This is a genomic window from Coprococcus sp. AF16-22 (assembly GCF_003461545.1).
Taxonomy (GTDB): Bacteria; Bacillota; Clostridia; order Lachnospirales; family Lachnospiraceae; genus Coprococcus; species Coprococcus aceti.
Window position 1 is genome coordinate 288,358 of sequence record NZ_QTXH01000002.1, and the last position, 88,269, is coordinate 376,626.

The window sequence follows — 88,269 nt, forward strand, 5'->3', positions numbered from 1 at the left end:
TCGTGGTAAAGCCTGAGGAATAAAGTCAGAACATAGCGGATGCTGATTTCAGCATTCGCTATTTTTTTGCGCATTTGACGGATATACTTCTTGTCACTATGAACAGGAAGGCGGGAAAATGTTGATGAGAGAAAAGGTAAATGGGTTCGTCGGAGTGATGGCGGTGGCTATTCTGTGTATGGTCAGCGGCTTATGCATGGTATGGGGGATAGCCCCGGTGGTTCTGGCTGTGTATGTGGCGGCCTGTGCGGTGTGTGGGAGATACATGATAACCTGCATCGGGTGTGCGGCGGGAGTCGCAGCCGGATCTATGGGTATAGCAGGGCTGTTGCACGCATATGAGTATATGATACCGGGGCCTGTGTATTCCGGTGTGATGGTGACGGAGAAATATCTGGTGCTGCTGGGACTTGCGATGTGTCTTATGAAGATCGTGTACTCCAGAAATTCCGGATCGTATGTCAGGGTGATCGTCGTCATGTCGGCTGCCGTGCTTATGGGAAACATAGTGGTATATGCGGATAACATGCTTATGGCTGCAGCTTATGGAGTGGTGGAGGCTGCGATATTCATGTGTGCAAGTGTGATACTGAAACCGGGGATTGGACTTCTATATACATATATCTGCGGGGATGCCTCGGATGTGGAGAGGGATGAGAGCTGGAATATAAGTCAGGGCATAGTGAGCCTCATGGCGCTGGCGGCGGTCGTTCTGTGGGTTGTTCCGGGTGAGGATATCTACGGTGTGAATCCGGCATTTATGCTAGCTCTGGTTCTGATATTGTACGCGGTGTATAGAACTGGAGCGGTGTACGGATGCGGAATGGCGGCGGTGGCGGGAAGCATTGTGTCGGTCAAGCTGAATGACAGCAGGTGGCTCATGTGGATGCTCCTTGTGACGCTGGTCATGCTCATAGGCCGGGCACTCACCGGGAGAAGAAAGGTGTCTGCAAGTCTGTTCTATGTTCTGGGGTGCGTTCTTGCCTCCGTGGCGGATGGAACAGTGCTGTGGAACGGCTCTGGGCGGGAGATTGCATTTTACTATATAAATATCGCCGTTCCGGTCGTATTGTTTGCGTGTATACCTGGTGCTCTGCTGGGCGCCATGGACGAGGAGACAGATCCGGCGTGTCTTCAGGCGGCTGCTGCGGAGATTAACAGACTCACGGCCTGCAAGATAGAAGATATGGCAAATGTGTTCAGACGGCTCGATTATACATTTGCCGGGAGCGATGAGCCGGCGATAAGCCTGGGACAGATCGGCGAGCTCGTGGATGGCTTCAGGAGACAGATAGATCTGATAGGTGAGGCGAGGGAGATATCCGATGAAAAGCTGCTGGGGCAGATAAGATCGCTGGGGATGGACGAGGTCAGGGTCACGGCATCCATGGACAGTGGCAACAGGAGCCGATACTATGTGGCGGGAAGAACGTCAGGTCAGGGCATGGTGCTGTCAAGACAGGTGGCTGATGTACTGAGTGGGTATTTCAGGAAGAATATAAGGGCGGGCATGGATTCGCCGAGCCTTTTCTTCGATGAGTACAGATCTGCCGTGTACGAGGAGGCGGCGCGTTACAAGGGGCGTTACCATGTCAGAAGGATAAAGAAATATGGCTCTCCGGTGTCGGGGGATAATTTCTCGGTGAAGGAGTATGAGGATGGCAGGCTGGTGATGATGCTGTCTGACGGCATGGGAAGCGGAAGCCTGGCCTCCTGCGAGAGCTGCATGATGCTGGACACCATGGAGGAGCTGCTGGAGGCGGGATTTGCCCCAGAGTACAGCATTGCATTTGCCAATCGATGTATGTCCAGGAGAAATAAGGGCAGAATATTCACGACATTTGATATGGTGGTCATAGACATGTACGACGGCACCATGAGGAGCTTCAAGCAGGGGGCGTCGGTGACCTATGTGATACGCCCGGGCGATGATGGAAATGAGGTCCGCCAGATAACGAGCACTACTCTTCCCGTGGGCGTGCTGGACGATGCCGAGTGCGACATGGCGGATGTGAAACTTGCGGCGGGGGATGCCGTGGTCATGGTGAGCGATGGGCTCTCGGATATGGATGTGTCCGATCACATGCAGGATGTGCTTAAGGGAATAAGAGTGGGTGACAGCAGACGGATGGTCGATGATATACTGGGCGCCATGATAGGACAGGGGGATGTGTCGCTTCGGGATGACGTGACGGTCATGGCGGCGGTGATATCAGGATCTGAGAAAAGTAGCGCAGCTTGAGTAACTCTATGCTATAATATGAAATTATGATATTTACAGAAGGATAAATGTATGGATGTATTTGAAAAAGATGTTCTTGAGTATATAAGAAAATACCACATGTTTGATGGTATAAGTCACTGCGTGTGCGGTGTGTCCGGCGGCGCGGATTCGGTGAGCCTGCTCACGGTGCTGGCAAGGCACAGGGCGGAGCTGGGAATAGATATACACGTTGTACACATAAATCACATGATACGCGGTGAGGCTGCGGATGGTGACCAGAGCTACGTTGAGACTTTGTGTGGTAAATATGGTGTCACATGCGACTCCTACAGGATCGATGTCAGGAAGCTTGCGGAGCAGGCCGGACAGACCGTGGAGGAGGCCGGACGCCATGCAAGATATGATGCATTTGACAGGATGCGTGCCAGATATGCGGATGAGGGCTGTGTGATCGCAGTCGCCCACAACCGCAACGATGTGGTTGAGACGGTTCTGTTCAACATGGCGAGGGGAACCGGAATGGGCGGCATAAAGGGTATAGCCCCGGTGAGGGATCACATAGTGAGACCGCTTCTGGGGAGCGACAGGAGCCACATAGAGGAATATCTTGACCGGCAGGGGATCAGATACTGTACGGATGCCACCAACAATGAGGATGATTACACCAGGAACAAGATAAGACACAGGATACTTCCCCTTATGAATGAGATAAATGGACAGGCCATGGAGCACATTTGCCAGATGGCCATGATGGCGGCTGATTACGAGCGGCTTGCTGCCGGACTGGTTGATGATTTCCTGACGGGACAGGGAATTGATGTCAGAAGTGAAGGCTGTGGCTGGACCGGAGACAGCACTGACCGGAGATATGAGCTGGACATGGCGGCTCTCAAGGAGCAGGACAGGCTCGTGCAGGAGCTTGTCATAAGAAAGCTCATCGGAATGGTGTGCGGAGGCCTGAAGGATATCGGCATGAGCCATGTGTCGGAGGTTACGAAGCTGTACTCGGCTGACACCGGGGCGGGGATCAATCTTCCTGCCGGTGCGAGGGTGTGGCTGGAGTACGGCAGACTGGTATTTGCCGGCGGTGAGAACCGCGCCGGTGACCAGAGCTGTCAGGACGGCGGGCTGCCGGGCTGCGTGGACATAGACATCACCTGTGATGGTGAGTATGAGCTGTGTGAGGGAAGGCTTACGGTCAGGATCTACGACAGACCTGAAGCCCTTGATCTTGCAAAAAAAGAGTGTACGAAGTTTCTTGATTATGGTAAAATAAAACAGTGTCTGCAGTTGCGGACATTTGAAAACGGGGATTATATAGTCGTTAATTCTGCGGGCTCGAGAAAGAAGCTCAACCGTCTGTATACTGACTGTAAGATACCGGTGGACAAGCGGCGTCATATTCCACTTGTGACATCCGGGCAGGAGGTCGTGTGGGCCGTGGGACTTAGGATTGGCGAGAATTATAAAGTGACAGAAGATACACAAAAGATAATTGAGTTGAATTTTAACAGGAGGAAACAGAGTTGAAAGAACAGATTGGTGTTATGCTCAGCAGCAGTGAGGTGGAAAACAGAATAAGCGAGATGGCAGCAGCCATAGATAAGGCATATGAGGGAAAGACGATACATTTGATCGGAATCCTTAAGGGAAGCGTGTTCTTCATGTGTGAGCTTGCGAAGAGAATGAAGAGTCCGGTCACCATGGACTTCATGTCTGTGAGCAGCTATGGCGATGGAACAAAGTCATCAGGTATTGTCAAGCTGAACAAGGACCTTGATGAGTCTATAGAGGGAAAGGATGTAATCATTGTGGAGGACATTCTTGATTCGGGAAGAACCCTTTCATACCTTGTGAAGCTTCTCGGCGAGAGAAAGCCTGCAAGCCTTGAGGTTGTGACCCTGCTTGACAAGCCGGACAGAAGAGTTATCCCGGTTGAGCTGTATATGACAGGTTTTGAGATCCCTGACAGATTTGTTGTGGGATACGGCCTTGACTGTGCCCAGAAGTACAGAAACCTTCCATATATAGGTGTTATAGAGCAGTAATATATTGATTAAGGAGCATATACATGGAAAATATGGATAAGAGAAAATTCAGGAATGGAATGATAATCTATCTGTTGATCCTGATAGTTGCTTTCATCCTCATAAACAGATGGATGCAGAGCGACAAGATTGAAGTGACCACCACTTACAGTTACACAGATCTGACAGAGGATTTGGATGATGGCAAGATATTGGCATTGTCGATACAGCCAAATGCAGAGATTCCTACGGCGGTAGTTCAGGTGCAGTTCACCAACGGAAAGACTCTTGCATTTTATTCCACAGATGTCAATGATGTCGTGAAGATTTATAACGACTATCAGGCAAGTGTGGACAAGTATAATGCGACCGTAAGCTCGGATGACGATAAGAAGGTCGTTGCCAGATGCAGCCTGAACGATGTGGAGAAGACGAGCATATGGAGTGTGATAATTCCGTATGCCCTTGTCATGATCGTCATGTTCTTTGTCATGCTGCTGTTCGTGAGATCATCACAGGGCGGTGGAGGCCAGATGATGAACTTTGGCAAGAGCAGGGCGAAAATGACAGAGCCTGATGAGAAAGAGAAGGAAGATAAGAAAAATAATAAGAAGAAAATAACATTTGACGATGTTGCCGGTCTCAGTGAGGAGAAAGAGGATCTCGAAGAGATAGTGTGCTTCCTCAAGAACCCGGGCAGATTCATCAAGGTCGGTGCACGTATACCGAAGGGAGTTCTTCTTGTCGGCCCTCCTGGAACAGGTAAGACACTCATGGCAAAGGCCATAGCAGGAGAGGCGGGGGTTCCGTTCTTCAGTATTTCAGGATCAGACTTCGTGGAGATGTTCGTCGGTGTCGGTGCAGCGAGAGTGAGAGATCTTTTTGCACAGGCAAAGAAGAACGCACCATGTATCGTATTTATAGATGAGATCGATGCCGTTGCCAGACAGAGAGGTACAGGACTTGGCGGTGGACATGACGAGCGTGAGCAGACTCTGAACCAGCTCCTTGTAGAGATGGATGGATTCGGAGCGAATGAGGGAATCATAGTTCTTGCAGCTACCAACCGTGTGGACATACTGGATAAAGCGATCCTCCGTCCGGGACGTTTTGACAGAAAGATATCTGTCAATCCTCCTGATATCAAGGGCAGAGAGGAAATCCTCAAGCTTCATGTTGCGAACAAGCCTCTGGCAGAAGATGTTGATCTCAACGAGATCTCCAGAACAACAGCCGGATTTTCGGGAGCTGATCTTGAGAACCTGATGAATGAGGCTGCGATCTCTGCTGCGAAGGCCGGCAGGGAATATATCAATAAGGAAGATGTCGACAAATCATATATCAAGGTTGGAGTCGGTGGTGAGAAGAGGAGCCATGTGGTCTCCGAGGAGGATCGTAAAATCACGGCATATCACGAGTCGGGACATGCGATACTGGTCCATCTCCTTCCATATGTTGGCCCGGTGCATATTGTGTCTATCATACCTACAGGTACCGGAGCCGGAGGATATACCATGCCGCTTCCACAGGGTGATCAGGAATATATTACTAAAGCGCATTTGCTCAACGAGATAAAAGTTAGCATGGGCGGAAGAATTGCAGAGAAGATCATATTTGGCAATTTTACCACGGGTGCTTCACAGGATATCAAGATGGCCAGCGGTTATGCAAGATCCATGGTTACGAAGTATGGAATGTCCGAAAATCTTGGATTTATCAACTATGAGAGCGATGATCAGGAGGAGGTATTCCTCGGGAAAAATCTTGGACATACCAAGCCATACAGCGAAAAGATAGCCGCCGCCATAGATGAGGAGGTTAAGCAGATCGTTGACGAGTGTTACAGGGAGGCTTATGAGATTCTGGAGCAGAATGTGGATGTTCTTCACAAGTCTGCAAAGCTTCTTCTTGAGAAGGAGAGAATAACAGGAGCTGAGTTTGAAGCACTGTTCGATAGAGACGATGCTAAGGATGCAGATGCAGATGTTCAGAGCAACGGTGCAGAGCAGAGTACAGCAGAGAATGTAAATGCAGCAGATAATGCTGTTGCAGAGCAGAAAGCTGAGACTCAGACAGACAAACAGTAATATATAAAGACAATACAGATGCCCGCAGTTTTCTTGCGGGCATTTGGCTTATGTTGGATATATGACGGAAGGGAGAACAAGGGATGAAGATAATAAAGAGAGGGATAAATGCGGTGATACCGTTCCTGCTGGCAAATGTATATCTGCTGGCAAGGTGTCCGGAGTGGAATATACCACTCATGCCGCTTATAGTTGTGGTGTTCATAGCAGTATATGTACTGCTGACCGCGATGCCGCTTCTCGGTCTGAAGAATATACAGTCTAAGGGTATCAGAAGGTGTCAGAGGGGATGCGAGAATCTGTATTCTTTCCTGGCGGCAACGGTCATGTCTGTGGCTGTGCTGATACTAATGTTGGTGCATGTGATAGATGTTGGTGCGTGGACATGGAAGAACTGGGTTCTGTACATACTCACGGCGGTGGCTGTACTGGCGGTCACATTCTGGGTTGGAATAATAAGGATATATGTGTCATCCAGGCAGCTCGGTATCAAATGGAGAGTGATCGGTATACTGTGCGGTTGGATTCCGGTGGTACATCTGATAGTCCTTGGCAAGCTGATAAGTCTGGCATCAGGTGAGACGGTTCTGGAGAACGAGAAGATTATAAAGGATAAGGCAAGACAGGCTGACCGGGTCTGCGCCACCAGATATCCAATACTCATGGTACACGGAGTGTTCTTCAGGGATTTCAGGTATCTGAATTACTGGGGAAGGATCCCTGCGGCACTTGAGGCGAATGGTGCGACCATATTCTACGGAAACCATCAGTCCGCCGCATCTGTGGCTGACTCCGGACGGGAGATAGCTGACAGGATACAGCAGATATTGAAGGAAACAGGATGCGGGAAGGTGAATATCATAGCCCATTCCAAGGGAGGCCTTGACAGCAGATATGCCATATCGAAGCTCGGCATGGCCCCTTATGTAGCATCACTCACAACGATTAACACTCCGCACAGGGGATGCGAATTTGCGGATTATCTTCTGGGCAAGATACCGGAGAAACAGCAGCAGACCGTGGCAAATGCCTACAATTCTGCACTCAAGAAGCTGGGTGACACAAACCCGGACTTCATAGCTGCGGTGACGGATCTCACGGCATCAGCGTGTGAAAACCTGAACAGAGAGCTCCCTGATCCGCAGGGGGTATACATACAGAGCACGGGTTCATGTATGAAGAAGCCTTCCGGCGGACGCTTCCCGCTCAACACCACCAACGCATTCGTAAAGCAGTTTGATGGTGAGAACGATGGACTTGTCGGATATGAATCTTTCAAATGGGGCTCAAACTTCATATATCTGAAGCCTCAGGGCAGGCGTGGAATCTCCCACGGAGACGTGATAGACCTGAACAGGGAAAATATAGATACATTTGATGTGAGGGAATTCTATGTGGAGCTTGTGAGTGATCTGAAGAGACGCGGTTTTTAGAAAATGCCCGGTGTTTTGTCTAATGTGAACAATAAAAAGTAAAAATCAGGTAATATTCAGGAAATGTATTGTGATATTGCACAATGACATTTGCCAAATAAAAAAATGTTTGGGCAGACTTTTGACGGGATTTGTATATAATAATACTTGTAACCCCCAATACATTATATAGTTTTGGCTACACCCCATAAAAGTAACAAAATACCTTCTCCAAAAGAGACAGTCGTTCGGTGACTGTCTCTTTTACTTTTGGTGAAAACAGAAATTGGGCAGGATGGTCTGATATGAGGCGATTCCTGCTGTATATTTGCAGCTAATATATGTTTTATCTTGTTGCCTAATCTCCCGAAAAGTATTAATATAAAAAAGAGTATGTGCAAGGGAGATTTTATTGTATGGTGGAAAAGAAGACCAATGGGCAGAAGATACATGATTATGTATATAATGTAAAGCCCATACTAAATAAAGGCGGACTGTTTGCGGACGGAAGCAAATATTATGTCAGCCCACAGGAGCCGGATGTGGATCAGGATGTGAATGTCAGATTCAGGACTACAGCCGATAATGTGGATGAAGTGTTCCTTATATATAATGAAGAAAAGATACAGATGACAAAGGAAAGTTCCAACAGAATATTTGACTTTTATACCGCAACGATACCTGGAGGTCTGCCATTCATAAGATATCATTTTGAGATACATTCGGGAAGGGTCACATGCTTTTATGACAAGCTGGGACCTACGAAGCAGAACGACAGAGAGTACGACTTTGAGATATGTCCGGGATTCAAGGTGCCGGAGTGGGCAAAGGGTGCGGTATTTTATCAGATATTTGTGGACAGGTTCTGCAACGGGGATACTTCCAATGATGTGCTGGATAATGAGTACGCATATATAGGTACCGGTTCAGTTCAGGTAAAGGACTGGAATCAGAGGCCGAGCACCATGGATGTGGGACGTTTCTATGGCGGAGATCTCCAGGGTGTCAAGGATAAGCTTGATTATCTGCAGGATCTGGGAGTGGATGTAATATATCTGAACCCTATATTCGTATCACCATCCAACCATAAGTATGATATACAGGATTACGACTACGTTGATCCCCACTATGGAAGAATAGTTGACGATGAGGGTGACTGCCTTCCGGGCGGATGCCTTGAGAACAAGCAGTCGTCGAGATATATCAACAGAGTTACAAATAAAAAGAATCTTGAGGCCAGCAATCAGCTCTTTGCCGAGCTGGTTGAGGAGATACACAAGCGTGGCATGAAGGTCATCCTGGATGGCGTGTTCAACCACTGTGGTTCATTCAACAAATGGATGGACAGGGAGTGTATATACGAGAATCAGGAGGGCTACGAGAAGGGTGCGTTTGTATCGAAGGACAGCCCTTACAACACTTTCTTCAAGTTTTACAATGACAATGCATGGCCGTACAATACAACATATGATGGCTGGTGGGGACATGACACTCTTCCAAAGCTCAACTATGAGGACTCGCCGAAGCTGGTTGAGTACATCATGAAGATAGCGAGAAAATGGGTGTCACCTCCATACAATGCGGATGGATGGAGACTTGACGTGGCGGCGGATCTGGGCCATTCACCTGAGTACAACCACCAGTTCTGGCGTGAGTTCAGGAGAAATGTAAAGGAGGCCAACCCAAATGCCATCATTCTGGCGGAGCACTATGGTGATCCGAAGAGCTGGCTGAAGGGCGACCAGTGGGATACAGTCATGAACTACGATGCGTTCATGGAGCCTATCACATGGTTTCTCTGCGGTGTTGAGAAGCACAGCGATGAGTTCCGCGGAGACCTTCTGGGTAATTACGATGCGTTCAAGGGTGCGATGAACTACCATATGTCCAGATTCCTGAGACCATCGATAGACGTGTCCATGAATGAGCTGTCCAACCACGACCATTCCAGATTCCTCACGAGAACCAACAGAAAGGTCGGACGACTTCACACCATGGGAGCGGATGCCGCCGATCAGGGCGTGGACAAGGGTATATTCAGACAGGCTGTCGTATTCCAGATGACATGGCCGGGCGCTCCTACCATATACTATGGCGATGAGGCCGGTGTGTGCGGATGGACAGATCCAGACAACAGAAGAACTTACCCATGGGGACATGAGGACAAGGAGCTGATACAGTTCCACAAGGACATGATAAGAATACACAAGTCGTACGAGGCGCTTAAGTCAGGTTCTGTATTATATCTCCATGGCGGACACAAGATACTCTGCTATGGAAGATTTACTGACAACAAGCAGGTGGTAGTCATCATGAACACCAACTATGAGGATGTGGATCTGAAGCTTCATATCCGTCAGATAGGTGTGTACAACCACTCGATACTCAGAAGAGTCATGCTGACAAATGAAGAGGGCTATACACTGGAGCCACAGGATTTCATGGTGGAGCACAACGTACTCACGATCAAAGCTCCGAAGATGAGTGCGATGGTGCTTGTTCGTGCCTGATGGCCGGAAGACAAAGATATACAAGACAAAGATATATGACATAAAAATATAAAAAAGTTCCTTTGGACGAATGATGTTATTGAAAGAATCATTTGCCGGGGAGCTTTTTTATTTGCAAGAGTAATGCTTGCACAGAAAATGGATTGAAAATGGAATTGCTTGCCCGTGTTATCGTCTAAATCTGCGGCGAGCCGAATTCTATGTTTGTCCATGACTTTGTAACGATCCAAGAAACACAATTTAGAAAACAGATAGATTAAACTACAGGTTGGGTGAAAAATATAGGGAGATAGGGTATATTGGACAAAATAGTATTGTAAAGAAGGAGGCAGATAGAATATGAGAGTATTGCTTTTGCTTAGGGGATCTGCCGGTTGTGGCAAATCTACATGGATCGAGCAGAATGGATTAAAACCATACACACTTTCAGCGGACGACATCAGACTGCTTTGTCAGAGTCCGGTGCTGCAGGTGGATGGTACGAGAGGAATCAGTCAGAACAATGATGGTACGGTGTGGAAGACATTGTTCAGCCTCCTTGAGATCCGCATGCAGAAGGGCGAATTTACGGTGATAGATGCCACGAATTCCAAGACTTCGGAGATGAACAGATATAAGAATATGTGTGAGACGTACAGATACAGAATGTATTGTGTAGATTTTACAGATATACCTATAGAAGAGGTGAAGAGAAGAAATGCCGGGAGGGAGGAGTTCAAGAGGGTATCAGATGACGTTATTGACAAGATGTACTCCCGCTTTGCCACACAAAAGATCCCTTCGGGAATCACGGTCATAAAGCCGGACGAGCTTGACAGCATCTGGATGAAGAAGAGGGATTTCTCCCAGTATAAGAGGATCCATCACATCGGGGACGTTCACGGATGCTATACAGCGCTGATGAAGTATCTGGATGACAATGGCGGTATAAAGGATGATGAGTTCTATATATTTACAGGTGATTATATCGACAGAGGCGTGGAGAATGCGGAGGTTGTAAATTTCCTGATATCTATCATGGACAGGAAGAATGTTCTCATGCTTGAGGGCAATCACGAGAGATGGCTGTGGCTGTGGGCAAATGACTGCACCGGCAGGTCGAAGGAGTTTGAGCTTGTGACAAGACCAATCCTCGATGCTTCCGGAATCGACAAGAAGGAGGTGCGGAAGCTTTACAGAAGGTTTGGACAGTGTGCTTACTATAGCTACGGTGATAATGTATATCTGGTGACCCATGCGGGACTCAGTGTGATTCCCGACAATCTCACATTTGTGGCAACTGATCAGATGATACATGGAGTCGGAGCTTACAATGATTTCGAGAAGATCGCAGAGACATTCTACGGGAAGATGCCGGCGAATTACTATCAGATCCATGGACACAGGAACACCAAGCTGCTCCCGGTGCGGGTGAATGACAGAGTGTTCAACCTTGAGGGCAGAGTCGAGTATGGCGGGGAACTCAGATGCGTTCGGGTGGATGCTGATGGAATCCATGAGGTGGAGATCCACAATGATGTGTTCAAGGCACCTGAGATACAGGAGGAACAGACCGTTACCACAAGCTCTGTTGCAGATGTGATCATCTCCTTGCGGGGGAACAGGTACATACAGGAGAAGACATTTGGCAATATTTCGTCATTCAACTTCACGAGCAAGGCATTCAATGACAGGGTGTGGGATGAGCAGACCACAAGAGCAAGGGGCTTGTACATTGACACATTCAAGGGAAGAGTCGCAGCGAGGGCGTATGACAAGTTCTTTAATATCAATGAGCGCCCTGAGACAAAGTTTGATATGCTGCAGAATAAGCTGCAGTTTCCGGTGACTGCCTATGTCAAGGAGAACGGTTTCCCGGGACTCGTGAGCTACGATGAGTACAACGACGATTTGTTGATAGCGAGCAAATCCACCATAGAGGGACCATTCGCCGGCTGGCTGAAGGATATGATATATGAGAAGGTGACACTGGAGAATATAGAGAATATGAAGCGGTTTGCGAAGGACAATAATGTGACATTTGTATTTGAGTGTGTTGATATGAAGCATGATCCTCACATCATAGAGTACCCGGAGAGCAATCTGTATCTGCTTGATATAGTTTACAACCAGATAAACTATGCAAAGTATGATTACGATGCGATGTGTGATACAGCCCACCGGTTCGGCCTGACACCAAAGAAGAAGGCTTGCGAGCTTGCAACCTGGCAGGAGTTCTATGACTGGTATTATGATATCCTTGAGGATGATTACGAGTATAACGGCAGAGTCATAGAGGGGTTTGTCATCGAGGACAGCGACGGATATATGACAAAGCTCAAGCTTGCATACTACAATTTCTGGAAGTTTATGAGGACAATATCCCATGAGGCTATCAGAAACGGATATATCAAGAAGACATCGGCACTCACCACCCCTCTTGCAAATGAGTACTATGCGTGGGTGAGAAAGCTTCACGATACAGAGGATCCCGCAAATGTTCCGAGGGATATATGCACGCTTAGAAGATGGTTTTATAATGACATGAAGCAGGCGGAAGGCGATAGCCTGATATAGGTGATCATAAGAGATAACACGGTGAATGTTTGACGGGTTATGTTATATCATGGCAGCAGCCAGACATAGAAAATTATCCAGGCTGCTGCATATATTTACATGGTACGCTGAGTAGGAATGAGAGGTGATATTGTATGATATTTTATACGTCAGATCTTCATTTTGGACATGCAAATGCTATAAAATTTGATGAGAGACCATTTACAGATGTGGATGATATGGCTGATGGAATGATACATAACTGGAACAGCAGGGTAGGAAAGAATGATACAGTGTATATTCTCGGGGATTTCTGCTTTAAATTGAAAGATCCGGAGCCGATCCTTGCAAGACTTAAAGGACACAAGCGCCTCATCCTTGGCAATCACGATCAGGTAATAATGGGAAGTGAGAAGCTGCAGTCCTACTTCGACGATATACAGAAGATGGACTATGTGAGCGACAGAGGTAAGCTGATAGTTATGTGTCACTTTCCGATAGCTGAGTGGAATAAGAAGAAAAGCGGGGCATACCATTTCTATGGACATATCCACAAGAGCAGTCCTGAAGTGTACAGATTCATGACCGGCCAGGGACGTGCTTACAATGTAGGCTGCATGATCAACAACTACATGCCGTGCACCGCTGACGAGATCATCCGAAATAACGAGATATATCAAGCCAGATTACAGTCAGAGGCTAAATGATAAGAGGTATAAGGACGTATGTATATGTAACTGGCAACCTGTATTTTCAAGTTTTGTAATTCCACATGCTTCCAATAACTGCCGGAAGTAAAATCAGAATGCATCATGTAGCGAAAACATAGAAGTAAACGGAAAAGAAGGAATAAGGAGGAATTGTATAATTATGAAAATATTAAATGACATATAGTGTAATTTAATGCTATAAAAAACCAGCCCATAGGTGTTAATGAAAAAGTAGATTACCTCCGGGAAAGCATAATAAAAAGCCTACACCACCGTGTAGGCTTTTTGCGCTTTCCCGGATGGGCACAATCCCTCGTCAGCACCTATGGGCGTCCGTCTCAGCACCCATGGGCATCCGCCAATCAATTCTTTGGAGGCAGCGTAATGTAATTTCGATCCACCGCCTGGAACAGCTTCGGCCGGAAATTCTCCTTGGTAAGTTCGAATATGGAGTGTGACACCAGGAAGTAATAAGCCTCCACAGCCTGATCCACGTTGATACTCGTGATCTCCGGGCTGTTCAGGTATCCCTTGATGGCAACGGTGAGACCCATTACCAAATACTTACATATAATAAGAGGAGACAGCATAGGATTGTCAGGAATCTGATCCGTGTCAAATATCTTCAGGTGTTCCTTGAAGAAACTGGTGAACTGTTCGATCATGACCTGCTCAAAGCTGTTCTGCCCGGTTGTCTCAAAAAGCTTTCTGTAAAGCTTCGCTTCATTAATAATGTGTGTGAAGAGATATTTTATGGCCTCAAGGATCATGTTGTGCTCAAGCAGTACCTCCAGTTCCTTGGTCACCTCATTGTAGAGCATGTAATCCATCAGCTCATATTTGTCTTTAAAATATCTGTAGAATATCGGTCTTGATATTCCGACGTCTTCAGCGATCATCGTGACAGTGATCTTATCAAAGGAATATTCGTTTACAAGCTTTTTGAAGCTTTTGATAATTTTATCTTCAGTCTTTTCCTCGCTTGGATTAGGCACTTTCCCAAACCTCCCTCAGTTTATAATTTGTTTATAATCAATTTTGAATATGTGTTCAAACGTTTGTTACAGATTAGCATATTTGTAACAAAATGTAAACGTTTTCGTATTTTGGGTAGTTTATTTAAGAAATATCAGGTTGTATAATCCACCACAGAATAGAAAAAGGAGATGTTATGGCTATGTTAAAACTAGGAGAAAAGATAGTAAGTGCGAGGGTCGTAATACTGATTCTCAGCTTAGTTCTTCTCATACCAGCGGCATACGGTTATATCAAGACCAAGGTAAACTACGATATTCTGTCATATCTTCCGAAGGATATCGAGACCATGAAAGGTCAGGATATACTGGTTGACCAGTTCGGTACAGGAGCCTTCTCACTGTATGTGGTAGAGGGGATGGAAGACAAAGATGTATCCGCACTGAAATCAAAGATTGAAAAAGTAGACCATGTATCAAAGGTTATATGGTATGACAGCTTTGCAGACCTGTCAGTACCAAAGGATATGCTTCCTGAAAGCCTTTATGATGCATTTAACAATGACGAAAAGAATGCCACCATGATGGCCATCATATTTGATGATACCACATCGGCGGACGGCACAATGGATGCCATCGAGGAGATAAGAAGCATATCAAACAAGCAGTGCTTCCTGTCCGGTATGTCAGCGGTTGTCGTCGATACCAAGAAGCTGTCAGAGAAGGAGACCCCGATATACGTACTTATAGCGGTTATCCTGAGTAGTATCATACTGGCGATCACAATGGACTCTATCATGATCCCGGTACTCTTCCTTACAAGTATAGGAATGGCGATCGTGTACAACCTTGGATCAAATATCTTCATGGGTCAGGTATCATACATAACAAAGGCGCTGGCTGCGGTACTTCAGCTCGGAGTTACAATGGATTACTCCATATTCCTGTGGCACAGCTACAAGGCACAGCAGAAAGAATACACGGATAAGAAAGAGGCTATGGCACACGCCATCGCAGAGACAATATCATCAGTTGTGGGAAGTTCCATAACAACAGTTGCCGGATTCGTTGCACTGTGCTTCATGAGCTTTACCCTCGGACTTGACCTTGGTATCGTCATGGCAAAGGGTGTCGTACTCGGAGTTATCGCATGTGTAACGATACTTCCATCACTCATCCTTGTATTTGACAAGGCGATAGAGAAGACAACACACAGAGTAATACTTCCAGAGTTCAAGGGAGTAGGAAAATTCATAGCTAAGCACTACAAAGTATTCCTTGTATTGTTCGTGATCATCCTGATCCCTGCAATATACGGATACAATCATACAAAGGTTTATTACAAGCTGGATTCATCACTTCCAGACAGTCTGGAGAGTGTTCAGGCCAACACAGAGCTGGCTGAGGTATTCAACATGAATTCAACACATATGATACTTGTCACAAATGATCAGAGTGACAAGGACACAAGAAACATGATGTCAGATATCGAGAACATCGATGGAGTTAAGTTCTGTCTCGGACTTGACAGCATCATTGGAGCAGGTATTCCAACCGACTTCATACCTTCAGATGTCACAGAGGCGCTCAAGAGCGATGACTGGCAGTTGATACTCGTCGGATCAGAGTATGAGGTTGCTTCAGATGAGGTTAACAATCAGTGTACAGAGATCAATAATACCATCGATTCATACAACGAGAAGAACATGCTGGTTGGTGAGGCTCCTTGTACAAAGGATCTTATCACTATAACAGATAAGGATTTCGCATCTGTAAGTACAGTATCCATCGGAGCGATATTCATCATCATCCTCTGTGTATTCGGTTCAATATCACTGCCAATCGTACTTGTGGCAGTCATAGAGTTTGCGATATTCATCAACATGGGTATCCCTTGCTTCACCGGAACAGAGATACCGTTCATAGCTTCAATAGTTATCGGTACTATCCAGCTCGGCGCGACGGTTGATTACGCCATACTGATGACAACGAAGTACAAGAGAAACAGACTGAACGGATACAGAAAGTTTGACGCCGTGGCAACAGCATGCCAGGAGTCAGTACAGTCCATAGTTGTCAGCGCACTTTCATTCTTCGCTGCAACATTTGGCGTAGGTCTTTACTCAGATATAGATATGATCAGCGCGCTGTGTACACTTATGGCTCGTGGAGCACTCATAAGTATGTGTGCAGTTATCCTGATGCTTCCATCAGCACTGATGCTCTTCGATAAGGTCATCATGTTCAGATACAGGAAGAACCTGATGGATGGACCATCAGCGAAGGTTAGCGATGAGGACACTGCAGCCACTCAGGCATAGCAGTTATAAACAGATGTAACTACGGAACTTTTGTAATCTATGAAAAGAGGTAATAATATGATCAAATGGAAGAAATATATATGTGTTGCATTATCAGCAGTTATGATGGCATCACTGGCAACAGGATGCGGAGATACAAATGACAGCTCATCCTCAGACAAGGCCGAGGCTACAACCGAGAGCGAGTCAGACACACTTCAGGATGCACTTACATCTGAGATATCCAAGGATGGCGCATCTGACGCAGACAAGGAAGAGACAGTATATGTCCTTGCCGATGCAAATGGAAATGCAAATGACGTTACAGTCAGCACATGGCTGAAGAACTCAGACGGTGCAGAGGGACTCAACGACAAGACAAACCTCACAGACATCCAGAACGTGAAGGGCTATGAGGAATACAAGGACAACGGCGATGGCACTATAACATGGGCTGCAAATGGATCAGATATCTACTATCAGGGCAAGTCAAATGAGGAGCTCCCTGTTGACGTAAAGGTAACATACAAGCTGGACGGCGAGGAGATAGAGCCTTCAGAGCTTGCAGGCAAGAGCGGTAAGGTCACCATCAGATTTGATTATACCAACAACACCAAGAAGACAGTCACAGTGGACAGCAAGAATACAGAGGTCATCTCACCATTTGTAATGCTCTCAGGAATGATCCTTCCTGTAGATAAGTTCTCAAACGTTCAGGTTGAGAATGGTAAGGTCATCTCAGAGGGAAGCAACCAGATCGTAGTCGGATATGCAGTTCCTGGATTCAAGCAGTGCTTACAGGATGGTATAAATGACAGCAAGATAGAGACAGCACTTGATAACATAGATGTACCTGATTATGTTGAGGTTACAGCGGATGTCACAGACTTCGAGCTCTCAATGACCATGACGGTTGCAGCAAGTGACCTTCTTGGATCAAGCGCAGAGGATGCCATAGACGAGGTTGAGGACAAGGCAGATGTGAGCTCACTCACAGACAGCGTAGGTCAGCTCGGTGATTCTGCAGATCAGCTCGAGGAGGGTTCAGGAAAGATCACAAATGGTTTGGAGACTCTGAAGGATGGTACTTACTCACTGAAGAAGGGCGCTGACACACTGGCAGACGGTGCAGCTTCACTTGAGACTTACACAAGCCAGCTTGCAGCAGGTACTTCACAGATATCAACAGCCATGGGAACTCTGGACGATGGAATCAAGTCTATAAAGGATGGTTCATCAGCTCTCAACGATGGTGCAAAGACACTGGCAACAGGAGCAAAGACAGTCGATACAAGCGTTGGCACACTCAAGAGCGGAGCTGACAAGCTGAACAGTGGTGCAAAGGAACTTCAGGCAGGCTTTGAGGGAACAGACAGCAATCCTGGACTTTCCAAGGGCGCAAGCTCACTGGCATCAGGAGCAAGCAATGCATATGCAGGTTCACAGGCACTTGCAAAGGGCGCTACAGAGCTCAATAATGGTGTGAACACATTGATCACCATGCTGACAGGAATGCCATCACAGATCGTAAGCCAGGCTCAGTCAAATGTATACAGCCAGCTCGGCGGTTCCATAACAAGCGAGGCCGGAATAGATGCGGCTATGTCACAGCTTGAAGGAGCACTTGCACTAGGTAAGACTACTCTGGATGCGGCAAAGGGCGATGGAACATACGATGCATATTTTGCACAGTACACAGGCCTTGCAAAGGCAAAGGGTGCTCTCAATGCGATCGATCAGATAGGAACGACCCTCACAGCTACTTTGACTTCAGAGGAGACAACAGCACAGATAACAGCATTACAGCAGGGTGCTGAGACACTGGATACCAAGATGGGCGAGCTGTCAACAGGACTCAAGACCATCAGTGACGGTGCTTCAAGCATTTCAACAGGAATCGATTCCGCATATGCAGGTGTCAAGGCAATCGCAAAGGGAACCGGAGATCTCTCAAGAGGTGCGGCAGCACTCAAGAAGGGTACAAAGACTCTCAGCGATGGAGCAGCTACAATATCAACAAATATGAACACACTGTATCAGGGAAGCTTAACACTGGCAAATGGAAGCAGCCAGTTAAAGACAGCGGCAGGAACTCTTGATTCAAGTGCAGGCCAGATCGCAGCAGGAGCAAAGACCCTCAGTGATGGAGCATCACAGCTTGACAGCGGAAGCAAGACTCTGGATGACGGAGCAAAGGAGCTTGTAACAGGTTCAAAGACTCTCAGCGATGGAATGAAGCAGTTCAACGAAGAGGGTATCAAGAAGATCACAAAGCTGTTTGCAGGCAACTATCAGGCAGACATTGATTATATAGAGGCACTCTTCTCAGACGATACAACTTACACAAGTTTCACAGGTACGATCGATGGTACAAAGAGCACAGTTAAGTTCATATATGAGACAGGTGCGATCAAGTCTGACGCTGAAAAATAAGCGAAAAAACAATGAAAATCTTCGTGTTGACTTTACTGTAGCCTTAGGTTATAGTATAAGCGTCCGTGAGGATAATGGTAACATTTACTATAGTTTAGGAGGATTAGAACATGTTTGATAAGGTTAAGGCAATATTCGAGGAGCAGTTAGGAGTTTCACAGGACGAGATGAAGCTTGACACAAACTTCAAGGATGATCTTGGTGTTGATTCACTTGATCTTTACGAGATCGTTATGAAGCTTGAGGATGAGTTCGATGTTGAGATCCCTGCTGAGGAGCTCGATGACGTAGCTACATTTGAGGACGTACTTAACTACCTTAAGAGCAAGGGTGTTGAGGAGTAATATTGCTAACTGAACAGATTGGACTGTTTTGAATACATTTGTTATTCAAAGTTGTCATGTATCGGACATGACATAACTTTGGTAGCCAGCCAGGACATGAGTCCTGACTGACCATCCAAGGTTATATATATTATATGAGAGTTGATTTACAGCAGATGCTTTGAGCCGTGGGGCTTGATGGCATGTGCTTTTTTTATGCGTTAATACACCGCCAAGCGATGCCGGATTTTCGAGCTCGCTCGAAAAAATCCGGCATTACGAAGTGCGGAGCAAGCTGAAGTATTAACGCAGTATTAATTCTTGACCTTGCGATTTGCGGAGCCCTGTTCTATAATAAGGGATGGTTGACTTGGCTTCTGGATGTAGCATGAGAGATGGTTGATAAAATCCAGTACAGACAGACATCAATGATATGCGAATGTAAATCAATTACAAAATATAATAAAGGCGGTAAAAAAGAAATGGGTAAGACAGCAGTTATATTCCCAGGTCAGGGCGCACAGTATGTGGGCATGGCAAAGGATTTTTATGACAGTTTTGAGGACAGCAAGAAGGTATTTGACGAGGCAGATGACGTTCTGGATATAGAGCTTAAGAAGATCTGTTTCGAGGAGAACGATGACATCAACAAGACAGAGTACACACAGCCGGCCATGGTTGCTGCAGAGGTTGCCATATATGAGCACCTGAAGAACGCAGGTCTCAAGGCTGATGTATTTGCAGGACTCTCACTCGGTGAGTACAGCGCACTTGTTGCAGCAGGAGCCATGACTCTCGCTGACGGCATCAAGACAGTTAGAAGAAGAGGTATCCTTATGCAGAACGAAGTACCTCTCGGAATGGGCGGAATGGCAGCAGTCATAGCAATGGACGCTGACAAGATTGCCGAGATATGTGAGAACACACCTGGCAAGGTACAGATAGCAAACTACAACTGTCCTGGACAGATCGTTATATCAGGTGAGGCAGAGGCTGTTAAGGCAGCATCAGCAGCACTTGCAGAGGCTGGAGCCAAGAGAGTTATCCCACTTAACGTAAGTGGTCCATTCCACTCACAGATGCTTGTGCCTGCAGGTGAGAAACTTTACGACTTCCTTCAGGGCGTGGATGTTGCAGAGGGATTTGCTCCTTACTACTGCAATGCAGACGCAGAGGAGATCACAGACGCAGCAAAGGTTAAGGAGCTCCTGAAGAGACAGGTGTACTCATCAGTAAGATGGCAGCAGACAATAGAGAACATGATAGCTGACGGCGTTGATACATTTATCGAGGTTGGCCCAGGCAAGACTCTCACAGGCTTCATGAAGAAGATCAACAGAGAGGTAAAGAGTATAAATATTGCAACTGTAGACGATTTAGCGAAATTGGAGGAACTGAATGCTTAAGGATAAGGTAGCAGTAGTAACAGGTGCCGGAAGAGGTATCGGACGTGAGATAGCAAAGACATTTGCCGGATATGGCGCAAAGGTAGTAGTAAACTTCAATGGCTCAGAGGAGCGTGCAAACAGCCTGGTTGAGGAGATCAAGGCAGCAGGCGGAGAGGCAGTGGCTTTCAAGGCAAATGTGGCAGATTTCGCTGAGGCAGAGGCACTCATGAAGTTCGCAGTTGCTACATATGGAAGAATAGATATTCTCGTGAACAATGCGGGAATCACAAGAGACAATCTTGTACTTGGAATGAAGGAGGCTGATTTCGACGATGTTATCAATATCAACCTCAAGGGTACATTCAACTGTATCAAGCATGTGTACAGAACCATGATGAAGCAGAAGTACGGACGTATCATCAACATGTCATCCGTAGTAGGTATAGAGGGAAATGCAGGACAGGTGAACTACGCAGCATCCAAGGCTGGAGTTATAGGTATCACCAAGTCTATAGCCAAGGAGCTCGGAAGCCGTGGAATCACAGCGAACGCCATCGCTCCTGGATTCATCAAGACAGACATGACAGATGCACTCTCAGACAAGGCAAAGGAGGCTATGCTTGACCATATCACAGTCAAGAGACTTGGTGAAGTATCAGACATCGCTGAGACAGCAGCGTTCCTTGCTTCGGACAAGGCATCATATATAACAGGACAGGTCATCAAGGTTGACGGTGGAATGAGCCTGTAGGATATACAGATCACGATCTGGAATAATACAAATAGAAAACAGGGTATCGCAACAATGTTGTGATACCCTGTATCTGTAATATGAACATTATAAAGTTATATTTTATTTCTTGTTCAGTTTGGAGAATTCCTTTGCAAGCCCAAGAAGCTGTGCGTGCTGATGTTCTGTCAACTGGGTTGTATCAATATACTTGGCACTTGAATCATCCCCTTTGAGAAGATAATCAGTGGAGCAGTTGAAATATTCAGCGATGCGGAGAATCATGCTCACAGACGGGTCGATGGAATTGTTCTCCCAATTGCTTATAGTCTGGAATGCCACTGATAACTCCCCTGCAAGCTCTTTCTGTGTCATCTTGTTCGCGGTGCGCAGTGTTCTTAATTGTTCACCTATCATAATAATCAGAGCTCCTTTAAATCCAAAAAAACGTAGTGACCCTCACTAATTAATAATAGCTGAATGGTATTGGGTTTACAAAAGATAAAACTATACTTATAATAGAAAAATGGCTTTTTTGTCATATTTTGGGCATTTGTTATTGATCAGATGTACTCTGATAGTAATGTGTGCATGCCAGGTTGTTTTGATTCGTACAAATGTCATAATAAATCATTACAACAATTCTAGTACGTTGATTTTTCAACATACTAGAATACTAAAAAGTGGAATAATACTATAAGCGAACAATATATCAGAATATATCAGGAGGTAACGAACATGGGAATTATGAAGAATATCGCACAGTCAGAGGTACTTAAGCTCAAGGATCAGGTGGCATATCAGGAGGGACAGGTCGTAAGTAAGACACTTGCTCAGAATGTATGTATGAGTATAACCTTATTTGCATTTGCCAAGGATGAGGAGATCAGCACACACGAGTCTGACGGAGATGCATTTGTGACGTGCCTTGACGGTGTGGGCGAGGTGACAATAGACGGTGTCAAGTATGAACTCCACGAGGGCGAGTCAATAGTAATGCCTGCAAAGCATCCACATGCCGTATACGGCAAGGAGCAGTTCAAGATGCTTCTGGTGGTTGTGTTCCAGTTGTAATTGAATCACGGAGAAAACCAATGAAAAAAGCAATTGTGGTATTGATCGTAATGGTGTGCCTGACAGCAGGAATATGGGGAATCTTCATGCTGAGAGGCAGTGCGGGGAAAGCCGGGGGCCACGTAGAAAATGACAATGGAAATACAGGCGTAGCTGCTGATGTCACGGAGAGCGGAACTACGACAGAAGAGCAGACCGCGGATAGCCAGGAAACGACGGAGGTGCCCGAGGAGGAGAAGCCGAGTCTGGTGGATGAGACACTTGCTGGGATGACGCTTCATGAAAAGGTCTGTCAGATGATGTTTGTGACTCCGGAGGAGCTCACGGGAGAGGACGGCGTGACTGTGGCAGGGGATGCGACCAGACAGGCTCTGGAGAATTATCCTGTTGGCGGTATCGTGTACTTTGCGAAGAACCTTGAGAGTCAGGATCAGGTGAAGGAGATGATCGACAACTCCCAGAAGTACAGCAGTATAGGATTATTTGTGGCGACCGACGAGGAGGGCGGCGTGGTAAACCGCCTGATGGATACTGTCGGAACCACATATATAGGCTCCATGTACTATTACAAGGACGACGGAGACGAAACGGCATATGAGAACGCATACACCATAGCAAATGATATGTCGGCGCTTGGCTTCAATCTCGACTTTGCGCCGGTGGCGGACGTATGGTCGAACCCAGACAATACGGTTATCGGCGAGCGCGCATACAGTGATGACTACGCCCAGGCGGCAGAGCTCGTTGGAAATGCGGTGAAGGGCTTCAACGACGGAGGAGTCATGTGCACCCTGAAGCATTTCCCGGGGCATGGAGACACGGCGGAGGACTCACATTATAGCAGTGCCTATGTGCATAGAACAAAGGAAGAGATTATGGCGGATGAGATGCAGCCGTTCAGGTCGGGTATAGAGGCGGGGGCAGAATTTGTCATGGTCGGACATCTGATCGTCCCGGATATAGACGAGGTTCCAGCCACTCTCTCATACAAGATAGCGACCGGTATTCTTAGGGATGAACTGAAGTTTGAAGGAGTTGCCATAACCGATTCATTTGAGATGGAATCCATAGCGGACAATTACAGTGTGGATGATGCGGTAGTGATGTCGGTAAAAGCCGGAATGGATATGATACTGCAGCCGAAGGATATGGCGTCGGCGGTGAATTCCATAGAACAGGCAGTGGCGGACGGCGAGCTGTCAGAGGACAGGATAGACGAGAGCGTCCGAAGGATACTCACCCTGAAGGAGAGCCGCGGACTGCTCAAATAGCAAACTATGTAGTAATCAAAACTATTTAACCTTGTTATATATATTACATTGTGGTAAAATTATTTTTATCTGGGGTGCAAAAAAGCACTGTCAGCAGATAGAATGAAAAATACGAGGTATGAGATGAAAAGAGTAGTTGTAACAGGCATGGGTGCTGTGACACCTATAGGAAACAGTGTAGAAGAATTCTGGGATAATATAAAGAAGAATACAGTTGGTATCGGAGAGATCACAAAGTTTGATGTCAGCGATTACAAGTGCAAGCTTGCTGCTGAGGTGAAGAACTTTGATCCAAAGCAGTATATGGATCCAAAGGCGGCAAGACGTATGGAGCCATTTTGTCAGTATGCCATAGCAGCTACAGGCGAGGCGATCAAGGATGCAGGTCTTGACCTTGAGAAGGAAGACAGAACAAGGATCGGAACATGTATAGGAAACGGACTTGGCGGTGTGGCAACCATAGAGAAGGAGCACAAGAAGGTTGTAGAGGGCAAAGCGAACAGAGTCAGTGTAATGATGGTTCCTATGATGATATCCAACATGGCTGCGGGCAATGTTGCAATACAGTTTGGCCTTGAGGGCAAATGTACTGACATAGTTACAGCCTGTGCCACAGGAACAAACTCTATAGGAGAGGCTTACAGATATATACAGGCAGGAGAGGCCGATGTCATGGTTGCAGGTGGTGCAGAGTCACCTATCTGTGAGACAAATGTATCAGGATTTATTTCAATGACAGCGCTTTCAAGTGCAGAGGATCCTATGAGAGCGTCCATACCATTTGACAAGGACAGATGTGGATTTGTAATAGCAGAGGGCGCAGGAGTTGTTGTACTTGAGTCACTTGAGCATGCTCAGGCGAGAGGTGCCCAGATCCTGGCTGAGGTAGTCGGATATGGTTCAACCTGTGATGCATATCACATCACATCCCCTAAGGAGGATGGAAGTGGTGCAGGACGTGCCATGAAGCTTGCCATGGAGGAGGCCGGAATCACACCTGCTGATGTTGACTACATCAACGCACATGGAACAAGTACCCATCACAATGACCTCTTTGAGACAAGAGCCATCAAGTATGCTATGGGCGATGACGCATACAACGTGAACATCAATTCCACAAAGTCCATGATAGGACATCTGTTTGGAGCTGCCGGAGCAGTTGAGTTCATAACATGTGTGAAGTCCATAGAGGATTCATACATCCATCCAACAGTTGGTCTCCGCGAGACAGAGGGTGAGATGGATCTCAACTACACCATGGGCGAGGGTGTACACAAGGATATTACATATGCGCTCAGCAACTCACTGGGATTTGGCGGACACAACGCAAGTATACTTGTGAAGAAGTTCGAGGCATAATACAGGCAGGATTACTGATAATTACATATAACAGGAAAACATCACTTCAGACACAGGGGTGATGTTTTTTTGTGCGCTGCCCCAGGTTAATAAAATAAATATTTGGGGGACATAAACTAATAAAACCACAAAACAACACAAAAAAACATGAAAAACAAATGAAAACCAGAAAAACCCACAAAATGTGTTGACAATCCCACATGGCGTGGCTATGATACAAAGCAAAACAGAAGCGCGTATCTGATTTTAGAGTGCAAAGGGGCACGGAGATAGAACTGTAAAGTTTCATCTCTGTGCCCCTTTTGTTTTAACAGGGAAATCTTTTGGAGGTGGAATATGGCTACTAAATCAAGCATTATGGACACTAACAGCTACAGTGATGACTACAGTTCACTGCTCAGTAACACGACAAGGGATATGATAAACCGCCGTGAGAAATGGATGGGTGGTGCATACAGACTTTTCTATAGAAAGCCGGTCAACCTTGTGAGAGGACAGGGACAGTACCTCTGGGATGCAGAGGGGAATAAATATCTGGACATGTACAACAATGTGGCAGGAATCGGTCATTGCCATCCTGCTGTGGTCGAGGCAGTTACAGAGCAGATGAAGCTTTTAAATACCCACACACGTTATCTGCATGAGAGGATCATTGATTACAGTGAGGATCTGCTGAAGATGATGCCGGACGAGATAGACAAGATAATGTTCATGTGTACCGGTTCTGAGGCAAATGACCTGGCACTCCGAGTGGCACAGGAATACACGGGCGGCACTGGAATCATAGTTTCAAGGGAGGCGTACCACGGAACAAGTGCTCTGACATCTGGATGTTCACCAGCCCTTGGAAGTGAGCAGCCACTGCTTCCGAATGTAAGACTCATTGAGACACCTGACTATTACAGACATGGCGGTACACCTGAGGAGTTCACCGCATGGTACTCAGGAGAGATGCAGAAGAAGATCGATGAGCTGGAGGCAGCAGGATATAAGTTCTCATGCTTCCTTGCAGATTCTATATTCTCATCAGATGGAGTACATCCGAATCCGGTCGGTTTCCTGAAGGCGGCCATCGATGTGGTACATAAGAATGGCGGTGTATTCATAGCTGATGAGGTGCAGCCGGGATTTGCAAGAACGGGAGATGCGTTCTGGGGATTCGCCAGACATGGGATCATACCTGACATGGTGACAACAGGAAAGCCTATGGGTAACGGAATCCCGATATCAGGACTTGCCGCCAAGCATGAGGTACTCGCCGCATTCAGCGACAAACTTCCATATTTCAATACATTTGGAGGAAATCCAGTGGCTATCGCAGCCGCACAGGCTGTGCTTAATGTCATAAAAGAAGAAAAGCTGCAGGAGCATTGCAAGGTGGTCGGTGCAAAGCTTCTGAAAACATTGCAGGAGGTAAAGGACAGACATCCTGATTCTGTGGGAGACGTCAGAGGCGCAGGCCTGTTCATTGGATTTGAGCTTGCGAAGAATGACGGCAAGAAGACTCCGGATCAGCAGAAGGCACTGGATGCCATCGAACTTCTGCGAGACAACAATGTACTGACTTCTGTTGCAGGCCCTTATGGAAATGTCTTAAAGCTTCGTCCGCCTATGGCATTCCAGGAGTGCGATATCGACTGGATAGCATCAACCCTCGATAAATGTCTGCATCAGCTTGAGTCATAGATAACACACGAAAAGGAGGAAGAATTATGAAAAAGAAGATTTGCTCAATACTTTTGGCAGCCGCACTGGCACTTACGGTGACTGCATGTGGAAGCTCTGGAGGAAGTACAGATGGGAGCACACAGGCAGTGACAACAAGCTCTGAGTCCAAGACGGACAAGGACACACTGGTGATCCTGGGAGCAGAGAACTGGCAGGCATCACTCAGCCCACTGAAGCACACTTCCACGATGATGCTTCACGCAGAGGCCATAGCTCTGGAACATCTACTGGTCATGGATGAGAAGACACAGGAGCCACAGCCTAATCTTGCTACTGAGTGGTCATATGACGACAGTCAGACAGTCTTGACGGTCAAGCTCCGTGAGGGCGTAAAGTTCCACGACGGTTCAGACTTTACCGCAGAGGATGCCGCAGCATCATGTGAGGCATATTCAAGCTCACAGAACGTATCCGGTTCATGGTGGGCAGATGAGTTAAAGTGTAAGGTCATCGACGATTATACATTTACCATAACTCCAGCATCGGGAAAGCCTCTTGGCTCTTTGGTCAACATGCTTTGTTCAACTCCGATAATGTCCGCTGACGATCTTGCAGATCCTGAGAACACTCTGGATAAGAGATACAACGGAACCGGCCCATACAAGATGGTAAGCTTTGAGAACGATACAGCGACATATGAGCTGTTCGACGATTACTGGGGAACTCTTCCTAAGATAAAGAAGATCGAGTACAAGTACGTTGCGGATGCCACAACACGTCTGTCAGCATTGCAGTCAGGTGAGGCCGATGTCATCGAGCGTGTTGATTCCGATGCGGTGTCTGTGCTTGAGTCAGACAGCAATATCGTGGTTGACAAGTTCCTCACCACAGAGTGTAAGCACCTTATTCCAAAGTTCAAGATGCCGCCTATGAATGAGAAGCTCGTCAGAAAGGCGATAGCCTACGCGATCGATTATGACGGAATCGTAAATGATATATTTGGCGGATATGCAGAGAAGGCAGACAGCTTTATCTCCTCAACTATATGGGGCTACAAGGCTGTAGGTGGTGTCGGCGAGTACGATCCTGAGAAGGCTGCAGAGTGCCTGAAGGAAGCCGGCTATGAGAATGGCGAGGGCCTTCCAGAGCTCAACATTTACACATCCGTTGGTTTTTACCCTAAAACAAAGGAATATTACGAGTACATTGCAGCTTGTTTACAGGCTGTCGGTATCAACTGTAAGGTCGTTCCACTTGATACTTCATCATGGGGCGATGTGTTATATGAAGAAACTCCTTGCTACATGATCGACTGTGGATGGCAGCCATCAGGTATCGAGCCTGAGCTGAAGCTGAATTCATGGTATGCAGCAGGTCGAATCAGCCACTATGAGCCTACGGCAGAGCTTCAGGACATCATGGACAGATTCGCAACTGAGACAGACCCAGATAAGAGAAAGCAGATCCTTCAGGACGAGTACCTTCCGGCCCTGGCAGAGGAGATGCCTGATATCCCTATCATCAAGTCCATGACTATCTTCGGAGTAAGATCAAATGTCAAGGGTCTTGAGTACACAAGTGGTGCAGATTATATCTTCACAAATGTCACAAAAGAGTAAGCGCATAGCAATACATTAGATTCACAAAAAGGGGCTGCATGTGTAAGGATACAGCATGTGGCCCTTTTTAAGAAGGGAGGAAATCAAAGTGCTGGGAACCGTTTTAAAAAGACTTGCACAGGGCATTTTTGTTACCTTTTGCGTTATATTTATCAGCTTTGTAATACTTCGAATGATACCGGGAGATCCGGCGAAGGTCATGGCTCCGACAGCAACAGTAGAACAGCAGCAGGCGATCAGAGACAGTATGGGACTGGAAAAGTCCATCCCGGAGCAGTTTAAAATGTACATGGTGAATCTGTTCCATGGAGATCTTGGAGAGTCATATTTCAAGAGCGATACAGTCCTGAATGTTATGGAGCAGGCCACACCTTTATCATTGATACTGCTGATATCTTCAGTGGTCATATCGATCATATTATCCCTGATCCTGGGAACCATCGCAGGACTAAATGGAAATAAATGGGAGGATCGTCTCATCTCGAGTATTGCGGTACTGTTCCAGTCAATGCCTAACTACTGGGTATCCTCCGTGTTGATCATTATTTTCTCAGTCAGACTTGGACTGCTGCCGTCAATGGATTATTCGGGACCTGCATCCTGCGTGCTCCCGACAGTTGCACTGGCACTTCCGCTCACGGCGGTGCTCACCAAGGTGGTGCGTTCCTCACTGATCGACAGTTACAATCAGGAATTTGTCAAGGTTGCATATGCGAGAGGAATATCGACAGTGGCAATATATTTCAAATACGCACTCAGGAATTCACTTATCCCTGTACTGATATCCCTAGGAACACAGCTTGGCTTTCTGGTAGGAAGTATCGTTGTTGTCGAGTATGTATTTAACTTCCCGGGAATCGGATACACGGTGTTAAATGCGATCCTTCGAAGAGACTACAACCTGGTCCAGGGAATTATCATTCTGTTTTCCGTATTCTTTATTGTTTTGAATATTGCCATTGATCTTGGAAGTATCCGTCTTGATCCACGAATGAGAAAAGCACAGGGAGGACTGTAATTATGAAGAAAAAAAGTAAATTTAGATCAGTCCTTCAGTGGATTGGTAAAAACAAATTATTTACACTTGGAATCATTATTGTAGGAATCTATCTCCTTGCCGGAATCTTTGCGCCGCTCATCGCGCCGTCGGACTCGGGCAAGGCAAATCCATCCATCAGATTATTGAAACCATTTCAGGATCCGGCACACTGGCTGGGAACTGATGCCATAGGACGTGATCTGTTCTCGAGACTTTTGTATGGAATCCGTACCTCAGTCATAATTGGTTTCTGCAGCGTTCTGCTGGCCGCCCTCATAGGACTGATAGTCGGAATCATATCCGGTCTCACAAGTCCGGGACCTCTGGATTCAGTGCTGATGAGAATCACCGATGTACAGATGGGATTCCCATTTATCGTACTTGCCATGATCGCACTCACACTGTTCGCACCGAATGAGGTGTCGGTAACCATAGTGCTGAGTCTGGCACTGTGGCCGGCCTATGCGAGAACGGTGCGGTCAAATGTAATACCCCGGAAGAGCACAGATTATATCGCAGCGGCAAAGCTCATGGGGGCGAGCTCATGGAGGATATCCACGAAGTATATCGGCAAGAATCTGATCCCTGCCATGCTTCCTCTCATACCGCTTGATATCGCCGGAATGATCATCAATGAGAGCTTGCTCAGCTACATGTCACTCGGTATAAATCCGCCAAAGATATCCCTTGGAAACATAATGTCCGATGCCCGTGGCTATATTGCATCTGATGCATGGTATATCATGATCCCCGGCATCGTTCTTATCATCATGGTTCTCGGACTGAATTTTATCGGTGACAATCTTCAGGTTCATTTCGATCCAAAGCTTCGCAAATAGGAGGATAACAGTATGGATAATAATACAGAAAAAGATACAGATGTGATCCTTGAGGTAAAGGATTTAAAGACCTATTTCAAGACCGGTCCGCACAAAGTCGTGAAAGCAGTTGAGGGAGTCAACTTCTCACTGCGGAAGGGCAAGGTGCTTGGAATAATAGGAGAGAGTGGTTCCGGCAAGAGCGTGACGGCGAGATCGATACTGAGGATCGTGGAATCTCCGGGTTACATAGCAGGCGGCGAGATCAGGTTCAAAGGTCAGGATATACTGAAGCTCCCGGAGAAGGAGATGAAGAGCATCCGTGGAAATGAGATCTCCATGATATTCCAGGATCCTACTACATCGTTCAATCCCTACATGACAATTGGAGCACAGCTTGCCGAGGCCTATAACGCACATACCCCATCGGGTTCAGAAAAGGCAAAACAGGAGATAATGAGAGTTCTCAAGCTTGTCGGAATAACCAACGGCGAGGAGGTCATAAAGAAATACCCGTGTGAGTTCTCAGCGGGTTTCAGACAGAGGATATTCATAGCGATGTCAATGATATTGTACCCGGATCTGCTCATAGCGGACGAGCCTACAACAAGTCTTGGAATCACCATTCAGGCGGAGATCATCGAAGCCCTCAGTGAGGTGCAGAAGCAGACCGGCATCTCCATCATGATAATCACCCACGACTTTGGCGTGGTGTCCCAGTTCTCAGACGACATATTTGTCATGTATGCGGGAAGATGTGTGGAGTCGGCATCCAAGAAGGATCTGCTCAGAAATCCAAAGCATCCTTATACGGTTGGACTTATCCGTTCTGTTCCGCTTCTCGAGGCTCGTAAGACGAAGAGACTGAAATCCATTCCGGGATTCCCGCCGGATATGTCAAATGTCCCGGAGGGATGTCCATTTGCTTCCCGTTGTGAATATGCGAAAGATATATGTCATAAAGAGGTGCCGGCACTGAAACCGGTTGGAGAGGGACATATGTGTGCCTGCCATTTCCTACTGGATTATGACATTAACGAAGATACAGAATTGGGGTGATCATATGAAGGATATAGTATTATCTTGCGATAATCTGCTGAAGCAGTATCCGGTGAAAAAGGGAATGTTCAACAAGGTTGTCGGACAGAAGAACATAGTCGACCATGTCTCGCTGGAGCTGGAAAAGGGCAAGACACTTGCGATCGTCGGAGAGTCGGGCTGTGGCAAGACGGTGCTGACGAGAGTCCTGCTGGGAATTGAGGACAAGACGGACGGAAGTATCGTATTTGAAGGAAAATCCGTGGACGATATGACGCCCCAGGAAAAGAGCGATATGAAGGCAAAGATACAGATGATCTTTCAGGACACTCTGGGATCGCTGCATCCGAGAATGAGTATCCGTGAATCACTTGAGGAGCCATTGATCCTGAATGGAGTGAAGGACAAGGAGGAGAGGGAGAAGATCATTCTGGACACACTTTCACAGGTCGGAATGGCACCGATGTTCCTTGACAGATACCCGCATCAGTTATCCGGTGGACAGAGACAGAGGATAATCATAGCGCGGTGTCTGGTCGTCACACCGAAGATCATATTTGCCGATGAGCCTATATCGGCACTGGACGTGTCATTGCAGGCACAGGTCATAAATATGCTGATGGATCTGCAGGACAAATATAAGTTGTCCATGCTGCTGATCGCCCACGATCTGGCTGTGGTGAGACAGATCGCGGATCAGATAAAGATCATGTATTTCGGAGAGATAGTCGAGAGTGCACCGAGCAGCGAGATATACAAGAATGCGCAGCACCCATATACAAAGGTTCTGCTCAAGGCGGCTCCGAGTATAAGCAAGGGACTTGAGGATGCGGGCTTTGACATAGACCTTAAGCCAGGTGATATACCTGATCCGGCAAAGCCGATGCCGGGATGTCCGTTCTGTACACGCTGTATATATGCGGATGAACGTTGCATGAAAGAGCGCCCGGAGGAGACAGAGGTATCACCGGGACATACGGTTCGCTGTCACAAGGCAGGACAGATATAACAGAGATTAAGGAGGAATCGTGATGGAATATAGTGCAGTCAGTACGATATGGATTATGGTAGGAACGGTACTCATTTTCTTCATGCAGGCGGGCTTTGCGATGCTTGAGACCGGCATGACGAGGGTAAAAAATGCAGGAAATATCGCCATGAAGAATCTGGTTGACTATTGTATCGGTTCGGTGACGTTCTGGTTGATAGGATTCGGAATTATGTATGGCGGCGATGGAGCTGTACTGGGTAAGATCAAAGGTGTGGCAATGGAATCGGTATATGGAGGCGGCATGCTTCCTGACGGGATCCCATTCTGGGCATTCCTGATATTTCAGACAGTATTCGCTGCGACGGCGGCGACCATCGTGTCGGGTGCCATGGCGGCGAGAACTAAATTTGCAGCATATTGTATCTATAGTCTGATGATAAGTCTGGTGATCTATCCTATATCGGGACACTGGATATGGGGAGACGGCTGGCTGGCACAGCTCGGATTCCATGATCTTGCCGGATCCACAGTTGTACATATGGTGGGCGGTGCCGCTGCATTTGCAGGAGCGTGGATGCTCGGCCCGCGTATCGGAAAGTATTCAAGAAGCGGAAAGTCGAAGAAGATACCGGGACACAGCATGCCGCTGTCAGTGCTTGGAATATTTATCCTGTGGTTTGGCTGGTTCGGCTTCAACGGAAGCTCGGTTCTGCCACTGACAGGAGATACGGTGTCGATAGTTGGCAAGGTGTTCTGTAACACCAATCTATCCGCTGCGGCTGGAGCAGTCACAGCGATGTGTATAAGCTGGGCGTGGAAGAAGAAGCCAGATATCGCCATGACACTCAACGGCGCTCTGGCAGGCCTGGTTTCTATCACTGCGGGAGCCGACGTTATAAGTACACCACTTGCGGTGTTGGTCGGAATCGTGGCCGGAGCGATAGTAGTTGGGGGAATGCATTTCATAGAGAACGTGGTAAAGATAGATGATCCTGTGGGAGCCATCGCGGCACACGGATTCGGTGGCCTGTGGGGAACTGTAGCGGTTGGATTGTTCTCAGATGGAACCGCTACAAAGACAAAGGGCCTGCTGCTCGGCGGTGGTGGCTACCAGTGCGGAATCCAGATCCTTGGCGGAATAGTTGTGTTCCTGTATGTATTTGCAGCTTCGGCACTACTGTTCAAGATCGTTCAGAAGACCATCGGCCTTCGTGTATCGGCTGAGGATGAGATGGATGGACTGGATATCAGTGAGCACGGATTTTCAAATACTTACACAGAGGTGCTGTCCTCAGACGGAATAAGCGCGCCTATGATGAATGTGCCTAAGATCGATGGCAAGGCATTTGACAGCCCAGAAAATGCGGAGAATCTTAACATATCCAAGGTGGTCATCATAGCGAGAAAGAATAAGCTTGACGCACTGCTTCACGCCATGAATGACATAAATGTAACTGGAGTTACGATCACGGATGTGACCGGATATGGTATACAGAAGGGAAATAATGACAAATATTACCGCAGCTCGGATGCGGATCTGAACCTGCTTCCTAAGGTGAAGGTCGAGGTCATAGTCAGCACTGTACCTGTGTCCAGGGTTGTGGAAACTGCGGAGAAGGTGCTGTACTCCGGCAACTATGGCGATGGCAAGATATTCGTATACGATGTGAAAAATGTTGTGAAGGTTAGAACCGGAGAGGTTGGAAGAGAAGCATTGATTGATGAGAGCAAGTAGGAGAGGAGGCTTTTTTATGCGCAAGACAACAATTGATGAGGCGATCGCAAGGGTCGATGACTGGAAGGGCAAGGAGATCAGTTACAAGCCCGTTTCAGGAGGAATAACGAATCCGAATTTCAAAGTGGATGTGGAGGGAGAGCATTTCTTCCTCAAGATACCGGGAGCCGGCACGGATTACATAAACCGTGAAGTATGCCATGAGGCAAATGTGATCGCGGACGAGAGCAAGGCAGGCCCAAGAGTCTATTATTATTTCGAGGATACAGGTGTTGAGATATTCCAGTGGCTTGACGGCTACCGCCAGGTGACATTTGGCGATGTGTATGACAAAGATATATTCCAGTCGATATTCGAGAGGATCAGGGACTTCCACCATCTCGAAACAAAGCCGCTGAACCTGAAGCAGAGCATATTTGAACAGGCGTGGGATATGAACGCAAGGGCGAAGAAGGGCGGCTATATATCACCGTTTAATGACAAGATGGAGTATCTGCTCTCTGCTATTGAGAAGGCGCTGGCGGGCAGTGAGGAGCTGTGTCCGTGCCACAATGATTTCTGGACAAACAACCTGATGTACAACGAGGAGACAAATGATCTGAAGATCATAGATTATGAGTATGCGTCCATGAATGATCCTTATGTGGATCTGGGTCTGATATCTGCTGTGAACTATTTCACCGAGGATATGGACGTGGAGATGATGAAGATATACGGCGGAGGCAAGGTTGATGAGAGAGCCTTTGCTAGAATGAAGCTGAACAAGATAGCCTGCGATATCAAGTGGGCGTATTGGGCACTGTATCAGGCGGCCAGCTCCAACGTGGAGTTTGATTACATGAACTGGTATGGACAGAAGATGGCGAGACTGCAGCATTTCTGGCTCGATTCAAGGCTGGATTACTGGCTCGACGTTGCGAGGGAGAAGAGTACCCGTATCAGTTGATGATCAGCAGATCGTATTATGAAACCGGTTCAGGAAAGGGAGATGTATAGCATGAAGGATTATTATAAGAATATGGAAGATTCATGGGTAGAATTTGTCAGTAAGAATATACGCGCACAGGCATATTCCGGGGAGGAGAAAGCCACCTCGGAGGTGTTTATGCAGGCCATGGAGGAGCTTGGTATTGAGCATTTCCGCGATGAGTGCGGCAACGTGGTCGGAGTCATCCGCGGAGAGGGTGACGGTCCAAACGTGCTTCTGACTGGACATATGGATGTTGTGCCTGAGGGAAGCATAGATGCATGGAGTCCGTATTCGCCATTTGAGCCGAAGGTGGAGGATGGAAAGTTATACGGCAGAGGCATAAGCGATATGCTTGCTGGCCTGACTTCGGAATTCTTTGCATTTATGGAGATCAAAAAGCTGGTGGATGCCGGGGCGAAGATATCGGGCAATCTTATATTTGCTGCAGTCGTCTATGAGGAGCCGGCGGAGAGTATCGGAACGATTTATCTTATGGAGCACACTCTTCCGGAGCACGGCCTTGATGTTGACCTGTGCTATCTGGGGGAGCCGTCAGACGGCAATCTTGCCATCGGACAGCGAGGCAAGATCGAGCTTGTCATAGAGGTGTACGGTAAGGTGGCGCACTCGTCCGCTCCGCAGGAGGGCATAAATGCTGTTGAGAAAGCGCTCCCTATAATGGATGCGATCATGCATAACTTTGGCAGTGAACCGCTCGTACATGAGATGGGTAAGACGTCCATGGTCATCACTGATGTGGTGGTAACACCGGGACAGAAGTATTCCTGTGTGCCGGACTATTGTGAGATCACAGTGGATCAGAGATATGTGCCACCTATGACCATAGAGGATACGGTGAGCAGGGTTCAGAAATTCCTGGATGAGCAGAAGAAAAAGGATCCTGAGCTCAGAGCTGTCGTTCATCCGAGAATGAATAAGAGGACGTGTTACACTGGTTATGAGGCGGAGGCGGCAAAGCAGCATCCGGCGTGGGTGACCGGCAAGGATAATGAGTATGTCGAGCTGACATACAGGACGCTTAAGGAGCTTGGTCAGGATGTTGAGAAGATATACTGGCAGTTTGGAACCGACGGAAGCGTTATATGCGGCAAATACAACATACCGACTATAGGATATTCGGGTGCGATGATGAGTCAGGCGCATCAGGCACAGGAGCATGTGGAGATCGACAGGATCCTCGACTGTATAGAGGGATATACTGCGGTTCTCTGCAGGCTGTATGGACTGGATATGTCGGAATAAAGGTTTACACGGCACCGCTTATTTTGATACAATCATGTTGCAGGTCAGAAAACATAGGGCTCAGTTTATAAGGAAATAAGGGAGGGGACAGATGTTAGCAGATCAGCGTAAACAGATAATATTGGATCAGGTAAATCTTAATCATTCGGTTACTGTTGCCAGACTGGTTGAGCTGCTGGGCGTGTCGACCGAGACGGTGAGACGTGATCTTGAGGATCTTGAAAATAACAACATGCTCACGAGGGTACACGGCGGTGCGGTTTCTGTGAAGAAGAGATACCGGTTTGAGGATATGGATGTCAGGGGCACATCCAATATGGAACTCAAGGAGCAGATAGCCAGGAAAGCGCTTGAGTATGTGAAGGATGGAGACACCATAGCGATAGATTCAGGCAGCACGGCGTCGTTGTTCGCCATGGCACTGAAGGCGCGCAATTTTGACTCACTATCCGTCATAACCTATTCCTCGGAGGTGTTCTCCATATTATCGGAATGTGGAAATTACAGGATAACCCTGCTGGGCGGTGAATATCTCCCGAAGGAGAAGTTGTTTTATGGCTTCCTGACACATGAGGCGATGCAGAAACTGTATTTTTCAAAGGCATTTGTAGTACCTTCGGCACTTTCGGTCGAGGATGGCGCACATGATTTTATAAGGGAGACCTATGAGAATCAGTGCATGCTGATAGGCCATGCTAGCGAGGTATTTCTGCTGGCGGACAGCACGAAATTCGAGACAAAGGGAGATTTCAAGCTCAGTGATCTCCAGCCGGAATTCACCATCATAACCGACGATAAGCTTCCGGAGTCCGTATACAATATGTATAGAGAGCACAAGCTGAACGTGGTAAGTTGATGACAGTCAAAAAAGTGTCTGTTTGCCTCTCTTTGGGTGTACAGAAGATCGATAAAATAGTATAATAAATGTGCTATATAAAAGATTGGACGGACAACTAAAGGAGGGTTATGGTTATGTACGAGAACAAGGATATGCTCAGTTGGCTTGGCTATTTTGCAGACATGATGAAGGTCAGTCCTGAGAAGATAAAGATGCTGAATATATGCGGAAAACAGAAGAACGTTGTTCCGACTATAGACACACACAAGAGAGTTCTTATATTTGCAGATCAGAGTCATGAGGATCTGTTGTACACGCTTTGGGAGAAGGGCTTTGGCGAGTATGACATGTGGTATGCAGAGGGTGTGGAGCCCGGCGGCGAGGTTCATCATGACAAGCTGGAGAAGGTGCTGAACAGGAAGATAACAGGGCCAACAGTTATATTCATCATGAATGAGAAGACAAGGGAATCCGTCAGATACGGAATTGCAAATGATTTCTTCTCGGCTGGAACAGTACACTATGTCGGCAAGGAGATAAGAGCAGTCATCATGAGTCTGCTGGATGTGGATACGCATGACACCATCTTGGCACTCCAGGCCGAGAGTATAGTCATTGAGGCTGCGATCGTGGCAAGCGAGGGCAACATTATAGCCGTTGAGCCGGACGAGGGTTCGAGAAGATCCATGGAGGAGAATGTTGACAAGTTCGGAGTACATAATGTACAGATAATCCCAGACATGAGCGAGGAGACTCTGGCAGCCATACCTGTTCCGAGACTGGCATTCATAGTTGCAAATCATTATCTGGAGTCAGATATGGAGAGACTGCTCAAGATCAATCCGAATATGCAGTTTGTCATATACACACTTGATCTTGGAATACTTGCACAGGCAAAGCTCATATTTGATAAGCTCGGAATAAAGAATATGGAGGCTATTCAGATATCTGTATCCAAAACCAACAAGGACAACATGTTCGTTACCCAGCCGTCACCATGGCTTATCACCGGTGGAGCAGAGTAATCGACATCATAATATTTATATATAAGAAAAACCGCCTTTATGTAATAGGCGGTTTTCTTGTGTCTTCCAGACGGACGATTCCGAGGATCGTTCCCAGACAAATGATATCACTTGTGAGATACAGGGATCTATCACATCTGCTGACAGCTTCAAGGTATGGTGAGCCATCCTTTTCTGTATATTTTCTGATCATCTCGACTCCATTCTCGTTCAGGAATAACGCAATATCTCCGAAATGAGGAAAGTTTTGTTCCACGGCTATAATATCATCCTTAATATAGATAGGATGGAGCATATTAGTCGTGAGCCTCAGACAATAATCTGCATTTGGAAAATAATCGGCGGGTATCTCTATAAATTCTGTCGCGTGTGTTGAGTAGTCTGAATTGGAAGCAAGCGTGTGAGTTGAGGAAATACACGGAATCCTGCGCGTTTTGGCGCGGTACGCATCCGCTGAAGGAAGCTTCTTCTGCATGTGATCTTCAGAGTCCGCCATTAGCATGACCATCCGCTTGCCGTGGATGTTGAGTGTTCTGTATTTTTGCAGGAGATACAATTCCTCGTCCGTAAGGCTGCGCCTATGGAGAAATCCATCCATGGTACATCCAAGTGCGTCTGCGATGGATATCATAAGCTGTATTCCCGGGCTCTTGGTCTTGCCGCTCCTGATGGCTTTTATCGTATCCTCAGAGACATCTGTCAACTCAGCTAACTGACTGATCGTAACCCCGCGTTCAGCCATGACTTCCCTGAGTCTTTTCCCTATATCGTATTGTTGCTGCATGTAATTCACCTCAGTAACATTATATAATAGAAGAAACAGGCTTGTCCAGTTGAAAAGTGTAAGAATATACACTTTTGCGATTTGTGTATGCGCAGGAAAGTGTATGAACTGCTCTTTAATATGAAATTAAATATGATATAATGAATTTATCTGTTACATCGAGAGATGACAAGGGGGTCATTTTCTACAATAGTCTGTCACAATGGGGGTGACGGATTACGGCAGAGGGAACAAGGCTATCACGTGTCGAGCGTTAGGGCGTCGAACACGAGATAGCCTTTTTTCGTGGGGGGCGAAGGACGGACGGCTGGGTATTCTTCCGCGGGGCGGGTATATCATCTGCTATATATGTGGTATCACGCTCTACTTCCTTCGCTTCGGCTTAGCTTCTATATGCACTCGTTTCCGGCCGCGATAAGGGCGATGCGGCTTCCAACTCGGCAAGAAGCACCGAAGCTCAGTCGTATTCGCTACCGATACCACATATATAGCAGATGATATACAGCCGCGGAAGAATACCCAGCCTGTTTCTGGCGGAAGGGTGATGGGAGTGGCGAATTTTACTTTGATGATTTGGAAGAAAAGCTAATTATAAACGAAATGTTAAAATTATAAAAAAAGTATAAACTGGTGATACACTAGGTTTTATGCGGGCTTCTTGGGAAAACTGTGACAAAAAACTGTTTTTGTTACGAAAAATAATACAAAAATAAAAAATGATTAAAATTTGACTATAAGGGCAAATAAATGACTTTAAATTTGTTTTGAATGGTGATAAAATACGCAAGCAAGGAGCGAGAGTAGCTTTTTAGAAAAAAAGATAGGGGAGTATGACCGTATGAATGTAGTATTTTTTGATGTAGACGGCGTACTGAATTCGGAGAAATTTCTGTGTGAGAAGCATGGGGAGTTTATCAATCCTAAGAATGTGGCTAACCTCAAGATGGTTGTGGATGCCACAGGAGCGAAGCTGGTCATGACAAGTGACTGGAGAAAACAGGTGATTGATAAGGATATCAGTAAGGCACACGTAAGGGAACTGATAGACAGACTTGCGGATGCTGGAATGGAAGTATATGGGGCAACTTCTTCAGGGGATGAGCTCAGAAACAAGTACGGGGATTATACCAGAGCATGTGCAGTCAAGGATTATGTGACTGCGAATTCCGTAGAGGGATATGTCATACTGGATGATATGGATATGGACTGGGAGGCTCATGAACTCGATTCTCACTGGATCAACACAGAGAACGTACTTGTGGGGCTGTCTGAGGCAGATGCCAGGAATGCTATTTCTATAATAAACAAATAATAAATGAGAGAAGAAATAGTGTTTTGACATATAGATGGTTGCGAAATAAGTAATTGAGAATGTGCCTGAGCTGTTTAGCTTTACCCACTCAGGGATATACGAAGCCGCCGGTCCTTAGATGGCGCGTTAGCGGCATCTTAGTACCGCAGCAGGCTGAGTTAAGCGGGAGCGCTCCCTGATGGGTATGCTAAAGCAGCTCAGACACTAGGATATTTGAATTTTCGCAAACACCTGATAGAAAACAGTGTGAAAGGAAGTGATGTCTTACGGATCTGGCAGAAGAGTTATCCAATGAACTCCAATGCAAAACAGTATTTACAATACCAATATTTGGTGGAATACCGGTAACGGAATCTGTGGTGGTAACATGGATCATTATGGCAGTGCTTGTGCTGTTGTCGATTATCCTTGTAAGGAATCTCAAAGTTGAGAATCCGGGTAAGAAACAGCTTGTGCTGGAGACCATAATAACTACTTTTAACAACCTGTTCAAAGGTGTTATCGGAGAGGCGGGCATGAAGTATGTTCCGTATCTGATAACGGTTATTCTGTACATCGGCATGGCCAACATCATGGGTGTATTTGGCTTTAAACCACCAACAAAGGATCTGAATGTGACAGCCTCACTGGCCATCATGAGTATCATACTCGTACAGGTGGCAGGAATACGAGGAAAGGGGACAAAAGGCTGGGTCAAGAGTTTTGCAGAGCCGGTAGCAATAGTTGCACCGCTTAATGTACTTGAGCTTGTCATCAAGCCGCTGTCGCTGTGTATGCGACTTTTTGGTAATGTTCTCGGAGCATTCGTCATCATGAAGCTGATAGAGGCAGTAGTTCCACTCATTGTCCCTATCCCACTCAGCCTGTACTTTGATTTCTTTGATGGATTTTTACAGGCATTTGTATTTACTTTCCTGACTACGCTTTACATGCAGGAAGCGATGGAGTAAAGATTATCTGATTTTAAAAATGAAAATAAGAAGGAGAAAATGATATGAACGGATTATTAGCAATTGGAGCAGGTATAGCAGCATTAGTAGGACTTGGCGCAGGACTTGGAATCGGTCTTGCAACATCAAAGGCAGTTGAGGCTGTAGCTAGACAGCCGGAGGCGGACGGAAAGATCACAAAGCTTCTTATCATCGGTTGTGCCCTTGCAGAGGCAACAGCTATCTACGGTTTCGTAATCGGACTTCTTGCAATCATTCTTCTTAAGTAATCAGATTTTTGGTCAGATGGATATTTTAATAGAAATATCTGATAGAAATCTGGAATTGCAGAAGAGATGCGGATAATAGAAACAGAAAGATAGGAGTGGCTATATGATTGATATAGAATTTTCTACAATAGCATTCACCATTATCAACTTAATAGTTCTGTTTCTTCTTTTGAAGAAGTTCTTGATAGGACCGCTCAACGATGTCATCAAGAAGAGAGAAGATATGATCGCTGGCACCATATCGGATGCCAACAATCAGAAGGCTGAAGCAATGAAACTCAAGTCTCAGTATGAGGATACCCTTGCAGGGGTTGATGCTGAGTGTAGGGATCTCCGTGAGAAATCCCGTGTGGAGGCCCAGAATGAGTACAGCCGTATCATAGATCAGGCTGATGCAAAGTCAGTCAAGATGATAAAGGATGCGGAGAAGACCATAGAGATCAAGCAGAACAAGGCACTTTCTGATATGCAGTCACAGATCGCAGAGCTTGCAATGGCAGCAGCCGGCAAGATCGTGGGCGGTGAAGGTGATGCGGAATCAGCAGGAGCTGCCATGTATGACGAGTTTTTGAATGAAGTAGGTGATTCAGGTGACACAGAAGGCAATTAATTACGGAATTGTCCTCTATCAGCTTGGAATCAGTCAGGACATGGTGGAGGAGATAAAGGCGCTTGTGGATGGTAGTCCGGAGCTGGTATATGCACTGGCAGATCCGGTGGTCAGCCACGCGGACAAGCGCAAGGTCGTTGACAGGGTATTTGACAGATTTGGCAATAAGGATCTGGTAAATTTCATGAAGACCCTGTGTGACAACGATGGATTTGACATGATACATGACATATTTGACGAGTATGAGAAGTATGCCAGAGAGCAGCAGGATATCCTTTCGGCAACTCTCTATTATGTCACACCGCCAACTGATAAGCAGAAGGCAGGTATCGAGAACTTCCTTATGAAAGAGTATGGAAGCAAGGCGGTACAGCTTTCTATGGTGGAGAAAAAAGAATTGATAGGTGGATTTGTCATAAGAACGGGAGACCGCGAGTACGACAGAAGCATTCTGGGCAGGTACAAATCCCTTAGACAGAAACTGGTTATGAGGTGATAAATTGAGTTCAATTAGTTCAGAGGATATTATTTCTATACTCAAAGAAGAGATAGAGAATTATGATTTTGACTCCAGGGACAAAGAAGTCGGTAAGGTCATCTATGTAGGTGATGGAATCGTAACCGTATACGGTATAGACAATGCCATGTACGGCGAGATCGTTGTTTTTGAGAATGGTGTCAAAGGTATGGTTCAGGATATCAGAAGAACAGAGATAGGATGTATTCTGTTCGGTCGTGATACAGGAATCAAAGAAGGAACAAAGGTCAGCAGAACGGGAAAGCGTGCAGGCATCCCTGTAGGCGATGCATTTATCGGACGTATAGTTGATGCCCTTGGAGCACCTATAGATGGAAAGGGCAGCATAGAGTCAACGGATTATCGTCCAATAGAGAATCCGGCTCCAAGCATAGTTGATCGTAAGTCGGTCAACCAGCCGCTTCAGACAGGAATCCTCTCGATAGATGCCATGTTCCCAATCGGAAGAGGACAGAGAGAGCTGATCATAGGAGACAGACAGACAGGTAAGACATCCATAGCGATAGATACCATTCTGAATCAGAAGGGCAAGGATGTCATCTGTGTATATGTGGCTATAGGCCAGAAGGCTTCAACAATAGCCAAGGTTGTAAATAACCTGAACAAATATGATGCCATGGACTACACGATAGTCGTTGCATCTACAGCAAGTGATTCAGCACCACTTCAGTATATTGCGCCTTATTCAGGTACAGCGATCGCTGAGTATTTCATGCATAAGGGCAAGGATGTGCTGATCGTGTATGATGATCTGTCAAAGCACGCTGTTGCTTACAGAACATTGTCACTGCTTCTCGGACGTTCACCAGGACGTGAGGCATATCCTGGAGATGTATTCTATCTCCATTCAAGACTTCTTGAGAGATCAAGTAAGCTTAAGGATGAGCTGGGAGGAGGCTCCATCACAGCCCTTCCTATTATCGAGACACAGGCAGGCGATGTATCTGCTTATATACCTACAAATGTTATATCTATCACAGATGGACAGATATTCCTCGAGAGCGATCTGTTCTTCTCAGGTATGAGACCTGCTGTCAACGTCGGTCTGTCGGTATCACGAGTTGGTGGTGCAGCGCAGACAAAGGCGATGAAGAAGGCCGCAGGAAGTATCCGTATCGATCTGGCACAGTACAGAGAGATGGAGGTGTTCACACAGTTCAGTTCAGATCTTGATGAGAATACCAAGGAACAGCTTCAGTACGGCAAGGGACTTATGGAGCTTTTAAAGCAGCCTCTGTGTAATCCGCTGTCAATGGCCGAGGAGGTTATCATTCTGGTAGCAGCTACCAATAAGGTATTCCTTCCAGTTGAGGTTTCAGAGGTCAAGAAGAAGAAACTTGAGATGCTTGAATACTTCCACAGTGCCCATAAGGATATCGTGGATGAGATCGAGGAGAAGCAGGTGCTTACCGATGAGCTGAAGGACAAGATAGTCGCAGCCGCTAAGGAGTTTATCGAGAGATAGATCTCAGGAGAAATAAGAAGATTCGTTGAGAGGTGATTTGATTGGCAAATACCAAAGAAATCCAGAATAGAATAAAGAGTATCAAGGATACTCAGAAGATCACCAATGCAATGTATATGATCTCATCTTCCAAGCTTAAAAAGGCGAGGACAGATCTTGAGAACACGGAGCCTTACTTCTACACACTTCAGGTTGCTCTTGCCAGAATGCTCAGACATGTTCCTGAGATGGAGCATCTGTACTTCGACAGCAGAGAGGGAATCAAGGAAGAGGACAGAAGGCGAGGTTATCTGGTCATTACCGCCGACAAAGGTATGGCTGGTGCCTACAACCACAATGTAATCAAGATCGCTGAGCAGGAGCTTGCAACCCACCCAAACAGTGAGCTGTATGTAGTCGGCCAGGTGGGAAGACACTACTTCGCCAAGAAGGGAGTGCCTATAGATATACATTTCCAGTATACAGCGCAGAATCCTAGTCTTCACAGAGCCAGAGTCATAGCGGACAAGATGCTTGAGAACTATGAGAATGGCGATATAGATGAGGTATACATCATATATACCAACATGAAGAGCAGTGTGGTCGTTGAACCGCAGATGATACAGCTCCTCCCTATGAAGAGGACTGACTTCGCAGGCGTTCCTGCGGATGTGTTCCACGAGGAGATTACCATGGAGCCTTCACCGAAGGCAGTGCTTGACCGAATCGTACCAAACTGTGTCATGGGATATATATACGGCGCTCTGGTAGAGTCCTTCTGCAGTGAGCAGAACAGCCGAATGATGGCGATGGACTCAGCCACAAAGAGTGCCAAGGAGATGCTGGATGATCTCAATATCAAATACAACAGAGCAAGGCAGGCAGCCATAACGCAGGAGATCACAGAGATCGCGGGCGGCGCCAGAGCTCAGAGAGACAGGAGCTAATAAGCTCAATAAATAATTGTAAAGGAGGTCTGATGTTTTGAAAAATGGTAAGATAGTACAGGTCATGGGACCTGTCGTAGACGTAGAATTTCCAGACAACGATCTGCCATACATCAAGGATGCTCTTGAAGTAGATAATCATGGAAAAAAATGTGTTATGGAAGTAGCACAGCACGTAGGAAATAATACAGTAAGATGTATCATGCTGTCCGCCAGCGAGGGACTTTCAAGAGATATGGAAGTCGTTGCGACCGGATCAGGAATCAAAGTTCCAGTAGGGAATCAGACACTTGGACGTCTGTTCAACGTGCTTGGTGAGACAATAGATGGCAAGGAGGATCTCTCAGACACAGAGCACTGGGTAATCCACAGAGAGCCGCCAACATTTGAGAATCAGAGTCCTGTCATCGAGATACTTGAGACAGGAATCAAGGTCATAGATCTTCTTGCACCTTACTCAAAGGGTGGTAAGATCGGTCTGTTCGGCGGTGCCGGAGTTGGTAAGACAGTCCTTATCCAGGAGCTTATCCAGAATATCGCATCCGTACATGGTGGATACTCAATATTCACTGGTGTTGGAGAGCGTTCAAGAGAGGGAAATGATCTGTGGACAGAGATGAGCGAGTCAGGCGTTATCGACAAGACCGCCCTGGTGTTCGGACAGATGAATGAGCCACCTGGAGCCAGAATGAGAGTTGCAGAGACAGGACTTACAATGGCAGAGTATTTCCGTGATGTAAATCATCAGGATGTGCTTCTGTTCATCGACAATATATTCAGATTTACACAGGCAGGTTCAGAGGTTTCATCACTTCTCGGACGTATGCCATCAGCCGTTGGTTATCAGCCAACACTTGCAAATGAGATGGGTGAGCTTCAGGAGCGAATCGCATCTACCAAGGAAGGATCAGTCACGTCAGTCCAGGCCGTATATGTGCCAGCCGATGACCTTACAGATCCTGCCCCAGCCACAACATTTGCGCATCTGGATGCAAATACAGTTCTTTCAAGAAAGATCGTTGAGCAGGGTATCTATCCGGCAGTAGATCCGCTGGAGTCAAGCTCACGAATTCTTGAGGCTGATATAGTCGGCGAGGAGCATTATAATGTTGCAAGACGTGTACAGGAGATACTTCAGAAGTACAAGGAGCTGCAGGATATCATCGCAATCCTCGGTATGGAGGAGCTGTCAGATGAGGATAAGCTTACAGTTACCAGAGCCAGAAAGGTTCAGAGATTCCTGTCACAGCCATTCCATGTTGCTGAGAACTTCACAGGTATTCCTGGAAAGTATGTAAGTCTCAAGGATACGATCAAGGGCTTCAAGATGATCGTTGACGGTGAGATGGACGAGTATCCTGAGTGGGCATTCTTCAATGTAGGTACTATAGAGGAAGTAAAGGAAAAGGCCGAGAAGGGCCAGTAAAGGAAGTGCATAGATGAATACATTTTATCTGAGAGTTATTTCCAGTAATAAGATATTCTTCGACGGCCGGGCAGAGAAAATAGTTCTTCCACTTGAAGATGGAGAGAAAGCGGTTCTTGCACATCACGAGAACATGGTCATAGCCACCAGCATAGGCGAGATCAGGATTACCACCAGCAAGGGTGAGCAGGTAGTCGGTGTTGTCGGTGAGGGCTTTGTTCAGATAGTAAATAACCGAGTTGTCCTTATCGTGGATTCCGCAGAGAAGCCGGAGGATATCGACAGGGTCAGAGCCAAGGAGGCAAAGATCAGAGCGGAAGAGAGACTCAGACAGAAAGAGAGTCTGAAGGAATACAAGCAGAGCGAGGCATCACTTGCCCGTGCACTCACAAGACTCAAAGTAACAGAAAAGATATAGTGCGCAAAAGGAAAAACAAGCGGTTATGCGAAGTGAAACGAGCATGACCATTTGATTTTCCTTTGCGCTTATAACGAGAAGTCGTTCGGCGTAAGCCGAACATAGAGCGCGTCAGCGCGGGACTTCGAGTCTAGAAGAATTCCGTCAGTCGAAAGATGCAGCGGGACGAAGACAGAGCGCGTCAGCGCGGGACTTCGAGTCTATTATAAAAGGCAGTGCCAGCAGCGGGACGATGAAACCGATGTGGCGTTGCCTTTTTATGTGCAGACACAATAGATAAAATGTTACTTGACAACTTTTGCCTTTACTGAGAAAATTACTAGATAGTATATGGTGAATTGTATATACAGTGAACTATGTATATAAAAGTTTATGAAAAAGAGGACGTGTGCATGTATATGCACACATTTTTGAGTTAAAGGTATTTGGTTAGAGGTATTTATGTTAAGATTTATTTGGGTAATAGTTTCGTGCTTGTTTCTGATCATGTACTATGTGCCAAAGATGTCGTATTATGCTAGGCACCCGGAAAAATATGGTGAGGATATATGTTATCAGATGGCACAGGTTATGTGCAATCATGTGAGACGTCGTGCTTTTATCAAGACGGTTGCCACGGGTATGGAGAACCTTCCTAAGGAGGGCGGATATATAATGTATGCCAATCATCAGGGTAAGTATGATGTACTGGGAGTTATAGTTTCCCATGACAAACCGATTACGTATGTCATGGATGCCAAGAGGTCGAAGCTGTTCATAGCAGATCAGCTTACGGATCTTGTGAAGGCACAGAGACTTGACAAGGAAGACATAAAGCAGCAGGTACAGGTTATAAACGATGTATCCACGGAGATCAAGGCGGGAAGGAGATATATTTTATTCCCGGAGGGAGGATACGATCACAGTCACAATGAGCTCAAGGAGTTCATGCCGGGAAGCTTCAAGATCGCCAAGAAGGCGAAGTGTCCTATCGTTCCAGTCGTGCTGTATGATTCCTTCAAGCCATTTGAGGGATGGTCACTGAGGCGTGTGACGACACAGCTTGCATTTCTGGAGCCGATCCCATATGAGGTTATAGCGGATAAGACGACCACAGAGATCAGGGATATGGTCGTTGACAAGATCCAGAGGAAGCTTGATACGATGGAGACAATGAATTGTTGGTAACGATATATGGATAATTATTCTGAACGGGCAGGTCATGTTGATGATCTGCCCGTTCGGGGGTTACGGAAGCTAGGTGTTGACTATATCAAATCAGGTGAATACAATATAAAAGGGTATTTAACCACAAAAACAAGGATTGGGAAGTAGAGATATGGGACAGAGTAAAGAGAGAAACAGTAATGAAAAAAGCGGATTCCTCAAGAAGCTTATAATAGTTCTGGCAGTGGCGATCGTGGTAGTATTTGCGGTATTTTATGTGATCTATTACAGATTTTCATATCAGGCGGACAAGCTGGCAAAGGAGACCGCCCGCATATACGCATTTGGCGATGGCGGAGAGATGGCTGACATGATAGCCCCGGGATACGTGAAGAAGTTTGAGGATTCGTCAAAGGTTTTGTCGGTGAGTGATATACAGGACATATATATAAACAAGTTCAGAGCGTATACAGATGAGCAGGTCGGGGATATAGATACGATCGAGTGCAAGGTCACCGATATACAGGCGGTGAGCAATATAGAGGATGTGCAGCAGCAATTTGCGGACAACGGAGTTAAGGGCGTGTCCCAGTACAGAAGTGTGGAAGCTGACTGGATAGTGACAGGCAAGGATGGCGGCGAGGTCACGGTACACGTTCAGGAATGTATGTTGAAGTGCGACGATGGCTGGTATGTGGACTATGTCCGTATGCCGGATGAAATAGACAGCATGAGTACGCCGGTCGATTCCGGGGATGCTGACAGTGAGGAGACAACAGAGGCGGAGATCACTGAATAATATTGTGTGTATAAGATTGGAAGGGCATACAGTATACAAGAAAGAAGGCTGACAAAAAATGTATGATGTGAGATCCATGAAGGCAGAGGACTTCATAGATGATGGCGAGATCCGTGAGACGCTGGACTATGCGGATCAGAACAAGGACAATGTGGAGCTTATCGACAGTATCATAGAGAAGGCAAAGCTCAGGAAGGGGCTTACCCACAGGGAGGCATCAGTGCTTCTTGCGTGTGAGATGCCGGACAAGATAAATGAGATATATGATCTGGCGGAGCAGATCAAGAAGGACTTCTACGGCAACAGAATAGTTATGTTCGCGCCGCTGTATCTGTCCAACTACTGTGTAAATGGGTGTGTGTATTGTCCGTATCACATCAAGAACAAGCATATAGCCAGAAAGAAGCTCACCCAGGAAGAGGTGAGACGGGAGGTCATAGCACTGCAGGATATGGGTCACAAGAGACTGGCCATTGAGGCCGGTGAGGATCCTCAGATGAATCCTATCGAGTACATCCTGGAGTGTATAGACACGATATACAGCATCAAGCACAAGAACGGTGCAATAAGGCGTGTAAATGTAAATATAGCGGCGACCACAGTGGAGAACTACAGGAAGCTGCACGAGGCAGGAATTGGAACGTACATCCTCTTCCAGGAGACCTACGATAAGGAAGCGTATGAGAAGCTTCATCCATATGGACCGAAGCATGACTATGCATATCACACAGAGGCTATGGACCGTGCTATGGAAGGTGGTATAGACGATGTGGGTCTGGGAGTGCTCTTTGGTCTGGACAAGTATAGGTACGAATTTGCGGGGCTGCTGATGCATGCGGAGCACCTTGAGGCTGTTCATGGAGTTGGTCCGCACACCATCAGTGTGCCAAGAGTCAAGAAGGCTGACGACATAGATCCTGAGGCATTTGACAACGGAATAAGCGACGATGTATTCTGCAAGATCGCAGCATGTATCAGAATCGCCGTTCCTTATACAGGAATGATAATCTCCACAAGGGAGAATCCAACGGTCAGGGATGAGATCATAAGGCTTGGAGTGTCGCAGATAAGCGGTGGTTCAAAGACCAGTGTGGGTGGCTACTATGAGCCGGAGCCAGAGGATGAGAAGTCGGAGCAGTTCGATGTCAGCGACACGAGAACTCTGGATCAGGTTGTGAACTGGCTGATGACCAAGGGCTATATACCATCGTTCTGTACGGCATGTTACAGAGAGGGCAGAACCGGCGACAGGTTCATGAGCCTGTGCAAGAGCGGACAGATACAGAACTGCTGTCATCCGAACGCACTCATGACGCTGGAGGAATATCTGGTGGATTATGCTTCGCCGGAGACCGCGGAGATCGGCAGGAGACTCATACAGGATGAGCTGAAGAATATTCCGAATGAGAAAGTCAGACAGATAGTGGTCGAGAGACTTGACAGGATAAAGCACGGAGACAGAGATTTTAGATTCTAACACATTGTGGAGGAGCAAAATGAGTTTAAACGATACACCGTCGGCAAACAGAGTGCATATAGGTTTCTTTGGATGCAGGAACGCAGGCAAGTCCAGTCTGGTAAATGCAGTGACGGGGCAGAGCCTTGCTGTTGTGTCGGATGTGGCGGGAACCACCACGGATCCGGTGTACAAGTCCATGGAACTGCTTCCGCTTGGACCGGTGGTCATCATAGATACACCGGGAATAGACGATACCGGCGAGCTGGGTGAACTCAGGGTGTCGAAGACCAGACAGGTGCTTGCGAAGATAGATGTCGCTGTGCTGGTGGTTGATGGTTCGGTTGGCCTTTCGGCGGCGGACAGGGAGCTCACAGAGCTTTTCAAAGAGAAGAATATAAATTATATAATTGCGTACAATAAGAGTGATCTTGTTAAGGATGATATACAGGTTCAGAATTCAGCGGAGAATTCCATATGGGTCAGCGCAGAGCGCAGACAGGGAATAGAGGAGCTGAAGGAATTGATAGGAAAGCTCACGGTGACAGACACCATGACCAGGAGACTGGTCGGAGATCTGATACAGCCGGGTGATATGGTGGTGCTGGTCATACCGATAGATTCTGCAGCTCCGAAGGGCAGGCTGATACTTCCGCAGCAGCAGGTCATAAGGGATGTTCTTGAGACCGGAGCTACGGCTGTGGTGTGCAGGGACACGGAGCTTGAGGATACTCTGAGACGGCTGGAGGGGAATGTATCTCTGGTGGTCACTGACTCCCAGGCATTTGCAAAGGTTATGAAGATAGTGCCGGATGACATATATCTGACATCGTTCTCCATACTGATGGCAAGATTTAAAGGGCAGCTTGATGCGGCGGTAAATGGCGCATATGTCCTGGACAGGCTGAGGGATGAAGGCCAGCGTACAGATGCGGACAGCAGACCTCCAAGGATACTCATAGCTGAGGGCTGCACCCATCACAGACAGTGTGATGATATAGGAACTGTGAAGCTGCCAGGATGGATACGCAGATACACAGGACTTGAGCCTGAATTTACATTTGTCAGCGGAACGGAATTCCCAGAGGATCTGACAGGATATGATCTGGTGATACACTGCGGAGGCTGTATGCTGAATGAACGCGAGATGAAGAGTCGTCAGGGAAGGGCGGAGCAGCAGAGTATCCCGATGACGAATTATGGAACTGCTATAGCTCATATGAATGGGATTCTTGACAGGAGTCTGAGGATTTTTCAGACAAAGACGGACATATAAATATTTGGATGAAAGGTGATCGATATGGCAAAGACAGGTTTGGTACTTGAGGGCGGCGGCCAGAGAGGCATATATACCGCCGGAGTCCTGGATGTGTTCATGGACAATGATATAGAGGTCGACGGTGTCATAGGGGTGTCGGCGGGAGCCATACATGGACTCTCCTATGTGGCGAGACAGAGAGGGCGCAACATGCGTTACAATATGAAGTACAGGAACAACAAGCACTACATGAGCCTGTACTCCCTTTTAACTACAGGAGATATATGTGGTGAGCAGTTCTGCTACCACGATATCCCGGAGAAACTGGATCCACTTGACTACGATGCATTCCTTGCAAATCCTACGAAGCTCTATGTGGGATGTTCTAATCTGGATACAGGAGAGGCGGAGTATCTGGAGTGTACAGATATGAGAAAGCCTGAGGATGTGAATAAGGTGAGGGCTTCGGCATCCCTCCCACTGGTGTCCAATATTGTAGAGGTTGATGGAATGAAGCTGCTGGATGGAGGTGTATCCGACAGCATACCGATATTTGCATTCAGAAGGATGGGCTACAGGAGAAATATAGTAGTTCTGACAAGACCGGAGGGATACCGCAAGGGCCCGGACAAGATGCTCAGGCTGGAGGCCGGAAGGTACAGGGAGTACCCTGAGTTCGTTAAAAGATGTCACATGAGACACATGTATTACAACAAGACCCTGGACAAGCTGGAGGAGCTTGAAAAGGAGGGTGATACGTTGATAATCAGACCGAGTGAGACTATAGAGATATCAAGGCTTGAGAAGAAGCCGGAGATGATCGAGGCCATGTATGAGCTGGGTGTGTACGATGCAAAGGAGAAATTGCAGCAGGTTAAGAAATTCCTGCGTGAGAGTAAGGAAGAAAGCAGGGACTACACACATGGACAGGCGCAGCAACAGACGGCGGTTACACAGCAGACCCGATAATGGAATATATGACAGATTGATACTTTCGGGAATGGACATTCCTGAGAGTGTGGATACACAGAAGAAGGCACAGGAGAATCACAGCAAAATGGCTGAGACTCCTGTGCCTTCTCTCATACTGTCACTTTCGGTATCTACAATATTCACCATGCTGATTGCAACCTCCTACAATATTGTAGACACCTATTTTGTATCAGACCTTGGAGAAAGCAGCGTGGCCGCAGTGGGGATCATGTTCTCTGTCATGGCGCTGATACAGGCTGTGGGTTACACATGGGGCATGGGAGCTGGAAGTGAGATAGCGAGACTCCTCGGTAAGCAGAAGAAACGCGAGGCAGAGCAGACGCTTGCCACGGCACTGGCGGGAGGAATACTGTCGGGCGCGGTCATGGCGGTTATATTTGCCGTGTTCAGGGAGGATGTGGTAAGACTTCTGGGGGCCACGGACACAAGTCTTGCTCCTGCTGGGCAGTATGGAATATATATCATGCTGGCGGCTCCAGTTATGTGTGGTGCCTATGTCCTGAACAATGCCCTGCGGGCTGAGGGGCAGCCGTATCTAGCCCTGTTGGGTATTCTGGCAGGCGGACTGTCAAATGCGTTATTTGACTATATATTGGTGAGAGTGCTTGGACTTGGAATAGCCGGTGCAGGCATAGCGACCCTTGCCGGACAGGGGATAAGCCTTGCCATAATGTATATATGTGTCAGGTCAAGGTGCAGCGTGGTAAGGCTGCATATATCAGACTTGTGGAGCTTCAGATATGGGGTGCGTATAGTGAGAACAGGGCTGCCATCCTTCCTGAGGCAGGGGCTCATGTGCTTTGCGGCGGTCATGATCAGCAGAAACTGCAGACAGTACGGTGATGGAGCCATGGCGGGAATCACGGTTGCAAATAAGATATTTGCGGTCACATTTGCCGTGCTGGTGGGCTATGGGCAGGGATTTGCCCCGGTGTGCGGGTTTGCCTATGGTGCAGGACTTGAATCCAGAGTGAAAAGGTCGCTGAGATTTACCATGATAACTGCGGTGATATTCATGTGCGCTATGGGTGCTGCGACCTGGGTGTGGGTATCCGAGGTGGCCGGTGTATTCTTGCATGAAGGTGGCACTCAAGCTATGCAGCTTGCGGCGCTGTCTCTCCGGGCGCATGCCATATCCATGCCGTTTGCAGCTGTGTGTCTGGTGACCGGAATGTACTATCAGGCTCTTGGAGCATATGGAAAAGCCACCCTCATATCCGCCCTGCGTCAGGGAGTGTGTTTTATACCATTAGTATTCATACTGCCGCGCATGTATGGCATAGATGGAGTGGCTTTTGTCCAGGCCGCCGCCGATGTGCTGGCGGGGATTGTCTCGGCCTTTTATCTGCTATATACAAATGAAAAATAGTCCGTGTTTATCATCTCGTCCGATATATACAGTCGGTTTTCAACCTCCTCGATCATCTGATCCACGTATCCATCAGGGATCTGTGACTCAGGGACGAAGTAAGAGGTCTCCCCCGTGCTGGCATCATATCTGACCTTGTCGGTCATAAAGCTTTGATCCGCGAAGATCACAAGCTCATCGGAGTCGGACAAAATGTTGCGGCCAGCCAGAAGTCTTGAGTCAAAGTCGGCTCCGAGAAGGTTTAACACAGTTGGAAGTATGTCCACACTGGAGCAGAGCTTGTCGACAACTACTGGCTTCTCCATGGATGAGCTCCATATACCAAACTGGTTGTGGTGAAGCTCAAAGTCATCATTCTCTATGTCCTTGCCCGCAAGCTCGTTGTAGGTGCCGTCGCTGAGTCCGTAAGGATAGTGGTCAGGTGCCACGATGAACAGAGTGTTGTCCAGCTTGCCAGTCTCTTCCAGCTTATCCATCAGGAATTCCAGAGCCTTGTCAAGCTCCATCTGGGCTGCAACATAGGCTATGGCCTCATCTGAGTACCCTTTTCCGAAGAGAACATTCTCGGCTCCCTCCCTGTTAATCATGCATATATACTGATTGTCGTAATTGTAAGGCAGATGGCCGGAGAAACTCATAAAATACATGTTAAATTTGTCATCCTGAATGAAATCCCCATACACAGCCTCCATACATTCGAGATCGGAATACATAACGTGGTCAGGAATATCCAATCCTGCGCCGATGGCCTTGAAGGTGGTGTAGCCCATATTCGGATGGGTTCTTGTTCTGTCGTAGTATGTGGCATCAAAGTCGTGGTAGCCGTAGCTCTTGTAGCCCTGTGCGTTCAGCATATTGCCGAGGGCGTATGGCTGGTAGGTGTCCGCGGATGCCTCAAAGCTCCATTTGGAGGATGCCGGATACTGGCTGAGGCAGTTGGTATATTCGCCGTCTATGGTGCTGTGATACCACAGTGGGTTGTAGAAGTTAGTAAATTCAAAGCCTTCGTGATAAATCTTGTACAGTGTCGGTGTGGCCTCCCTGGATATTCCATATGTACTGAGACTTTCAGCGGTGACAAATACCACATTGTACCCCTCGAACATGCCGGTGTATTCGTCCGTGTAAGTTGGCTGTACCCCCGAGAAATATGCCGTCAGGCTTTTAAGCTCCTCGTCATCTGTCTGATTGTACAGACTTTGGAAATCTATGCTTTCATCGACCTGCGGAACATATACAGGCTCGTCGGCCTGGGTTGATCCTGCCGCCTGATCTGAGCCGCTGGTCTGAGAAGCTGATGAAAAATCTGTCTCGTCCGCAGATGCGGCATTGATATCTGATGCGGCAGTCTGTGCATCTGACTGATTATCTCCAATATCTGCAAGCTCAAATGTCTTGCTCTGGCTGCTCTGAGTCACCATGGTCACACAGTCTCTTCCCGTGGTGACCATGACTCCAAGCTTGTTCATGGACAGTTCAAGTACATAGCGTCCGTGGAACAGCGCATATGGAGTGTAGGCTGCAGTCCCGTGCACTGCCAGAATACAGATGGCAAGTACCCATGCAGCTGCGGAGATACCCAGCTGCACCAGCACTGCCCTGAGCACACCAGGCTTCTGCCCGATGCGGCATCTGCCAAATGAAAACCAGAACCTGTTCATGATGATAAGACATATAAGTGGCAGCAGGAACAGCACTATGATATACCAGTTGGATCGCAATGCTGAAAAAAGCACAGTCCTGAAGTTCATAGCATCCTGGGCACCGCCGATGGACACCAGACTCAAAAATGTTCTGAATATCTTATAGTATACAAATTGTGCAATATAGTAGATCGTAAATATACTCCACAGCAGGTAGGCTATGGCTGCATTTGCATATCTGTGCCAGAAGGAGGTCAGTGCTGACAGGGTAAGTCCGCATGCCAGCGCAAATGTCAGGGGATGTAGTATGTTGCTGCCTGCAGATCCATAAATTGCAATGTGAAACAGGAGCTCCATATAAATAAAGGCCAGCGGAAAGAATATGGAACGCCACAGCAGACCACAGTGTCTGCTTTGAGTTGTATCTGTTTTCATCTGGCATCTCCTTATTCGCGTGCGAGTATGTCGTCAAGTGCGCCCCTCACTCCTATAGGATCTGTGACCAGAAGAGTGTGGAAACCAAGCTTTGCGGCGGCATCGAGATTCGCCTGCCTGTCATCAAGAAAAATGGATTCCTCAGGGACAAGGTTATATTTGTTGCAGAGATGCTCATAGATGGCGGCGTCTGGCTTGGTCACGTGGTATTCATAGGAGACCACTCTTCCGTCCGTGTAAGGCAGGAAGTGGAATCTAGGCGTGTGGAGTGCAAACAGTCTTCTTGGGTAGTTGGACAGGAGGTAGATGTTGTAACCTCTGGACTTGAGATCCTTGAGCCACATGTCGGCTCCCGGGAACATGTCCACCACTTCATCGAGATTGTTCATGAACAGGTCTATGTAGCTGCTGCATTCCGGGCTGAGTTCCTTGAAACGTTTGATGAGCTCTGGCTCAGGCATATCGTCCAGGTCAAAATGATTCCACATAGGGTGGTTTATCATGTTGTGATCAAGAGTATCTATCACGTCCGCTGGTATGCCAAGCTTCTCCATGGTGCTTTTCCAGTGGAAGTCTACGAGGACCATGCCAATATCAAAGATTATATTTTTCATATGTATATTCCTTTCGTGTCGTATGCTGCCGTATAAGTGCAGATTATGTCGTCACAGAAATTTTAACTCATAATAGGACAAAAATATACTCAAATATTTGCGGAAATGCTGACAAATACCTAATATGCTTGTTTACAGTTTTCCGGTCACAGTGTTACAATGATTAAATCGGCAATGTAAGGGGAAATACAGTGTATGATATACGTATTTGTGGACTTTGAAATGAATATGATAGATTCAGAGTATAAGAAGGAAAAGAAAATATGTAAGAGCGAGATCATAGAGATCGGTGCAGTTAAACTGGATGAAGATTATAATGAGATAGATTCGTTTAAGAGTTATGTGAAGCCGGCATATGGAACCATGGCTTCGCGTATAATAAAGCTCACAGGAATAACAGATGATATGGTGGAGAATGCTCCTTCATATGCTTTTGCCATGGGGAGCTTTATAGAGTGGTGTGCTGATGCCGATGTGATATACGCATGGAGTGAGAATGACCTGAGACAGCTCCGCAAGGAGGCCAGGCTGAAGGAATACACGCACCCCGGGCTGGAAAGTATCATATCAAGGTGGAAGGATTTCCAGAAGGAATATGCCAAGCTCATAGGAACGTCAAGAAGGATATCACTGTCGGACGCTGTGTTTTATCTGGGAGAAAACTTTCAGGGGGCAGAGCATGATGCCCTGTGGGATGCCAGGAATACCGCTGAGGTGTTCAAGCTCTCAAAGGATGAGGAGAATTTTTTCAGGATCATGGCCCCGGTCATCGATGTGTACAAGCCCAAGAAGAATCTGACATATTCCCTGTCCGAGGCATTTGGAGATATACATCTGGGTGAATAGATATGTAATTGATGACTACATAGAATAATAATGTGGATTATTAGGAGGACTTCATGAACTGGAATAAGAGGGATACAGTGAGGACCGTGATTATATTGTGCGGTGTGGTGCTGTTTGCATATGTACTGTTTAATTTTGATAAGGTGTCCAGTATGTTCAGCTGGCTCATCAATATACTCATGCCATTTGTCATAGGATTTGCCATAGCATTTGTGGTGAATGTACCTATGAAGGGACTTGAAAAGGTATTGTTTAAGAATAAAGACAGCAGACTGTACAGGTTCAGGAGACCAGTGTGCCTCATACTGTCGTTCCTGTGCATAATAGCTGTTCTCACGTTTGCAATAACTATGATCATACCTGAGATGTCCAAGACTATAACTATGTTTGCAGAGAAGCTGCCATCGGCCATGGATGATATACAGAGGAAGGCGATCAAGCTGATGAAGGACCAGCCGGAGATAGTGGATAAGATAAAGAGTATCAATATTAATTGGGATGCACTTATATCAAATGTGGTTGGTATTGTGAAGAACGGCGGCAGCAGTGTATTGTCTTCCACGTTCTCCATTGCCAGCAGTGTGGTAGGCGCCGTGGTCGATGTTCTGGTGGGACTGTTCTTTGCGTGCTACATACTGGCTCAGAAGGAGACTCTGGAGAAGCAGGTAAAGGGTGTATTGTATGCGGTGTTCAGGGAAGAAAAGGCGGACCGATTCATTCAGACTTGTGTTCTTGCGGATAAGACCTTCTCCAAGTTCATCTCAGGTCAGTGCCTTGAGGCGTGCATACTTGGACTTATGTTTTTCATTACGATGACCATATTCCGTATTCCGTATGCGCTTACGGTCAGCATCATCATAGCAGTATTTGCACTGATCCCGGTTGTTGGAGCATTTGTCGGATGTTTTGCCGGAACGATTATGATCCTGGTAGAGGATCCGAAGCGTGCCATAGTGTTTCTGATCATATTTGTCGTGCTGCAGCAGATAGAGGGTAACTTCATATATCCTCATGTTGTTGGTGGTTCGGTGGGACTTCCATCTATATGGGTACTTGTGGCGGTCATGCTTGGAGGTGATATGTTGGGCATTCTGGGTATGCTCATATTTGTACCGCTTTTCTCCGTCCTGTATGCGATGTCTGAAGAATATGTGGTTAAGAGACTCAGAGACAAGGGCATATCGTGGAGGAAATATAATCTGGCATGCAACATCCCCGAGGGGCGATGGAATGGAAGGCTGGATGAGGAATGTGCGTCTGATGTCAGCAAGGTGGACGCCGGGCAGACCGGGACGAATGAGTCAAATGCACCGGGCAGTACAGCCGGAAGCGGCAATTCTGGGAAAAACAACACAAGCAGAAACAATACGGGAAGAAATAGCTCAGAAAGAAATAACATAGAAAGAAACAATACAGACAGAAACAGTAACAGAAATAAAAACTACAAGAAGAGAAAGAAATAACGGCTCATATATGGCATCATCTGTGTGGTGATACATATAGCCGTTCAGAAAGAAGGATATACACATGTACAGAGACATAGCGAAATTGGTTTTATACAGAGATCTTGGAGAGGACAGCATACTTATGAAGCTGTCTGGAATATTTGAGGATTTTGATCTCAAGAGGTGTGAGAATGCGGAGCTGTGTGCCCGCATATACGATCAGATCAAGAGACTTCTGGATCTTGCTACCAGTTATGGATTCGATAAGAATCTGTGGCACAACTATCTGGCATTTATACTCATCACCAATGAGAACTCATTCAGTATAACCAGTGAGAAGGTGGGAGCAAATGACGGAACAGTTAATTATTTTGCAAAGAATGATTTCAGGATATTCAAGAAGCTGTTCGACTTTGATTTCTCAGAGATAGAGAGCGCACTTGGAATAGATTGTTTCTCAACTATCAACAATTACAAGTCTATTGGCAAGAAGGAGAGAATGTACAATAAGAATGTCAGCGAGAAGGTTCAGGCTGTCAGCAATGCGATAGAGGAGGCTGAGAACGAGGACCAGATATTTGACATAGTGACATCATTCTACAAGGCATATGGTGTTGGTATGTTCGGTCTCAACAAAGCGTTCAGGATCACCCGTGAGCATGGAGATCTGGAGTTTGTACCTATAAATAACACAGAGGATGTCATGCTGGATGATCTCATCGGATATGAGATCCAGAAGAAGAAGATCGTGGACAACACTGAGGCATTTGTGGAGGGCCGCAAGGCGAACAATGCACTTCTCTTTGGTGACAGTGGAACAGGAAAGTCAACCACGATCAAGGCGATCATCAACGAGTACTATGACAGAGGACTTCGTATGATAGAGATATACAAGCATCAGTTCCAGGATCTGTCGCAGGTCATATCGCTTATCAAGAACAGAAATTACAGATTTATCATATACATGGATGATCTTTCATTTGAGGAATTTGAGATAGAGTACAAGTACCTCAAGGCTGTCATCGAGGGTGGACTTGAGATCAGACCTGACAATGTGCTCATATATGCCACATCCAACCGCCGTCATCTCATCAAGGAGACATGGAACGACAGGAATGATATGGAGAATAACAATGGTATTCACAGAAGTGATACCATTCAGGAGAAGCTGTCACTGGTCAACAGATTCGGAGTCACGATCAGCTACAGCGCACCTTCACAGAAGGAATACTTTGAGATCGTCAAGGGACTTGCTGAGAAGGAGCACATCACCATGGACGAGAAGGAGCTCTGCGCAGAGGCAAACAAGTGGGAGCTTGCACATGGCGGCATAAGCGGACGTACTGCACAGCAGTTTATCAACTACCTTAAGGGGCAGGGATTGTAAAAATAATTGCTGTTGAACTACGGTTTATATTTTGTTATTATTAAGTTAATTTTGTAGAGCAAGATACTTTGATAAGGAGTGTGGAAAGATGATAGATCTTAGCAGCAAGAAAGGTAAGACACTGGTATCCAGAATAATTGTTGTGGTTCTGTGTATCGCAATGGTTGTTACACTTTTAGTTTCAGCATTCTAATAGGAAAACAGGTCGAATTGGAGAGTAGATATGAGAGGAAAGTTTGGAGAGCACCAGACGGTGCGATCGATACTTAAGAGTCTGCCACGTACTGTCCACGACGATGTGACGAGAGCCGGAATAGGAGATGACTATGCCCGGCTCTTGTTGCGTGATGGGGGTAGCGGAGACACCGGCGCAGCTAAAAGCGTGAATGTTGCGGCTGGTGTGTGCTGTGACAGCGGGTATATGGGACTCAGACTTGATATAGCGAGACTTTACAACAGTATAAGGATTGGCGGATATATGCCATGGGCGGCAGTAGATACCATAGTTATGCCTGATGACGATGAACGACGCATGAAGAAACTGCTCAGAAAGCTTGCGGGCATATGTGCGGAGTACGGCGTTGACATAGTGACGGGACATACTGAGGTGAACAGTGCTGTTGCCGAGCCAATTATAAGTTTGACAATGATGGGAATATCTGTAGGTCAGGAACATGCAGGATATTATGATTTAGACCTGTGTGGATCAAAACGACTGGCCGGTATGGACATTGTTATGTGTGGACAGACTGGCGTTGGGGGAACTTTGCAGCTCTACTATGACAATCAGAAGGAACTTTTTGAGAGATATTCGGAGAGTTATCTGAGACCTGTGGAGCAGCTCGAGCAGCTTATACTGCTTGGCGGCCAGGTTGACATAGCATTAGATCATGGCTGTATATATTCACACGACATATCGAGGGGCGGCGTATTTGCAGCTCTCTGGGAGATGGGAGATGCGCTGAAGTGCGGGCTTGAGGTATGTCATGACAATATACCGATACTTCAGGAGACAATAGAGATATGTGAGCACACCGGGGATAACCCGTATATGATAGATGGTTGTGGTTCTGCACTCTTCGTAGTTCCGGATGGAAAATTGCTGGCTGATAAGCTCTATGAGGCAGGATATGAGGCTTCAGTCATAGGCCATCTTACGGAAAAAAGCGATAGGGTTGTGGTGCACGACGACGAGAGGAGATTTCTTACACCGCCAAGGTTTTTATAGGAGGAGTAGTATGCTAAATATAGTATTACATGAGCCGGAGATCCCGGCCAATACAGGCAACATAGGAAGAACATGTGTGGCAGCAGGCGCAAGACTGCATCTCATAGAACCACTGGGCTTCCAGATAAATGAGAAACAGTTGAAGCGTGCCGGGCTTGATTACTGGGACAAGCTGGATGTGACAACGTATGTGAATTTCGAGGATTTCCTTGCAAAGAATCCCGGAGCAAAGATATACATGGCGACAACCAAAGCCAGGAAGAAGTATACAGATGTGAAGTTTGAGGATGACGCATACATCATGTTCGGCAAGGAGAGTGCGGGTATACCAGAGGAGATCTTGGTTGATTATAAGGATACATCTATCAGGATTCCGATGTTCCCAGACATTCGTTCACTGAATCTGGGCAACTCTGTGGCAATAGTGCTGTATGAAGCACTCAGACAGAATGATTTCCCAGGTCTAGAGGAAGCAGGAAATCTACATCGTCTTAGTTGGGACATGTAGTGATAGAGGGGGAATATACATGGCGTATCCTACAAGTGGAAAAAAGATGCTGAACATATGCATTCTGGACATACTGAAGAAATATACGGACTGTGACCACACCATGGATCAGAAGGATATCATTGCGAAGCTCAAAGAGGATTATGATATAACTGTGGACAGAAAATCCGTAAAAGCAAATCTCAATTGTCTGGTGGATTATGGCTATGACATTGAGTACACCGAGACGGAGAGAGAGAAGAAGGACGGCACAAAGGAGACACTTACATCAAACTGGTATTATAATCACGAGTTTGACGATGCAGAGCTTCGAATGATGATAGACAGTATCCTGTTCTCCAAGACCATACCGGCTGGTCAGGCGAGCCAGCTCATAGACAAGATAGCAGGTCTGTCAAATATATATTTTACAAACAAGATGACGCATGTGAGCAGTCTTCCGGGTCTCGAGCACACCAGCAACAAGCAGACACTGTTCAACGTGGGAATGATAGATGATGCCATATCTGAGAAGAAGCAGATATCATTTGTGTACAATAATTATGGTGAGGACAAGAAGCTTCATCCGAGACGGAAGGAGCCGTACGTAGTCAATCCGTATCAGATGGTGGCAAATGATGGAAAGTATTACCTCATTTGCAACTATGACAAGTATGACAATCTGTCGAATTACAGAGTGGATAAGATGACACAGGTCCAGATAGTTGACAGACCGGTGAAGAACCGTGCAGAAGTAAAGGGCATGGAACACGGGCTTAACCTTCCAAAGCATATGGCTGAGCATATATATATGTTTGCCGATGAGCCGGTGACCATAGTGATGCGTGTCAGAAAGGCTGCCATATCGGATGTGGTGGATTGGTTTGGAAGAAACTTTGATGTGGTCGATGAAAATATAGCCAGACAGTACGAAGGCTTCAGGGAGACTGAGGATGATGTAACTTACGTGCGGCTTGTGTGCAGCCGTCAGGCGATGGCGCACTGGGCGATGCAGTATGGAACCTCGGTGGAGGTCATTTATCCCACAGAGCTCAGAGCCCAGATCGGTGAGGCTGTAAAGGAAATGAATAACAAATATAATAATTAAAGAGATGGCTGTCAGTATAATTCAAAAAACTGGCAGCTTTTTTATAAAAAAAATCGCTTTTACTGCAAGAAAACACAGATTTTGATCGGAATATATATTAGAAACACACGGGGAGGTGAATGATATAGTAACTAGGAACAATTATATATCGAAGCTGAAACGGCATAATGAGAAAGCTCTGGAGTTTGTGGTTCAGGAATATGGAGGGCAGGTGAAAGCTGCTGTGTACAAGAATCTTTCGGGCATGCCGGAGGAAATTGAAGAGTGCATGGACGATGTGTTTCTGGATGTATGGAACAATATAGACAGATTTGACGAGAGCAAAGGCTCGTTCAGAAGCTGGATAACGGCAATTGCAAGATTCAGATCCATAGATTATCTGAGAAGATACAGCAGAAGATGTTCGGAGGAAGACATAGCAGACTATGAGAACAAGCTTGCAAATGACAACCTGCTGGAGATACTCAATGAGGAGATATCGGACAGCATGGAAAAGCTGCTGAGTGGTCTGTCGGATGAAGATAGGGACATCATTCTGAGGTACTACTGGGATGACCAGTGTGTAGATGAGATAGCGGAAGATTATGGGGTATCTTCATCATCTATCTACAGCAGAATGTCCAGAGCAAGAAGTCGATTGAAACAAGTGTAAAGGCGGTGAATGATCATGAAAAACGGAAAAGACAGAAATGTATATGATGTTATGAACGATGTAAATGTGGACATTGAGACCATGGATATGTCGGATGAAGAGAAGGATGCCTGTGTGAAGAGGCTCAGGCACAAGGTGAAGGCGAGGAAAACCGGAAGAAATCATGGATGGAAGACGGCGGCAGCGGCAGTGGCGGCTGTTCTGATCCTGTCGGGAGGCGGACTGACATATGCGGCAGAGAACGGCTCGCTGGCATGGTTTTTTGACAGTCTGAGCAGGGAGACAGGAAGTGTTATTCCATCAAAATATGTGGACGAGAGCTACATAAATAACGAGTATAAGGGCAGTGTAAAGGTGATAACCGAGTCCGATGCAAAAGTAAGCTTTGATCTGAAGAAGGTAGCAGTGGATGGCGATCAGGTCAACATTGCGATGGTGATCACATACGATGACTTTGACACAGAAAAATATGAGAGCTTTGATGCTCAGATGCAGATAATAGAAGGCGGTGCGAACATCGTCAGTGAATATGCGGGCAGCACGGCTCCTGGCGATGGAACCTCGCTCACGAACAAGCAGACAATGTCTGATATTGTATACAAGTTAAAAAAGAAAAATGCATACAAGGTGGGGGATGTCATCACCATGAGATGTAACAGCATTACCCTGTTCAACAAAAATAAATCAAGTGATGGCGCGGTCACCTATGTAGCAGACGAGGTGGATGGCCCTTGGACCTTACAGTTTAAGGTTCAGGATGATATGCAGGGACATAGTGTGGATGTATCCGGCATAGATGGCATTGAAAAATGTACAATAAATACAAAGGGCATAACCATTGACATTGCTGAAAATGCGGCGGTCGATGATGACTCGCTGGAGAATATAATACTTGAGATGACAGACAATAAAGAATTGAAAGATGTAGTATATGGAATCGGCAAGACCGGTGATGGCGACAGCATACAGAGAATGGAGTTGAACTTCACTAAGCCGATAGATGTTTCACAGGTGAAAAATGTGTGGATAGATGGTAGGAAATGTAAAGTGAAATAAATAGAGCCGGGGTATTACAACAGAGACATTCTCTGGGGTAATACCCCGGCTTTAATATTCTGCGATATGTTATGAGTCTTTGATCCTGAATTTGCCATTGCTCTTCACGCCAGACGATGATATGTCTGTATCGGAGTGGTGTTCAGTGTGCTCGACATGCACAGGCTTGATAGGCACCTGCATATCCTTCTCCTTAGGAAGAGAGAAGATAAATTCGCTTCCCTCGCCCTCCTCGGATGTGAGGGTGATCTGCTCGCCGTGAGCCTTGATGATCTCCTTGGTTATGGCCAGTCCCAGTCCGGTTCCGGTCTTGTCCTTGCCACGGCTCGGATCCGTCTTGTAGAATCTCTCAAATACCTTCTTCTGGGCATCCTTTGGAATTCCCACGCCTTCATCCTTGACGCTTGTATATATCTTGTTGTCCTTCTCGGTCACCTGAACTCTGATCTGGCGTCCCTCAGGTGTGAACTTTATGGCGTTGTCAACCAGATTGTATATAACCTGCTGTATCTTGGTTCTGTCGGCGTATACCACTGTGTTGTCGGTGAGGAATACGCTGTCCAGGAAAATTCCCCTGTCCTTGCACCTTTTCTCAAATGTGTTGATGGTCGGTGTGATGATATCCCTGATATCGAAGTTGGACTTGTCAAGCTGCAGGTCAAATGAGTCAAAGTTGTTCAGCTCCAGAAGTCCCTGTGTCAGCTTGGTCAGTCTCTGTGCCTCATTTAACACTATGCCGAGGTACTTCTCATGCTTTTCCAGTGGAATAGTGCCGTCCAGCATGGCCTCTATGTAACCCTTGATGGATGTGAGTGGCGATCTGAAGTCATGGGATATATTTGATATAAATGACTTCCTGTACTCATTTGAACGGCTCAGCTCATCTGCCATCTCCTCCATGTATCTCGCAAGTTCGCCGAATTCGTTCTTCGCGGTCACATTTACCCTGGCATTGAAGTTACCCTGGGCGTATGACTTGGACGTCTTGATGATCTCACGTATAGGCTTGAGCAGGCTGTTTGACATGAGCATAAGCGCGATCATGGCGATCAGCATGAGGATCAGGAATGGCACAAATGTCGTTGAAAGCATCCTGCTCTTTATATCCTGCTTGAATGTCATAGGTGATGTCAGGATGATAGTTCCCATGTAATTGTTCCACGAGTAGAGAGGCTGGCCGATCACCAGAGTGTCCTCCGAGAAATAGCCGCCAAATGTATCCTCGAAGCAGAATGATGCAAACAATTCATCCGGTTCCACATAATTCTTGAGGTTGTCATTTGTGCTGCTGTGTGAATCTGAATCCTTGGAAGACCCACCGGATTCACTGCTTCCTGAAGAGCTTCCCGACCTGAAAATAATGTTGCTGCGTTCATCGGTGAGCCAGATTCCCATGTCCAGGGTATCCGCCGCATGTTGAAGCTCCTTGTATAATTCCTTGCTGTCAATGGTTCCGTTGCTGTAATCAGTCATGGCGCCGTCGGCAAGCATTGTGATTTCGTTCTTCATGGTGGATTTGCGCTCTGAGAGAACAGAATTCTGTGCTGTTGATATACTGTACACCATGAGCAGTGCAAATATGATTACAACCAGCACTACGAATCCGACCACGATCTTGTCAAATGCTGTTTTCTTCATTATGATCTCCATTCAAACTTGTAGCCTATGCCCCATACAGTGGCAATGCTCCAGTTATGATTGTTGTTCAGCTTCTCACGAAGTCTCTTGATATGTACATCCACGGTTCTAGTGTCGCCCACATACTCGTATCCCCACAGCTTGTCCAGAAGCTGCTCTCTGGTAAATACCTGATTTGGTCTGCTGGCGAGGAAGTAGAGGATCTCCAGCTCCTTTGGCGGCATCTCGAGATTGTGTCCCTCAAAGGTTACAGTGTAGTTGGAGATATTTACGACCAGCCCGTCATACTCCACAAATGTACCTACATGGTCCGCACTTGTGACATCGTAAGCTGCGCTCTGTGGCTGCTTCTGTGCACTCTCAGTCATGGCTGACCTTCTGAGAAGGGCGCCGACCCTTGCCACCAGCTCATTTGAGTCAAATGGCTTGACGATATAATCATCTGCACCGATCTTAAGCCCCAGCACCTTGTCGAATACTTCACCCTTGGCAGAGAGCATGATGATAGGCGTGTTCGATGTCTTTCTTATCTCTGTACACACCTGGTAGCCATCCATTCCCGGAAGCATGACATCCAGGAGAACCAGATCAGGTGAATATTCCTCAAATAACTGTAGAGCTTCCGTTCCGCTTGCGGCTATCTCGGTCTCATAACACTCTTTGTTGAGGTAGAGTGATATAAGCTCTGCGATGTTCTCGTCGTCGTCAACGATGAGAATATTATTTTTGCTCATATATATAAACCTCCCAGTAAATTTATAATAATATAGTTTGTAAAAAATCCGAAGGCGTACACCGATTTCATTGTTGAAGCATTATTTTAAAGTTCCACTATGGTGACTCCCGCATCGCCCTCTCCGAATTCTCCGAGACGGAAGGACTTGACATGTGGCTGTGATTTCAGAAATTGATGTATTCCTTTTCGGAGGGCTCCGGTGCCCTTTCCGTGGATGATGGTGACTCTGTGCAGATGAGCCATAAGGGCATCATCAAGGAATCTATCCACAAGTGATGTGGCTTCGTCGACCGTCATACCGAGTACATTTATCTCAGGCTTGATATTCATCATCCTGTTCATGCTCTTGCCACCTGTGACTGTGGCCTTCTGCGGTTTCTTCTTTTCATGCTCAACCAGCAGAAGATCAGTAGGTGGAAGAGCCGCGCTGATTATACCCATCTGGACCTTCAGCTTACCCTTGGAGTCAGCCAGTGCCATGATGGTTCCCTCGGAATCCATGCTGATAACATGTACGGTATCGCCAACCTTGAAGTCGGATGCCTTGTGATCTGACTTTACAGTCTTGCGCTTCTCCTCGTTCATCCTGCCGAGGTCGTTGATCTTCGCGCGGAGTTTCTGTCTCTCGGCCTCCATCGCCTTGGCATCGGCTTTTGCCGGGTTAGTGGTCCATTTGTTGTATTTTCTTATAGCGGCATCGGCCTCAGCCTTCGCCTCCTCTATGATCTCGGATGCCTCCTGGCGCGCCTTTGCCAGAATCTCGGCTTTCTTGTCTGAGAGCTCTGTATCCTTCATCTGTGCACGTTCCTGAAGCTGCTTTGCATCCTCCTTGAGTCTTGCAATGTCGGCTTTGTCCTGTTCAATCTCCCTCTTGCTTCTCTCAAGATCCGCGATCAGGGTCTCAAAGTCAACTGTATCGCTGTCGATATTGGCCTTGGCGCTCTCAATGATGCTATCGTCGATTCCAAGCTTCTTCGCTATGGCGAAAGCATTTGACTTTCCAGGAATACCAATCATCAGTTTATATGTCGGCTGGAGTGTTGCCACGTCAAATTCGCAGCTTGCATTCTCGACACCCGGTGTGCTCATGGCAAATGTCTTGAGCTCACTGTAGTGTGTGGTTGCCATACATCTGACACCCATGTCGTTCAGATGTGACAGGATGGCGATGGCAAGTGCTGCACCCTCTATAGGGTCCGTACCGCCGCCCAGCTCGTCGAAGAGGACCAGACTGCCGGGGGTGACATGATCCAGTATGTACACGATGTTGCTCATGTGGGATGAGAATGTGGACAGATTCTGTTCTATACTCTGCTCATCTCCGATATCGGCAAATACGTCGTCAAATACATTCAGTCTTGAACCGTCAAGTGCCGGAATATGAAGTCCGGACTGTCCCATGAGTGAGAAGAGTCCCAGAGTCTTAAGTGATACCGTCTTACCACCGGTGTTAGGACCGGTCACGATGAGGAGGTTGTAGTCCTCACCCAGTTTGATGTCCACAGGTACGACGGTGTGCTTCTCCAGCAGCGGATGTCTTCCCTGCTTTATATCGACAATCCCATCGGTGTTGAATATCGGTTCGGTTCCCTTGTAGCTTCTTGCAAATGATGCCCTTGCGAATATAAAGTCCAGTTCTGCCAGAGTGTCGAAGTCGTATTTGATATATTCTATCTCAGCCGCTGTCTGGGCGGAGAGTGATTCTAGTATCTTCTCGATCTCGGCAAGCTCCTGATTGTCCAGCTCCTTCAGCTCGTTGTTCAGGTTCACGATGGCCATAGGTTCGATGAACACTGTGGCACCGGTCGACGACTGGTCGTGTATCATACCGGGAAAATGGTTCTTGTACTCGGCTTTGACCGGTATACAGTATCTGCCATTTCTCATGGTTACCAGGTTATCCTGGAACATGGTCTGCTTGCTGGTATCGCTGACAAGCTTTGCAAGCTGGTTGTGCAGCTTTTCATTTGTCAGGCGCTTGTTCCTTCTCACTGCCTTGAGACCTGATGAAGCGTCATCGGCGAATTCGTTTTCAGAAATTATGCATCTGTGGATTTCCCTGGAGAGATGCTCCAGTGGCATGAGCTCCAGAAATCTCGTGCGCAGGCTGTCCGGGCACGTGGTGCCATCCGGGTTCATGCTCAATCCCAGCATCTTGTTGGAAGCTTTCTCTTCCTCGATCTGCTCCTGACTGCGCCTTCTCGTATCGGTCATGCTGGTGCCCTCGTTCTCGCCGTATCTCTTGGCGGTGGCTGCCAGGTCAAGCATGCTGGCCACATCAAGCAGCTCAGCGGTGGTGAGGATACCCTCGACCTCAAGTCTCTTTAGAGATGCCCCGATATCTTTAAGTCCTGCAAATGACAGATTGCCCTGGGTGTTCAGACGCCTTAAGGCATCCCTTGTCTCCTGCTGAAGAGCCTCGATCATGGCGAGATCCTTGCGGGGCTTTATGCGCTGACACTTCCTCTTCGCCATGGGTGATGAGGCAAATGTTGTCAGCATCTCAACTATTTTGTTGTATTCTATAACTCTTAATGTTCTTAGATTCATTTTCTGTGTTCCTTATTTGTTTTTAATGTCGTGTTCTATATTTTATGTATATAATATGTAGATTTTGAATCGGATAGGTACTAAACATGATAAGTGCATGAAAAGCATAATTAAATATACATAAAGTCTCTAATTCTACACATACATAATTGATTATACCCCTTATAATTATAGAGCGTCAACATATTGCAGGTGTAGAAATAGGCACATTTTCCCTGATTAATTCAGCGGCTGTGGTTGCGGGAGGAACACAAAGCTGATATTATAAAATACAGTTTGATCTGGGAAAAATAAAGCGATATATGACTTAAGACAAAGAGAGTTACGTATTACAAAAGGAAGAGGAGAAAAAGCGGATGAAAGAGTTATTGCAGTTTTTGTTGGGGATAGTATTGATGATAGCAGGCGGTGTGATGTTTCTTAAGAATGTCGTCGTGTCCGACTGGGGACTTTTAAGTTCACTGTTTCGTATAGGTGGTGGTGTGAATATTGGAGGAATCTTTATTGTCCTGCTGGTCATCGCATTTATCGCACTTCTGGTTAAGCCGAACATGGGAACAGGACTTGTGTTCACAGGACTTTGTATAGCATTCTTTGTATGCATCATAATCTCACTGAATGTTTCACTGAGATATATGTCAGGACTTGAGCTCACACTGATCCTTGGAACACTTTGCGTGGGAATAGCATTTGTCATCAAGGGGCTGTTTGGAGTGAGAAAGCTTGACAGGGAAGAATCACGGAAGAATGGGAAGGCTGCTTCAGATAAGCTTCATGAGTATGATAAGATGTGATGTGGGGGAATATAGTAATATAGGCGGTTGTGGAAATGTTCAGTAAATACTGGATTTTCATAACCGCCTATTGTATTCTTATATATGATTAAAATTAAAGCATACAATAATAATTAAACATAGAAAGAGGAAAAGAAAAATGGTATTTATAACAGATTTCAACGAAGGCGACATGATATCGAATGTCTATCTCTGCAAGAACAAGCAGACAGGAACTACAAAATCAGGAAAGACATATTACAACCTGGAGCTTGTGGATAAGACAGGAAGTATAGCCGGAAAGGTCTGGGAGCTGAGCAATGCGATAGGGCACTTTGAGTCAAAGAACTTTATCAAGGTGGATGGTCAGGTCACATCATTTAACAATGAGCTTCAGCTCAATATCAAGAAGATTCGTATTGCAGATGAGGGAGAATACTCAGAGGCTGATTATATGCCGTGTACCAAGAAAGATATAGAGCAGATGTACAAGGATCTTATGGCTCTCGTGGAATCACTCGACAAGGATTATTACAAGGTGCTTCTGAAGAAATTCTTCGCCGAGGATCCTGCATTTGTCAAGGAATTCAAGAATCATTCAGCGGCAAAATCTATACACCATGGATACATAGGAGGCCTCTTGGAGCACTCACTGGCAGTTGCCAAGATGTGCGACTACTACACTACATATTATCCGGTGCTCAACAGAGATCTGCTGATCACAGCGGCACTTCTCCACGACATTGGCAAGGTCTACGAGATCTCCAAGTTCCCTGAGAACGACTACACAGACGCAGGTCAGCTTCTGGGACACATAGTCATGGGAACGATGATGATCCGCGATAAGATCAATACCATAGACAATTTCCCTGCAAAGGCGGCAAATGAGCTGGAGCACTGCATACTGGCTCACCACGGGGAGCTTGAGTACGGCTCACCAAAGAAGCCGGCACTCATCGAGGCTCTGGCACTGTCCATGGCGGACAACACAGACGCCAAGATCCAGACATTTATCCAGGAGCTGGATGCGGCAAAGGACAACAATGGCTGGCTGGGCTTCAACAGAGCATTGCAGTCTAATATAAGGAAGACGTCGGATAATTAATAACGGCAATAGGAAGAGAGATAGTATATGTCAGATATTAGGAACAATAGGAGACCTAAGAACAATAGACGAGTAAATGGTGAGCAGAGAAAAAATACCGGGGAGGCAGTGAATAATGCCAGTTCAGTTGTTAGAACATCTGGAACAGATGAATCGAATGTTGGCTCGTGCGTAAAAACATCGATCCGGAATATGGCGAATGTTGATAAGGTCACACTTGTCAAAAATGAGAACTACCAGGTACTCATCGAGGACATGGGCAATGATGGAGAGGGCATTGGACATGTTCAGGGCATGACTGTATTTGTCAAGGATGCCGTGGTGGGCGATCTGGCGGAGGTGAAGATCGTCAAGGTGAAGAAGAACATAGCCTATGGAAGACTGATGAAGCTCATCACACCATCTCCATACCGTGTGGAGCCGGTGTGCGACAAAGCGAAGAGGTGCGGCGGATGCACCATGCAGCAGGTTTCCTATGAGCAGCAGCTCGAATACAAGTGGAACAAGGTGAAGAACTGTCTGCAGAGGATCGGCAAGATGGAGAACGTGGAAGCCATTATGGAAAAGCCAGCCTACGGCATGGATGATCCATTCCACTACAGGAATAAGGCACAGTTTCCGGTCGGAAGAGACAAGAACGGCAATGTGGTCATCGGATTCTACGCAGGAAGAAGCCACGACATCATAGACACAGAGAGCTGTGCCATCGGTGCGCCAGTGAATGACCAGATAGTTGCTATCGTCAGAAGCTTCATTGAGGACAATCACATATCGATCTACGATGAGGAGACTGGAAGAGGTCTGGTCAGACATATCCTTATCAGAGTTGGATTTACCACCAAAGAGATCATGGTATGTCTGGTGACAAATGGCAACAAGCTTCCGCACAGTGAGATTTTGATAGATGAACTGGTTAAGATAGACGGCATGACATCCATTTGCCTGAACGTCAACATGGAGAATACGAACCGTATACTCGGTGATAAGTGCATAACCCTCTGGGGACAGTCATACATCACGGACTATATCGGCGACATCAAATACCAGATATCTCCATTGTCTTTCTATCAGGTAAATCCTGTCCAGACAAATGTCCTGTACAACAAGGCTTTGGAGTATGCGGACCTGTCAGGCGACGAGACCGTGAGGGACATGTACTGCGGAATAGGAACCATATCATTGTTCCTCGCACAGAAGGCAAAGAAGGTATACGGAGGGGAGATAGTTCCACAGGCTATAGATGAGGCAAGACACAACTCCGAGATCAACGGGATCACAAATGCCGAGTTCTTCGTCGGCAAGGCAGAGGAAGTCGTTCCCGATATATATAAGAAGGGCGGCGATGGCTCACACGCGGATGTCGTGGTCGTTGACCCACCACGAAAGGGCTGTGATCAGGTTCTTCTGGATACTCTGGTCCACATGGCACCGGAGCGTATCGTTTATGTGAGCTGTGACCCGGCAACCCTGGCGAGAGATGTGAAGATACTTCAGGAGAAGGGGTATGAGGCGAAGAAGGTGGCGGTCGTGGATCAGTTTTGTCATAGTGGGCATGTGGAGACGGTCTGTTTGCTGTCAAGAAAAGATAAATAAAGGCTGAAAAGCGGCGTATTTCAGGGCTTTTTCGGAAGTTAGGAATAGAAGCCTAACTCCTGAAAAGGCTCGGTTATTTTATATGGAAACATATCTACTGCGAAAATGTGTGTCAGGTTGTGACCTCGGATTAGATAACGCAAATTGAGTGAGTGGATTAGATGTCAGGGATTTTGGGCTGATTTTTGAAAAACGGAAAGGGTTGACAACCAATCTGGCAACTCGATACTAATAGCATTTTCGGACAGTGGAATGGATGTTGGGAAGGAGGAGGTTAGAATGCCGACCAAAAAGCAACACTTTGTTCCACGTGTTTATATGAAGGCATGGGAAACACAAGTTGAAACCATTAAAGAGCCCGATAAAAAATTCAATGGAATTTATGTAATAAAGGATGGAAGTATTGGGGATGGCGCAAACAGAAATTCCGTTCTTTGGAAGCCTCATTTATATACCATAAATTTTAAGTATTCATTTATTTGCAATTCATGTGCAAAGGTGAAATCGCAATATGTTGATTTGATTTATGATTTGCTTAAGACGGGATTTAAACAGCCTGTTTATGGGAAATTAGGATATAGCATCATCAAAACAAAAAAGAGCATAAATAAGCATTTCTTCGAAATACATGATTGGGACTTTTATTATTACGATGGAAATGTAGCAAAGAAAGCTGCTATATTGAGTCAAATAGATGCACTTAACTGTTATATTTTAGAAGATTCATTTGATGATTACTTAGAAAAAAACTGGGAAAATATCATGAATTCATTCGTAAGTGGTGTTCATAATGGTCACCCAATTGGACTTGAAAGAAGTGAAAGAATCATATCTGAAGACATCGCAAGGAATATGCTGGCGTCGTTTTTCATTATGCTTTGTAGAAATCCAAAATTTGACGCTATGGGTGTTTATACAAAAATTAAAGAGAAATTATTGTATCCTGTTTTTGAGTCAATGTGTAAAGCTGAGGAAGCAGAAACACTAGATGTAGGGAAAAGCGAAGGAAAAGAGTATGTAGATGAGTTAATGACCGGAATATGGTATTCTGAATTATATAAAATGTTTTTTAAGAACAAAGGTGGCTTTTATCATAATGCTGTACAACTTGCTTTAAGTGGTTGTCAGATGATTCTTTTTGAAACCTACGATAATGCAGGACAATTTATTACGTCTGATAATCCAGCGTTTGAGCATAAATCTACTGTTGTCGAAAGAAATAATGGAAGTGGTCTTATATTTCCGATATCTCCTAAATATCTAGTTTTTGTCGCTAATGGAGATGAAGGAATTAATGTTGTTGACCATAGATTTGCAGATACAGATACTGTTAAGTATTTTAATAGAATAATAAATGCACACAAGACAGAGATAATAATATCTTCATCGAAAAGCTTAATGGATATGATTTGATTCGCGAAATTTACAAGGCCTATTATAGAAAACCAAAGGAGGTATTTTATGGCAATAGCGCAAGATGCATATTTCATTCCTGATGATATAGCAACAGGAATATATTGAAGAATCGGTAGTGTGGTAAGGTGGGCAACTGGTCCTAATAAGGGACAAATAGTAAAGCACCTTAAGCCAATTGACCTACCAGCAGCAGAGCAGGTTCAGGGTGTTGGTGCTAAAGCATTACAGTTTGTAAAACAGCATAAAAAAGGAGCAATAATTGTTGTGGCGAGTGCAGTAGCTGTTGGCGCTGGTGCTTGGGTTTGCAATAAAGTAAAAAACCATGAACCAAAGGTTGTAACAGAATTCAGAGCTAGCCTGAAAAGCTATATTGATGCAATTCGCAAGGGGGAGATGGATATTGATAAGATTAATAATCTAATGAGCTCTTTGGAAGCGTTGAAAGCTGACAAAAATTATTCAAAAATCAGTATCCAGCTTACATCAGAAGAACTTGATGTTTTAGTAGGACGAATTTATGAATATACCCTGAAGCTGGCAAGTGATAATGAAATAGAAATAGCCTCAGACAACTTAGAAGAAGAAAAAGATGTTATCAAGAATCTGCAATCTTATCTTAAGGTACAGAGACGTATATTTGCTGAAGCTGCATAGAATGGAGGATAAATATGGGCTTTTTCGGGAATTTATTTAAAAGTGAATTTGAAAAATGGGTTGAAGGAGCTTCTCATGAGGAGTTATCAGAGGCTTATGAAGAAGAAAGACAGGATTGGATTAAGAACGGATTCAATGGTGGAACCGGTGAAAAAACTCCTAAAATGAATCGTCTTAATAAAGAAATAAGTAAACGTGTAGCTGAAGAATGGGAAAATGACCCACGAAGAAATAAAGACCCAAACTTCCGTTGGACAGATGCTAATCGTTGGGATAAGGATTAAAATGATAAAGACTCCCCATCACCGGATGTATTCCAGTGGTGAGGAGCCTTTTTGAGTCTAAGGGACATTATCCTTCTATGTCAATTTTTAGTCCGGACTTGAGCTCCACCGTGAAGTGGTCTTCCCAGACGGTAATTTACTTGAGCCAGCGTTTTACCAAGGTTGCATCGAAGGATTCAAGGTTGGTACGCTGCTTCTTAATGTAATCCTGCAGGTCATTAATTCTTGCAATCTGCGCGTCTCTGGTAGCGGTGTCAACGGTGCATTTTTCACGCAGCTCTCGAAGTTTGAAAATCTGGTCAGCAATTTCATCGTAGGCTCCTTTGTTGTTAGTTTTTTTGAGAAGCTCTTTTTGAAGTTCCATCAGCTGCTCGTCAATGCCATCAGCGGTGCTCTTTTGAGTTTCTCTGATGACTTTAGCAATGTTCTGTTGTAGCTGCGCCTAATAGGTCGATTTATCACCAAGGAGCGTGTTGATAGACTGAACTACCACATTCTCCAATACCGGCTCATTGACGGTTCTTGCGTGGCATTCCTGTCCGGTAGGTTCCAGTCTACTGATGCAGCGCCAGACGATAGATTTGCATCCGCGATTGTTCCAGTGAATTCTGCGGAACATTTCGCCACATTCGCCGCAAATGACAATCTGTGCAAAGCAGTGGTTGCAGCTGTAGGAGCGCTTTTTGCCATTGGCGCTTGTCTTGACCACTCGCCTGCGTACCAGCTCTTCCTGCACCCGCAAGAAAATGTCCTTCGGAATAATTGCTTCGTGGTTGCCCTCCACATAGTATTGCGGAACAATGCCGTTGTTCTTGACTCTGGTCTTGTTCAGGAAGTCGGTGGTATAAGTTTTCTGAAGCAGGGCATCGCCGATGTATTTCTCGTTTCGGAGGATTTTGTTAATGGTGCTGGTCCACCATTTTGTTTTGCCAGCGCCGGTGAGGATGCCGTCTGCTTCCAGACCTTTTGCAATCCGATCCATAGAGTAGCCCTCCAGGTATTCCCGGTAGATGCGCTTTACCACCTATGCCTGTTCCGGATCGATGATGAGATTCCCATATGCATCCTTGGTGTAACCGAGGAAGAGATTGTGATTTACCTGTACCTGGCCATTCTGGTAGCGAAACTGGAGTCCCAGCTTCACATTCTGGCTGAGGGATTGTGATTCCTGCTGCGCAAGGGAAGCCATAATCGTAATCAGGACCTCACCCTTGGCATGAGAAGTGTTTTTCTGCCTTATCTGCTCGCAGGGATTGCCATGTAAATTGCAGGGTACATTCATTTAGATTTGCCCATGCATAATCAGTAAGTGCTGTTTTTCCCTCAGAGTTACGCTCGATGTACTGTTCGTCATTAATAACGAAGTATCCGTTCACGTACCGGAAGCGGCCAGAATCAACAAGGTTGCGGAATTCGCTACTATTGCGATATGCACAAAATGCATCACGCTGGTCTATGTACCCGTGGTATGGGGACTTTTCACTATTTTGGTAGATGATAGCAGCGTCTTTGTAACCGGTTTCCATCATACGGATTAATACTGATTGACGGGATACACCATAGAATTCGCGAAGATCTTCGGAAACAGAAGTAAGAATAGCTGGTTTCATAGGACTATTTTTATAATCGTATGCCTGCAGAAGCTCATCTACTTTCATTCGGAAAGTATGATACGGCATAAGAATGCGCGGAGCCATATTATTTGCCTGCCACTCTATACGTTGGATATCAGACCACTCTTCATCCTTTTGACGATATGCCATATTGGAAGGGCAGCGGCATGCGATGGAGTTCTGTCCATAGAGAACGTGTTTTATAGCTGCATACATACGATGCTTATACCAATGATAGACTTCATGGGCGATTGTATTTTTTACGCATCCAAGATTCCGCTCCCAGAAGGTGTAGGCATCTACCAAAATGGTGCCACGCTTTACATCAATTGTTGTTGCTGAAACCTTAAAAAGATCATAGACGGTTGTCGTTCCAGCAGTAAAGTATATTTCTCCAAAAACACTGAAATCATCCGTGATCCGATTGCCTTGAATAATTTCAAGTCCCATATCTTTTGCAATATCAGCAATAGGGACAGCCATTGGTTTTTCCAATGCTTCAGGGAAATATTGCTGAAGAAAAGTTGTAGCTTCATCCTCCAGATCCTTTTGCGTAAGAGCGGAACTATATTTTTTGAGAAGATATGACCATCCGTTTTGTGAGGTTGATCAGAGGTGTACCCAGAGATATTCATAACAGTAACAGATTTGAGTTTATCGGTTACGACCGCAACACAGGAAAGAACAAGCCATTGACTTATTTCATGCGATGCTGTGCCTTTGTATGTATCTTCAGTCAGGTTAATTGTGCAACTTACGACCACATCAAACAGAAGGCTGTCTTCATCTATTCGGATATTCTTTGCATATTCGAGGATCATGTCTTCAAGCATGGCGGAATCTGGATTCTGAATTCTGGAGTAAGATAAATTCAGGGCATAAGGATGCTCTGCAATGTATGTATAAGCTGCCTCCCACATAGGGCTGTAGCACACAGTATATATAAATTGCTCGATCTCGTTGCTAAATGTTCCCACGGATAGCAGACTCCCTTTCTTGAACACGAAATTTAATGATACGGAAACAGTATAATACAAATCCACGTTTAAAAATTCACTTTACGGATACAAATCCACTGGCCTTTCAATAGAAACAAAAGAAAATTCTTGTGTTTATGAAGAATTACTCTTGATTCTATTAGGTTTTTCTGCTATCTTGTAAAAGCACAATGGCGAAAATCACGTTTTTGAAAATCGAGAGGTGACTACCGTGGAAGTTAGTTATAAAAAATTGTGGAAAATATTGATTGATAAAGACATGAAGAAGAAAGACTTACAGGCAGCTGCCGGGATTAGCTGGGCTTCGGTAACCAAGCTCTCGAAGGGAGAGACAGTAAGCATGGAAGTTTTAATGAAAGTGTGTAAAACGTTGAATTGTGATATAGGCGACATCATGGAACTAATCCCCACAGAAGAAAATGAAACGACTTGAGGAGTGATACGATGTCTAGCAGAAAAAAGAGCGTAATCAGTAAGGCAAGTCCTCATACTATTAAGAAATTTGAGTTAATTGAGGAATATATAAAATCGTGGGCCCAGAAGTTACTGCTGACTGAGTCTTGCAATGGATTGATTTTTATAGACTGTATGTGCAATAGCGGTGTATATACCGATGATACCGGACAATTAGTGAAAGGTACAGCAGTACGCGTTTCAGAAGCACTTAGAGAAGTGGCAAGGACTTATACGCAGAAAAATATACACATTTACTTGAATGATAAAGATAAAGCACGAGTAGCTGAGTTGGAAAAGCATCTTCCGCAGGATGAATGCAATTTTAAGATTGTAACATCCTGCAGTGATGCACACGAGCTACTCCGAACTATCGGGCCACAATTATATGGAACCGGACACCTACATTATTTTCTGCTCTACGATCCGTATGATGCGACTATTGACTGGAAAGTACTTTTGCCTTTTTTTCGTAACTGGGGTGAAGTTATGATTAATCACATGGTTTCAGATCCAGTGCGAGCAATCACAAGTGCCAAGAAAAAGACGACAAAAGCAAAGTATGAGAATACATATTTGGAGGATTTTGAAAAACTGGTGCCATATGGAAGCGATAAGACAGCATATGAGACCAGAGTGGAAGAAATTATAAATTCGCTAAAAGGAACTCGCAGATATTACGTATCGGCATTTCCTTTCTACAATACACAGAACTCACTTGTATACAATTTGATTCATTGCACAAGCAACAAAGAGGGGTTCAAACTTTATAAGAAGAGTGCATGGAAAGTATTTGGTGCACAGTCCTCTACTAAGCATTCACCCGAGAATAGACAGTTGTCGTTTGACTTTTTCGGTGAGATTGTTGAAGAGGAAGATGAAAGCTGTCTGCATGTTATTGATATAGCAAAATATCTGCAACGCAATTTTAGAGGCCGAAAACAGGTACCTCTGGATGAAATATGGGAACTACTGAATAACCACCCGATTTTCCCATCAGAAGGATTCCGTAATGAGGTAAAGAGCGATCTTACTTGGTTTTTTGACGCAAAGGTTGAACAGATTGTAAATCCTGCTACGAAAAAAAAGGAAACAGTAATCTCTTTTTCTTTGTGAAATTGAGTTTCAAATGGATGGGGGTGATTGGAATTTATGGCGACGTTACAGAAATTTGGCGGCAATTGGACTGAAGAAAAGCTAAACATCTTTACCAGTTATCTGGATTCATACTTGATTGCACTGCAAAACCAGAAATTTAAGAAGATTTACATAGACGCCTTTGCTGGAACTGGTGAGATAGAGACCAGCGATGGTGGGCAGTATCTTGTGGGTTCTGCTAAGCGTGCACTGGCGTCAGAGAAAAAGTTTGATCACTACTATTTCATAGAAGCCGATCCTCAAAAAGCAGGAGAACTTCAGGATATGATAAACACCGAATTCCCGCAGATGAGGCAAATTGTTACGATTTACTGTGGCGATGCGAACGATAAGCTTGCTGAGATTATTAGTAGCGTAGATTGGAGATATAACAGAGGATTGCTGTTCTTAGATCCATACGCGACACAAGTAAATTGGGCTACACTTGAAAATGTAGCAAAGACGAAATCAATAGATGTATGGTATCTATTTCCATTCTCTGTACTTGAACGTATGTTACCGAAAAACGGAAAGTACGATAAATGGGAGGAGTGCATAGATCGATTGCTTGGAGATACCGGATGGCGAGAGGAATTCTATAAGAAAGATCCCCAGATGACGCTTTTTGATTTATTTCCAGAGCCCGGGCAGAGCGACGAAGAGCGAATGGTAAAGGATGCAAATCCGGAACACATAAAGGATTACATTCTCTCCCGGCTTAGGACGATTTTTCCATGTGTGTCAAAGCATGCACGGATTTTCAGGAATAGTCGGAGGTCGCCGATGTTCCTATTCTGTTTTGCCATTGCGAGCGAGAGCTCAAAAGCGCAAGGACTTGCGCTGCGGATGGCAGACTATATATTAAAGAACAAGTAGGCGGAGGATGAAAGCAACTTGAAGACAATAAAACGAAAATCCATGCTTTATCAAACGGGGGTGGAGTATGGTGACTATACAATGAATCACGTGCAGGGGTGTGCACATGGGTGCAAATATCCATGTTACGCATTCTTGATGAAGAAACGATTCGGGCAAATTAAGAATTACGAGAGTTGGCTTGAGCCGGTGCTTGTATCAAATACGCTGGAATTGCTGGATAAAGAGATACCGAGGCTCAGAGACAAGATTCAATCTGTGCAGCTTTGTTTTACTACAGATCCGTTCATGGAAGGATATCCAGAGGTGTCTAGGATGAGCATTGCGGCTATCCGAAAGCTAAACGAAGCCGGAATCAAATGCATTACACTGACGAAGGGATTGCTACCTATTGAATTGGCAGAACTTTCTACAGGAAACGAATACGGGATTACGTTGATCACTCTGGACGAAGCCTATCGGAAACAGATGGAACCTGGGGCAGCTCCTTGTTCAGACAGACTGGCAGCATTGAAGGTACTTCATGAGACTGGTTGTAAAACATGGGTAAGCATAGAACCGTATCCGACACCGAATATGATTGAGCAGGATCTGCATGAACTGCTTGAGGCAGTATCTTTTACAGATCGGATCATTTTCGGAAGAACGAACTACAGTAAGGCGGCAAATTCCTACAAAGAACATAAGCATTTTTACAATAAGTGTGCGGCAGAAGTGGTTTCATTCTGCCGGGAACATGGCATTGATTGTTATATTAAGGAAAAAACAATAACGGAAGAATGAGGTGGCTTTATGGCTTTATTACAAGACCTGATCCAGCAGATTGACGATCCCGCGCTTAAGGAGAGACTTCTGCAGGAGACAAATAAATTACTGAAGCAGAAGAAGTTCGGATTGGTATTTGAAGAGCATCTGCCAGAATGCACGCCGCTTTATGATGTGCCGATTCGTATCGGTGCCAAGGTTGCTTTGAAAACTGGTTATGTCAGCGATATTTATACTGTTCTGAATATTAATGGTGATGAGGTTCAGTGCGACCGCAGGGAAACACATGAGCATAAAGCATTTAAGTTGGATGAATTAGTGACAGTGGCTGAGTTTGGAGAAGCAATTTATCCGACACTTAAGCCACTGGATAGTGTGGAGAATGCTCCAGACAGTGGCCTTTGGCATACGCTGATTGAGGCAGACAATTACCATGCCCTACAGCTTTTGGAGTATCTCTACGCAGAAAAGGTGGACTGCATATATATTGATCCGCCATACAATACCGGCGCAAAGGACTGGAAATATAATAACGATTATGTGGATAGTTCTGACGCTTATCGCCATAGCAAATGGCTCTCCATGATGGAGAAGCGTCTGAAGCTCGCAAAGAAACTGTTGAATCCACAAGACTCTGTATTACTCGTCACTATTGATGAGAAGGAGTATTTGCATCTTGGGTGCTTGCTCGAAGAAATGTTCCCTGATGCACGTATTCAGATGATATCAACTCTTACAAATTCGAGAGGTGTGGCACGAGATAATGGCTTTGCACGTGTCGATGAATACATTTTTGTTATTCAGTTTGGAAGTTCAAAGGTTAATAGACTGCCTCTAAGCGATGAGTGGCGTGTAAATGTCAATGAAAACGATACAAGGGTTACACACCTTCGCTGGTCTATGCTGATAAGATCTGGATCAAATTATTTGCGAAAAGATAGCGTAAATCAGTTCTATCCCATTTTTGTTTTTAATGACGGGAAGAAGATTCATTCCGTCGGAGAACCTTATTATGGAACGAACCGTGAGGAGGTTGTAGCGCCAGAAGGAACCTTTGCAGTATGGCCTCTTCGCAGAGACGGAGAAGAAGGAAACTGGCAGATTGCAAATACTAATTTGCGTGAGCTAATTAAGCAAGGTTTTGTAATGCTCGGAAAGAAGAAGGATAACAGCATTCCGGTCTATTATCTAAAAAAAGGTGAAATTGCTAAAGTAACGTCAGGGGTTTATGAGATTACAGGATATCGCGAAGATGGCTCTATTATTTCAGATACCGAAGTGCGCTCTCTTGTTACGGGAACACAGTGGCGGATTGGGTCACACGATGCAAGTACTGGCGGGACAAACCTTCTTAAATCGTTCTTTGGAACAAGTAGATTCACATTCCCAAAGTCGATATATGCAGTTCATGATACTATTCGTTTCTTCTTGGCAAATAAACCGAACGCTCTTGTTGTTGACTTTTTCGCGGGATCTGGAACGACGCTTCATGCTGTCAATTTGCTTAATGCGGTTGATGATGGAAATAGAAGATGCATTTTAGTCACAAACAACGAAGTCTCAGTAGATGAGGCAAAAGAGCTGACACAGAAGGGACTGAAGCCCGGTGATCCCCAGTGGGATTCCCTTGGAATTGCTCGGCATGTGACATGGCCTCGTACTGTGGCCAGCATGACAGGCCGAGATATCGAGGGAAAACCTTTAGAGGGTTACTATGGATTTGAGAGTGACTGCTATGAAGTAGATGAATCCATAGCTGTTGTATCGAAAACCACAGGGAAGCCGACAAAGGCAACTGTTTATCGTAAAGGTAAAAGGCAGATGTATCCAGAACTTTGTGAGATAAAAATGGCTGATGGATTTAAGGCAAACGCAGCCTTCTTCAAATTGAGCTTCCTCGACAAGACTTCCGTAGCTCTTGGCAGACAGTTCAGAGAGCTCCTTCCGGTGCTCTGGATGAAGGGCGGAGCTGTTGGCAAGTGTCCGGCTCTTGAAAACGATGATCTTCCGAACATGCTAATTTTGCCACAGAACAAGATGGGTGTTTTGGTAGATGAAATATATTATTCCGAGTTCGATGCGGAGTTAAGTCAGCATCCGGAAATCCAGACAGTTTTCATTGTGACGGATTCAGAAACAGCATACCGGTCGATGATCCGTACTTATGATGGCAAAAACTGCTATCAACTTTATAGGGACTATCTGGATAATTTCAGAATCAATACGGGGAGGTAAGCATGAAAGTAGAATTATTCCCATTTCAGAAAAGAGCGCTTGTTGATATCCGCATGAAGATGGCGGAGGCAATGGGCAGCTATCATAGAACACATGCGCCACAGGTGGTTTCTTTCACTGCACCGACCGGAGCTGGAAAGACCATCATCATGTCTGCGATGATTGAGTCTATTCTTTTCGGTGATGAACAATATATGGAGCAGCCGGATGCAATCATCGTTTGGCTTTCAGACTCTCCACAGTTGAATGAGCAGTCTAAGATGAAGATAGATTCTAAGGCTGATAAAATCCGTCTTTCACAGTGTGTAACGGTGGCAGAGGACTCTTTTGACAAAGAGAACTTCGATGACGGACATATTTATTTCTTAAATACGCAAAAGCTCTCTGTTACATCGAAGCTAACGAAAAATGGAGATGGCAGGACTTATACAATTTGGCAGACGATTGCAAATACTGTTCGGGAGAAGAGCGACAGGCTGTACTTTATTATCGATGAAGCGCACAGAGGTATGCAGGGACGTGAGGCCAGTAAGGCCACCACGATCATGCAGAAGTTCATTAAGGGTAGTGATGAGGACGGAATTCCGCCCATGCCTGTTGTCATAGGCATGTCTGCTACTACACAGAGGTTCAATACACTGGTCGAAGGCACATCCTCTACAATTCACAAGTCTATCGTGACGGCGGATGAGGTGCGAGCTTCTGGGCTTTTGAAGGATAGAATCATTATCACCTATCCGGAGGAAGGCACAGTCAATAATGATATGGCCATTTTGCAAGCCGCTGCAGATGATTGGAAAGAAAAGTGGGAGCATTGGACGCAGTATTGCTTTGAACAGCATTACGCCTATGTGAATCCAATCTTAATCATTCAGGTTTTAAATGGAACCGGTGATGCTTTGACGGATACCAATCTGGACGACTGTATTGCAAAGATCGAGGAACGTACCGGCTTTAAGCTGGAAAGTGGACAGGTAGTTCATACCTTCGGTGGCACGACGGCCACATTAACTGCTAATGGACTCGATGTGTGTTATGAGGAACCATCCAATATTGCTGAGGATAGAAATATCCGCGTGGTATTCTTCAAAGAGAATCTTTCTACTGGATGGGATTGCCCGCGAGCAGAGACCATGATGTCCTTTAAACACGCTAATGATGCTACATACATTGCGCAGCTTCTCGGCCGAATGGTAAGAACCCCGATGCAGATGCATATTCAGGTGGATGATGTTTTGAACGACGTGCATCTCTATTTGCCGTACTTCAATGAGAATACTGTCAAAGACGTTGTGGAAGCCTTGCAGAGCACAGAAGGTGGAGACATTCCGACCGATATTTATGGTGAGTCTTTGTCCGGAAAGAAATTTGAAACGCTGACTGTTAGACCAAAGAAGAAAAAGGAAGAGCAGCAGATGCCGGGACAGCTGACTCTATTTGAGGTGTTCTCTGGGCAGAGCGCAGACAAACAGCAGTCGGCTGGACCAATAGAGTCAGCTAGCGATATGATTCCGATACAAATGCCTCAAGCCACTGATAGACAAGCGCAGCAAGCAGAAACGGCGGAACAGAGCCAGACTCAGTCGAGCACAAATACAAAAGCTTCTGTTCAGTCTGCACCAGTCACACCACAGTCTTCTGGTTTGGAAACGTCATCCGAAACTGGCACTGTGGAAAGTTATCAGGCAAAACAGGCAGAAACGCCTGAAGAGGAAGATCTGTTTGACCGTGAAGAAGTTATGAAATTTATTAATGATGCTGGTCTGCTTTCTTATAATGTTAGAGCACTTCGGATCAATAACTACCTGAAATCTTTGTACAGGATGGCCCACCTTCTTACAATGTCCAGATTGCATCGTGAGGCGATCCGGGAGGTTCAGGATGAGATTGTTGAGATGATCCACAGCTATGTGGAAGGCCTCAAGGCAGATGGAAAATATGATGATCTTGTTCAGCAGGTCAAGCAGTTCAAGTTGGCAACTCAGATTTTCGATGCTTTTGGAGAAACCGTGGATAATTATTCAGTGCATGATTTGTTCACAACGACAGATACTGATATTGAACGGCAATTCCAGATTGCCGACGTTAAGCTGGGGCGAGAAGGTATCGGTATGGCCTATGGAAACAAGTACATGGATTTGCCTGATCTGACATCATTTAAAGTCGATGTTATCCTTTTCATAGCAGATGAAGAGTGTATGAATCGATTGCATTCCTATGCGGAGGCACGCTTTCATGGACTGAATGACGATTATCGTAGATATATTGCAACTATAGACTCAGAGAAAATCCGTAAAGAGTATGACAGCATTGTTTCTGATGGCGATCCAGTGAGTAAGCACAATTTCCGTTTGCCGGAGACAATTCAGGTACCACATGAATTGGGAGGAAAAGAATACAGGGATCATCTCTTCGTCAGTGATATAACCGGTGTTGCAACTATGAAGTTGAATACATGGGAAGCCGGGGTTATTGAAGAGGAAGAAAAACGAGGGGATTTTGTATGCTGGATTCGTAATCCTTCTAGAGGATCGTGGGGGCTTTGTATCCCTTATGAAATTAATGGTGAAATAAAGCCGACTTATCCAGATTTTATAGTAGTAAGAAAAGACAGTGTACAAGGTTATGTTGTTGATATTCTTGAACCACACAATCCTGATTTCAAGGATAATCTTGGAAAAGCAAAGGGATTTGCAGAGTATGCAAAGCAGAATCCGGGGGTGGGAAAAATTCAGCTTATTCGTATGAGCAAAGATGCTGCTGGAAACCCAAAGTTCAAGAGATTAGATATGTCTAAGACGGCCATCCGCGATAAAGTTATTCATGCAATAAATACGGATGAACTTGACCATATCTTTGACACCGATGGAGTTATTGAGTAAAGGAGAAATTTCATTATGACAAGTGAGTTGCAGCCATTGTTGCAGCTCTTACACAATAGATTATTCCAGATACTGGACTATCAGTGTGGTTAGGCATGGTTGCAACAGTTGGCAAATATTTAGGGTGGCCTTGTAAATCTTTAGTCTGATCAGTAATATTCATTAAAACGACGATGATTATGATGTGTTTGTGGCCTTCGAAGCCATTTGCATGACCTATGTAGTTATAAGAAAAAGTGTTGAATCTAGTGATTTGAAGAAGGGAGGCATTCTATTTGGCAAAGAAAAAAGATGAAATAACCATCCGTTCCAGCGCGGCAGAATACTTGACCTATGTTGCCTCAGTTGGCGATCAGCAGGACAGTATTGAGATGCGCTATGAGGATGAGAATATATGGCTGACACAGAAGATGATGGCAACATTGTACGATGTCGGCACTAACACTATAAATTATCATATTAAGAAAATCTTTGAGGACAGTGAGTTACAAGAGGATTCAGTTATTCGAAAAATTCGAATAACTGCCGCCGACGGAAAAAGCTACAGCACAAATCATTATTCCTTAGAGATGATCATTGCAGTAGGATTTAAGGTAAATTCTGAGCGTGCGGTGCAGTTCCGTAAATGGGTCAATCAAATTGCAAAGGACTATACCATCAAAGGCTGGGTTATGGATGACGAGCGTCTCAAACGCGGAACATATCTGACAGAAAAGTATTTTGATGAGCAGTTAGAACGAATTCGTGAAATTCGAGCAAGCGAAAGAAAGTTTTATCAGAAAATAACTGACCTGTATGCCACAGCCATTGATTACGATAAGAATTCTGCAACTACCAGGAGATTTTACGCAACAGTTCAGAATAAAATGCATTACGCAGTTCATGGTCATACGGCAGCTGAACTGATTGTAGAAAGAGCTGACCATACAAGAGAGCATATGGGATTAACTACTTGGGCAGATGCTCCTGATGGAAAGATTAAGAAAAGTGATGTCACGATTGCGAAGAATTATCTGAGTCAGGATGAAATGAAGCAGCTGAATCGTATGGTTACGGCATACCTGGATTTTGCGGAAAACATGACATTACGGCACATTCCGCTTACGATGCAGGATTGGGAAAAAAGGCTCAATAGCTTCATTGAAATGTTTGATTACGGTATTTTACAGGATGCAGGCAAGGTGACAGCGGAAATTGCAAAGCTTCATGCTGAGACAGAATTTGAAAAATACCGCGTGATCCAGGACAGATTATTCATGTCCGACTTTGATAGGTATATGCTGGAGTTGGAAGAAAGCGCAAAGAAATAGGGACAATATTTCAGGTCGAGACGGTGAAATCCGGCAACTCAACCTTGTCGAGTGTATGGGCTCATCTGAGATAATCACCGGCATGTTATGAGGATATAAGTCGACCTTCACTGTCTCAACTGTCGAGACAGTGGCAGGGAGCAGCAGTGTAAAATTGCCTTGCATTATATAGGTAGCAAAGGCTTTATACAGACTTGTTCCCATAGACTTCGATGGTTAAGACCTTGATATAAAATGTACCCTATAGATTAGACAGTATGAGTTTTTAAA

At 45.8% G+C, this 88,269-nt stretch carries 76 protein-coding genes (1 of these 76 only partly in view); 64 read left to right on the top strand and 12 right to left on the bottom strand.

The window, feature by feature from the left end; all coding sequences use genetic code 11:
* The 9 genes from DWW60_RS03940 to DWW60_RS03980 form a co-directional block, all read left to right on the top strand.
* On the top strand, window positions 1-23 hold the 3' end of the coding sequence (locus tag DWW60_RS03940) for an FtsB family cell division protein (protein ID WP_055145071.1). Its footprint begins 298 nt before the window's first position; only the last 23 of its 321 coding nucleotides appear in the window; its start codon lies beyond the left edge, outside the window; it ends in the stop codon at window positions 21-23.
* A gap of 95 nt (window positions 24-118) precedes the next feature.
* Window positions 119-2,242, top strand: coding sequence for a SpoIIE family protein phosphatase (locus DWW60_RS03945; RefSeq protein WP_117874417.1), 2,124 nt, complete (start codon window positions 119-121; stop codon window positions 2,240-2,242).
* 51 nt (window positions 2,243-2,293) lie between these two features.
* On the top strand, window positions 2,294-3,754 hold the full coding sequence (gene tilS / locus DWW60_RS03950) for a tRNA lysidine(34) synthetase TilS (protein WP_117874418.1): 1,461 nt from the start codon (window positions 2,294-2,296) through the stop codon (window positions 3,752-3,754).
* On the top strand, window positions 3,751-4,272 hold the full coding sequence (hpt, locus tag DWW60_RS03955; protein WP_022216999.1) for a hypoxanthine phosphoribosyltransferase: 522 nt from the start codon (window positions 3,751-3,753) through the stop codon (window positions 4,270-4,272). Before tilS ends, hpt begins: the two co-directional genes overlap by 4 nt.
* A gap of 23 nt (window positions 4,273-4,295) precedes the next feature.
* A complete protein-coding gene (gene ftsH / locus DWW60_RS03960) occupies window positions 4,296-6,338 on the top strand; it encodes an ATP-dependent zinc metalloprotease FtsH (protein ID WP_117874419.1) in 2,043 nt (680 codons plus the stop codon).
* A gap of 83 nt (window positions 6,339-6,421) precedes the next feature.
* On the top strand, window positions 6,422-7,771 hold the full coding sequence (locus DWW60_RS03965) for an esterase/lipase family protein (RefSeq protein WP_117874420.1): 1,350 nt from the start codon (window positions 6,422-6,424) through the stop codon (window positions 7,769-7,771).
* A gap of 395 nt (window positions 7,772-8,166) precedes the next feature.
* Window positions 8,167-10,260, top strand: a complete 2,094-nt coding sequence (locus tag DWW60_RS03970; protein ID WP_015534618.1) for a glycoside hydrolase family 13 protein — start codon at window positions 8,167-8,169, stop codon at window positions 10,258-10,260.
* 339 nt (window positions 10,261-10,599) lie between these two features.
* Window positions 10,600-12,816 (top strand): RNA ligase, encoded by a 2,217-nt coding sequence (locus DWW60_RS03975; protein WP_117874421.1) that lies wholly within the window; start codon window positions 10,600-10,602, stop codon window positions 12,814-12,816.
* Between the two features lie 134 nt (window positions 12,817-12,950).
* Window positions 12,951-13,502: a metallophosphoesterase family protein gene (locus DWW60_RS03980; RefSeq protein WP_022216994.1), complete on the top strand. Its 552-nt coding sequence runs from the start codon at window positions 12,951-12,953 to the stop codon at window positions 13,500-13,502.
* A 365-nt stretch (window positions 13,503-13,867) separates the two neighbouring features.
* Here the strand turns inward: DWW60_RS03980 and DWW60_RS03985 are convergent, their stop codons facing one another.
* On the bottom strand, window positions 13,868-14,500 hold the full coding sequence (locus DWW60_RS03985; RefSeq protein WP_117874422.1) for a TetR/AcrR family transcriptional regulator: 633 nt from the start codon (window positions 14,498-14,500) through the stop codon (window positions 13,868-13,870).
* Window positions 14,501-14,682: 182 nt separating this feature from the next.
* Here DWW60_RS03985 and DWW60_RS03990 point away from each other — a divergent pair, with 182 nt between their 5' ends.
* The 5 genes from DWW60_RS03990 to fabG all read left to right on the top strand — a co-directional run bounded on the left by DWW60_RS03990 (window position 14,683) and on the right by fabG (window position 21,674).
* The gene (locus DWW60_RS03990) at window positions 14,683-16,800 is read left to right on the top strand and encodes an efflux RND transporter permease subunit (protein ID WP_117874458.1); all 2,118 of its coding nucleotides are present in this window, start codon (window positions 14,683-14,685) and stop codon (window positions 16,798-16,800) included.
* Between the two features lie 57 nt (window positions 16,801-16,857).
* Entirely contained in the window at window positions 16,858-19,212 is a 2,355-nt protein-coding gene (locus DWW60_RS03995) for a hypothetical protein (protein WP_117874423.1), read from the top strand.
* A 110-nt stretch (window positions 19,213-19,322) separates the two neighbouring features.
* Window positions 19,323-19,556, top strand: a complete 234-nt coding sequence (gene acpP, locus DWW60_RS04000; protein WP_022216990.1) for an acyl carrier protein — start codon at window positions 19,323-19,325, stop codon at window positions 19,554-19,556.
* 461 nt (window positions 19,557-20,017) lie between these two features.
* The gene (fabD, locus tag DWW60_RS04005; protein WP_015534623.1) at window positions 20,018-20,941 is read left to right on the top strand and encodes an ACP S-malonyltransferase; all 924 of its coding nucleotides are present in this window, start codon (window positions 20,018-20,020) and stop codon (window positions 20,939-20,941) included.
* Window positions 20,934-21,674 (top strand): 3-oxoacyl-[acyl-carrier-protein] reductase, encoded by a 741-nt coding sequence (gene fabG, locus DWW60_RS04010; protein ID WP_022216988.1) that lies wholly within the window; start codon window positions 20,934-20,936, stop codon window positions 21,672-21,674. Before fabD ends, fabG begins: the two co-directional genes overlap by 8 nt.
* A gap of 102 nt (window positions 21,675-21,776) precedes the next feature.
* Here the strand turns inward: fabG and DWW60_RS04015 are convergent, their stop codons facing one another.
* Window positions 21,777-22,070, bottom strand: a complete 294-nt coding sequence (locus DWW60_RS04015) for a helix-turn-helix domain-containing protein (protein ID WP_015534624.1) — start codon at window positions 22,068-22,070, stop codon at window positions 21,777-21,779.
* A 321-nt stretch (window positions 22,071-22,391) separates the two neighbouring features.
* Between DWW60_RS04015 and DWW60_RS04020 the strand changes: the two genes are divergently transcribed.
* From DWW60_RS04020 to DWW60_RS04085, 14 genes are all read left to right on the top strand, one after another.
* The gene (locus tag DWW60_RS04020; protein WP_117874424.1) at window positions 22,392-22,727 is read left to right on the top strand and encodes a cupin domain-containing protein; all 336 of its coding nucleotides are present in this window, start codon (window positions 22,392-22,394) and stop codon (window positions 22,725-22,727) included.
* A 20-nt stretch (window positions 22,728-22,747) separates the two neighbouring features.
* Window positions 22,748-23,998 (top strand): glycoside hydrolase family 3 protein, encoded by a 1,251-nt coding sequence (locus tag DWW60_RS04025; protein WP_117874425.1) that lies wholly within the window; start codon window positions 22,748-22,750, stop codon window positions 23,996-23,998.
* A 123-nt stretch (window positions 23,999-24,121) separates the two neighbouring features.
* Window positions 24,122-25,357: a beta-ketoacyl-ACP synthase II gene (fabF, locus tag DWW60_RS04030; RefSeq protein WP_022216985.1), complete on the top strand. Its 1,236-nt coding sequence runs from the start codon at window positions 24,122-24,124 to the stop codon at window positions 25,355-25,357.
* Window positions 25,358-25,693: 336 nt separating this feature from the next.
* Complete coding sequence (locus DWW60_RS04035; protein ID WP_117874426.1) at window positions 25,694-27,043, top strand: aspartate aminotransferase family protein; 1,350 nt, start codon at window positions 25,694-25,696, stop codon at window positions 27,041-27,043.
* Between the two features lie 26 nt (window positions 27,044-27,069).
* Window positions 27,070-28,644, top strand: a complete 1,575-nt coding sequence (locus tag DWW60_RS04040; RefSeq protein WP_015534629.1) for an ABC transporter substrate-binding protein — start codon at window positions 27,070-27,072, stop codon at window positions 28,642-28,644.
* Window positions 28,645-28,732: 88 nt separating this feature from the next.
* The gene (locus DWW60_RS04045) at window positions 28,733-29,662 is read left to right on the top strand and encodes an ABC transporter permease (RefSeq protein ID WP_055145097.1); all 930 of its coding nucleotides are present in this window, start codon (window positions 28,733-28,735) and stop codon (window positions 29,660-29,662) included.
* 2 nt (window positions 29,663-29,664) lie between these two features.
* Window positions 29,665-30,522, top strand: a complete 858-nt coding sequence (locus tag DWW60_RS04050) for an ABC transporter permease (RefSeq protein ID WP_117874427.1) — start codon at window positions 29,665-29,667, stop codon at window positions 30,520-30,522.
* Between the two features lie 12 nt (window positions 30,523-30,534).
* The gene (locus DWW60_RS04055; protein WP_117874428.1) at window positions 30,535-31,560 is read left to right on the top strand and encodes an ABC transporter ATP-binding protein; all 1,026 of its coding nucleotides are present in this window, start codon (window positions 30,535-30,537) and stop codon (window positions 31,558-31,560) included.
* Between the two features lie 4 nt (window positions 31,561-31,564).
* A complete protein-coding gene (locus DWW60_RS04060; RefSeq protein WP_015534632.1) occupies window positions 31,565-32,548 on the top strand; it encodes an ABC transporter ATP-binding protein in 984 nt (327 codons plus the stop codon).
* A gap of 22 nt (window positions 32,549-32,570) precedes the next feature.
* A complete protein-coding gene (locus DWW60_RS04065) occupies window positions 32,571-34,265 on the top strand; it encodes an ammonium transporter (RefSeq protein ID WP_117874429.1) in 1,695 nt (564 codons plus the stop codon).
* A 16-nt stretch (window positions 34,266-34,281) separates the two neighbouring features.
* Entirely contained in the window at window positions 34,282-35,211 is a 930-nt protein-coding gene (locus DWW60_RS04070; RefSeq protein WP_055145103.1) for a choline kinase family protein, read from the top strand.
* Window positions 35,212-35,262: 51 nt separating this feature from the next.
* Window positions 35,263-36,498: a M20 family metallopeptidase gene (locus tag DWW60_RS04075; protein ID WP_158565873.1), complete on the top strand. Its 1,236-nt coding sequence runs from the start codon at window positions 35,263-35,265 to the stop codon at window positions 36,496-36,498.
* A gap of 91 nt (window positions 36,499-36,589) precedes the next feature.
* Window positions 36,590-37,354, top strand: a complete 765-nt coding sequence (locus tag DWW60_RS04080; RefSeq protein WP_117874431.1) for a DeoR/GlpR family DNA-binding transcription regulator — start codon at window positions 36,590-36,592, stop codon at window positions 37,352-37,354.
* A 116-nt stretch (window positions 37,355-37,470) separates the two neighbouring features.
* The gene (locus DWW60_RS04085) at window positions 37,471-38,361 is read left to right on the top strand and encodes a hypothetical protein (RefSeq protein WP_055145109.1); all 891 of its coding nucleotides are present in this window, start codon (window positions 37,471-37,473) and stop codon (window positions 38,359-38,361) included.
* A gap of 37 nt (window positions 38,362-38,398) precedes the next feature.
* Here DWW60_RS04085 and DWW60_RS04090 read toward each other — a convergent pair whose 3' ends face one another.
* Complete coding sequence (locus tag DWW60_RS04090; protein WP_015534638.1) at window positions 38,399-39,145, bottom strand: helix-turn-helix domain-containing protein; 747 nt, start codon at window positions 39,143-39,145, stop codon at window positions 38,399-38,401.
* Window positions 39,146-39,983: 838 nt separating this feature from the next.
* Between DWW60_RS04090 and DWW60_RS04095 the strand changes: the two genes are divergently transcribed.
* The 15 genes from DWW60_RS04095 to DWW60_RS04165 all read left to right on the top strand — a co-directional run bounded on the left by DWW60_RS04095 (window position 39,984) and on the right by DWW60_RS04165 (window position 54,080).
* A complete protein-coding gene (locus DWW60_RS04095; RefSeq protein ID WP_117874432.1) occupies window positions 39,984-40,457 on the top strand; it encodes an HAD domain-containing protein in 474 nt (157 codons plus the stop codon).
* A 272-nt stretch (window positions 40,458-40,729) separates the two neighbouring features.
* Window positions 40,730-41,407 carry a F0F1 ATP synthase subunit A gene (locus DWW60_RS04100; RefSeq protein ID WP_071849465.1) on the top strand — a complete coding sequence of 226 codons (678 nt, stop codon included), beginning with the start codon at window positions 40,730-40,732 and terminating at the stop codon, window positions 41,405-41,407.
* A 44-nt stretch (window positions 41,408-41,451) separates the two neighbouring features.
* Window positions 41,452-41,676: an ATP synthase F0 subunit C gene (gene atpE, locus DWW60_RS04105; RefSeq protein WP_004852001.1), complete on the top strand. Its 225-nt coding sequence runs from the start codon at window positions 41,452-41,454 to the stop codon at window positions 41,674-41,676.
* A 103-nt stretch (window positions 41,677-41,779) separates the two neighbouring features.
* Window positions 41,780-42,286: a F0F1 ATP synthase subunit B gene (atpF, locus tag DWW60_RS04110; protein WP_022216974.1), complete on the top strand. Its 507-nt coding sequence runs from the start codon at window positions 41,780-41,782 to the stop codon at window positions 42,284-42,286.
* Window positions 42,267-42,782 (top strand): ATP synthase F1 subunit delta, encoded by a 516-nt coding sequence (gene atpH / locus DWW60_RS04115; RefSeq protein WP_055145112.1) that lies wholly within the window; start codon window positions 42,267-42,269, stop codon window positions 42,780-42,782. The genes atpF and atpH overlap by 20 nt, the downstream gene beginning before the upstream one ends.
* Before the next feature lie 4 nt (window positions 42,783-42,786).
* The gene (gene atpA / locus DWW60_RS04120) at window positions 42,787-44,289 is read left to right on the top strand and encodes a F0F1 ATP synthase subunit alpha (protein WP_022216972.1); all 1,503 of its coding nucleotides are present in this window, start codon (window positions 42,787-42,789) and stop codon (window positions 44,287-44,289) included.
* 41 nt (window positions 44,290-44,330) lie between these two features.
* Window positions 44,331-45,215 carry an ATP synthase F1 subunit gamma gene (gene atpG, locus DWW60_RS04125; RefSeq protein ID WP_117874433.1) on the top strand — a complete coding sequence of 295 codons (885 nt, stop codon included), beginning with the start codon at window positions 44,331-44,333 and terminating at the stop codon, window positions 45,213-45,215.
* Window positions 45,216-45,252: 37 nt separating this feature from the next.
* Window positions 45,253-46,641: a F0F1 ATP synthase subunit beta gene (atpD, locus tag DWW60_RS04130; protein ID WP_022216970.1), complete on the top strand. Its 1,389-nt coding sequence runs from the start codon at window positions 45,253-45,255 to the stop codon at window positions 46,639-46,641.
* 13 nt (window positions 46,642-46,654) lie between these two features.
* Entirely contained in the window at window positions 46,655-47,059 is a 405-nt protein-coding gene (atpC, locus tag DWW60_RS04135) for an ATP synthase F1 subunit epsilon (protein ID WP_022216969.1), read from the top strand.
* Between the two features lie 441 nt (window positions 47,060-47,500).
* Window positions 47,501-48,226, top strand: coding sequence for a lysophospholipid acyltransferase family protein (locus DWW60_RS04140; protein WP_022216968.1), 726 nt, complete (start codon window positions 47,501-47,503; stop codon window positions 48,224-48,226).
* 151 nt (window positions 48,227-48,377) lie between these two features.
* Entirely contained in the window at window positions 48,378-49,004 is a 627-nt protein-coding gene (locus tag DWW60_RS04145; RefSeq protein WP_015534642.1) for a hypothetical protein, read from the top strand.
* A 58-nt stretch (window positions 49,005-49,062) separates the two neighbouring features.
* Window positions 49,063-50,481 carry a [FeFe] hydrogenase H-cluster radical SAM maturase HydG gene (gene hydG, locus DWW60_RS04150; RefSeq protein ID WP_015534643.1) on the top strand — a complete coding sequence of 473 codons (1,419 nt, stop codon included), beginning with the start codon at window positions 49,063-49,065 and terminating at the stop codon, window positions 50,479-50,481.
* Window positions 50,482-50,500: 19 nt separating this feature from the next.
* The gene (gene hydF, locus DWW60_RS04155) at window positions 50,501-51,736 is read left to right on the top strand and encodes a [FeFe] hydrogenase H-cluster maturation GTPase HydF (RefSeq protein ID WP_015534644.1); all 1,236 of its coding nucleotides are present in this window, start codon (window positions 50,501-50,503) and stop codon (window positions 51,734-51,736) included.
* Window positions 51,737-51,760: 24 nt separating this feature from the next.
* The gene (locus DWW60_RS04160) at window positions 51,761-52,687 is read left to right on the top strand and encodes a patatin-like phospholipase family protein (protein WP_022216965.1); all 927 of its coding nucleotides are present in this window, start codon (window positions 51,761-51,763) and stop codon (window positions 52,685-52,687) included.
* Complete coding sequence (locus DWW60_RS04165; protein WP_243002911.1) at window positions 52,608-54,080, top strand: MATE family efflux transporter; 1,473 nt, start codon at window positions 52,608-52,610, stop codon at window positions 54,078-54,080. Before DWW60_RS04160 ends, DWW60_RS04165 begins: the two co-directional genes overlap by 80 nt.
* On the opposite strand, the gene DWW60_RS04170 is transcribed toward DWW60_RS04165, so the two are convergent.
* Complete coding sequence (locus DWW60_RS04170; protein ID WP_117874435.1) at window positions 54,053-56,158, bottom strand: LTA synthase family protein; 2,106 nt, start codon at window positions 56,156-56,158, stop codon at window positions 54,053-54,055. The two genes, DWW60_RS04165 and DWW60_RS04170, sit on opposite strands and share 28 nt — an antisense overlap.
* Window positions 56,159-56,169: 11 nt before the next feature.
* Entirely contained in the window at window positions 56,170-56,772 is a 603-nt protein-coding gene (locus tag DWW60_RS04175) for an HAD family hydrolase (protein WP_055145127.1), read from the bottom strand.
* Window positions 56,773-56,967: 195 nt separating this feature from the next.
* Between DWW60_RS04175 and DWW60_RS04180 the strand changes: the two genes are divergently transcribed.
* The 8 genes from DWW60_RS04180 to DWW60_RS04215 all read left to right on the top strand — a co-directional run bounded on the left by DWW60_RS04180 (window position 56,968) and on the right by DWW60_RS04215 (window position 64,981).
* On the top strand, window positions 56,968-57,618 hold the full coding sequence (locus DWW60_RS04180) for a 3'-5' exonuclease (RefSeq protein ID WP_055224054.1): 651 nt from the start codon (window positions 56,968-56,970) through the stop codon (window positions 57,616-57,618).
* 53 nt (window positions 57,619-57,671) lie between these two features.
* On the top strand, window positions 57,672-59,081 hold the full coding sequence (locus DWW60_RS04185) for an AI-2E family transporter (RefSeq protein ID WP_055224056.1): 1,410 nt from the start codon (window positions 57,672-57,674) through the stop codon (window positions 59,079-59,081).
* 64 nt (window positions 59,082-59,145) lie between these two features.
* Window positions 59,146-60,450 (top strand): ATP-binding protein, encoded by a 1,305-nt coding sequence (locus DWW60_RS04190; protein WP_015534651.1) that lies wholly within the window; start codon window positions 59,146-59,148, stop codon window positions 60,448-60,450.
* Window positions 60,451-60,673: 223 nt separating this feature from the next.
* Window positions 60,674-61,678: an AIR synthase family protein gene (locus DWW60_RS04195; protein WP_117874436.1), complete on the top strand. Its 1,005-nt coding sequence runs from the start codon at window positions 60,674-60,676 to the stop codon at window positions 61,676-61,678.
* Between the two features lie 10 nt (window positions 61,679-61,688).
* The gene (gene trmL, locus DWW60_RS04200) at window positions 61,689-62,186 is read left to right on the top strand and encodes a tRNA (uridine(34)/cytosine(34)/5-carboxymethylaminomethyluridine(34)-2'-O)-methyltransferase TrmL (RefSeq protein ID WP_022216959.1); all 498 of its coding nucleotides are present in this window, start codon (window positions 61,689-61,691) and stop codon (window positions 62,184-62,186) included.
* 19 nt (window positions 62,187-62,205) lie between these two features.
* Window positions 62,206-63,273, top strand: a complete 1,068-nt coding sequence (locus tag DWW60_RS04205) for a WYL domain-containing protein (RefSeq protein WP_117874437.1) — start codon at window positions 62,206-62,208, stop codon at window positions 63,271-63,273.
* A 115-nt stretch (window positions 63,274-63,388) separates the two neighbouring features.
* Complete coding sequence (locus DWW60_RS04210; RefSeq protein WP_055224066.1) at window positions 63,389-63,925, top strand: sigma-70 family RNA polymerase sigma factor; 537 nt, start codon at window positions 63,389-63,391, stop codon at window positions 63,923-63,925.
* A 15-nt stretch (window positions 63,926-63,940) separates the two neighbouring features.
* Window positions 63,941-64,981, top strand: coding sequence for a hypothetical protein (locus DWW60_RS04215; RefSeq protein WP_117874438.1), 1,041 nt, complete (start codon window positions 63,941-63,943; stop codon window positions 64,979-64,981).
* A 69-nt stretch (window positions 64,982-65,050) separates the two neighbouring features.
* On the opposite strand, the gene DWW60_RS04220 is transcribed toward DWW60_RS04215, so the two are convergent.
* The 3 genes from DWW60_RS04220 to DWW60_RS04230 form a co-directional block, all read right to left on the bottom strand.
* Window positions 65,051-66,619, bottom strand: coding sequence for a HAMP domain-containing sensor histidine kinase (locus tag DWW60_RS04220; RefSeq protein WP_022216956.1), 1,569 nt, complete (start codon window positions 66,617-66,619; stop codon window positions 65,051-65,053).
* The gene (locus DWW60_RS04225; protein ID WP_015534659.1) at window positions 66,619-67,353 is read right to left on the bottom strand and encodes a response regulator transcription factor; all 735 of its coding nucleotides are present in this window, start codon (window positions 67,351-67,353) and stop codon (window positions 66,619-66,621) included. Before DWW60_RS04225 ends, DWW60_RS04220 begins: the two co-directional genes overlap by 1 nt.
* 86 nt (window positions 67,354-67,439) lie before the next feature.
* A complete protein-coding gene (locus DWW60_RS04230) occupies window positions 67,440-69,905 on the bottom strand; it encodes an endonuclease MutS2 (protein WP_117874439.1) in 2,466 nt (821 codons plus the stop codon).
* Between the two features lie 356 nt (window positions 69,906-70,261).
* On the opposite strand from DWW60_RS04230, the gene DWW60_RS04235 reads away from it, so the two are divergent.
* The 6 genes from DWW60_RS04235 (at window position 70,262) to DWW60_RS04260 (ending at window position 75,730) form a co-directional block, all read left to right on the top strand.
* Entirely contained in the window at window positions 70,262-70,699 is a 438-nt protein-coding gene (locus DWW60_RS04235; RefSeq protein WP_022216954.1) for a hypothetical protein, read from the top strand.
* Between the two features lie 139 nt (window positions 70,700-70,838).
* A complete protein-coding gene (locus DWW60_RS04240) occupies window positions 70,839-71,783 on the top strand; it encodes a 3'-5' exoribonuclease YhaM family protein (RefSeq protein WP_022216953.1) in 945 nt (314 codons plus the stop codon).
* 27 nt (window positions 71,784-71,810) lie between these two features.
* On the top strand, window positions 71,811-73,376 hold the full coding sequence (rlmD, locus tag DWW60_RS04245; RefSeq protein WP_243002912.1) for a 23S rRNA (uracil(1939)-C(5))-methyltransferase RlmD: 1,566 nt from the start codon (window positions 71,811-71,813) through the stop codon (window positions 73,374-73,376).
* A gap of 279 nt (window positions 73,377-73,655) precedes the next feature.
* Window positions 73,656-74,789 carry a DUF4238 domain-containing protein gene (locus DWW60_RS04250; RefSeq protein ID WP_158565875.1) on the top strand — a complete coding sequence of 378 codons (1,134 nt, stop codon included), beginning with the start codon at window positions 73,656-73,658 and terminating at the stop codon, window positions 74,787-74,789.
* A gap of 120 nt (window positions 74,790-74,909) precedes the next feature.
* Window positions 74,910-75,446, top strand: coding sequence for a hypothetical protein (locus DWW60_RS04255; RefSeq protein ID WP_117874441.1), 537 nt, complete (start codon window positions 74,910-74,912; stop codon window positions 75,444-75,446).
* Between the two features lie 14 nt (window positions 75,447-75,460).
* Window positions 75,461-75,730, top strand: a complete 270-nt coding sequence (locus tag DWW60_RS04260) for a hypothetical protein (RefSeq protein WP_021682055.1) — start codon at window positions 75,461-75,463, stop codon at window positions 75,728-75,730.
* Window positions 75,731-75,866: 136 nt separating this feature from the next.
* On the opposite strand, the gene DWW60_RS13860 is transcribed toward DWW60_RS04260, so the two are convergent.
* From DWW60_RS13860 to DWW60_RS04270, 4 genes are all read right to left on the bottom strand, one after another.
* Window positions 75,867-76,094: a hypothetical protein gene (locus DWW60_RS13860; protein ID WP_330417736.1), complete on the bottom strand. Its 228-nt coding sequence runs from the start codon at window positions 76,092-76,094 to the stop codon at window positions 75,867-75,869.
* Window positions 76,095-76,172: 78 nt separating this feature from the next.
* Window positions 76,173-76,754 (bottom strand): recombinase family protein, encoded by a 582-nt coding sequence (locus tag DWW60_RS13865; RefSeq protein WP_330417737.1) that lies wholly within the window; start codon window positions 76,752-76,754, stop codon window positions 76,173-76,175.
* On the bottom strand, window positions 76,755-76,919 hold the full coding sequence (locus DWW60_RS13870; RefSeq protein WP_330417738.1) for a hypothetical protein: 165 nt from the start codon (window positions 76,917-76,919) through the stop codon (window positions 76,755-76,757).
* 16 nt (window positions 76,920-76,935) lie between these two features.
* On the bottom strand, window positions 76,936-77,826 hold the full coding sequence (locus DWW60_RS04270; protein ID WP_117874442.1) for an ImmA/IrrE family metallo-endopeptidase: 891 nt from the start codon (window positions 77,824-77,826) through the stop codon (window positions 76,936-76,938).
* A 726-nt stretch (window positions 77,827-78,552) separates the two neighbouring features.
* On the opposite strand from DWW60_RS04270, the gene DWW60_RS04280 reads away from it, so the two are divergent.
* From DWW60_RS04280 to DWW60_RS04310, 7 genes are all read left to right on the top strand, one after another.
* Window positions 78,553-78,774 carry a helix-turn-helix domain-containing protein gene (locus DWW60_RS04280; RefSeq protein ID WP_117874444.1) on the top strand — a complete coding sequence of 74 codons (222 nt, stop codon included), beginning with the start codon at window positions 78,553-78,555 and terminating at the stop codon, window positions 78,772-78,774.
* An 11-nt stretch (window positions 78,775-78,785) separates the two neighbouring features.
* Window positions 78,786-79,910, top strand: coding sequence for a three-Cys-motif partner protein TcmP (gene tcmP / locus DWW60_RS04285; RefSeq protein ID WP_117874445.1), 1,125 nt, complete (start codon window positions 78,786-78,788; stop codon window positions 79,908-79,910).
* A gap of 36 nt (window positions 79,911-79,946) precedes the next feature.
* Complete coding sequence (gene tcmP, locus DWW60_RS04290; RefSeq protein ID WP_117874446.1) at window positions 79,947-80,807, top strand: three-Cys-motif partner protein TcmP; 861 nt, start codon at window positions 79,947-79,949, stop codon at window positions 80,805-80,807.
* 18 nt (window positions 80,808-80,825) lie between these two features.
* The gene (locus DWW60_RS04295; RefSeq protein WP_243002913.1) at window positions 80,826-81,590 is read left to right on the top strand and encodes a radical SAM protein; all 765 of its coding nucleotides are present in this window, start codon (window positions 80,826-80,828) and stop codon (window positions 81,588-81,590) included.
* A gap of 9 nt (window positions 81,591-81,599) precedes the next feature.
* Complete coding sequence (locus DWW60_RS04300; protein WP_117874447.1) at window positions 81,600-83,807, top strand: site-specific DNA-methyltransferase; 2,208 nt, start codon at window positions 81,600-81,602, stop codon at window positions 83,805-83,807.
* Window positions 83,808-83,809: 2 nt separating this feature from the next.
* Window positions 83,810-86,689, top strand: coding sequence for a DEAD/DEAH box helicase (locus DWW60_RS04305; RefSeq protein WP_117874448.1), 2,880 nt, complete (start codon window positions 83,810-83,812; stop codon window positions 86,687-86,689).
* 275 nt (window positions 86,690-86,964) lie between these two features.
* The gene (locus DWW60_RS04310; protein WP_117874449.1) at window positions 86,965-87,999 is read left to right on the top strand and encodes a virulence RhuM family protein; all 1,035 of its coding nucleotides are present in this window, start codon (window positions 86,965-86,967) and stop codon (window positions 87,997-87,999) included.
* The last annotated feature ends 270 nt before the right edge of the window (window positions 88,000-88,269 follow it).

Coding starts and splice junctions, on each gene's coding strand:
- DWW60_RS04075 (WP_158565873.1), top strand. CDS start 35,263: ATGAAGGATTATTATAAGAATATGGAAGATTCATGGGTAGAATTTGTC.
- DWW60_RS04060 (WP_015534632.1), top strand. CDS start 31,565: ATGAAGGATATAGTATTATCTTGCGATAATCTGCTGAAGCAGTATCCG.
- DWW60_RS03970 (WP_015534618.1), top strand. CDS start 8,167: ATGGTGGAAAAGAAGACCAATGGGCAGAAGATACATGATTATGTATAT.
- DWW60_RS04185 (WP_055224056.1), top strand. CDS start 57,672: ATGAACTGGAATAAGAGGGATACAGTGAGGACCGTGATTATATTGTGC.
- DWW60_RS04270 (WP_117874442.1), bottom strand. CDS start 77,826: ATGGCTGTCCCTATTGCTGATATTGCAAAAGATATGGGACTTGAAATT.
- DWW60_RS04235 (WP_022216954.1), top strand. CDS start 70,262: ATGAAAGAGTTATTGCAGTTTTTGTTGGGGATAGTATTGATGATAGCA.
- DWW60_RS04085 (WP_055145109.1), top strand. CDS start 37,471: ATGTACGAGAACAAGGATATGCTCAGTTGGCTTGGCTATTTTGCAGAC.
- rlmD (WP_243002912.1), top strand. CDS start 71,811: ATGTCAGATATTAGGAACAATAGGAGACCTAAGAACAATAGACGAGTA.
- DWW60_RS04305 (WP_117874448.1), top strand. CDS start 83,810: ATGAAAGTAGAATTATTCCCATTTCAGAAAAGAGCGCTTGTTGATATC.
- tcmP (WP_117874446.1), top strand. CDS start 79,947: ATGGCGACGTTACAGAAATTTGGCGGCAATTGGACTGAAGAAAAGCTA.
- ftsH (WP_117874419.1), top strand. CDS start 4,296: ATGGAAAATATGGATAAGAGAAAATTCAGGAATGGAATGATAATCTAT.
- DWW60_RS13860 (WP_330417736.1), bottom strand. CDS start 76,094: ATGGAACTTCAAAAAGAGCTTCTCAAAAAAACTAACAACAAAGGAGCC.
- DWW60_RS04260 (WP_021682055.1), top strand. CDS start 75,461: ATGGGCTTTTTCGGGAATTTATTTAAAAGTGAATTTGAAAAATGGGTT.
- DWW60_RS04055 (WP_117874428.1), top strand. CDS start 30,535: ATGGATAATAATACAGAAAAAGATACAGATGTGATCCTTGAGGTAAAG.
- DWW60_RS04050 (WP_117874427.1), top strand. CDS start 29,665: ATGAAGAAAAAAAGTAAATTTAGATCAGTCCTTCAGTGGATTGGTAAA.
- DWW60_RS04180 (WP_055224054.1), top strand. CDS start 56,968: ATGATATACGTATTTGTGGACTTTGAAATGAATATGATAGATTCAGAG.
- DWW60_RS04070 (WP_055145103.1), top strand. CDS start 34,282: ATGCGCAAGACAACAATTGATGAGGCGATCGCAAGGGTCGATGACTGG.
- DWW60_RS04025 (WP_117874425.1), top strand. CDS start 22,748: ATGAAAAAAGCAATTGTGGTATTGATCGTAATGGTGTGCCTGACAGCA.
- DWW60_RS04215 (WP_117874438.1), top strand. CDS start 63,941: ATGAAAAACGGAAAAGACAGAAATGTATATGATGTTATGAACGATGTA.
- DWW60_RS04220 (WP_022216956.1), bottom strand. CDS start 66,619: ATGAAGAAAACAGCATTTGACAAGATCGTGGTCGGATTCGTAGTGCTG.
- DWW60_RS04145 (WP_015534642.1), top strand. CDS start 48,378: ATGGGACAGAGTAAAGAGAGAAACAGTAATGAAAAAAGCGGATTCCTC.
- DWW60_RS04225 (WP_015534659.1), bottom strand. CDS start 67,353: ATGAGCAAAAATAATATTCTCATCGTTGACGACGACGAGAACATCGCA.
- DWW60_RS04040 (WP_015534629.1), top strand. CDS start 27,070: ATGAAAAAGAAGATTTGCTCAATACTTTTGGCAGCCGCACTGGCACTT.
- trmL (WP_022216959.1), top strand. CDS start 61,689: ATGCTAAATATAGTATTACATGAGCCGGAGATCCCGGCCAATACAGGC.
- fabD (WP_015534623.1), top strand. CDS start 20,018: ATGGGTAAGACAGCAGTTATATTCCCAGGTCAGGGCGCACAGTATGTG.
- DWW60_RS04020 (WP_117874424.1), top strand. CDS start 22,392: ATGGGAATTATGAAGAATATCGCACAGTCAGAGGTACTTAAGCTCAAG.
- DWW60_RS03995 (WP_117874423.1), top strand. CDS start 16,858: ATGATCAAATGGAAGAAATATATATGTGTTGCATTATCAGCAGTTATG.
- acpP (WP_022216990.1), top strand. CDS start 19,323: ATGTTTGATAAGGTTAAGGCAATATTCGAGGAGCAGTTAGGAGTTTCA.
- DWW60_RS04095 (WP_117874432.1), top strand. CDS start 39,984: ATGAATGTAGTATTTTTTGATGTAGACGGCGTACTGAATTCGGAGAAA.
- tcmP (WP_117874445.1), top strand. CDS start 78,786: ATGTCTAGCAGAAAAAAGAGCGTAATCAGTAAGGCAAGTCCTCATACT.
- DWW60_RS04195 (WP_117874436.1), top strand. CDS start 60,674: ATGAGAGGAAAGTTTGGAGAGCACCAGACGGTGCGATCGATACTTAAG.
- DWW60_RS03965 (WP_117874420.1), top strand. CDS start 6,422: ATGAAGATAATAAAGAGAGGGATAAATGCGGTGATACCGTTCCTGCTG.
- DWW60_RS03980 (WP_022216994.1), top strand. CDS start 12,951: ATGATATTTTATACGTCAGATCTTCATTTTGGACATGCAAATGCTATA.
- DWW60_RS03975 (WP_117874421.1), top strand. CDS start 10,600: ATGAGAGTATTGCTTTTGCTTAGGGGATCTGCCGGTTGTGGCAAATCT.
- DWW60_RS04080 (WP_117874431.1), top strand. CDS start 36,590: ATGTTAGCAGATCAGCGTAAACAGATAATATTGGATCAGGTAAATCTT.
- DWW60_RS04300 (WP_117874447.1), top strand. CDS start 81,600: ATGGCTTTATTACAAGACCTGATCCAGCAGATTGACGATCCCGCGCTT.
- DWW60_RS04240 (WP_022216953.1), top strand. CDS start 70,839: ATGGTATTTATAACAGATTTCAACGAAGGCGACATGATATCGAATGTC.
- DWW60_RS04250 (WP_158565875.1), top strand. CDS start 73,656: ATGCCGACCAAAAAGCAACACTTTGTTCCACGTGTTTATATGAAGGCA.
- atpF (WP_022216974.1), top strand. CDS start 41,780: ATGATTGATATAGAATTTTCTACAATAGCATTCACCATTATCAACTTA.
- DWW60_RS04230 (WP_117874439.1), bottom strand. CDS start 69,905: ATGAATCTAAGAACATTAAGAGTTATAGAATACAACAAAATAGTTGAG.
- DWW60_RS04190 (WP_015534651.1), top strand. CDS start 59,146: ATGTACAGAGACATAGCGAAATTGGTTTTATACAGAGATCTTGGAGAG.
- DWW60_RS03945 (WP_117874417.1), top strand. CDS start 119: ATGTTGATGAGAGAAAAGGTAAATGGGTTCGTCGGAGTGATGGCGGTG.
- DWW60_RS03990 (WP_117874458.1), top strand. CDS start 14,683: ATGTTAAAACTAGGAGAAAAGATAGTAAGTGCGAGGGTCGTAATACTG.
- atpC (WP_022216969.1), top strand. CDS start 46,655: ATGAATACATTTTATCTGAGAGTTATTTCCAGTAATAAGATATTCTTC.
- atpE (WP_004852001.1), top strand. CDS start 41,452: ATGAACGGATTATTAGCAATTGGAGCAGGTATAGCAGCATTAGTAGGA.
- DWW60_RS04205 (WP_117874437.1), top strand. CDS start 62,206: ATGGCGTATCCTACAAGTGGAAAAAAGATGCTGAACATATGCATTCTG.
- DWW60_RS04170 (WP_117874435.1), bottom strand. CDS start 56,158: ATGAAAACAGATACAACTCAAAGCAGACACTGTGGTCTGCTGTGGCGT.
- fabF (WP_022216985.1), top strand. CDS start 24,122: ATGAAAAGAGTAGTTGTAACAGGCATGGGTGCTGTGACACCTATAGGA.
- hydG (WP_015534643.1), top strand. CDS start 49,063: ATGTATGATGTGAGATCCATGAAGGCAGAGGACTTCATAGATGATGGC.
- DWW60_RS04160 (WP_022216965.1), top strand. CDS start 51,761: ATGGCAAAGACAGGTTTGGTACTTGAGGGCGGCGGCCAGAGAGGCATA.
- DWW60_RS04065 (WP_117874429.1), top strand. CDS start 32,571: ATGGAATATAGTGCAGTCAGTACGATATGGATTATGGTAGGAACGGTA.
- hydF (WP_015534644.1), top strand. CDS start 50,501: ATGAGTTTAAACGATACACCGTCGGCAAACAGAGTGCATATAGGTTTC.
- DWW60_RS13870 (WP_330417738.1), bottom strand. CDS start 76,919: ATGGCTTCCCTTGCGCAGCAGGAATCACAATCCCTCAGCCAGAATGTG.
- DWW60_RS04140 (WP_022216968.1), top strand. CDS start 47,501: ATGTTAAGATTTATTTGGGTAATAGTTTCGTGCTTGTTTCTGATCATG.
- DWW60_RS04015 (WP_015534624.1), bottom strand. CDS start 22,070: ATGATAGGTGAACAATTAAGAACACTGCGCACCGCGAACAAGATGACA.
- tilS (WP_117874418.1), top strand. CDS start 2,294: ATGGATGTATTTGAAAAAGATGTTCTTGAGTATATAAGAAAATACCAC.
- fabG (WP_022216988.1), top strand. CDS start 20,934: ATGCTTAAGGATAAGGTAGCAGTAGTAACAGGTGCCGGAAGAGGTATC.
- DWW60_RS04090 (WP_015534638.1), bottom strand. CDS start 39,145: ATGCAGCAACAATACGATATAGGGAAAAGACTCAGGGAAGTCATGGCT.
- DWW60_RS04175 (WP_055145127.1), bottom strand. CDS start 56,772: ATGAAAAATATAATCTTTGATATTGGCATGGTCCTCGTAGACTTCCAC.
- DWW60_RS04035 (WP_117874426.1), top strand. CDS start 25,694: ATGGCTACTAAATCAAGCATTATGGACACTAACAGCTACAGTGATGAC.